This is a genomic window from Pseudomonas sp. EL_65y_Pfl2_R96 (genome assembly GCF_963970905.1).
Classification (GTDB): Bacteria; Pseudomonadota; Gammaproteobacteria; order Pseudomonadales; family Pseudomonadaceae; genus Aquipseudomonas.
Genome location: NZ_CAXAQH010000023.1, coordinates 1 through 106,816 on the forward strand (window position 1 = coordinate 1; position 106,816 = coordinate 106,816).

The window sequence follows — 106,816 nt, forward strand, 5'->3', positions numbered from 1 at the left end:
AGCTGGAAGGCATAAACAATCGAATAAAAGTCATTAAGCGGATGGCGTACGGTTACCGGGACAGCGAATTCTTTTTCATGAAGATCAAGAGCGTCTTTCCCGGTAATCCGTGAAGAACCTTTTTTTTTGAGCCCGGATTTGAAGGTATTGGATATGAAAGCTATTAAGTGGATGGCGTTCGTCGGCGTGATGGCGATGTCGTTGAATGCGCTGGCAGAAGGCGGCGGTGACGGGACGTTTGAGAGGGCGTTCAGTGCCAACGCCAAAGCCATGGAGCAGTACGCTGCCAGCCAGGGCAAACCCGCGCCGGTGGTGAAAGACTACGCATACGGAATGAAGCTGGACGTGGTCAAAGTGGTGAGCGTTGTGCGGCCGCAAGATGCTTGCACCGCAGTACCCACCGCCATGACCTACGAAGATTCTCAGGGCCAACTCAACACCATCAAATACACAGTGGCAGGCGATTGCCGCAAACGCGGTGGCTAACACCGATTCCCTCTCTACAAATGCGGCAACTGATGTCGCATCCCCCCTGTAGGAACTGCCGAAGGCTGCGATCTTTTGATCTTGATCTTGAAAAGCAAAATCAAAAGATCGCAGCCTTCGGCAGCTCCTACACAGTGTGTATTTCAATTCGGGATGTTTAACGGATATGGCGCAAGTGCAGAAGCTTCCCACAATGTTTTCAGGTTGTCCGTCGGACGTCCGGTCTCTAGCCTGCGTTCGTCGCTGCCAATTCAGCGACCGGGCCTGGAAACCCCGATCAGTAACAGTGGCGCCAACACGCCTTTCATAACGTATCCTTGCGCACCTTGAATGTGTGCACTCCGTTATGGCGGCTGTGCGTGGGAGACCTTCGGGTCGACCGGGTCGCCGCTGCCCGGGTTTCCAACCTGCGTACAGCTGCCACCTCTTCGTCCGGAAACCGAATGGGGCAGCTCCAACTTTTCAGTGGAGTTTCACCATGAAAAAGCCAACACCCAACCCTCCCGAAGCAGACGCCGTTGCGGACGCCGACTCAACGTCTCCCTACACCACCATCAACTCCAAAAAACTCGACGAAGATGCCGAACGTGCGCTCGATTACTACCTGAACCCTACCGCCCACGTCATGGCCACGCCCTACACCCCCAACCAGATGTATTTCGCCAATCCCAAAGCCGACACCGAATCCCTGCTGGCTAATGCCAGCGAGTCATTGTCCTCGGCCACGGTCATGCTCGGTGACTTCGCCGCGCTGCTGGAAGGCACGCATCGCAAGACTTTGCTGGGTATTGCACAAGTGGTGATGTTGGGCGAACTGGCGGTGAATCAGGCGTTGGATAACGTTGAGGTGACTGCCTAGATGTTGAGCAATGTGGCGAGAGTTTTGTTTCTCGCCACATTTAGATGAGCGTTGACCGTATATCAGAAAGCTATACGCGTATATGCATTAGCTATACGGTCGGTATAGAATCGATTCCGACGCCGCCTTCATGGCTTCACACCTAAAACGTTAGATCTCACGTTAAGCAGCATGGCCCAAGTCTCTCCGGGCCACTCAAGGAGTCAAAAAAATGAAAAGCAAATACATGCTGATGTGCTAATGCCATAAGGAGGCTCCGGCTCCAACATCACCTACCCAGATGGGAAACAGAACAATGTCCACCACAGCTGAAAGCGTTGAAAAATCCAAACCCGTTCCAATCAACATGAGAGCGGACGAAAAGAAACGTAACCTGATCGATCTGGCAGCTGCCATGTCCGGTCGTGATCGCACAAGCTTTATCCTGGAAGCAGCGTGTCAAAAAGCTGAAGAAGTGATTCTGGATAAACGATTGTTCCTTCTCGACGACGTTGCATTTGACGCATTCGAACAGGCTATTGAAGCCAACCCGGCCCGAGGTAACGAATGCCTGCACCAACTGCTCGCACGTCCAAAGCGGTGGAGCTGACCGCACCCGAAAGACTTAACGATCATCACGAGCTTGATGACTTCGATTCGGGTGAAGTGTCCATCGATCAATACCTGCAAAAGAAGGCACGAAAGGCGCAAGCCGCTAAACAGGCGGTTGTTTATGTCAGCTGCCGCAAAGCCACGTCGATCGTGATGGCTTATTACACTCTGTCGAGCGGTTCAGTCGCTCGTGCCAACGTCATGCCGAAAAGTCATCAACGCAATTCACCAAGCGTCCATCCAGTGACGCTACTAGGGCGTATGGGAGTAACACGCGAAGCTCAGGGTGAGGGTTTCGCCATCGACTTGCTGCAGGATGCGATTGAGCGAGCCATCAACGCATCCCAATCTATCGGCTCGAGCGCAATCATCGTCCACCCACTTAACGACCGCCTGTCAAATTTCTACATTAAGTACGCGGGATTTATTCCGTGCCCAGGCATTTCCCCTATTACCCTGATGCTGCCGCTGCGCTAGCACTCGATGTTGTCGCAATAGCGGGTTGATTATGCCAAGAGTGCAGCATGGGTACTGAGTCAGGTCGCGATCTACGGTAGCTTGCAGCTGGCAATCCTAGGGTATAAAAAAGGCGCCCCGAAGGACGCCAAAAGATTCACCTCTTACCAAAGGAGCAAGGAGCTTCTAAAGGTGAATTTGCATTAACCGTGAAATCAGAGAATCGCCAGCGGATACTCGACAATCACCCGCACTTCATCCAGATCCGACTCAAATGCCGTGGCGCGGGTTGTGGCCTGGCGCAGGCGCAACGACATGTCTTTCAACGAGCCGCTCTGCACCACGTATTTGACTTCGATGTCGCGCTCCCAGCGCTTCTGGTCGGTCAGCGGGTTGCCGTCGGCATCGCGACGCATGTACACGGCGTTGGCGTTGGAATAATCGGCGTCGGTGCCCCGGGCGTAACGGGTCATGAACGACAACCCCGGCACGCCATAGGTCGTCATGTCGAGGTCGTAGCGCACCATCCACGAACGTTCCTTGGGCGAGTTGAAGTCGCTGTACTGGATGGAGTTGTCGAGGAAGATCGAATCGGACTGGCGCAGGTAATCGAAGTCATCGTTGCCGTTGTTGCGCTGGTGCGACAGCGCGACGGAATGGGCACCGAGTTTCACGCCGACGCGGCCGCTCCAGATGTTGTTGTCGAATTCGCCGAGCAACTTTTTGCCTTCGTCGACCGCCTTGTAATAGTTCAGGCCGCCAAACAGTGACAGGTCATCCGACAGTGGGTAAGTCCATGCGGTGCCAGCGTAGTACTGATTCCAGGCATCCTTGAGACGGCTGGAGTACAGGCTGAAACTGAGGTTCTTGTTCAGCGAGTAGTCACCGCCCAAATAACCGATCCACGGCGAATTGACCGGGCCGGCATAGAAGGTCGCGAAGTTCTCGCGCATGTCGCTGGACACCGGTTGGCTCATCGCATGCAGTCGACCGCCCTGGACCGACAGACCCTCGATGCTGGTGTTGGTCGCCGTGACGCCGCGGAAGCTTTCCGGCAACAAACGGGAGTCACCCGCCGACACGACCGGGTTGGCGGGGAACACATCGCCAACCTTGATCACCGTATCAAAGGCGCGCACTTTGGCGGCGCCACCGACCTTGGTGTATTCGTCCCGAGCCTCGCCGTCACTGTTAACCGGCAGCACATCAAACGAACTACGGCCACCGTTGCGACCGTCACCGGTGTCGAGCTTCAAGCCGATCATCGCAAATGCATCGACACCGACCCCGACGGTGCCTTGGGTGAAACCGGATTCGAACTTGCTGATGACCGCGTGGGCCCAGGCTTCGGAATAACCGTTGCCGGTGGGACTGGACTGGCCGTTGCGGTGATCACGATTGAAGTAGACGTTGCGGTTGAGCACCGTCAGGCTACTGCCCTCGATAAACCCCTCGGCTTTATCTTCCGCCAACACCATGGACGGCCCGGAGCCGACAACCACCGCTAAAGCGGCCATCGACATTTTTGTATTGTTAACCATCAATCACTCCTTGGGTTCGGCAGAACGGGAACGTGCTTCGGCGTAGGGTTTTATTGTTCGGCGGGCAAGGGCCCGCCGGCATGGTCGCCGGGTGACATCGTTGCAAGCTGCGGATAACGCCAAGGTGATGGGGGAATTACAATTTCGTCATGTGGATGTGGCGGGAAGCGAGTGGCGGACTTGTTGGTTCGGGGTAGGTGCTTGCTCGGCAGTGATGAGTACCCGTTTTGGCAGTTTGAACTTGTGGGTCCGCAGCGTGACCTTGCCTTGGCGTTCATCGGCCAGGGCTTCGAGGCCTTCCATCAGATCCGAAAAAATATCTCGCTTCATGGTTCGCGATCTCCCTTGATAGCTGATCTTCGAATTTAACGGCAAATGCCTCCCGCCGAATGTCAGCTATTGCCCACCGCCTTGCAGGTAACTTCCTAAAAGAGAGGAGGGCGCTGAAAAGCAAAAGATTGCAGCCTTCGGCAACTCCTACAGAGATCGATGTTCATCCGCGATATTGCGGCGAACGCGGTCAATGTAGGAGCTGCCGAAGGCTGCGATCTTTTGATGTTGAATCCACAAACGCAAAAACGGCACCCGAAGGTGCCGTTTTTGTTTATTACCGAGTGTCGCTTAAGCGATCAACCCGCCAACCCCGATTGCTGAACCAGGTTCAGCAGCGGCTGTGGATACAGGCCGAGGAAGAACGCCAGTACGGCAATCGCCAGCAGCATCACGCCGCCTGCACGTTGTTCCCAGTGCAACTGGGCATCGTGGCGACGCAGGTTCGGTTCCATCAGGTACAGGGTGACCATGACGCGCAGGTAGTAGAAGACGCCGATGGCGCTGCCCAGTACCAGGGAGCCGACCAGCCACCATTGGTGCGACTCGACGCCGGTGGCGATGATGTAGAACTTGCCGATGAAGCCCGCGGTCAGCGGGATACCGGCCAGGGACAGCATCATCACGGTCAGGACGGCGGTCAGGTACGGACGGCGCCAGAACAGGCCGCGGTATTCGTACAGGGCATCGGCGTCACGGCCGTTGTACGGCGAGGACATCAGGGTGATCACACCGAAGGCGCCGAGGCTGGTGATCACGTAGGTGACCAGGTACACGCCGATGGCTTCCACGGCCAGGCCTTTGCTCGCCACCAGGGCGATCAGCAGGTAGCCGAAGTGAGCGATGGACGAGTAACCCAGCAGACGCTTGAGGTTGCTTTGGGTCAATGCCAGCAGGTTACCGAACAGGATCGACGCGATGGCGATGATGGTCAGCACGTTGCTCAGCACGCCACTGCTCGCCGCCGGCGAGATCTGGAACAGACGCACCATCACCGCGAACACAGCGACTTTCGATGCGGTGGCCAGGAACGCCGCCACCGGAGCCGGAGCCCCTTCATAAACGTCCGGGGTCCAGAGGTGGAACGGCACCAGCGACAGTTTGAACGCCAGGCCGATCAGCATCATGCCCAGGCCCAGCTGAGCCAGCGAACTTGGCAGGCCGGTGGCCGCCAGGGCCTGGCCGATACCGACGAAGCTCAGGCTGCCGGAATCGGCGTAGAGCAGGGCCATGCCGAACAACAGGAACGCGGAACCGGCGGCCGACAGCACCATGTACTTGATGCCGGCTTCCAGCGAACGCTTGTTGAAGAAGGCATACGCCACCAGACCGTAGACCGGTACCGAGAGCAGTTCCAGACCGACGAACAACCCGGCCAGGTGCTGCGCGCTGACCAGTACCAGGCCACCGGCGGCGGCCATCAGGATCAGCAGGTAAAGTTCTTCACGGTTGCCCGGGTAACCCGAACCGCCATCGCCGAGGTAGGCGTGGGCGAGGGTGACACAAGCGAGGGTGGCGACCAGGATCAGCGCCATGTACAGGCAGGAGAAGGTGTCGATCTGCAGCAGTGGAGTCACGGCCAGGGGCGCGACTTTCAGGGCTGGCAGGATCGACAGCAAGGCCAGGTTCAGACCTGCCACCGACAGCAGGAAGGTCTGTGAGTGGTTGCGGCGCCACGCGATAGCCAGCATCACCACGATGATCGTGGCGCTGGTGATCAACAACGGCGCAAGCGCGATAAAGTGTTGAGTCGTGAATTCCATAGCGCTCTTACCGGGCCGAAGCGAGTTGAGTGAAGGCGGTGCCGAGCCACTGCTGCACGCCATGCATCGTCGCGGCAGAGGTATCGAGGAACGGTTGCGGGTACACGCCGATGTAAAGCAGCAGTGCCGCCAGTCCAACCACCATGATCAGTTCGCGACCGTCCATGCCATGCAGCACCGCGTCGGATTTCGACGGGCCGAAGAAGGCACGGTGGACCATGATCAGCGAGTAGACCGAACCGAACACCAGGCCGGACGTGGCGATCACGGTGACCCATGGCGCGCTGGCGAAGGTGCCGATCAGGATCAGGAATTCACCGACAAAGTTACCGGTCGCCGGCAAGCCCAGCGACGCCGCCGCGAAGAACAGGCTGAGGGCCGGCAGGTAGGCAATCTTCGACCACAGGCCACCCATCTCACGCATATCGCGGGTGTGGGTGCGCTCGTACAGCTGACCGGAGAGGATAAAGAGTGCCGCGGCCGACAGACCGTGAGCCAGCATCTGCATGACCGCGCCCTGCAGCGCCAGTTGGCTGCCGGAGTAAATGCCGATCAGCACGAAGCCCATGTGGGAAACGGACGAGAAGGCAATCAGACGCTTGATGTCGGTTTGCGCGAAGGCCAGGAACGCACCGTAGAAGATCCCGATCAGACCCAGGGTCATGGCGAACGGCGCGAACTCGGCCGAGGCATTCGGGAACAGCGGCAGGGCGAAACGCAGCAGGCCATACGCAGCAGTCTTCAGCAAGATACCGGCCAGGTCCACGGAACCTGCAGTTGGTGCCTGGGCGTGAGCGTCAGGCAACCAGGAGTGGAACGGCACCACCGGCAGCTTGACCGCGAAGGCGATGAAGAAGCCGAGCATCAGGATGTACTCGGTGGTCTGCGACATCTTGGTTTTCAACAGATCGGCGTAGTTGAAGGTAATCGCGCCGGTGTCGTTGAAGTTGACCAGTACCAGCCCCAGGATCGCCACCAACATGATCAGGCCGGAAGCCTGAGTGAAGATGAAGAACTTGGTTGCCGCGTAGATCCGGGTTTTCTTGCCGTCCGAAGAACTGTGACCCCAGAGCGCGATGAGGAAGTACATCGGCACCAGCATCATTTCCCAGAAGAAGAAGAACATGAACAGGTCGAGGGCGAGGAACACGCCGACGACACCACCCAGGATCCACATCAGGTTCAGGTGGAAGAAGCCCACGTGACGCTGAATCTCTTTCCACGAGCAGAGTACCGAGAGGACACCCAGCAGGCCGGTCAGCAGGATCATCAGCAGCGACAGGCCGTCGAGGGCCAGGTGCACGTTGATGCCGAAGCGCTGGATCCAGACGTGCTTGAACTCAAGCGCCCAGGTCGGGTCGGCGCCAGGCGCCGGGGCAAATGAATAATCACCGTTGGCCCACAGCCAGAGGCCGAGGGAGAGCAACAGGGACATGGTGATCAGCGCAATCCAGCGGGGGAGGGTGGCGCCGAAGCGCTCACCCATCCAGCACAGCAGGCCGCCGATGAAGGGGATCAGGATTAGCCAGGGCAAAATCATGACGGGCTCGTTTCCTTTCGCAAGTTCGCAAGGTTCATATCAGACCGCTACCAGCACGACGGCGCCGATTACCAGCACGGCACCAGCAGCCATCGAGGCGGCATACCAACGCAGTTGACCGGTCTCGGTGCGGCTCAGGGCGGTGTGACCGCCTTTGGCCATACGCGGGATCAGACCGATGGTCTGGTCGAGCGGGTCTTTGCGCAGAATGTGGCTGATCGCAAGGTATGGCTTGACGAACAGTTTGTCGTAGATCCAGTCGAAGCCCCAGGCAGCGAACCACCAGGCCGAAAGGAAGCGGCCGACACCGCTGTTGGCGATGGCCGTGACGAAGCGACGCTTGCCGAGGAACAGCAGCGCGGCCAGCAGGATACCGGACAGGGCGATGGCGCCCGACGCGATTTCCAGACTGTGCTTGGCTTCGCCGCCGGCATGGCCGACGCTTTGCGGCAGCACACCGTGCAGTGGCGGAACGATCATTGCGCCGACGAACGTCGACAGTACGATCAGCACCGACAGTGGCAACCAGTGAGCGATACCGTGACCGGCGTGTGCTTCGGTCTTCGCTTCACCGTGGAACGTGATGAAGATCAGGCGGAAGGTGTACAGCGAGGTCATGAACGCGCCGACCAGACCTGCATACAGCAGACCCTGGTTGCCGCTGGCGAACGCTTCCCAGAGGATTTCATCCTTGGAGTAGAAGCCTGCGGTCACCAGAGGCAAGGCCGCCAGGGCCGCGCCGCCGACGATGAAGCTGGCATACGCCAGTGGCAGTTTCTTCCACAGACCGCCCATCTTGAAGATGTTCTGTTCGTGGTGGCAGGCAACGATCACCGCGCCGGACGCAAGGAACAGCAGTGCCTTGAAGAAGGCGTGGGTCATCAGGTGGAAGATCGCGCCATCCCAGGCACCTACGCCCAGCGCCAGGAACATGTAGCCGATCTGGCTCATGGTCGAATAGGCGAGGATACGTTTGATGTCGGTCTGCACCAGTGCGGCAAAACCTGCCAGCACCAGCGTCACGCCGCCCACAACACCCACCAGGTGCAGGATATCCGGCGCCAGTGCGAACAGGCCGTGGGTACGGGCGATCAGGTAGACACCGGCGGTCACCATGGTCGCGGCGTGGATCAGTGCCGAAACCGGAGTCGGGCCGGCCATCGCATCCGCCAGCCAGGTTTGCAGCGGCAGTTGCGCGGATTTACCGACAGCGCCGCCCAGCAGCATCAGGGTCGCCAGAACGATCCAGAAGTCGCCGGCCTTGAAGTGCTCAGGCGCCTTGATCAGCAGTTCCTGAATGTTCAGCGTGCCCAACTGTTGGAACAGGATGAACAGGCCGATGGCCATGAACACGTCGCCGACGCGGGTCACGATGAAGGCTTTGAGTGCCGCGTTACCGTTGTTGCGGTTGCTGTAGTAGAAACCGATCAACAAGTATGAACACAGGCCCACGCCTTCCCAGCCGAAGTACACGAACAGCAGGTTATCGGCCAGGACCAGGAACAGCATGCTGGCGATAAACAGGTTGGTGTAGGCGAAGAAGCGCGAGTAACCGGCTTCACCGCGCATGTACCAGGACGCGAACAGGTGGATCAGGAAGCCCACGCCCACCACCACGCCGAGCATGGTCACGGACAGGCCGTCCAGGTAGAGGGTGAAGGTCGGCGTAAAGCCTTCCACCGCCATCCATTGCCACAGCATCTGGGTGTAGTGACCACCCTCGGGTGGCGCAACGTTGAACTGCCAGATCACATAGGCCGCGACGATCGCCGACAGGCCAATGGAACCGACGCCGATCAGCGCCGAGAGGTTTTCCGAGAGGCGTCCCCGGGAGAACGCCAGCAGCACAAAACCGATCAGGGGGAACAGGAAAGTCAGATAGAGAAGGTTCATCCGCGCATCTCGCTGGCAGCGTCGATATCGAGAGTGTGGAAGCGGCGATACAGCTGCAACAGAATCGCCAGGCCGATACTGGCCTCGGCGGCTGCCAGGCTGATCACCAGAATGAACATGATCTGTCCATCCGGCTGCGCCCAGCGGCTACCGGCAACGATGAACGCCAGTGCGGAGGCATTCATCATGACCTCCAGGCTCATCAGCACGAAGAGAATGTTGCGCCGGACCATCAGGCCGACCAGACCGAGGCAGAACAGGATGCCGGCGACCGCCAGACCATGCTCCAAAGGGATAGCAGGCATCGTCATTGCTCCTTGGCTTCGTTGCGGCCCAAGTGGAACGCCGTGACGGCTGCGGCGAGCAGCAGCATCGAGGCGAGTTCGACCACCAGCAGGTAAGGACCGAACAGGCTGATGCCCACGGCCTTGGCGTCTACGGTGGTGTGGCCGAGGGCCTGACCGCTGGAGTGGTTGAACAGCACATACAGCAGTTCAGCCAGCAGCAGGGCGCCGAGTGCGACCGGGCCCAGCCAGATACCGGGCTTGAGCCAGACGCGCTCTTGCTGAACCGAGGCCGGGCCCAGGTTCAGCATCATCACCACGAACACGAACAGCACCATGATGGCGCCAGCGTAGGCGATCACTTCCAGTACACCGGCAAACGGTGCGCCAAGGGCGAAGAACGTCATGGCCACGGCGATCAGCGAAATGATCAGGTAGAGCAGGGCGTGCACGGGGTTGGTGTTGGTGATCACGCGAAGCGTGGACACAACAGCGATACCCGATGCGAAATAGAAAGCGAATTCCATCTTTCTTCCTTAAGGCAGCAAGCTCTTCACGTTGATCGGTTCGGCTTCATTCTGCGCGGAGCCTTTCGGCTTCCCGGCAATCGCCATACCTGCAACACGATAGAAGTTGTAATCAGGGTTTTTGCCGGGGCCGGAGATCAGCAGATCTTCTTTCTCGTAAACCAGGTCCTGACGTTTGAACTCGGCCATTTCGAAATCCGGTGTCAGCTGGATCGCGGTGGTCGGGCAGGCTTCCTCGCAGAGGCCGCAGAAAATGCAGCGCGAGAAGTTGATGCGGAAGAACTCCGGGTACCAGCGACCGTCTTCTGTTTCGGCCTTCTGCAGCGAGATGCAACCCACCGGGCACGCCACGGCGCACAGGTTGCAGGCTACACAACGCTCTTCGCCGTCGGGGTCGCGGGTCAGCACGATACGGCCACGGAAGCGTGGCGGCAGGTACACCGCCTCTTCCGGATATTGCAGCGTGTCGCGCTTGCGGAAGGCGTGGCCGAAGATCATCACCAGGCTGCGAAGCTGGGTGAAGAAGCCATGCACGATGTCAAAAATGTACTTCATGATTCTCTATCCTCACTGAGCCGCGACGGCGGGCGTGTTGAGCAACACGATCGCAGCGGTCACCAGCATGTTGACGAGGGTCAGCGGCAGGCAGAACTTCCAGCTGAAGTCCATCACTTGGTCATACCGTGGGCGCGGAATCGAGGCGCGCAGCAGGATGAAGAACATGATGAAGAACGCGGTTTTCAGTGCGAACCAGATGAACGGGATCTGCGGCAGAATGCCGAACGGACCGTGCCAGCCACCGAAGAACAAGGTCACCAGCAGCGCCGAAATCAACACGATGCCGATGTACTCGCCGACGAAGAACATGCCCCATTTCATACCGGCGTATTCAATGTGGTAACCGTCGGCCAGTTCCTGTTCCGCTTCCGGCTGGTCGAACGGGTGACGGTGAGTCACGGCGACGCCAGCGATGAAGAAGGTCAGGAAACCGAAGATCTGCGGAATGACGAACCACAGGTTCTGCGCCTGGTACTCAACGATGTCGCGCATGTTGAACGAGCCGACCTGGATCACGATGCCCATCAGCGACAGGCCCATGAACACTTCGTACGACACGGTTTGTGCCGAGGCCCGCAAGCTGCCCAACAGGGCGAACTTGTTGTTACTCGACCAGCCGGCGAACAGCACCGCGTAGACCGACAGACCGGCCATGGCGAAGAAGAACAGGATGCCGATGTTGATATCCGCCACACCCCAGGTCGGGGTGATCGGGATGATTGCGAAGGCAATCAGCAAGGCGCTCATGGCCACGACCGGCGCCAACGTGAAGATCACTTTGTCGGCGAACGGCGGGGTCCAGTCTTCCTTGAAGAACATCTTGATCATGTCGGCCGCAATCTGGAACGCGCCGAACGGGCCGACGCGGTTCGGACCGTAACGGTCCTGCCAGAGGGCGAGCAGACGACGCTCGACCCAGCTCAGCAGCGCGCCGCAGACCACTACGGCGAGCAGAATCACGATGGCCTTGAGGACCGCGATGATCACGTCAATCACTTCAGGCGTGAACCAGGTCATTGAGCTGCCTCCTGCAGACCGTCAACGGATTTGCCAAAGATCGCCGGCGGAATGCCGGCGATACCGGCCGGCAATGCGACCAGACCGGCACCCAGCTCTTCGTTGATGCGCAGCGGCAGACGCAGGGTCTGGCCGGCCACGTTCAGGCTCAGCAGGGCACCGTCATTGACGCCCAGGCGATCGGCTTCGGACTTGGCCAGCGACACGTAGGCGGCTGGAATGCGTTCCTGCACCGGTGCGGCTTTGGAAGAGTTCTCTTCGCTGCCGAACAGGTGGAAGAACGGCACGACCTGCCAGGTGCCCGGAGCCGGGTTGAACGCACGCGGAACACTGGCGAACCAGTTCAGCGAATCACCAGTGCTTTCGATCAGGCGTGTGCCCGGGTCGCCAGCGCGGATGTGACCACCGACTTCGTCCTGGAACTTGTTCCAGGCTTGCGGCGAGTTCCAGCCCGGAGACCAGGCAAATGGCACTTGCTGACGCGGTTCGACCGAGCCCGAGTAACCTTCCATGGAGAACGAGAACGCGGTGTCGTTGTCTTGGGAAGTACGCGGTTCATGCACGCTGATGTCGGCGCGCATGGCGGTACGACCGGAGTAACGCAGCGGTTCGCGAGCCAGTTTCAGGCCTTTGATCCGGAACGCGGCGGACGGTGCGGCATCGACGATACGCGCCAGTTGCGGTTTGCTTGCAGCAACGGCAGCGGTGACGTGGTCCAGTTGGGTCCAGTCGATCGGCTGGTTCAGCAGGGTCGAACGCAGGGCATGCAGCCAGCGCCAGCCTTCGCGAACCAGAATGCTCGCGTCGAGGTAAGTCGGGTCGAAGACCTGGAAGAAACGCTGGGCGCGGCCTTCCTGGCTGACCAGCGTACCGTCGCCTTCAGCGAAGCTGGCGGCTGGCAGAACCAGGTGCGCGCGATCGCTGGTGGCGGTCTTCTGATGGTCCGCCACGATCACCACTTTGGCGGCGTTCAGGGCCGCATCGACCTTAGCTTTGTCGGTGCGGGTGTACAGATCGTTTTCCAGCACGACGATGGCGTCAGCTTTACCGTCGATCACCGCTTGCAGCGCAGCGTCTACCGATTCGCCACCGAGCATGGCCAGGCCGAGGCTGTTGGCCTCTGGCACGATCAGGCTGATGGAGCCGTTCTTCTCGCGCAGCTTCAGGGCTTTTGCAATGTTTGCAGCAGCCTCAATCAACGCCTTGGAACCCAGCGAGGTGCCGGCAATGATCAGCGGACGCTTGGCAGCGAGCAGGGCGTCGGCAATGCGCTTGGCCAGTTCGAGGGCTTCGGCATCCAGGCCTTCAACCGCAGGAGCGCTGGCGTCGAGGGCGTGAGCCACGGCGAAACCGATGCGGGCCAGGTCGTCTGGCGCTGCGTGAACGCATTCTTCAGCGATGTCGTCGAGCTTGGTTTCAGCCAGGCTGGCGATGAACAGCGGGTTCAGTTCGTGCTGGCCGATGTTCTTCACCGCAGCATCGAGCCACGGCTGAACGCGCATGGCGTCGGCCATGTCTTCGGCCTTGCCCTTGACCGATTGACGCAGGGCCAGGGCCATGCGCGCAGCGGTCTGGGTCAGGTCTTCGCCGAGGACGAAAATCGCATCGTGGTTTTCGATGTCGCGCATGTTCGGGATCGGCAGCGGGCTGTCTTTGAGCACCTGTACAACCAGACGAATGCGCTCAAGTTCAGCGGCTTCGATGCCGGAGTAGAAGTGCTCGGCGCCAACCAGTTCAAGCAACGCGTAGTTGCTTTCGAGGCTGGCGCGTGGCGAACCGATACCGACGATGTTGCGACCGCGCAGCAGGTCAGCGGCTTTATCCAGTGCTTCGTCGAGGCCCAGCTTGGCGCCGCCTGCCAGCTGTGGCTGACGCGGGCGGTCTTCGCGGTTGACATAGCCATAGCCGAAACGGCCACGGTCGCACAGGAAGTACTGGTTCACCGAACCGTTGAAACGGTTTTCGATGCGACGCAGTTCGCCGTAACGCTCGCCCGGGGAAATGTTGCAACCGCTGGAGCAGCCATGGCAGATGCTCGGCGAGAACTGCATGTCCCACTTGCGGTTGTAGCGCTCGGAGTGAGTCTTGTCGGTGAACACACCGGTCGGGCAGACCTCGGTGAGGTTGCCGGAGAACTCGCTTTCGAGGGTGCCGTCTTCAACGCGACCGAAGTACACGTTGTCGTGAGCACCGAATACGCCGAGGTCGGTGCCGCCGGCGTAGTCTTTATAGAAGCGCACGCAGCGATAGCAAGCGATGCAGCGGTTCATTTCGTGGGAAATGAACGGGCCCAGTTGCTGGTTCTGGTGAGTACGCTTGGTGAAGCGATAACGGCGCTCGTTGTGGCCGGTCATCACGGTCATGTCTTGCAGGTGGCAGTGACCGCCTTCCTCACAGACCGGGCAGTCGTGCGGGTGGTTGGTCATCAGCCATTCAACAACACTGGCGCGGAAGGCCTTGGATTCTTCATCTTCGATGGAGATCCAGGTGCCATCGGTTGCAGGGGTCATGCAGGACATGACGATGCGACCACGGGTGTCGTTTTCGTCGGTGTACTGCTTGACCGCGCACTGGCGGCAAGCGCCAACGCTGCCAAGGGCTGGGTGCCAGCAGAAATAAGGGATATCGAGGCCTAGCGACAGACATGCCTGTAACAGGTTGTCTGCCCCATCGACTTCGAGCTCTTTGCCGTCTACGTGGATAGTGGCCATGGTTCAAAGTTCTTCGTTGGCCCGGTGTCAGCGGGCGTGGCTAATGGAATCTTGTTATCCGTCCAAATCCAAACAGCCTCGAAAGGCGTCATCGGACGAAAAGGCGAAGGGCACGGACCCTTCGCCTTTTTTAAGCGTTTACGCGCCGACTACGATCGGCTTTGCCAGAGGCGGGACGACGGCGCTGGTGGGCGCGATGCCGGCTTCGAACTCTGGACGGAAGTATTTGATGGCGCTGCCCAACGGCTCCACGGCACCCGGTGCGTGTGCACAGAAGGTCTTGCCCGGGCCGAGGAAACCGACCAGACCCAGCAGGGTCTCGATATCGCCTGGCTGGCCTTCGCCGTTCTCGATGGCCATCAAGAGCTTGACGCTCCATGGCAGGCCATCGCGGCACGGGGTGCAGAAGCCACAGGATTCGCGGGCGAAGAACTGCTCCATGTTGCGCAGCAGGGACACCATGTTGACGCTGTCGTCCACCGCCATGGCCAGGCCGGTACCCATACGGGTGCCCACTTTGGCGATGCCGCCGGCATACATTTGTGCGTCCAGGTGTTCCGGCAGCAGGAAACCGGTACCGGCGCCGCCTGGCTGCCAGCACTTGAGCTTGTAACCGTCGCGCATGCCGCCAGCGTAGTCTTCGAACAACTCGCGACCGGTAACGCCGAACGGCAGTTCCCACAGGCCCGGGTTCTTGACCTTGCCGGAGAAGCCCATGAGCTTGGTGCCCATGTCTTCACTGCCTTCACGGGCCAACGATTTGTACCAGTCCACGCCGTCGGCAATGATTGCCGGCACGTTGCACAGGGTTTCAACGTTGTTCACGCAGGTCGGCTTGCCCCATACGCCAACAGCGGCAGGGAAGGGCGGCTTGGAGCGCGGGTTGGCGCGGCGGCCTTCGAGGGAGTTGATCAGTGCGGTTTCTTCACCGCAGATGTAACGCCCAGCGCCGGTGTGGACGAACAGCTCGAAATCGAAACCGCTGCCCAGGATGTTCTTGCCCAAAAGGCCTGCTGCCTTGGCTTCTTCCACGGCACGGTTGAGGTGCTTGGCGGCGGTGGTGTACTCGCCACGCAGGAAGATGTAGCCACGGTAGGTTTTCAGCGCGCGAGCACTGATCAGCATGCCTTCGATCAGCAGATGGGGCAGTTGCTCCATCAGCATGCGGTCTTTCCAGGTGTTCGGTTCCATCTCGTCCGCATTGCACAGCAGGTAGCGGATGTTGATGGATTCGTCCTTGGGCATCAGGCCCCACTTAACGCCCGTGGGGAAGCCTGCACCGCCGCGACCTTTCAAGCCGGAATCTTTCACGGTCTGGACGATATCGTCCTGAGCCATGTCGGCGAAGGCTTTGCGCGCAGCGGCGTAACCGTTCTTGGCCTGGTACTCGTCGAGCCACACGGCTTCGCCGTCGTCACGCAGACGCCAGGTCAGCGGGTGAGTCTCGGCCGAACGCTTGATGCGGTTGGCAGGGCCGAAGGAAGTCAGGGTCATACGTAGCCCTCGAGCAATTTGGCAACGCCGGCAGGCTGCACATCACCGAATGTGTCGTCGTCGATCATCAACGCCGGCGCCTTGTCGCAGTTGCCGAGGCAGCAGACCGGCAGCAGGGTGAAACGACCGTCGGCGGTGGTCTGACCCAGGCCGATGCCCAGCTTGCTCTGGATTTCGCTGACCACGGATTCGTGACCACCGATGTAGCAGACCATGCTGTCGCAAACGCGAATGATGTGACGGCCCACTGGCTGACGGAAGATCTGGCTATAGAACGTCGCCACCCCTTCAACGTCGCTGGCCGGGATGCCGAGGATCTCGCCGATGGCGTAGAGCGCGCCGTCAGGCACCCAGCCACGTTCCTTCTGGACGATCTTCAGGGCTTCGATCGACGCCGCGCGCGGGTCTTCGTAGTGATGCAGCTCGTGCTCGATGGCCGAGCGCTCGGTTTCGCTCAAGGCGAAACGGTCTGTCTGGATAAGCGTGCTGTTCATGCTTAGCGGTCCACGTCGGCCATAACGAAATCGATACTACCCAGGTACGCGATCAAGTCCGCGACCATGCTGCCTTTGATCACCGAAGGGATCTGCTGCAGGTGCGGGAAGCTTGGGGTACGAATCCGGGTGCGGTAGCTCATGGTGCCGCCATCGCTCGTCAGGTAATAACTGTTGATGCCCTTGGTCGCTTCGATCATCTGGAAGGATTCGTTGGCCGGCATGACCGGGCCCCACGAAACTTGCAGGAAGTGCGTGATCAGGGTCTCGATGTGTTGCAGGGTGCGCTCTTTCGGCGGCGGCGTGGTCAGCGGGTGATCCGCCTTGTACGGGCCTTCCGGCATGTTGCGCATGCACTGCTCGATGATCTTGATGCTCTGGCGCATTTCTTCGACGCGCACGATGCAACGGTCGTAGGCATCGCCATTGGCCGCCAGCGGGACTTCGAATTCGAAGTTCTCGTAGCCGGAGTAGGGGCGAGCTTTACGCAGGTCGAAATCGCAACCGGTCGAACGCAGGCCGGCACCGGTGACGCCCCATTCCAGGGCTTCTTTGGTGTTGTAGGCGGCGACGCCGATGGTGCGACCACGCAGGATGCTGTTGTCCAGTGCGGCTTTCTGGTATTCGTCCAGACGCTTTGGCATCCACTCGACGAAATCCTTGACCAGTTTTTCCCAGCCGCGCGGCAGGTCGTGGGCGACGCCACCGATGCGGTACCAGGCCGGGTGCAGACGGAAACCGGTGATGGCTTCGATCACCGTGTACGCCTTCTGACGGTCGGTAAAGGTGAAGAACACCGGGGTCATGGCGCCGACGTCCTGGATGTAAGTCCCCAGGAACAGCAGGTGGCTGGTGATCCGGAAGAACTCGGCCATCATGATGCGGATGACGTCGACCTTTTCGGGCACCTTGATGCCGGCCAGCTTCTCGACCGAGAGCACGTACGGCAGGTTGTTCATCACGCCGCCGAGGTAGTCGATACGGTCGGTGTACGGAATGAAGCTGTGCCAGGACTGACGCTCGGCCATCTTCTCGGCACCACGGTGGTGGTAACCGACGTCCGGCACGCAGTCGACGATTTCTTCGCCGTCCAGCTGCAGAATGATACGGAACGCACCGTGGGCCGAAGGGTGGTTCGGGCCCAGGTTGAGGAACATGTAGTCCTCGTTCGGCCCGGAACGTTTCATGCCCCAGTCTTCAGGCTTGAAGCGCGCGGCTTCTTCCTCAAGCTGTTGCTTGGCCAGGGTCAGGCTGAACGGGTCGAACTCGGTGGCGCGGGCCGGGAAGTCCTTGCGCAGCGGGTGACCTTCCCAGGTCGGCGGCATCATGATGCGGGTCAGGTGCGGGTGGCCGGCAAAGTGGATGCCGTACATGTCCCACACTTCACGCTCGTACCAGTTGGCGTTCGGCCAGATGCTGGTGACGCTCGGCAGGTTGAGGTCGCTCTCGGACAAGGCGACCTTGATCATTACGTCACTATTACGTTCGATCGACATCAAGTGATAGAACACAGTGAAATCGACGCCGTTTGGCAGCCCTTGACGCTTGGTGCGCAGACGCTCGTCCACGCCGTGCAGGTCATAGAGCATGACGTACGGCTTGGGCAGGTTGCGCAGGAAGGTCAGGACTTCGACGAGTTTGGCGCGGGCAACCCAAAGCACCGGCATGCCGGTGCGGGTAGGCTGGGCGGTGAACGCCTCGGGGCCAAAACGGTTGTTCAGTTCGACGACCACATCCTGGTCGTCTGCCTTATAAGGCGGGATGTACAGAGCACTGCCTGTAGTCATGGTTATTTATCGCTTTCGGTCAACGTAAAGAATGAAGCCAGTTTCTCGTTTCTTTGTAAGAACAGATCTGGATCAGACTTCGTCGGGGCTGCGCAGGTTGGTGACTGCGATTCGCTGTTCGCGGCGCTGTTCCTTTTGCGAAGGCATCTCGGCGCGGTACACGCCTTGATCGCCAACGACCCAGGAAAGTGGGCGACGCTCCTGGCCAATCGACTCTTGCAAGAGCATCAAGCCCTGCAGAAAAGCTTCAGGGCGGGGCGGGCAGCCAGGCACGTAGACGTCCACGGGCAGGAACTTGTCCACCCCTTGAACGACGGAGTAGATGTCGTACATGCCACCGGAGTTGGCGCACGAACCCATGGAGATGACCCATTTAGGTTCGAGCATTTGCTCGTAGAGACGCTGAATGATCGGCGCCATCTTGATGAAGCAGGTACCGGCGATAACCATGAAATCCGCCTGACGCGGTGATGCCCGGATCACCTCGGCGCCAAAGCGCGCGATGTCGTGGGGCGCCGTGAAGGCGGTGGTCATTTCCACGTAGCAGCACGAAAGACCGAAGTTATACGGCCACAGGGAGTTCTTGCGCCCCCAGTTGATCGTGCCGTTGAGCACGTCTTCGAGCTTGCCCATGAAAATGTTTTTGTGGACTTGATCTTCTAACGGATCGGAAACGGTTTCCCGTTGGCCAATCGGATACTGCTCGTTAGGAGCATCGGGGTCGATCCTGGTGAGATTGTATTGCATTGCCAAAGCCTCATTGTTTCAGCTTCGCTTGCCGCTTACGACGAGCTTCCGGAGCCCAGTCAAGGGCGCCCACTCGGAATAGGTAGACAAGACCTGCCAACAGAATTGCTATGAAAACGAGAGCTTCGACGAATCCGGTCCAGCCGCTTTCGCGGACGGACACAGACCAGGCAAAGAGAAAGAGGGCTTCGATATCGAAGATCACGAAGAGCATCGCGACCAGATAGAATTTGGCTGAGAGCCGCAAGCGGGCGCCACCGGTAGGTAGCATGCCGGACTCGAACGGTTCGTTTTTGCTGCGGCCCCAGGCTTTTGACCCGAGGAGGCTGGAGACGCCGAGCATGAAGGCGCAAAGGCCGCCGACACCCAGAAGGAAAATGGCAAAGCCCCAGTTGTGGGCCATGAGTCCGGTCGCTTCGGGCATGCTGGTAATCCTTAACAGAGAGCAAAGGTCTCTGAGCTTGATAAAGAAATAAGGCAGTGACGATATGTCGCAGCAATCAATCCCGCTGATTTTATGGCTAAACACCCTGCAAGTAAAATTCCTATAGCGAAATTATTTATTGGAATAAGGACATGGCGCACCTCCAAAGCCCTGTAGCCCATGCGGTTCGGGCATTAGCGGGGGTTTTGTCAAATATGTTCTGTAGGGAATGTAACGAACATAGTTGCCGCTAAATGATAATCAATATTATTTGACGCAGTTTTCAAACTGTTTAACGGGTGAGTGGCTGGGAAGTTGTCTTATATGCGTGTTACTGCAAGTAGCGAGCTCGGTCGTTTTACCTTATTTTCCGGGCCGTGAAACTGCTCTGGATCAATGTGTTTCGCAAAATTCTGTGGGTTAACACGTTCCCTGTGGGAGCCGGGCTTGCCCGCGATGGCAGTGTGTCAGACACGGCAGATGTTGACTGACAGGTCGCCATCGCGGGCAAGCCCGGCTCCCACAGGGTTTTGCAGTGATCGAAAAATCGCAGGCAAAAAAACGCCCCGAACCAGTCGGGGCGTCAGATGGGCGGCTTTGCGGTTAGCTTTTTATTCGGTCCGCAAGGGCCGTTTGCTCATGTACAGCCAATCAGTGGAACTGTTCTTCTTCGGTCGAACCGGTCAGCGCGGTCACCGAGGACGTGCCACCTTGAATCACGGTGGTCATGTCGTCGAAGTAGCCGGTGCCCACTTCCTGCTGGTGAGCCACGAAGGTGTAACCCTTGGCAGCGTCAGCGAACTCTTGCTCTTGCAGCTTCACGTAGGCCGTCATGTCGTTGCGGGCGTAGTCGTGCGCCAGGTTGAACATGCTGTGCCACATGTTGTGAATGCCGGCCAGGGTGATGAACTGATGCTTGTAGCCCATGGCGGACAGTTCGCGCTGGAACTTGGCGATGGTCGCGTCGTCCAGGTTTTTCTTCCAGTTGAAGGAAGGCGAGCAGTTGTACGACAGCAGTTGGTCCGGGTATTCCTTTTTGATCGCTTCCGCGAAGCGACGTGCTTCATCCAGATCCGGCTTGGCGGTTTCGCACCAGATCAGGTCGGCGTACGGCGCGTAAGCCAGGCCGCGAGCGATGGCTTGGTCGAGGCCGGCGCGCACTTTGTAAAAGCCTTCCTGGGTACGTTCGCCAGTCACGAACGGCTGGTCGTACGGGTCGCAATCGGAAGTCAGCAAATCAGCCGCGTTAGCGTCGGTACGAGCCAGGATGATGGTCGGCGTACCGGCGACGTCAGCTGCCAGACGGGCAGCGGTCAGCTTCTGTACGGCTTCCTGGGTCGGAACCAGTACTTTGCCGCCCATGTGGCCGCATTTTTTCACGGAGGCCAGTTGGTCTTCGAAGTGAACGCCGGCGGCGCCTGCTTCGATCATGCTCTTCATCAGCTCGTAAGCGTTCAGTACGCCACCGAAACCGGCTTCAGCGTCAGCCACGATCGGTGCGAAGTAGTCGATGTAACCTTCGTCGCCCGGGTTCTTGCCGGCTTTCCACTGGATCTGGTCGGCACGACGGAACGAGTTGTTGATGCGCTTGACCACGGTTGGAACCGAATCCACCGGGTACAGCGACTGGTCCGGGTACATCGACTCGGCGGAGTTGTTGTCCGCAGCCACTTGCCAGCCCGATAGGTAGATCGCCTGGATGCCGGCCTTGACTTGTTGCACAGCCTGGCCGCCGGTCAGGGCGCCCATGCAGTTGACGAAATCTTTCTCAGGGCGGAAGGACGGTTTGGCACCCTGGGTGACCAGGTTCCAAAGCTTCTCGGCGCCCATTTTTGCAAAGGTGTGCTCAGGTTGAACCGAGCCACGCAGACGGACGACGTCAGCAGCGGAGTAATTGCGTGTCACGCCTTTCCAGCGCGGGTTTTCAGCCCAATCTTTTTCGAGGGCTGCAATTTGCTGTTCGCGTGTCAGTGCCATGGAGATAAACCTCGTCGCGTCTTTAATCGAAAGTGGTTCTGGGTGGACAACTCCTGCGTGCCAAGTACGCAATTCAAAGGGCGTACAAGGCTGCTCGCTGACCAGAAGCTTAGGTGGTCAAGTCGGGTTCGGCGGGGAAGACGACGGGATGAACGATGGGCTCGAGGGGAAAGTGAGCAGGTAAGGGCGAACTGGCGAGCGCATTCGGGCGTCGTGGGCCTTGGTGCGAACTTCAGTGTGGTGCCGGGTTACCTAATTACGCTTCCGTCCCTCGGGACAACTTCGTTCCAGTCGGCAACCTCGTCAAACACACCTTGTGGGCGGTACAGACACGAATCGGCTCGCGGGGTAGGGTGCGAACGGCGATTCGAAAGCCCTTGCCAGGGCCTCTGATTAGCGGGAGCGAGGCCATCATGCCTTTGCTTTTTTGGCTCGTCAAACGTTTTGTAGTGCTTTTTTTAAAGCACTACATCTTTGGTCTAATACGACTAATCAGTCAGTTTCTGGTGCTTTAGTCCAACGTATCGACTTTCACCCGCAGAGTCATGTCATCCCGGCCCTGAGTCGAGTAGCTGCGGGTCAGGCCCTGTTTGTCGGCCTGAGTCTGGCGATTCATGCCGGCCAGGGTGATCCATTCGCCCAGTCGGCCGCTGACTGTTGTGTCGGTACTTTGCACGTTCACTACATCGGGACGTTCCTGGCTCATCCGGTCACGGTTAGTACTGATCGCCAGATGAACGATGTTTCCGGTGACGCTGGCGGTGACGTAGAAGCCCTGGGTGACATTGCGGTATTCGGTCTGGCTGCGCAGGTCGCCATAACTGTCGGTCTGGGTGCTGGTGAGCGGCACGCTTTGGCCGACCTGGATCAGTGCCGGTGCGCCTTCGCTGGCTTGAACCTGCTGGATGCCGCCGTCGCGGCTGTCGGTGCTGCGGTTGATGATGCGAGTCTGACTCGGTGCGGCGCCGTTCACCGAGTAGCCCTGATCGCCCTGAAAGTTGTTTTCGTTGGTATCTACGGTGATTAACAGGCGTTTGGGCGCGGTGTCCAGTTGTGCGAGGAAGGCCTTGAGTTCGTCGATCTTGCCGGGTTCGGCATTGACGATCAGTTGGTTGCCATAGGCGCTGACTTTGCCGTCCTTGCCGATGAAGTTTTGCGCCACCGGCAGCAGGTCGGCGCTGGTGCGGTAGTTCAGGGGCACGATCTCGGTGGCGGCCATGACCGTAAAACTGCAGGTCAGCAGCAGCGTGGTGAGCAGGGTGCGTAGGGACATATCCGTTATCTCCGCAATCAAAGGTTTGATATTGCCAGTTTGTCGGCCCGGCGTGGTGCGAGTTGAATCACAGACAGCAAAACGCCCCGGCATCCGAGAATGCCGGGGCGTGATCATTCCCACGCTCCGCGTGGGAATGCAGCCTGTGACGCTCCGCGTCACTGCCGCGAGGGGACGCGGAGCGTCCCAAGAGGCATTCCCACGCGGAGCGTGGGAACGATCAGTTACAGGGTCTCAGGCCGAGTGACGCACCATGTCCACATGCGGAATCCCGGCTTCCAGGAATTCCTCACTGACCATGCTAAAGCCCAATCGCTCATAGAACGCCGTGGCCTGCACTTGCGCACTCAGCATCTGCTGCTTCAGCCCGCGCTTCTCGGCTTCACCGATCACCGCTTGCATCAGCGCATCGCCAACCTTCAAACCGCGCCAGTCTTTCAGCACCGACACCCGGCCGATGTGACCATCGGGCAGCAGGCGGGCGGTGCCGATCGGAAAGTCGCCTTCGAGTGCGAGGAAATGCACCGCGCCCTCGTCATCGGCATCCCATTCCAGTTCAGGCGGAACGGATTGCTCGGCGACGAATACCGCTTCACGAATGCGCCGGATCTCGGCGTTATCCTTTTGCCAGTCTGCGACACGAACGTGAATTTTATTCATCAGCGAACCCCAGGCTTCCCTGTTTGATCAGTTCACACAGCAGGCCGCGACCGTCTTCATCGCTCAGCCAGTCGCCGAGATTGTCGACGTGCAGCGCATCGGCGGCGCAGATCATTTTCAGCAGCTCGCGCAACTTGCCCGGCAGATAACGGCTCTGGCCGCTGGCGAACAGCAACAGGTCGTCGTCGACCTCTGACCAGGCCAGACGCGCGCTCGGGTTGCGGATCAGCACCGCGCCTTGCTCGAGGCTGGCGAGCAGGTCGTCTTCTTCGATCTCTTCCGGGCCAACCACCAGTTCCGGGTAGCGCGGCTCGGTCATGAACTGGCCGAACCAGGTCAGCAGCAGGCGCTCGTCGCTCATGTGCTCGGCCAGCAGGCTTTTCAGGCGATCGAGGGCGTCGTGCTGGATCTGATGAGGATCAACCGCCGGCAGGGCGTCGGCGTCGGTGTAACGCTCTTCGTCCGACAGGAACTGGCTGAGGAAGTCGGTGAAGTGGGTCAGCACTTCAGCGGCGCTCGGGGCGCGGAAGCCGACCGAGTAGGTCATGCAATCATCGACAGCCACACCGCAGTGAGCCAGGCGCGGCGGCAGGTAGAGCATGTCGCCCGGTTCCAGCACCCACTCATCGGTGGCTTCGAAATCGGCGAGGATGCGCAGATCGGCGTGTTGCAGCAGCGGGCTCTCGGAGTCGCACATCTGGCCGATTTTCCAGTTGCGCTTGCCGTGGCCTTGCAGCAGGAACACGTCGTAGTTATCGAAGTGCGGACCGACGCTGCCACCCGGGGCGGCAAAGCTGATCATCACGTCGTCGACGCGCCAGCTCGGCAGGAAACGGAAGTTTTCCAGCAGTTCGGCAACTTCCGGCACGAATTGGTCGACGGCTTGCACCAGCAAGGTCCATTCGCGTTCTGGCAGTTTGCTGAATTCGTCTTCGGCGAACGGGCCACGGCGCAATTCCCAAGGGCGCTCGCCGTGTTCGATCACCAGGCGCGATTCGACTTCTTCTTCCAGCGCCAGGCCGGCCAGCTCGTCGGCGTCGATCGGGCTTTCGAAATCAGGAATCGCCTGACGGATCAGCAGTGGTTTTTTCTGCCAGTAGTCGCGCAGGAATTCCCGTGCCGTGATGCCGCCCAGAAGTTGAAGAGGAGTATCAGGATTCATGTGTAACCTATTGAAAATAAGCACTTTTCAGACGGGAATAAAAACGCCCGGCGCTGCCGGGCGTCTCAAACGGGTAAAGCGGTCGATCAGATGCGTTTGGCTTGCGCCACAGCGTTGCCGATGTAGTTGGCCGGGGTGAGCAGTTTCAGCTCGGCCTTGGCGGCAGCTGGCATGTCCAGGCCGTCGATGAAGGTTTGCAACGCTTCAGGGCTGATGCCCTTGCCGCGAGTCAACTCTTTCAATTTCTCGTACGGGTTTTCGATGTTGTAGCGACGCATCACGGTCTGGATCGGCTCGGCCAATACTTCCCAGCAGGCGTCCAGGTCAGCGGCAATCTTTTGCTCGTTGAGTTCCAGCTTGCTGATGCCTTTGAGGCTGGCTTCGTAAGCGATCACGCTGTGGGCGAAGCCGACACCGAGGTTGCGCAGTACGGTGGAGTCGGTCAGGTCGCGCTGCCAGCGGGAGATCGGCAGCTTGCTCGCCAGGTGCTGGAACAGCGCGTTGGCGATCCCCAGGTTGCCTTCGGAGTTTTCGAAGTCGATCGGGTTGACCTTGTGCGGCATGGTCGAGGAACCGATTTCGCCAGCGATGGTGCGCTGTTTGAAATAACCCAGGGAAATGTAGCCCCAGATGTCGCGGTCGAAGTCGATCAGGATGGTGTTGAAGCGCGCGATGGCGTCGAACAGCTCGGCGATGTAGTCGTGCGGTTCGATCTGCGTGGTGTACGGGTTGAAGCCCAGACCCAGCTCGTCTTCGATGAAGGCGCGGGCGTTGGCTTCCCAGTCGATCTCAGGGTAGGCCGACAGGTGAGCGTTGTAGTTGCCGACGGCGCCGTTGATCTTGCCCAGCAGCGGAACGGCGGCGACTTGAGCGATCTGACGCTCCAGGCGGTAAACCACGTTCGCCAGCTCTTTGCCCAGGGTGGTGGGCGACGCCGGTTGACCGTGGGTGCGCGACAGCATCGGCACGTCAGCGAAGCGGATGGCCAGTTCGCGGATGGCGTTGGCGGTCTGGCGCATCAGCGGCAGCATCACATCATCACGGCCTTCACGCAGCATCAGGGCGTGGGACAGGTTGTTGATGTCCTCGCTGGTGCAGGCAAAGTGGATGAACTCGCTGACCTTGGCCAGTTCCGGCAGCTTGGCCGCCTGCTCTTTGAGCAGGTACTCAATGGCTTTGACGTCGTGGTTGGTGGTGCGCTCGATCTCTTTGACACGCTCGGCGTGCTCCAGAGAGAAGTTTTCCGCCAGGGTGTTCAGCACAGCGTTGGCTTCGGCGGAGAACGCCGGCACTTCGCTGATGGCGGGGTGAGCGGCCAGGCGCTGAAGCCAGCGCACTTCAACCAGAACGCGAGCACGGATCAGACCGTATTCGCTGAAAATTGGGCGCAGGGCCTGGGTTTTGCCGGCGTAGCGGCCGTCAACAGGGGAAACCGCAGTGAGCGAAGAGAGCTGCATGGGGTGTTCTCGGACAGTCGGGCAACGAAATGGGGCGCGTATCATACATGAAAAAATCCGCCGGTCCGTTGCCAACTGACCGGCGTATTACGCGTTACTGACTACAAAGCGGTATTGCGGGCGCGGTTCAGCTGCTGCGCATCAGCGGGTAAAGCTCTTTAAGCAGTTTGCGACGGCTGATCACCAACTGCCAGCGATGACCGCCCAACTGCCGCCACAGGCGGGCTGAACGGATGCCGGCCAGCAGCAGCGCGCGAATCTTCGAAGCATTGCTCGGTTGCTGCAGGTTGCGCATGTCACCATGCACTTGAATCCGTTGGCGCAGGGTGCTCAGGGTGTCCTGGTACAGCGCGCCACAAGCGGCGATCACGTTTTCGTGAGCCGGGCCGAAGTGTTCGACCTGGGACTGAATCTGCGGCAGGCGCTTGCCGATCACGTCCAGCATGTCATTGCGCTTGGCCAGTTGACGCTCCAGTCCCAGCATCGCCAGGGCGTAGCGCAGCGGTTCGCGCTGAAGGGTGCTGGGGTCGCGCTCCAGGGCGCCGATCAGGGCGCGGTAACCGTCACGCAGGTTGATGTCGTCACCGCCATAGACTTCCAGCGTGTCCTTGGGGTCGCGAATCAACAGGCTGCCGAGCATGCAGGTCAGGCCGGCTTCGTTGGTCTGGCCGGTTTTGGCGATCTTGTCGACCAGCACGGCGGCGAGAAACACACCGCCCAGGGCTGTCAGTTGCTCCTGAGTCGGGCTCATGAACGCTGACCCTTGCTGGTCCAGGGTTCGGCCACTTCGATCACGCCGCCGCCGAGGCAGATTTCGCCGTCGTAGAACACCACGGATTGGCCTGGGGTGACCGCGCGTTGCGGGTCATCGAAGGTCGCGCGGTAGCCGGTGGCGGTCTTTTCCAGCGTGCAAGGCTGGTCGCTCTGGCGATAACGCACCTTGGCGGTCAGTTTGCGCGGCTCGGTCAGGTCGATCGGGTTGACCCAATAGATGTCCGAGGCGAGCAGGGCGCGGGAGAACAAATAAGGGTGATCATTGCCTTGGCCAACGATCAGTTCGTTGTGTTCCAGGTCTTTGATCAGCACGTACCATGGCTCGTCACTGGCGTCTTTCAAACCGCCGATTCCCAGGCCCTGACGCTGGCCAATGGTGTGATACATCAAGCCGTGGTGACGGCCGATGACTTCGCCTTCGGTGGTCTTGATCTCGCCGGGCTGGGCCGGCAGGTATTGCTTGAGGAAGTCGCTGAAGCGGCGCTCGCCGATAAAGCAGATTCCTGTGGAATCCTTTTTCTTTGCGGTGGCCAGGTCGTGTTTCTCGGCAATCGCGCGCACTTCGGGTTTTTCCAGCTCGCCGACCGGGAACAGCGTCTTGGCGATCTGTTCACCGCCGACGGCGTGCAGGAAGTAGCTCTGGTCCTTGTTCGGATCCAGGCCCTTGAGCAATTCGGTGCGACCATCGATGTCGCGGCGGCGCACGTAGTGGCCGGTAGCAATCAGGTCGGCGCCAAGCATCATGGCGTAATCGAGGAACGCCTTGAACTTGATTTCGCGGTTGCACAGGATGTCCGGGTTCGGCGTGCGACCGGCCTTGTATTCGGCCAGGAAATGCTCGAACACGTTATCCCAGTACTCGGCGGCGAAGTTGGCGGTGTGCAGCTTGATGCCAATCTTGTCGCACACGGCCTGAGCGTCCGCCAGGTCATCCATGGCGGTGCAGTATTCCGTTCCATCGTCCTCTTCCCAGTTCTTCATGAACAGGCCTTCCACCTCATAGCCCTGCTCGATCAGCAGGAGAGCGGAAACGGAAGAGTCCACGCCGCCGGACATACCGACAATGACGCGCTTCTTTTGTGTGTCAGAAGGGGCTGGATCACGCATAGGGATTCAATGAGTGTCTTGAAAAAGGACGCGATTCTAGCAGGCCGAAGCCCGCAAGGCTAAAGAGAAGGGCGGATCAGTTCGAGACCGAAGTGTTTGCCGTCCAGATAATCATCGATACAGCGGATGATCAGCTCACTGCGCCAGTTTGCGCGCTGTTGCAGCAGTTCGTCACGCGTCAACCATTTTGCGCCGACGATGCCGTCGTCCAACTGATAGTCCGGGCGATGTTTGAGCGGCTTTGCGGTGAAGCAGACCCGCTGGTAGGTCACGCCGTTGCTCGGGGCGGTGTAGAGATAAATGCCCACCACGCCTGTCGGCTCGACGTCCCAGCCGGTTTCCTCAAGGGTTTCGCGCACGGCGGCTTCGATCAGGGTTTCGTCCGGGTCCAGATGGCCGGCCGGTTGGTTGAGCACCGTTTGTCCGTGCTTGAGTTCTTCGACCATCAGGAAGCGACCATTGTCTTCGACGATGGTGGCGACGGTGATGTGGGGTAGCCAATCCATGAAGCTTCCTCGTTTTGAATGTTGAAGTCCGATCCTGTGGGAGCTGGCTTGCCTGCGATGGCGGTGGGTCAGTCGAAAGCAATGTTGAATGATAAACCGCCATCGCAGGCAAGCCAGCTCCCACAGGGTTTTGTTTCGGCAGATAGAATAGATATGTGTGAACGCCAGAAACAGAAACCCCGGCACTGGGCCGGGGCTTCCTTGCATCCTTACAACCTTAAACCAGCGCAGCGATCGCGGCGTTGAAGGTGTTGCTCGGGCGCATGGCCTTGCTGATCAGCTCGGCATTGGCGTGGTAGTAACCGCCGATGTCCACTGGCTTGCCCTGAACGGCGTTGAGCTCGGCAACGATAGTTGCTTCGTTCTCGGTCAGGGTCTTGGCCAGTTCGCCGAACTGCGCTTGCAGCGCAGTGTCTTCGGTCTGGGCGGCCAGGGCCTGAGCCCAGTACAGCGCCAGGTAGAAGTGGCTGCCGCGGTTGTCGATGTTGCCGACTTTGCGCGATGGCGACTTGTTGTTGTCCAGGAACTGGCCAGTGGCCTGATCCAGGGTCTTGGCCAACACCAGCGCTTTAGGGTTGTTGTAGGTAACACCCAAGTGCTCAAGGGAAGCGGCCAGGGCCAGGAACTCGCCCAGGGAATCCCAGCGCAGGAAGTTTTCTTCCAGCAGCTGCTGAACGTGCTTCGGCGCCGAACCGCCAGCGCCGGTTTCGAACAGACCACCGCCGTTCATCAGTGGCACGATCGACAGCATCTTGGCGCTGGTGCCCAGCTCCATGATCGGGAACAGGTCAGTCAGGTAGTCGCGCAGTACGTTGCCGGTCACCGAAATGGTGTCCTTGCCTTCGCGGGTGCGCTCCAGGGTGAACTTCATCGCGTCGACAGGCGACATGATGCGGATGTCCAGGCCGGAAGTGTCGTGATCCTTCAGGTAAGCCTGAACTTTCTCGATCACTACGCCGTCGTGGGCGCGCATTGGGTCCAGCCAGAAAATCGCTGGAGTTGCGCTTGCGCGAGCACGGTTGACGGCCAGTTTGACCCAGTCCTGGATCGGCGCGTCTTTGGTCTGGCACATGCGGAAGATGTCGCCGGCTTCAACCGACTGTTCCAGCAGAGTGCGGCCAGCGCCGTCGGAAACCCGAACCACGCCATTCGCCTTGATCTGGAAGGTCTTGTCGTGGGAGCCGTACTCTTCGGCTTTTTTCGCCATCAGGCCAACGTTAGGCACGCTGCCCATGGTGGTCGGATCGAAAGCGCCGTTAGCCTTGCAGTCTTCAATCACTGCCTGGTAGATGGTGGCGTAGCAGCGATCCGGGATCACTGCCTTGGTGTCGTGCAGCTGGCCGTCAGTGCCCCACATTTTGCCGGAGTCACGGATCATCGCTGGCATCGAGGCGTCGACGATGACGTCGCTCGGTACGTGCAGGTTAGTGATGCCTTTGTCGGAGTTGACCATGGCCAACGACGGACGAACGGCGTAGACCGCCTGGATGTCCGCTTCGATCTGCGCTTGTTGCTCGGCAGGCAAAGCCTTGATACGAGCGTACAGGTCGCCGATACCGTTGTTCAGGTTGAAGCCGATCTGGGCCAGCACGTCAGCGTGCTTGGCCAAGGCGTCTTTATAGAACTCGGCAACGATCTGGCCGAACATGATCGGGTCGGAGACCTTCATCATGGTGGCTTTCAGGTGAACCGACAGCAGCACGCCTTTGGCTTTGGCGTCTTCGATCTCGGCGGCGATGAAGCTGCGCAGCGCGTTTTTGCTCAGAACGGCGCAATCGAGGATCTCACCGGCTTGTACGGTGGTTTTTTCCTTCAGGACGGTGGTGGTGCCGTCTTGAGCGATCAGTTCGATTTTGACAGCGTCAGCGGCGTCGATCAGGGCGGCTTTTTCGCTGCCGTAGAAATCGCCGGTGCTCATGTGAGCGACGTGGGACTTGGAGTCTTTGGCCCAGGCGCCCATTTTGTGCGGGTGCTTGCGCGCATAGTTCTTGACCGACAGCGGTGCGCGACGATCGGAGTTGCCTTCGCGCAGAACCGGGTTCACGGCGCTGCCCTTGATCTTGTCGTAGCGTGCCTTGGCTTCTTTGTCGGCGTCGCTGGTCACGGTTTCCGGGTAGTCCGGCAGCGCGTAGCCCTGGGCTTGCAGCTCTTTGATCGCGGCCTGCAGTTGCGGAACCGAAGCGCTGATGTTCGGCAGCTTGATGATGTTGGCTTCAGGCGTAACGGCCAGGTCGCCCAGTTCGGCGAGGTGGTCGGCTACGGCTTTGTCACCCAATTGCTCGGGAAAGCTGGCCAGAATGCGCCCTGCAAGAGAGATATCGCGGGTTTCCACGGCGATATCAGCGGAGGCGGTGAAGGCCTCTACGATAGGCAACAGTGAATAGGTGGCGAGGGCTGGGGCTTCGTCGGTGAAGGTATAGATGATCTTCGAGCGGGTGGGCATATTCGGATTAACTCTCTCTTCTTTGCTAAAGCGTGCACAGAAACTCGAGGGGCGCCGGGTAAGCGCGTTCGTTCAAAGTCATCCATGAGCCGAATGTCGAGGTTTCTTTGCGGTGATGTTGGGTGCATCGGTCGAGCGTCAAGCGGGTGGGCTGCGATAACAGTCCGGCTTTCTCGGGCCCAAAGTCCTCGTAATAGAGAGGTCGGCCGTCGTGACCCTGCGGTCAGCGGCGGCATTATACATAGGTAGCTGGCAATCTGCCGATGGTTCATATGCAACGATTTTCGTCCATTGGTCTAAAGGTCGCAGGCCGGTGTGGGGCGTAGAGTCGCCCATCGTGCTTGAGTTTGGCGCTTTTCCCTTTGCTTTCAGGCTTGTACGTCGCGAACTGTGCAGCTTTGCGGCAGATGGGCGGAACATAGGGTTTGCGTGCCGATTTAACTGGGGTACGCTCGGACGAAGCCAGATGTTCAATCCAAACAATGGAGTTCAGCATGGGATACAAGAAGATTCAGGTTCCAGCCGTCGGCGACAAAATCACCGTCAACGCGGACCATTCTCTCAATGTTCCTAACAACCCGATCATTCCCTTCATCGAAGGTGATGGTATTGGCGTTGATATCAGCCCGGTCATGATCAAGGTTGTCGATGCTGCTGTTAAGAAGGCTTACGGTGGCGAGCGCAAAATTTCCTGGATGGAAGTCTACGCCGGGGAGAAAGCGACTCAGGTTTACGATCAGGACACCTGGCTGCCTCAGGAAACTCTGGACGCGGTCAAGGATTACGTGGTTTCCATCAAGGGCCCTCTGACCACCCCGGTTGGCGGTGGCATCCGTTCCCTGAACGTGGCCCTGCGTCAGCAGCTCGACCTGTATGTCTGCCTGCGCCCGGTGCGCTGGTTCGAAGGCGTACCGAGCCCGGTCAAAAAGCCAGGCGACGTCGACATGACCATCTTCCGCGAAAACTCGGAAGACATTTATGCCGGTATCGAATGGAAAGCCGGTTCGCCGGAAGCGACCAAGGTCATCAAGTTCCTAAAAGAAGAAATGGGCGTCACCAAGATCCGTTTCGACGAAAACTGCGGTATCGGCGTCAAGCCGGTCTCCCTGGAAGGCACCAAGCGTCTGGCGCGCAAGGCCCTGCAGTATGTGGTCGACAACGATCGCGACTCGCTGACCATCGTGCACAAAGGCAACATCATGAAGTTCACCGAAGGTGCCTTCAAGGAATGGGCCTACGAAGTGGCCGCTGAAGAATTCGGCGCGACCCTGCTCGACGGCGGTCCATGGATGCAGTTCAAGAACCCGAAAACCGGCAAGAATGTCATCGTCAAGGATGCCATTGCCGACGCCATGCTCCAGCAGATCCTGCTGCGCCCGGCAGAATACGATGTGATCGCGACCCTGAACCTCAACGGCGACTACCTCTCCGACGCCCTGGCGGCCGAAGTGGGCGGTATCGGTATTGCGCCGGGTGCGAACCTGTCCGACACCGTGGCCATGTTCGAAGCGACCCACGGCACCGCGCCGAAGTACGCCGGCAAGGACCAGGTCAACCCGGGTTCGTTGATCCTGTCCGCTGAAATGATGTTGCGTCACATGGGCTGGACCGAAGCGGCCGATCTGATTATCAAGGGCACCAATGGTGCAATTTCGGCCAAAACCGTGACCTATGACTTCGAACGTCTGATGGAGGGCGCGAAACTGCTGTCGTCTTCTGCGTTTGGTGATGCGCTCATCTCGCATATGTAAGTCGCACATGTAAGCAGATTCATGCAACAAAAAACCGCCCGACTCAAGTGATTGAATCGGGCGGTTTTTTATGACTGGATGGCAGGTGCGAACTTATGCCGTAACGGTCTGTTGTCCGGCGGGGGCGACGACGCTGTGAACGTCCTGAGCTGCGCCGATATTGACCGCGTGAAGGCCCTTGGGGCCCTGAGTGATGTCAAAGACGACGGGTTGGCCGGCTTTCAGGGTTTTATAACCGTCCATCTGGATGGCCGAATAATGGGCGAACAGATCGTCGTTCTTGCCATCCTCAATGATGAAGCCGTAACCCTTGGCATTATTGAACCATTTGACCTTGCCTTTGTACGTGCCCTTGACCGTCTCGTTGTCCTTGACGCCTGACATACCCATATCCCTCTGCAACAGACTCCATCACTGGAGTATCATCCAGTTCATCCGCAGTCTAATCTTGCAAACAGGATTGACTCCGCGGACCTTTTTTACCCACTGTGGGCTCTATTGTTTGTAACACCGTTTTCCCGATAGTCAAGGTGACCGGGTAGTCGGAGTTGAAATCGTCGATGGGCGCCCCCACCACTGTATTCGCACAACTGACGAACCTTTCTTTCCATGCATGCAATTAGCCAGATTCGACTAACATTCAATCAGGATCGCCCTGATTTACACGACGACGATTCCGCAGGCATTGCTGTTCAGGAGGCTAAGCCTGCTTTACAGGCGCCACCGATGTACAAGGTGGTTTTGTTCAACGATGACTACACACCGATGGATTTCGTCGTCGAAGTGCTCGAGGTGTTTTTTAACCTGAATCGCGAGCTGGCGACCAAGGTCATGCTGGCCGTCCACACAGAAGGACGGGCAGTATGTGGAGTGTTTACCCGCGACATCGCGGAGACCAAGGCCATGCAGGTCAACCAGTACGCCAGGGAAAGCCAGCATCCGCTACTCTGTGAAATCGAGAAGGACGGTTAATCGCCGACCACTTGGGTATGAGGTGAAGCTATGTTAAACCGCGAGCTCGAAGTCACCCTCAATCTAGCCTTCAAGGAGGCTCGTTCGAAACGTCATGAATTCATGACCGTCGAACACCTGCTGCTGGCCCTATTGGACAATGAGGCTGCCGCCACCGTTTTGCGTGCCTGCGGCGCAAACCTCGACAAACTCAAGCATGATCTGCAGGAGTTCATCGACTCCACCACGCCATTGATCCCTCTTCATGACGAGGATCGTGAAACCCAGCCAACCCTGGGCTTTCAGCGTGTACTGCAACGTGCTGTCTTCCATGTACAGAGCTCGGGCAAACGCGAAGTGACTGGCGCCAACGTGCTGGTCGCGATCTTCAGTGAGCAAGAGAGTCAGGCAGTGTTTCTGCTGAAACAGCAGAGCGTTGCGCGCATCGATGTCGTCAACTACATCGCCCATGGCATTTCCAAGGTGCCGGGGCATGGCGATCACTCTGAAGGTGAACAAGATATGCAGGACGACGAGGGCGGTGAGTCTTCTTCCTCAGGCAATCCTCTGGATGCTTATGCCAGCAACCTCAACGAACTCGCGCGCCAGGGTCGTATCGATCCGTTGGTAGGCCGTGAGCTGGAAGTCGAGCGCGTCGCGCAGATCCTGGCGCGTCGTCGCAAAAACAATCCGCTGCTGGTGGGCGAGGCGGGCGTGGGTAAAACCGCGATTGCCGAAGGCCTGGCCAAACGCATTGTCGACAACCAGGTGCCGGACCTGCTGGCCAACAGCGTGGTGTATTCCCTCGATCTGGGGGCCTTGCTGGCCGGGACCAAATACCGCGGCGATTTCGAGAAGCGCTTCAAGGCGCTGCTCAATGAGCTGAAAAAGCGTCCGCAGGCGATCCTGTTCATCGACGAGATCCACACCATCATCGGTGCGGGTGCTGCGTCGGGTGGCGTCATGGATGCCTCGAACCTGCTCAAGCCATTGCTGTCGTCCGGCGATATTCGCTGCATCGGTTCGACCACGTTCCAGGAGTTCCGCGGAATCTTCGAGAAGGACCGTGCTCTGGCCCGGCGCTTCCAGAAGGTCGATGTGTCGGAACCTTCGGTGGAAGACACCATTGGCATCCTGCGCGGCCTGAAAGGGCGTTTCGAAGCGCACCACAACATCGAATACAGCGATGAAGCCCTGCGCGCCGCTGCTGAACTGGCCTCGCGTTACATCAATGACCGGCACATGCCGGACAAGGCCATCGACGTCATCGACGAGGCGGGCGCCTATCAGCGTCTGCAACCGATCGAGAAGCGCGTGAAACGCATCGAAGTGCCTCAGGTCGAGGACATCGTCGCCAAAATCGCGCGAATTCCGCCAAAACACGTCACCAGTTCCGACAAAGAACTGCTGCGTAACCTTGAGCGTGACCTGAAACTCACGGTATTTGGCCAGGATGCCGCGATCGACTCGCTGTCGACCGCGATCAAACTGTCCCGTGCCGGCCTCAAGTCACCTGACAAGCCCGTCGGTTCGTTCCTGTTCGCAGGGCCGACCGGTGTCGGTAAAACCGAGGCTGCGCGGCAACTGGCCAAGGCGTTGGGAGTCGAACTGGTTCGCTTCGACATGTCCGAGTACATGGAGCGCCACACCGTATCGCGTCTGATCGGTGCGCCTCCAGGCTATGTCGGGTTCGATCAGGGCGGTCTGCTGACCGAGGCCATCACCAAGCAGCCTCACTGCGTGCTGTTGCTCGATGAAATCGAGAAGGCGCACCCGGAAGTCTTCAACCTGCTGTTGCAGGTCATGGACCACGGTACGCTGACCGATAACAACGGGCGCAAGGCGGACTTCCGTAACGTGATCGTCATCATGACGACCAACGCCGGTGCCGAGACGGCAGCGCGTGCTTCGATCGGTTTCACCTATCAGGATCACTCGTCCGATGCGATGGAAGTGATCAAGAAGAGCTTCACGCCGGAGTTCCGTAACCGTCTGGACACCATTATCCAGTTTGGTCGCCTCAGTCATGAGGTCATCAAAAGCGTGGTGGACAAGTTCCTTACCGAACTGCAGGCGCAACTGGAAGACAAGCGTGTGCAGCTGGAAGTGACCGATGCGGCGCGTAGTTGGCTGGCCGCGGGTGGCTACGATACGGCGATGGGTGCTCGACCAATGGCGCGTTTGATCCAGGACAAAATCAAGCGTCCGCTGGCGGAAGAGATCCTCTTTGGCGAACTGGCCGACCATGGCGGTGTAGTACACATCGACATCAAGGACGGCGAGCTGACCTTCGAGTTCGAGACCACGGCTGAAATGGCCTGACGTTAACCGCAACAAAGCAAAAGGCGCCGAAAGGCGCCTTTTGCTGTCTGGTCGATTTCAAGCGATAAACACCAAACCTTGTGGGAGCGGGCTTGCCCGCGAAGGCGGCACATTCAGTATCCAGGCAAGCAGATCCACCGCTATCGCGGGCAAGCCCGCTCCCACAGGATCGGTGCAGCGGCTCGAAATGTGGCAGCTAATTCACGCGCAAACAAAAACGCCCGGCATAGCCGGGCGTTTTGTATTGACTTGATTAGCGAGCGCGGTAGGTGATGCGCCCTTTGCTCAAGTCATAGGGCGTCAGCTCGACGCGCACTTTGTCGCCGGTAAGAATACGAATGTAGTTCTTGCGCATCTTGCCGGAGATATGCGCGGTTACGACGTGCCCATTTTCCAACTCCACACGAAACATGGTGTTGGGCAGGGTGTCGACGACAGTGCCTTCCATTTCGAAGCTGTCTTCTTTCGACATGCAGTAAAGCCCTCGGTGTCCAATGAATGGCCCGGTGCAACTGCGCCAGGCAAAAGCGGCGTGCATTGTGCCCGAAAAATGGGGTTTAAGCCAAGGGGTTCTAGCTCAGGATGACCCAACGTTGATTAATCAGCAGTTCGATTGGGCGATATTGGGTCTTGTAGCTCATTTTTTTGCAGTTTTTGATCCAGTAGCCGAGGTAGACCGCTTCCAGCCCCAGGCGCCGGGCTTCGGCGATCTGCCAGAGGATCGCGTAACGCCCCAGGCTGCGGCGTTCTTCGCAGGGTTCGTAGAAGGTGTAGACCGCCGACAGGCCATTGGGCAGCAAATCGGTGACAGCCACTGCCAGCAGTCGGCCTTCGAGACGAAATTCGTAGAAGCGGGAGAACGGCAGGTCACGCACCAGGAAGGTTGAAAACTGGTCGCGGCTCGGCGGATACATGTCGCCATCGGCATGACGTTGTTCGATGTAGCGCTGATAGAGGTCGAAGTACTCTTCGCTGAATTTTGGCCTGGCCGGACGCACCTGCAAGTCGGCATTGCGTTTGAGAATGCGTTTTTGCTGACGGTTGGGGATGAATTGCGCCACAGGGATGCGCGCCGGTACGCACGCATTGCAGTGCTGGCAATGGGGTCGATAGAGATGATCGCCACTGCGACGAAAACCCATTTCCGACAGATCTGCATAGACATGCACATCCATGGGCTGACTAGGGTCGAGGAACAGCGTCGTGGCCTGCTCCTCGGGCAGATAACTGCAAGAGTGAGGCTGAGTGGCATAGAACTTCAAGCGCGCCAACTCGGTCATGATCAACCCTCGGGATAAGCTTTTGGTTAGGGGGCGTTCTCAATTCGTTTCCCCCGCATTAAGTGTAAGCCACGCGCGCAAAAGTCGCTCAGCAAACCCAGGTGGCGTGACCGGGTTGATCCAGGTGTCGCGCAAGGTAGCCGGCAAACTCGCTGCGGGGAATCGCTCGGGCGCCCAGGCTGTGCAGATGGTCGGTGGGCATCTGGCAATCGATCAGCACAAAGCCTGAGTCTTTCAGATGTCGCACCAGTGTGGCAAAGCCATATTTGGAGGCGTTGTCGGCGCGACTGAACATCGACTCACCGAAAAACAGTTGCCCCATGGCCAGGCCGTAGAGCCCGCCGACCAGCACGCCATCGTCCCAGACCTCCACTGAATGGGCGTAACCGCGCTTGTGCAGTTCCACGTAGGCGTCCTGCATCGCTTGGGTGATCCAGGTGCCGTCAGCGTACTCGCGCGGCTCGGCGCAGGCGCGGATGACCGAGGCAAAATCCCGATCGAAGGTCACTTGATAGCGTTGTTGGCGCAGCAATTTATTCAGGCTGCGAGAGACATGCAGTTCGTCGGGAAACAGTACCGTGCGCGGATCCGGCGACCACCAGAGAATCGGCTGACCCTCCGAAAACCACGGAAAGCAGCCGTGGCGATAGGCCTGAATCAGGCGGTCGGCGGACAGATCGCCGCCCGCGGCCAGCAACCCGTTGGGGTCGCGCATGGCTTTTTCCAGCGGCGGGAAGGTCAGGGTGTTGCGTTGTAACCAAGTCAGCATGGCATCCGGGCTTGCAGAAGGGGAGGGCGGTGGCGGGCCGGTGAGCCCGCCTTGAAGGAGGTTAACCGTCAGACGGTGGGTATGTCATCGAGATACTTCTCGGCGTCCAGCGCGGCCATGCAGCCGGCTCCGGCGGACGTCACGGCCTGGCGGTAAACGTGGTCGGCCACGTCGCCAGCGGCGAACACGCCTTCGATGTCGGTGGCAGTGGCGTCGCCTTCACTGCCGCCCTTGACCAGCAGGTAGCCGTTGCGCATCTGCAGCTGGCCCTGGAACAGGTCGGTGTTGGGCTTGTGGCCGATGGCAATGAACACGCCGGCCAGCGACAGTTCACTGGTTTCGTCAGTATGGCTGTGACGCAGGCGGGCGCCGGTCACGCCGCTGGCATCTCCCAGCACTTCATCCAGATTCTGGTTCCAGTGCAGGCGGATATTGCCGTTGACGGATTTTTCGAAGAGCTTGTCCTGGAGGATCTTCTCCGAGCGCAGTTTGTCACGACGGTGAATCAGATGAACCTCCTTGGCGATGTTCGACAGGTACAGCGCTTCTTCCACCGCGGTGTTGCCGCCGCCGACCACCGCGACCACCTGGTTGCGGTAGAAGAAGCCATCGCAGGTGGCGCAGGCCGAAACCCCTTTGCCGGCAAAGGCTTCTTCCGATGGCAGCCCCAGGTATTGTGCCGAAGCGCCGGTGGCGATTATCAGTGCATCACAGGTGTAGGTGCCGCTGTCGCCGATGAGTTCGAACGGGCGCTGTTGCAACTTGGCCGTATGGATGTGGTCGTAAACGATCTCTGTGTCGAAGCGTTCGGCGTGTTTCTGCATGCGCTCCATCAGTACCGGGCCGGTCAGGCCTTCGACGTCGCCGGGCCAGTTATCGACTTCGACGGTGGTGGTCAGCTGGCCACCTGCCTGTATGCCGGTAATGACAACGGGTTTGAGATTGGCGCGAGCGGCATAAACGGCTGCGCTGTAACCGGCAGGGCCGGAACCTAGAATGATCAGGCGGGAATGCTGCGCTTCACTCATAAAAACACCTCATAAGCCTTTGTCACAAAAGAGAATGCATGCTCAAATTGGACTGCGCGTACTGTGCTCTTGGCTATGCCGGAGCCAAGGGGGTCAAGCATGGCATTGGGCGAACAAACCCGTACAATGCCTGCTTGTAACAGTGTTTGTATCAAAAAAGCGGTGCGTGCCGTATTTCGAAAAACCGGGGCACAGTGTTAAAAGTAGTCCCGGTTGGGGCTGTTAACTTTTTTACCTGCCTGGATTGGGCAGTTTTTATAGTCATTCAACAGATGGACGCGCCATGGGCGCAGGAAAAGAAGCGTTTTGAAGAAATCCACCGCAGCACCTAAAATAGTCGTTCCGCTCTGGCGCCAGCAATTGCACTACCGGCTCAAGGAAGGTGCATTGATCGCCATCGGTGCCTTGTGCCTGTTCCTGATGATGGCCTTGTTGACCTATGGCAAGGACGATCCGGGCTGGAGTCATAACAGCAAGATCGACGATGTGCAGAACTTCGGCGGGCCTGCGGGCTCTTACAGCGCCGACATCCTGTTCATGGTCTTGGGTTACTTCGCCTACATTTTCCCGCTGTTGCTGGCGATCAAGGCCTATCAGATTTTCCGCCAGCGCCACGAGCCGTGGCAGTGGAGCGGCTGGCTGTTCTCCTGGCGCCTGATCGGCCTGGTGTTTCTGGTGCTGTCGGGCGCGGCGCTGGCCCACATCCACTTCCATGCGGCGACCGGTTTGCCGGCCGGCGCGGGCGGCGCCTTGGGTGAAAGCCTCGGCGATCTGGCGAAAAATGCGCTGAACATCCAGGGCAGCACGTTGTTGTTTATTGCACTGTTCCTGTTCGGCCTGACGGTGTTCACTGACCTGTCGTGGTTCAAGGTGATGGACGTCACCGGCAAGATCACCCTCGATCTGTTCGAACTGTTTCAGGGCGCGGCCAATCGCTGGTGGGCAGCCCGTACCGAACGCAAGCAACTGGTCGCCCAATTGCGTGAAGTCGACGATCGCGTGCATGACGTGGTGGCGCCGACAGTTACCGATAAGCGTGAGCAAGCCAAGGTCAAGGAGCGCCTGATCGAACGTGAGCAGGCCCTGAGCAAGCACATGTCCGAGCGCGAAAAGCAGGTGCCGCCGGTGATTGCTCCCGCGCCGCCCAAACCGGCTGCTCCGAGCAAACGCGTGGAAAAAGAGAAACAGGCGCCGTTGTTCGTCGACAGCGCCGTGGAAGGCACCTTGCCGCCGATCTCGATTCTCGACCCGGCGGAAAAGAAACAACTCAATTATTCGCCCGAATCCCTGGCGGCCGTCGGCCACTTGCTGGAAATCAAGCTCAAGGAATTCGGCGTCGAAGTCTCGGTGGATTCGATTCACCCGGGCCCGGTCATTACCCGTTACGAAATCCAGCCAGCAGCCGGCGTCAAAGTCAGCCGCATCTCCAACCTGGCGAAAGACCTGGCCCGTTCCCTGGCCGTGACCAGTGTGCGTGTCGTGGAAGTGATTCCGGGCAAAACCACGGTGGGTATCGAGATCCCTAACGAAGACCGGCAGATCGTGCGCTTCTCCGAGGTCTTGTCGACTCCCGAGTACGATAACTTCAAGTCCCCGGTCACCCTGGCCCTGGGTCATGATATCGGCGGCAAACCGGTCATCACCGACCTGGCGAAAATGCCCCACTTGCTGGTGGCCGGTACGACCGGTTCCGGTAAGTCGGTGGGTGTGAACGCGATGATCCTGTCGATTCTGTTCAAGTCTGGCCCGGAAGACGCCAAGCTGATCATGATCGACCCGAAAATGCTTGAGCTGTCGATCTACGAAGGCATTCCGCACCTGCTGTGCCCGGTGGTCACCGACATGAAGGACGCCGCCAACGCCTTGCGCTGGAGCGTCGCCGAAATGGAGCGGCGCTACAAGCTGATGGCGAAGATGGGCGTGCGTAACCTGTCGGGCTTCAACGCCAAGGTCAAGGAAGCCCAGGACGCCGGTGAGCCATTGAGCGATCCGCTGTACAAGCGCGAAAGCATCCACGACGAAGCACCGCTGCTGCAAAAGCTGCCGACCATCGTCGTGGTCGTCGACGAATTCGCCGACATGATGATGATCGTCGGCAAGAAGGTTGAAGAGCTGATCGCCCGTATCGCCCAGAAGGCCCGTGCGGCCGGTATCCACTTGATTCTCGCGACCCAGCGGCCGTCGGTGGACGTGATCACAGGTCTGATCAAGGCGAACATTCCGACCCGCATGGCGTTCCAGGTGTCGAGCAAGATCGATTCGCGGACCATCATCGACCAGGGCGGTGCCGAACAGTTGCTGGGCCACGGTGACATGCTCTACATGCCGCCCGGCACCAGCCTGCCGATTCGTGTTCACGGCGCGTTCGTGTCCGATGACGAGGTACACCGGGTGGTTGAAGCCTGGAAACTGCGCGGCGCGCCGGAATACAACGATGACATCCTCGCCGGTGTCGAAGAGGCCGGTAGCGGCTTTGAAAACGGCGGCGGTGGCGGTGAAGATGATGCCGAAACCGACGCGCTCTACGATGAAGCGGTGCAGTTCGTCCTGGAAAGCCGTCGCGCGTCCATCTCCGCGGTTCAGCGTAAGCTGAAAATCGGCTACAACCGCGCGGCGCGCATGATCGAAGCCATGGAAATGGCCGGGGTCGTGACGTCCATGAACACCAACGGCTCGCGTGAAGTCCTGGCCCCTGGCCCGGTGCGCGACTGATCCGGTTTTGAAAGGGGTGGCGTCTGAGGCGCCGCCCGCACTCCCACGAATGTTTATGAGGACTCCCATGCGTCTTATCCGCATGCTGTTGCTGCCGGTACTGGCTTTGACCACGCTCTCGGCCCACGCCGATGACAAGGACGTGGCGCGTCTGACCCAACTGCTGGAAAAATCCCAGACCCTGACCGCGCGCTTCTCCCAGCTGACCCTCGATGGCAGCGGCACCCAGTTGCAGGAAACCGCCGGTCAGATGTCCTTGCAGCGCCCGGGCCTGTTCTACTGGCACACCGATGCGCCGCAGGAGCAACTGATGGTGTCCGACGGCAAGAAAGTTTCCCTGTGGGACCCGGACCTGGAGCAGGTCACTATCAAGACCCTCGACCAGCGCCTGACCCAGACGCCGGCACTGTTGCTGTCCGGTGACGTGTCCAAGATCAGCCAGAGCTTTGACATCAGCGCCAAGGAAGCCGGTGGCGTGATCGACTTCACCCTGAAGCCGAAAACCAAAGACACCCTGTTCGACAGCCTGCGCCTGTCGTTCCGCAACGGTCTGGTCAATGACATGCAGATGATCGACAGTGTCGGCCAGCGCACCAATATCCTGTTTACCGGTGTAAAGGCCAACGAGCCGATTCCGGCATCCAAGTTCAAGTTCGACATCCCGAAGGGTGCGGACGTGATCCAGGAATAGAGAGCAGAACATAGAACCTGTGGGAGCGGGCTTGCCCGCGATGGCGGCATTGCATTCAATATCAATGTTGACTGACCTGACGCTATCGCGGGCAAGCCCGCTCCCACAGGAACTGCGGTGTTCAATGCCTTAACTGATCGGCATCAGATCCAGCAAAGAGGTTTCAAACGTACGTGATGGACCTGTTTCGCAGTGCCCCGATTGCTCAGCCCTTGGCCGCCCGCCTGCGCGCGGCCAATCTGGACGAGTACGTCGGTCAGGAACACGTGCTCGCTCGCGGCAAGCCTTTGCGCGAAGCCCTGGAGCAGGGGGCCCTGCATTCGATGATTTTCTGGGGCCCGCCGGGAGTGGGTAAAACCACCCTGGCGCGGCTGCTGGCGGAAGTCTCGGATGCGCACTTCGAAACGGTTTCGGCGGTACTGGCCGGGGTCAAAGAGATTCGTCAGGCGGTGGAAGTCGCCAAGCAGCAGGCCGGGCAGTACGGTAAACGCACCATCCTGTTCGTCGACGAAGTGCACCGCTTCAACAAGTCGCAGCAGGATGCGTTCCTGCCGTACGTTGAAGACGGCACGCTGATTTTCATCGGCGCGACCACGGAAAACCCCTCGTTCGAACTCAATAACGCGCTCCTGTCCCGGGCCCGCGTCTATGTACTCAAAAGCCTCGACGAAGCGGCCCTGCGCAAGCTGGTGCATCGTGCGTTGACCGAAGAGCGCGGGTTGGGCAAGCGGCAACTGACCCTCAACGACGAAGGCTTCCAGATGCTGCTGTCCGCCGCCGATGGCGATGGCCGGCGTTTGCTCAACCTGTTGGAAAACGCCTCGGACCTGGCCGAAGACAACAGCGAAATCGGCGTCGACCTGCTGCAAAGCCTGCTGGGCGATACCCGTCGGCGCTTCGACAAGGGCGGCGAAGCTTTCTACGACCAGATTTCCGCGCTGCATAAATCGGTGCGAGGTTCCAACCCCGATGGCGCGTTGTATTGGTTCGCGCGGATGATCGACGGCGGTTGCGATCCGCTGTACCTGGCCCGGCGCGTGGTGCGCATGGCCAGCGAAGACATCGGCAACGCCGACCCCCGCGCCCTCAGCCTGTGCCTGGCGGCGTGGGAAGTGCAGGAGCGCCTCGGCAGCCCCGAAGGTGAATTGGCGGTGGCCCAGGCCATTACGTATCTGGCTTGCGCGCCGAAAAGCAATGCGGTGTACATGGGCTTCAAGGCCGCGATGCGCAGCGCCACCGAACACGGTTCGCTGGAAGTGCCGCTGCACCTGCGCAACGCACCGACCAAGTTGATGAAGCAATTGGGTTATGGCGACGAATACCGCTATGCCCACGATGAACCGGACGCCTATGCCGCCGGCGAAGACTACTTCCCGGAAGAGCTTGAGCCGCAACCGTTCTATCAGCCCGTGCCACGTGGCCTGGAGCTGAAGATCGGCGAAAAGCTCAACCACCTCGCGCAACTTGACCGTCTAAGCCCCCGACAGCGGAGAAAATAGTGATTCCCTTGATTGTTGCGGTCTCTGTCGGCGGTGTCGCCGGTACACTGTTGCGCTTCGCCACCGGTAACTGGATCAACGCGAATTGGCCGCGGCACTTCTATACCGCGACGCTGGCCGTTAATATCGTGGGCTGTTTGCTGATCGGCGTTCTATACGGCCTGTTTTTGATTCGCCCGGAGGTATCGTTTGCGGTGCGCGCCGGGTTGATCGTCGGCTTCCTCGGGGGGCTGACGACTTTTTCATCCTTTTCACTGGATACGGTGCGCCTGCTGGAAACCGGGCAGGTGCCGCTGGCCCTGGGCTATGCGGCCATCAGCGTATTCGGCGGGCTGCTCGCCACCTGGGCTGGCCTGTCCTTGACCAAACTTTGATAACGAGAAACCGACATGCTCGATTCCAAACTGTTACGTAGCAACCTTCAGGACGTAGCGGACCGCCTGGCATCCCGTGGCTTTGCTCTGGATGTCGTGCGCATCGAAGCGCTGGAAGAACAGCGCAAGACCGTCCAAACCCGCACCGAAGCTCTGCAGGCTGAACGTAATGCGCGCTCCAAATCCATCGGTCAGGCCAAGCAGCGCGGCGAAGACATCGCGCCGCTGATGGCGGACGTCGAGCGCATGGCGGGCGAGTTGAGCGCCGGTAAAGTCGAGCTGGACACGATCCAGACCGAGCTGGATTCGATCCTGCTGGGCATTCCGAACCTGCCGCATGAATCGGTGCCGGTCGGCGATGACGAAGAAGGCAACGTTGAAGTGCGCCGTTGGGGCACGCCGAAGGCTTTCGACTTCCCGGTTCAGGACCACGTGGCCCTGGGCGAGAAGTTCGGCTGGCTGGACTTCGAAACCGCCGCCAAGCTGTCCGGCGCCCGTTTCGCCCTGCTGCGCGGCCCGATTGCGCGTCTGCACCGTGCGCTGGCACAGTTCATGATCAACCTGCACATCAACGAACACGGTTACGAAGAGGCTTACACCCCGTACCTGGTGCAGGCCCCTGCGTTGCAGGGCACCGGTCAGTTGCCTAAGTTCGAAGAAGACCTGTTCAAGATCAGCCGCGAAGGCGAAGCCGATCTGTACCTGATCCCGACCGCTGAAGTGTCGCTGACCAACATCGTGGCTGGCGAGATCGTCGATTCGAAACTGCTGCCGATCAAATTCGTGGCACACACGCCGTGCTTCCGCAGCGAGGCCGGTGCATCGGGTCGCGACACTCGCGGCATGATCCGTCAGCACCAGTTCGACAAGGTCGAGATGGTCCAGATCGTTGAGCCGTCGACCTCGATGCAAGCGCTGGAAGGCCTGACCGCCAACGCCGAGAAAGTCCTGCAACTGCTGGAACTGCCGTATCGCACCCTGGCGCTGTGCACTGGCGACATGGGCTTCAGCGCGCTCAAGACCTACGACCTGGAAGTGTGGATTCCGAGCCAGGACAAATACCGCGAGATTTCGTCGTGCTCCAACTGCGGTGATTTCCAGGCCCGTCGCATGCAAGCGCGTTTCCGTAACCCGGAAACCGGCAAGCCTGAATTGGTTCACACCCTCAACGGTTCCGGCCTGGCGGTCGGTCGTACCCTGGTGGCGGTGCTGGAAAACTACCAGCAGGCCGACGGTTCGATCCGTGTGCCAGAGGTACTGAAACCGTACATGGGTGGCCTTGAGGTCATCGGCTAAATGGACTATCTGCCGCTGTTTCATAACCTTCGCGGCAGTCGTGTGTTGGTCGTCGGTGGAGGGGAGATTGCCTTGCGCAAATCCCGCCTGCTGGCCGAGGCCGGTGCGCTGCTGCGAGTGGTCGCGCCTGAAATCGAACCGCAACTGCGCGAGCTAGTGGTTGGCAGCGGCGGCGAGTGCCTGGTGCGTGGCTACGCCGAAACGGATCTGGACGGTTGCGGGCTGATCATCGCCGCCACCGACGACGAGCCGTTGAACGCGCAAGTCTCCGCCGATGCCCATCGGCGTTGCGTGCCGGTCAACGTGGTGGACGCGCCAGCCCTGTGCAGCGTGATCTTCCCGGCGATCGTCGACCGTTCTCCGCTGATCATTGCCGTGTCCAGCGGTGGCGATGCGCCGGTGCTGGCGCGGTTGATTCGCGCCAAACTGGAAACCTGGATTCCTTCCACCTACGGTCAACTGGCTGGCCTGGCGGCGCGTTTTCGCACTCAGGTCAAAGGCCTGTTTCCGGACGTGCAGCAGCGCCGGGCGTTCTGGGAGGATGTATTCCAGGGCCCGATTGCCGACCGGCAACTGGCCGGGCAGGGCGCTGAAGCCGAGCGCTTGATGCTGGCGAAAATCAATGGCGAAGCCCCTGTCGCGACCGGCGAAGTTTATCTGGTGGGCGCCGGGCCGGGTGACCCCGACCTGTTGACCTTCCGCGCCTTGCGTCTGATGCAGCAAGCCGACGTGGTGTTGTATGACCGTCTGGTGGCGCCGGCGATTCTGGATTTGTGCCGTCGCGATGCCGAGCGGGTCTACGTCGGCAAGCGCCGCGCCGATCACGCCGTGCCTCAGGAGCAGATCAACCAGCATCTGGTGGATCTGGCCAAGGCCGGCAAGCGCGTGGTGCGCTTGAAGGGCGGTGATCCGTTCATTTTCGGGCGTGGCGGTGAAGAGATCGAAGAACTGGCGGCCCATGGCATCCCGTTCCAGGTCGTACCGGGCATCACCGCCGCCAGCGGTTGCGCGGCGTATGCCGGGATTCCGCTGACTCACCGCGATTACGCGCAGTCGGTGCGGTTCGTCACCGGGCACCTCAAGGACGGTTCCACCGATTTGCCGTGGGCCGATCTGGTCGCGCCGGCGCAAACCCTGGTGTTTTACATGGGGCTGGTGGGCTTGCCGATCATCTGCGAGCAGTTGATCAAGCACGGTCGCGCGGCCGATACCCCGGCGGCGTTGATCCAGCAGGGCACCACGGTCAATCAGCGGGTGTTTACCGGCACCCTGGCCGACCTTCCACGGCTGGTGGCGGAGCATGAAGTGCATGCGCCGACGCTGGTGATCGTCGGGGAAGTGGTACAACTGCGCGAGAAACTGGCGTGGTTTGAAGGGGCTCAGGCGCAGGTCTGAATACCGAGTCGCCCCCATCGCGGGCAAGCCCGCTCCCACAGGATTTGCGTCAAATGCAAAACCTGTGGGAGCGGGCTTGCCCGCGATGAGGCCCTCAAAATCACCCTTGCTTCAGATCAGAGCTCGGCCTTACGCCAAACCCCTTTCCCCTTCAACCGCGCCCGATCATGAGCCGCAGTGAAATCCTGCGCCGGCCCTTTAGGCACGATCCCGGTCGGGTTGATGGTCTTGTGGCTGCCGTAGTAGTGATTCTTGATGTGCTCAAAACTCACCGTTTCGGCTATCCCCGGCCACTGATAAATCTCCCGTAGCCAGTTCGACAGATTCGGATAATCGGCAATTCGCCGCAGGTTGCACTTGAAGTGCCCGAAGTACACCGCATCAAAGCGAATCATCGTAGTGAACAACCGAATATCCGCTTCCGTCAGGTATTCACCCGTGAGGTAACGATTGGCGCCCAGCAGCTGCTCCAGCCGATCCAGCTCACCAAACAACTCATCGAACGCCTCTTCATAAGCCTGCTGCGACGTAGCAAACCCGGCGCGATAGACGCCGTTGTTCACCGCTGGATAAATCCGCTCGTTCAGCGCATCGATCTCGGCCCGCAATGGCGCCGGGTAGAAATCCAGGTCGTTGCCGGTCAATTCATCAAAAGCGCTGTTGAACATGCGGATGATCTCCGCCGACTCATTGTTAACGATGCGTTCAAGATGTTTGTCCCAGAGCACCGGCACAGTGACGCGGCCGGTGTAGTCGGCGGTATCGGCGGTATAGCGCTGGTGCATGAAATTGAAGTGATCGAGTTTGTCGCCGGTTGATCCGAGGTTTTTATCGAAGGTCCAGCCGTTTTCCAGCATCAACCAACTGACCACCGACACGTCGATCAGACTTTCGAGGCCTTTGAGTTTGCGCAGGATCAGCGTGCGATGAGCCCACGGGCAGGCGAGGGATACGTAGAGATGGTAGCGACCGGCTTCGGCGGCAAAACCACCGACTCCGGTCGGGCCTGGCTTGCCGTCGGCGGTCAGCCAGTGGCGACGCTGTGCCTGTTCACGCTGGAACGTGCCGTCCTTGCTTTCGTACCACTGATCCTGCCAGCGGCCTTCGACTAACAAACCCATGTTCAAAACTCCTCAACCGATAAGCGTTGGAGAGGAGTCTATGCGCATAGGTTCGAACAAAAAGCGCAAAGGTTGGGCGGTTATGATCGGTTAAATCGATCTGTCCCGGGCATCCCAGTACTGCTGGGCGGTTTCGAAGGCTTGCTCGCGGGGCTGGCCGAGGCCGCGCAAGGCCAGGGCCATGGTCGAGATCAACGCCATTTGCGGGTAGCTGTCGACCACGTCGCCACGCCACACCGCTTTCAAATGCTCGGGATCCAGGCTCGCCGGTTTGACGTGGCGCTGGGTCGACAGCTGCGGCCATTCTTCATCCCAACTTTCGCCGCCGGTGGTGCCATACAGGTGACTGTCGGCATCCGGGTTGATCTCGATTTCACCACCATCGCCCTTGATGACGATGGCGGTGTCGCCCAGTAAACCGCTGGCATCGCGATGCACGGCCTGATAGCCGGGGTGGAAAATGCTTTGCAGGCCGCAACGGGCGCCCAGCGGGTTGAGAATCCGCGCCAGGGAATGGATCGGCGAGCGCAGGCCCAGGGTGTTGCGCAGGTCGATCATCCGCTGAAGTTGCGGGGCCCAATCCACCAATGGCATGAACGCCAGACCGCCCTGATCGAGCGCCGCACCGGTCTGCTGCCAGTTGCGGCACAACGGAATATTCAGCGTCTCGAGCAGTTGTTCGCTGTACAGCCGGCCCGCCGTGTGCGCGCCGCCGCCGTGCATGAAGATGCGCACGCCGTTTTGCGCCAGGCACTTGGCCGCCAGCAGATACCATGGCAGGTGACGCTTTTTGCCGGCGTAAGTCGGCCAGTCCAGATCGACCGCCAGCGCCGGTGGATTCAGGCGTTCACGCAAGGCTTCGGTGAACCCCGCCATTTCCTCGGCGCTTTCTTCCTTGTGCCGCAACAGCATCAGGAACGCGCCGAGCTGGGTGTCCTCGACCTTGTCGTCGAGCAACAGGCCCATGGCCTCGCGGGCTTCTTCACGGGTCAGGTTGCGGGCGCCGCGTTTGCCTTTGCCAAGGATCCGCACGAACTGGGCGAACGGGTGCTCGGCGGGCGTTTCGAGGGTCAGTGCTGGAGAGTCGGTCATAAGCAATTCGTCGGTTTGGGCAGGCCCGCCAGTTTCGCGGCGAGTTTGGCAGGGGTGCCTTTGAACAGTCGGTTCAGGTGCAGGCTGTTGCCCTTGTCGGGGCCGAGTTTCAATGCGGTGTACTTGATCAGCGGGCGAGTTGCCGGGGACAGCTGGAATTCGTCGTAGAAACTGCGCAGCAGTTCAAGGATCTCCCAGTGTTCCGGGCTCAACTCGATGTCTTCGGCGGCGGCCAGGGCGGCGGCCACCTCGGCAGACCAGTCGCTCAGTTCGACCAGGAAACCGTCCTTGTCCAGTTCAATGGCGCGGGTGCCCACCGTCAGGGATTTCATAGCCAACTGTTGACCTTGTCGTAGTGAATCGACAGCTCGACGAAGGCCGGGTAATCGATGGCCTTGGCCCAGTCCGGGACTTGCAGAGCCCGCGCCTGAGCATCTTCGGCCAGTATGAACAGTTTCAGGTTGCGGGCGTGCAGCACGCTGAACGGTGCGGTGCCTGGCTGTAAGGCATAGGCCGCGTCGCCACTCAGCAACAGCGCATCATCGGCGCCAATCACGCGCAGGCAACTGCTCAGGCGGTCGTCGCCGAAAGGGGAATGAGACAACACATGCAAAGTCGACATCAGAGGGTGATCACTTGGTCGTAACGGTCTATAAGGGCGGTGATTTCCCGGGCGGCCAGCACCTGGGCTTCTTCAAGCGACAGACCTTTAGGGTCCAGACCACGGGCAGCAGCGCTTTCACCGCACACGAACAGGTCTTCGACACCAAACATCGGCAAGGCTTGCAGGTTGGCGCTCAGGTCTTTCTGTTGCAACGCCTTGGCGTCCTGTTTCGCGGCGAGCTGGAACACGCCGTCATCGAGGAACAGCAGGCCGATCGGCAGATCGAAGGCGCCACCGGCCAACACGATATCCAGCGCTTCCCGCGCGCTCGGCCCGGACCACGGCGCCTGACGACTGATAATCAGCAAGGATTTAGCCATCTCACGCGCCTCCGAAACAGATCAGGCGGTCCGCGTCCTGCACCGCGTCATGCAACTGGCCGAGGCCGGACAATTCCCACGGTGCACCCACCGCGACCGCTTCACGCTGATAACGCTGGGCTTCTTCCTCGTTCAACACCCCACGGCGCAAGGCGGCGGCGATGCAGATCACGCCATCGAGTTGATGCTCGGTGACAAAGGTGCGCCATTGCTTGGGCAAGTCCTGCTCATCCTGAGGCGTGACCACGCTGCCAGACGCGTTGTAGACGCCATCCTGATAGAAAAACAGCCGGACAATCTCATGTCCGCCGGCCAGCGCGGCCTGGGCGAACAGCAAGGCACGGCGCGAGGAGGGCGCATGGGCGGCGGAAAACAGCGCAATGGCGAACTTCATGACGGACTCGATCAGCAAAACTGCGGCCATGATAAAGCTTTATCGTCGGGGCGGCGAAGGGCGTTTACTCGTAGACCGAGTCGCTGCTATCGCGAGCAGGCTCGCTCCCACAAGGGATTTGTGTCGTACATAACATTGCAATCCACCACAGACCCCTGTGGGAGCGAGCCTGCTCGCGATAGCGGAGTGTCAGGCAACACAATGCTGAATGTGATAACCCGATCAGCGCGGCATATACCCCAACTGCCAACGCCGCGGAATCTTCAGCGACAGCACCCCCAGCGCCCCGGCCAGCAGCCCGCTGACAAACAGCGCCTTGAGCCCCAGATGATGTTCCGGCTCCCTTGAGCAGCGACGGTTACTTGGTCAACCCATATAACTCGCAATACTCCAGCCAGTCCATGCCGGCCATTTCCGCGACCTCCTTGTGCACCTCCATGCGTTGGGCCTGGTAGTCCTCAGGTGTGGCGGCGGTCAGTTGCAGCGTCAGCTCCCAGGCAAACAAACCCAGGCGCTCCGCCTCGGCTTCGAACGCTTCATGCAAGCGCTCGTCGCGGTACTGCGTTACTGTCTGGCCCTTGGCCTGGGCCAACAGTGGATTCAGGTTGTCCAGTTCGACGCGCAGCTCAGGCCGCTCATCGAGAAATTTTCTCAGTGCCTGCTCGTGTTGCTGTTCGGTTGCCGCCATGGTCACTCCTTGAGGGGGATTACGAAGACTGCTTTTTGCTTGCCTTGGCAGCCGCGGCCAGACACTCGAGAGCAAATTGCTCGGGGTAGGTCATCTGGATCGGTGTGGTTTCGCCTTTGACGGTTCTTTCACCGTCGAGAATGTAACGAATCCGCTTGTCGGTGACGCCAATTCGCTTGGCGATCCAGGCCGGCGTCTGACCGATCTGGCTGATCAGTTTGTCGGCATAGTCGGTGGAGGGTTTGTAGAATTCGGCGTTGGGTGTCATGGCCTTTCCAGAAAAATGGGCCCGGAAAAACGGGCGATGCGGCGAGAGAAACGCGATAGGGTGCGCGAATCGATGCGCGGTGTCGCGTTATAAATGAAGTAAAGCAGAACGATACGCCGCACCACGGTGATACAGTCCGCTTTTTCCTGATGAGCGAACGCAATGCGAATTCTGATGGTGGCGCTGGCCGCAACCTTGCTGGCGGGCTGCGCCGGATCGGCGATGAACGACGCCCGCACCAAAACCCCGTACAAAACCCTGACCTCGGACAAACCGGAAAAAGTCGTCGCCCAGTGCGTGCAGTTTGCCTGGCAGGACGAGGCGGTGTTCGGCGTCGATGCGGGCGCGTATTTGCAGCCGGGCAAGAAGGGCGGTTCGACGGTCTACACCCGTTCGGCCGAGTCTTTCGTGGACGTGACCAGCGATGCCTCGGGCACCGCGTTGAGCTACTATGCGCAGCATGATGATTTTGTCGCCAAGCGCCGATTGGCGGCGTTGGCTACCTGTTTGTAAGCAAGATCTTTTGGTGGCACCCCCGAAAATCGAAGGTTACAAATCCACCAAACGCTTCTGAAAAAAGAAGCGTTTGTGGCCCGGCGGGTAATCGGCAATGTGCCCTAGCTCGCTGTAGCCGTGCTTTTTGTAGAACTCCGGCGCCTGGAAGTCGAAGGTGTCCAGCCAGATCCCGATGCATCCCTTTTCCCGCGCCAGGTCTTCAGCCATTTGCATCAGCTTCGAGCCGATTCCTTGTCCCCGGGCCTGCTCTGGCACTGACAACAACTCAATGAAAAACCATTGGTAAAACACCCGGCCATAAAGCCCGCCGAGAATCTCGTCGTTGTCATCGCGTACCAACAAGGCAATCTGCTCTGAAACCGTGGGCCCAGCCTTTGAGGCGTTGTAGGCGCGCAAAGGGGTAAGGATCGCTTCGCGCTCTTCCTGAGTGGCGTTTGTCGACAGTTCAATTCGCAGGGTCATGGCTACATCCTTATGGCGGTGAATGCGGAGCCTATCCCGGTCGCCACGATTGTTCTATCCCTCCAAACCATAGAAATCTGTTTTCGCCTAACATGTACGCCTTCCGACGAAATTAGGGATGGATTGTCATGTCGAACACAGCCGAGCGGGTCAACATCATCGAGTCCCAGGTGTTGTCCCACGACTGGTACCTGCTGAAGAAAATCACGTTCGATTACCTGCGCAACAACGGCGACTGGCAGCGTCAGACCCGCGAGGTGTATGACCGTGGCAACGGCGCGGCGATTCTGCTGTTCAACCGCGAGAAGAAAACCGTCGTGCTGACCCGCCAGTTTCGCTTGCCGGTGTTCGTCAATGGCCATGATGGTTTGCTGATTGAAGTAGCGGCGGGCCTGCTGGAAGGCGCTGCGCCTGAAGAGCGCATTCGCGCTGAAGCCGAAGAAGAAACCGGCTATCGCGTCCACCATGTGCAGAAGGTGTTCGAGGCGTACATGAGCCCCGGGTCGGTCACGGAGAAACTGCATTTCTTTATTGCCGAGTACGACGCGTCTTCGAAAGTCAGCGAGGGCGGTGGGCTGGAAGCAGAAACCGAAGAACTGGAAGTGCTGGAGTGGACGTTCGACGACGCCCTTGCGGCGTTTTATCGCGGGGAGATTTGCGATGCCAAGACCATCATGCTGCTGCAGTATGCGGCGATGAAGGATATTTTCGGACCGGTTTGAGCCGGCGGGGCTTGCCTGGATCGAGAGAGCGTTCAGGCACAATGGTCGAGCATTTCGGCACAGTAATCAGCCTTTGCTCTCTCTAGACTCGTGCTTCATGCCAAGACACCGATGAGGTCACGATGAACATCCGAATTATCCTATCCGCATTGTCCATGGGGGTTGTCCTCACTGGGCACGCTGCCGACTTCTCGCTGAGCAGCCAGGATATTGCTGAAAATCGCCCGCTCACCAGTCGAGAGGTGTTCCAGGGCTTCGGTTGCGAAGGGGGTAATACGTCTCCAGAATTGTCCTGGTCCAACGCCCCGGCCGGCACTAAAAGTTACGCGATCACGGTCTACGATCCTGATGCGCCGACCGGCAGCGGCTGGTGGCATTGGACCGTGGTCAACTTACCGGCTTCCACCCGCAGTTTGCCAAGCGGAGTCGGTTCGAACCTGCCTGCCGGCGCAGTACAAGGGCGAACCGATTATGGCCAACCGGGATTTGGCGGCGCTTGCCCTCCTGTAGGGGATAAGCCCCATCGCTATCAATTCACCGTATGGGCGTTGAAAGTCGATAAGCTACCACTCGATAACCAGGCCAGCGGCGCCTTGGTGGGCTACATGCTCAATGCCAACGCCTTGGCCAAAGCGACCATCACTTCAACTTACGGACGTTAAGAGCAATGCGCCCTTGTGACGGCATCCAGCACCGGGAAAACATTATCGATGCGTGTGTCATACGGGCGCGGCAGCCTCACACCTTGCAACGGGTGCCGATATTCGCAACCACCCTGTGTCGAGTGCGACAGGGGGAAAAGCTGCTGCAATGGGATGACCGGGAGATGCGCGCAGGGCCGCAACATCTGATTCTGATGCCGGCCGGGCGCGAGCTTGGCCTCTCGAACTTCCCCGGCCTTCATGGTCACTATATCGCTGATGTCGTGACCTTTCCCGGTTCGACACTGCGCAACTTCAGCAGCCGATATGGCCGGCAGATCTTGAGTGGTCACCGTGCCCCGACCACAGATCTGTGTGTTCCTCTGGACAGGCACACGACACAGGCATGGGATCAGTTATTGGCCGCCATCAATGCGAACGCTCCGGATGCATTACGCACCCACTATGGGGAAGCGGTTCTGCTCAGCCTGGGCCTCAACGGCCAGGCCGGACCGCTGCTGATGGGGCGCAATGATCCACTGTGCGAACGTGTGGAGCAATTGCTGATGGGCAGCCCTGAGAGCGACTGGACGGTTGCGAGCGTCGCACAACACCTGAACCTTGGTGAATCGACGTTGCGTCGCCAACTGGCCAATGAGGGGAGCAGTTTCAGGAATATTCTGGAAAGTGTTCGACTGGCGACGGCGCTGCAATGGTTGCAAACCACTTCCCGGCCTATCGGTGAAATTGCCGGTGCCAGCGGCTACGCCTCGGCCTCACGTTTTGCCGTGCGCTTTCGCTCACACTATGGCCTGTCGCCACGGGAATTGCGGGCGGCGATTTAGGCATTCCTGTACTTAATTTGATCCGAGTGAAAACGGCCAGTGGGCCGTTTTTTGTGCCTAGCGAAAACCTTAATCGCCGGCCCCTGTGGCGAGGGAGCTTGCTCCCGCTCGGCTGCGAAGCAGTCGCAAATACGGCGGATGCGGTGTGCCAGGAAAGCTCCCTATACCGGTTTTGGAGCCGCTGCGCAGCCCAGCGGGAGCAAGCTCCCTCGCCACAAGGTCATGGCATTTCCGGCAACTCCTGCGGCCGCAAATCAAACACCAGCACCTCGGCGTCCACGCCATTGCTCAAGGTCAGCACCTGTTCTTCGCGAACCCGTACGCCATCGCCTTCCTGCAACTGCATGCCGTTCAGCTCGACACTGCCCCGCGCCACATGCACATAAGCGTAGCGATCGGCAGCCAGTTCCAGCGTGGCGCTTTCCTTGCCGTCGATCAGCCCGGCATACACTCGCGCATCCTGCCGGACGTGCAGCGAACCGTTGGCCCCGTCAGGGGAAATGATCAGCTGCAAGCGGCCGCGTTTTTTCTGGGTGCTGAAATGCTCTTGCTGATAACGCGGTTTGGCGCCGCTGACGTCAGGCACGATCCAGATTTGCAGGAAGTGCACCGGGCGTGTCGATGAGTGATTGTATTCGCTGTGCGCCACGCCACTGCCGGCGCTCATCAGTTGTACGTCACCGGGGCGGATCACCGAACCGGTGCCTAAAGTGTCCTTGTGTTCCAGCGCGCCTTCGAGCACGTAGGAGAAAATCTCCATGTCGCGGTGCGGGTGCTGGCCAAAGCCTTTGCCGGCGGCCACACGGTCGTCGTTGATCACCAACAGGTCGGAAAAACCCTGTTCCCGTGGGTTGCGGTAATTGGCAAAGGAAAAGGTATGGAACGACTTCAACCAACCGTGATTGGCCGCGCCGCGATCCGAGGCTTTACGAAGGGTCAGCATGATGAAATCTCCTGTCAGGACGTGAATTCGTCCGAGTGAGGAGAAGGTTAATGTTTACCTTGATGTGCAATAAGTAGATGAAAATTGAAATACTGTCTCGTACAGGTTGACAGTTGTGTGAGCAGGTTCACGTATCCTTGTTGTTACACTCGGCCATAATGTCGGGAGGGATACCTGTGGGAGCGAGCCTGCTCGCGATGGCGGTTTTTCATTCAACATCGATGTTGACCGGCCCGCCGCTATCGCGAGCAGGCTCGCTCCCACAAGGGTTTGGTGTTTGGCGCAGTGATATTAATCCGTACTCTTTTAGTGACCTTGAACCCATGAAAACCGTGGCAATGGTGTTGTTCCCAGACTTTCTCCTGCTCGACATGGCCGGCCCCATGGAGGTGTTTTCCATCGCCAATCGTTATCTGCAACCGGCAGACCGATACGAGCTGTTGACCATCGGCACCGAGCAGGGCGCATTGCGGGCCTCCAACGGCGTCAGTGTCCAGGCCGATCTGCACATCGATCAGGCGAGCGCACACTACGATGTGTTGCTGGTGCCGGGCGGGCCGGGGGCCTACAACGAAAAGCATCCGCCGCTGCTCAACTGGCTTCAGGCTGCGGTCAGCCGTGCGAACCGATACGGGTCGATCTGCACCGGCGCGTTCGTGCTCGGGCATGCCGGGTTGCTGGACGGCTTTCGCGTGACCACTCACTGGCATTACACCGAACGGCTGATCAAAGGCTTTCCCAAGGCCATCGTCGAGACTGATCAGATTTTCGTGCAGGACCGCAACCTCATCACTTCCGGTGGTGTCACTGCCGGTATCGACCTGGCGCTGGCGGTGGTTGCCCAGGACCACGGCAAGAAAGTCGCCCAGGATGTCGCCAAAGTGTTGTTGGTGGTGATGAAACGCCAGGGCGGGCAGGCGCAGTTCAGTCCGTTGATGGCGGCGGTGGCGCCACAGGAAACGCCGATTACCCGGGTGCAGAACCATGTGCTCGAACACCTCGACGAAGCGTTCGGCATCGAACGTATGGCCAGTCTGGTGAACATGAGTGCGCGGCACTTCGCCAGGGTTTTCGCCCGGGAAGTGAACATGACACCGATGGAGTTCCTGCAAAGCGCGCGCATCGATCACGCCCGTAATCTGCTGGAAACCAGCGACCTGCCGCTCAAGACCGTGGCCTATAAAAGTGGCTTCGGCAGCGTGCGCCATATGCGCTTTCTGTTTAGTGAAAAGCTCGGCCTGACCCCCACCCAGTACCGCGAGCAGTTCAGTTAGCGCGTTGTTGTCCGTCGTGCGCACCGCGTTGGCGGTGATGCTCCTCCCGTGGCCGTTGTACGGTCATCCATGCCTGCCAAGATACCCGTGAACTCTTTTTCAAGGAGGTGCGGGAGCCTGGATAGGCGGGGGCGAGGGACCTTGCAGTTCCTTGAACCGGGCCAGGTTTTCAGCGCATGAACGTGCATGAACAGCCTCAGAAATATAAACAACGACACGGTACTGCGGTTCGGGCCCTACGCGTTCCACCTGCATCAGCGGCTGATCCTGGACGGTGATCGGCCGTTGCGTATGGGGGGGCGAGCCCTGGAAATTTTGCAGGTGCTGGTCGAGCACGCCGGTGCGGTGGTCAGCAAAGAGGCGCTGATTGCTCACGTCTGGCCGACCTCGGTGGTCGAGGAAATCAACCTGCGCGTACACATTGCCGCCCTGCGTCGAGCGCTCGGCGATGGGCCGAACGGGCAGCCCTACATCGTTAATATTCCCCAACGCGGTTATAGCTTCATCGCCCCGGTGCAGCACGACCGGACGGGCACTCCTGTGCTGGTCGAAACCTTGCACAAGCCTCAACACAACTTGCCTGCGCGGCTGACAGCGGTGACTGGTCGCGACTCTATCGTCGGTAGCGTGGTCAGGCAGTTACCGGTTCGACGCTTCATGACCCTGGTCGGCCCTGCTGGCATTGGCAAGACCACCGTGGCATTGCGCGTGGCCGAATTGCTGTTGCAGCACTATCGGGATGGTGTCTGGATGGTTGACCTGGCAGCCATCGATGACCCGTCGCAGCTTGTCGATCATCTGTCACGCACTCTGGAACTGGACGTCGGCGCAAAGGCGTTGGCGCAACGGCATGCCTTGGTGGTGCTCGACAATTGTGAACATCTGCTCGAACGTTGTCGGACAGTGGTGGACGATCTGCTGGCTTCGGCGCCTCGGTTGTCGATCCTCGCCACCAGTCGCGAACCGCTGCGAGCGGCAGGGGAAACGCTGCTGCGGTTACCACCCCTGACGGTGCCTCCAGCCTCGGCGATTTATAGCTTGGCCGAGGCCATGGGGTATTCAGCGGTGCAGCTGTTGGTCAGCCGCGCCCGAGCCCGTCAGCAAGGGTTTGCCCTGCGCCAACAGGATCTCAAGGCCGTGTGCAAAATTTGTCGGCGGCTGGATGGCTTGCCCCTGGCCATTGAGCTGGCGGCGGCGCAGATCGATGCACTGGCGCTGGTGGGGTTACAAGCGCAACTGGGCAACTGTTTTCAGCTGTTGAGCCAAGGTCGACGCACCGCCGTGCCACGGCATCAGAATCTCAAAGCCGCACTGGACTGGAGCTATGAACGGCTGAGCCCGTTGGAGCAGATGGTGTTGCAGCGGCTGGCGGTGTTCAAGATGGCGTTCACCCTGGACGCGGCGATTGGCGTGATCAGTGGCGCGATGTTGCTGCCCGCAAGCCTGGTCAACGTGGTGGAGAGTCTGGCGAATAAATCGCTGCTCTCGGTGGAGCAGGGTAACGGTGTGACCCGCTACCGTTTCCTCAATACCACGCGCACCTACGCCCTGGAGAAGCTCGAACACAGCGGATATTTACACGCCTTCGAACTGCGTTATGAACGCTACACCAGTCCGGCTCACCGGACTTCAGGCAGGCAGGTCGCGCTGCAGCTCGTCGAGTAGCCGCCGGACTTTGATCAGGTCCGGTGTGGCGAAGCCTTCGGTGAAACGCTGGTAAATCGGCGCCAGCAGCTCATGGGCTTGTCGCAAGTGGCCCTGACGTTGCCACAGCTGAGCCAGTGATGTGGCGCTGCGCAGTTCCCAGGCCAGCGCTCCCTGGGTTTTCGCCACGGCTAAAGCCTTGAGCAGCACCGCCTCGGCCGCGTCGACGCTGTTCGGGCAATTCTCTGCCAGTAACGCGTCGGCCCGGGCCCGCAAAATCTCCGCCGTGCTCCAGCCCGCCGCGCCGTTTTCGGCCCGTTCCAGCAACGCATCATCGATGAAACGGCTGTCCAGCGTGACCATGATTTCCTTGACCAACCCGGTGTCTGGTCGCGGGGACGAGGGCGTATCGGCAACGTCGATCACCTGCGCGTAATGTTTGGCCCAGGTGTAGAACAGCAACACCGAGTGTTTCTTCGCCTGCTCAAGCAGCAAGGCCAGGAGTTCGCGGGCGACCGGCGCGTTGCCGTTGTAATGGGCCATCAGGCAACCGGACAGCGCCAGGGTGTAGCAGATGGACGTGCCATGATTGATCTGCATCGCGATGTCGAGCGCCTGTCGTGCGGTGTGCCAGGCTTTCTCCGGGAGCCCTTGCAACCAGAGAATGCGCGCCAGAATCGTCAGGGCCGCCACGCTCTGGTCGTACTGCACGCCAAAGCCATGGGTGAAGCGGTTGAGGTGGCCGCTCTGGGCCAGGCGTTGAATGACCTGCTCGGCACTCTCCCGCGCCAGTGCCTGATCCCCGGCAAAATGCAGGGCCAAGACCCGCAAGCGGTGAGTGCTCAGGGATAACACCGCGTCGCCGTGCAGTCCCAAACAGTCAAATTGTCGGCTCTGCTCCAGGGCCATTTGGTACTGGCCACAACTGAGGTTGACCGCCATGTGCCCCGAGATTGCCCTGAGCTGACCGGCCATATCGTTACAGTGTTCGGCCAGTCGTTTGGCACTGACGAACGCTTCGATGGTTTCAGCGGTACCGCCCTGGGTGTGGTAGCAGGAGCTGCCGAGGGCGAGCTTCAAGGTCATTTTCAAACGCGGGCAGGGATGGTCTGTCGCCTTGAGCAACGCCAAGGCCTTGCGCACATACACACCGTGCTCCTTGAGCAGCGACAGTTCCTGCCAGAGCGGTGTTGAGGTCGCGGCAAGGCGGATGGCCAACGCTTGCGACCCTTGAGTATTCAAGGCCCAATCGAGCGCCGCGCGAATGTCTTCCAGGTTGCGGGCGTAACGCTCGGTCCAGCGCTCGCTCGGGGTGTGTTCCCAATCGCTCTGCGCCTGCTGCATCAAGGCCAGGCAGCATTCGGCATGGCGCTCCCGGATGTCCGCCAGCTCTTGGGCCTGGTCGAGTTTTTCCAGCGCATAGCCACGTGTGGTGTCGAGCAGACGGTAGAACACTTCTTCCTCGCCGACTTCCACGTTCAGCAATGACTTGGCCACCAATTGGGTAATCGAGCCAAATACCACGTCGGGCTCGATGTACTGGCCGACAATCACGGCGGCCGCCGATTCCAGGGTAAAACCGCCCCGGAATATCCCCAATCGGCGCAGGCAGGTTTGCTCGCAGGCATTGAGCAGTTCGAAGCTCCAGTCCAGTGTGGCGCGCAGGGTTTGATGGCGGCCCATGGTCGTCGGGCAGCCTTGGGCGAGCAGACGAAAACTGCCTTGCAGTTGTGACAGCAAGCCACTCAAGCCCAGGTTGCCGACTTGCGCCGCCGCCAGTTCGATCGCCAGCGGTATACCGTCCAGGCGACGGCAGATTTCAATTGCCAGCGGCAGCTCGGCTTCGCTCAGTTCGAAGCTGTCGTGGCTGGCCATCGCCCGCTCGACAAACAATTGCAGCGCTGAAAATGTCAGGGCCTGAGCGCGGTCGAGGACCGCGATGGGCGGTGGGCAGTCCAGCGATTCCAGGCGCTGCACGCATTCGCCTTCGGCCCGCAGGCTTTCGCGACTGGTGGCCAGAATATGCACTTGGGGCGCTGTGCGCAGGATACTTTCGCTGAGCAACGCAATGGCATCGATCAAGTGTTCGCAGTTATCGATGACCAGCAGCATCTGCCGGTCGCGCAAGCACGTGGCGAGCCCGTTCATGGGTTCGGCGTCATGCAACGACAGGCCTAGCGCTGTCGCCAGGTGTGCGCCGATCATCAAGGGGTCGTTGATCGGTGCCAGGTCCAGCAGGCGAATGCCGTCTCGATAGCGACCGATCAGTTGCTCGGCGACGCGCAGCGCCACCGTCGTCTTGCCGATCCCGCCGGGGCCCACGAGGGTAATGAAACGCTGCCGCGAGAGTTGCGCCAACAGGCTGTCGACCAGGGCCTGACGGCCGATCATGCGGGTCCGGCGGATCGGCAGGTTATGGCCGCCTGGTTCATTGGCGTCGTTTTGCGGGCGTTGTTCGATGGGCTCCAGGGAAAACGGTGCGACAAAACTGTAGCCGCGCTGGGCGACGGTGACGATGTAACGCTGGCCGGCCTGACCGTCACCGAGGGCTTTGCGCAGTGCCGCTATGTGCACGCGCAGGTTGATGTCTTCCACCACGCTTTTCGGCCAGACCCGGGCGATCAGGTGCTGCTTGCTCACCACCTGGCCTGCGTGCTCCAGCAGGATCAACAGAATGTCCATGGCCCGCCTGCCCAGGCGCAGAGGCTGGTCGGCCTCCATCACCAGGCGTTGTCCGGGGTAGATCCGGTAGGGGCCGAAATGGATGGCCTGTTCGGGGGAAAGGGTCAACGGGTCACTCCTGCTTGCATCCGTCTATCACGGGCTATCCGGGCATGTTCCTCAAGTTTTTTCGGCAACGCAACGCAGCGTCAGGTGCGCAGTAGAAAATTAACAACGTTTAACTCGTGCTGTGTCCGGTCTACGCTCAAAAATCCATTTCTTCAATTAGCCGAAGGTATCGGCCTTTTTGCAACAGAAAGTGCAACAAAAAGCGTGCCGCAAAAGGACGAACACTTCTGGAGGAGCCGGAATGAGCAACGTGGTGGTGGTCTATCACAGTGGTTACGGGCACACCCGGGTCATGGCCGAAGCGGTGGGCCTGGGAGTGGAACGGCACTTGGGCAGCACCAGTCGGCTGATTCCGGTGGAGGAAGTGGACGAGCACTGGGAACGCTTGCACCGTGCCGATGCAATCATCTTCGGCGCCCCGACCTACATGGGCAGCGCCTCGGCGGCGTTCAAGGGCTTCATGGAAGCCACCGCGTCGTTCTACCTGGCGCAACCCTGGCGCGACAAACTCGCTGCCGGGTTTACCAACTCCGGTTGCCTGTGCGGCGACAAGCTCAACACCTTGCTGCAGATGGCGGTGTTCGCCGCCCAGCACTCGATGATCTGGGTCGGCCTCGACCTGTTGCCGGCGCGCAGCAGCATCGGCGTGTTCGACGGGCAGTTGAATCGACTCGGCAGTTCGCTGGGGGCGATGGCCCAATCGAACGTCGAGCAATCCCCAGAATTTGCACCCCCCCAGGAAGACCGCCGTACCGCCGCACATTTGGGCGAGCGGGTGGCGCGCCTGGCCGAGCGAATGGCCCATACCTCTGATTAACCGTCGTAAACCCCATGCATCAGGAGAATCATGATGAGCACCTTTACCACCCGAGACGGCACCGAGATTTACTACAAGGACTGGGGCACCGGTCAGCCGATCGTCTTCAGCCACGGTTGGCCGTTGAATGCCGACAGTTGGGAGTCGCAGATGATCTTCCTGGCCTCCAAAGGCTACCGGGTCATCGCCCATGACCGTCGTGGTCACGGTCGTTCGAGCCAGCCATGGTTCGGCAACGAAATGGACACCTACGCCGATGACCTCGCGCAGCTGATCGAGCATCTGGATCTGCAAAACACCGTGCTGTTCGGCTTCTCCACCGGCGGTGGCGAAGTGGCGCGCTACATCGGTCGCTACGGCACTGGTCGCGTGGCCAAGGCCGGGCTGATTTCATCGGTGCCGCCGCTGATGCTCAAGACCGACACCAACCCGGGTGGCCTGCCGTTGGAAGTGTTCGACGGTATTCGTCAGGCATCGTTGGTCGACCGTTCGCAACTGTACAAGGATCTGGCCAGCGGTCCGTTCTTCGGTTTCAACCGGCCGGGCGCCAAACCCTCGCAAGGCATGATCGACTGGTTCTGGTTGCAGGGCATGGCCTCCGGTCACAAGAACGCGTACGACTGCATCAAGGCGTTCTCTGAAACCGACTTCACCGAAGACCTGAAGAAGTTCGACGTGCCGACCCTCGTGGTGCATGGCGACGACGATCAGGTGGTGCCGATTGAAGCCTCGGGCATCGCCTCGGCAAAACTGGTCAAGGGCTCCACATTGAAGGTCTACCCTGGAGCCCCGCACGGCCTGACCGATACCCACAAGGATCAACTCAACGAAGATCTGCTGGCGTTTATCAAAGGCTGATCAAAATCAAAAGATCGCAGGCTGCGCCAGCTCCTACAGGGTTATGTGAACGCCCGTGGGGGCTGGCGAGGGCTGCGATCGTTGTTGTTCATCAGCGCCTACAGGGTTATGTGAACACCCGTAGGAGCTGCCGAAGGCTGCGATCTTTTGATCTTGAGAGAGGGAAGAACACGAACGGTCCGGCAGCGCCAGGCAAACGGTGTGATGCCTTCGCTGCGAGTAAAGATATGAGAGAAATGTGCCTGATCGCAGAAGCCACATTCCAGGCTGATTTGCGTCAGGGTCAGGTCCGTGTCCTGGATCAACTGCTTGGCCCGTGCGATGCGTTGCTGACGTATCCACTCTTGCGGCGAGAGGCCGGTACTGCACTTGAACGCACGGGAAAAATGACTGCGCGACAGGGCACAGGCCCGTGCCAGTTCGGTCACTTCCAGGGTTTCACCGAGGTGGTCGAGGATCAGTTGTTTGACCCGTGTTTCGCGCCAGGGGCTAAGGCCGCCCGTGGGTTTTTTTTGCGTTTCAATGGCACACGCCTTGATCGCGTTTTGCTGAATGTGAGCCATGGCCAATGTCCGTGTCGGTGGGCGCGCGCGGGTGCACTGCACGGTGGGTCAGCACGTTTCTTTTTCTAAAAATTCTAAAAAAAGAGGCCTGCGCAGAAGGCTTCATTCTTGGTCGCGAGGGCTTTGGCTTGCGAGTTAAACGTTGTTAATTCCTCGAACGGGACGGGCGTCTCGAGTAAAGTCAGACGACGCTCGTCTGCCCTCGTGCCTGGCCCAAAACACAATGGGATTGTGCTTATGAACCGTAATGATCTGCGCCGCGTCGACATGAACCTGCTGGTGATTTTCGAAGCGCTGATGTTCGAAAAGAACCTGACCCGGGTCGCCGAAAAACTGTTCATGGGTCAACCGGCGGTGAGCGCCGCGCTTGGGCGGTTGCGTGATTTGTTCGACGATCCGTTGTTGCTGCGTAACGGTCGTGGAATGGAGCCGACGGCGCGGGCGTTGGCGATTCTCACGGAACTGCAACCGGCGATGGACACCATCTCGGGGGCGGTCAGCCGGGCCAAGGAGTTCGACCCGGCCAGCAGCTGCGATGTGTTCCGCATCGGGCTATCGGACGATGCCGAGTTCGGCCTGTTTCCGCCATTGCTGCGGCAATTGCAGGAAGAGGCGCCGGGGATCGTGGTCGTGGTGCGCCGCGCCAACTATCTGTTGATGCCGGCGTTGCTGGCGTCGGGGGAAATCTCGGTGGGGGTGAGCTACACCACGGATCTGCCGGCCAATGCCAAGCGCAAGAAGCTGCGGGACATTCCCTGCAAAGTCCTGCGCGGCGATGAGCGCCCGGGGCCGTTGACGCTGGACGAATACTGCGCCCGTCCGCATGCGATGGTGTCGTTCTCCGGCGACCTGAGCGGCAACATCGACCTCGACCTGGCCAAGGTCGGCCGCACCCGTCGCGTGGTGCTCGGCGTGCCGCAATTCAGTGGTTTGCGCGCGTTGCTCGCTGGCACGGAAATGATCGCCACTGTCCCGGACTATGCCGCGTGCGCGTTGGTCGAAGGCTGTGCGTTGCGCGTCGAAGATCCACCGTTTCCCATCGACGCCGCGCAACTGTCGATGGCCTGGAGTGGGGTGCATGACAATGATCCGGCAGAGCGCTGGTTGAGGTCGCGGATCAGCCAGTTCATGTCCGAACCCCTGAAAATACCGGCACCGTAGGAGCTGCCGAAGGCTGCGATCTTTTGATCCTGACGGTCGACCCGATTTTGCGGATATACCCGAAATCCCCTGTGGGAGCGAGCCTGCTCGCGATAATGGAGTGTCAGACAACATCATTGTTGACTGGAAGGCCGCCATCGCGAGCAGGCTCGCTCCCACAGGGGAATGTGTGTTGATTCGAGGGCTGTGTTTAATAGTGTTTAGCGTTACTTCCTGAAAGCTACAGATCCTTGCGCCGTTGCCTACGACTGCGCCAGAATCCGCCGGCTTGTGCGCTTTGGGCCTGGTCTTTATCGTTTCCGCATCGCTGCCAATCAGCGATCGGGTTTAGCGACTTGAACAGGTATAAGCGCAACAACGCTCCGTCATATTGCAGGCATTCCATGTCTGCAGTTTCGATATGGTGGCTGTGCGCGGGAGGCCCTCGGGTCTGCCGGGTCTTATACCTCTCGGTTCGCTAACCTGCGTACAGCCGCCACCCTTACTTGTTTAGCGACAGGTACTGGTGGTTCCATCAGGTATAACGGAGACATCACCATGTTCAAAGCCACACCTAACCCGCCAGAAACCGACGGCGTTTCCCCCTACGATCCCCTCGATCCCAAAAAACTCCACGAAGCCGCCGAACGCGCCCTCGATCACTACCTCAAACCGTCCGACCCCGACGGTGCCAATCAGCCCCCGCGCAAACCGAGCACGATTTACACCGTCGCCCCGGACATCGACATCGAAGAGCTACTGGCCAATGCCTGCGAATCCTTTGCCTCGGCCAAGGTGATCGCCAGTGACTGCGCCGGGTTTCTGGAGGGGCCGCAGCGCAATACGATACTGGGCGTCGCGCAGCTCATCATGTTCGGTGAGCTGGCGGTGAATCGGGCGCTGGATAGTCTGGAATTGAAGGTGGCCCCGGCCGTCTGACCGGATTCAATACGAAACGGCCTGCGGGCCGTTTTTTGTTGCCTGAGCAGTAGTGAACACGCACAAAACCCTGTGGGAGCGAGCCTGCTCGCGATGACGGAGTGTCAGGCAACATCATTGTTGACCGGAAGGCCGCCATCGCGAGCAGGCTCGCTCCCACAGGGGATGTGTTGTTTGGGCGACCAGTGTGTTGGGGCAAAGAGAGCACGTACATCCAATTTTTCCCTACCCCTTGGCGGCACTATTCAGTGCCAGTGATTGAACAAGGGTGAGCCATGAACGCTTCGCAACGGGATGAACAGGCGCGGGATGTCGGGCTGCTGTTTCTGCGGGTCAGCGGTGGTCTGTTTCTGCTGTGGGTGCACGGCTTGCCCAAGCTGCTGGACTTCAGTGGGCAACTGCAACTGATTGAAGATCCGTTCCACCTCGGTGCCCACCTCACCCTGAGCCTGGCGATTTTCGCCGAAGTCCTGTGCCCGTTGCTGATTGTCGCCGGGGTGCTGGTGCGCCTGGCGTGCTTGCCTATTCTGTTTGTGCTGCTGGTGGCGCTGCTGGTCGTGCACCTGCAATGGAGTGTGGCCGAAGGGCAGTTCGGCTGGCTGCTGTTGATCCTCTTTACCAGTGTGTTTATCGCCGGGCCGGGACGGCTGGCGCTCAATGTCCGTTTGCCCGGAGTGCTCCGTTATGCCTGAAGCCCGAACTCAAAAAGCGCCGGGGTCCGATGAGATCGTGACGCTGATCGTCAAGCACCGGGTCAAGGCCGGTTTCGAAGCAGCCTATGAAGCCTGGCTGCGCAACATCGTCAGCGTAGCGGGGCGCACGGAAGGACATCTGGGCGTGGACGTGATCCGCGGCAAGAACGGTGGCCTGGACATGTTCACCTGCGTGTTGCGCTTTTGCTCCACCGAGGCCATGCAGCACTGGCTCGATTCGCCGCAACGTCAGTCGTTGATCGATGAAGCCGCGTCGATGCTGGCCGACGGCGACCAGACCGAGGTCAACCCGGTCAACGAATTCTGGTTCGCGCCGCTGGCCGATGCCGCGTCGCCGCCACCGCGCTGGAAGCAGGCCGTGGTGTCGTTGCTGGTGATTCTGCCGCACACCTTGCTGGTGCCGCTGCTCTGGGGGCCGCTGCTCAAATTCAACGCTTTTCTCTCCAACTACGTGGTCGCCACGTTCCTGATCACCCTGACCATCGTGGTGTCGGTGGTGTACGTGTGCATGCCGGCCGCGACTCGCTTGTTTGCGCCGTGGCTGACGGCCAGTCAGCCACGGGAGCACCTCGAATCCAACGCAAATTCGCCGCGCTGAGCTGGCGCTTTTTTGCTTCATTTCACTGATGACGAAGGAACTGCGATGAACGCCGATCTGATTCTGTTCAATGGCCAATTTCATACCGTAGACCGGGAAAAACCGCTGGCCAGTGCCGTTGCGATCAAGGACGGGCGCTTTGTCGCTGTCGGCAACGATGCAGAGGCGATGGCCCTGCGCGGCTCGGGCACCCAGGTCATCGACCTCAAGGGCCGTTGCGTCATCCCCGGCCTCAACGACTCGCACCTGCACCTGATCCGTGGCGGTTTGAACTACAACCTCGAACTGCGCTGGGAAGGCGTGCCGTCCCTGGCCGATGCGTTGCGCATGCTCAAGGAGCAAGCCGACCGCACACCGACACCGCAATGGGTACGGGTGGTGGGTGGCTGGAACGAATTCCAGTTTGCCGAGAAGCGCATGCCGACTCTGGAAGAGCTCAATCAGGCGGCGCCGGATACACCGGTGTTTGTCCTGCATTTATACGACCGCGCGCTGCTTAACCGTGCCGCACTGCGAGTGGCCGGTTACACCCGCGACACGCCGAACCCGCCGGGCGGTGAAATCGTGCGTGATGCCAACGGCAATCCGACCGGCATGCTGGTCGCGCGGCCCAACGCGATGATCCTGTATTCGACCCTGGCCAAGGGGCCGAAGCTGCCGCTGGAATATCAGGTCAACTCGACCCGCCAGTTCATGCGCGAACTCAACCGCCTCGGGCTGACCAGTGCGATCGATGCCGGCGGTGGTTTCCAGAATTACCCGGACGATTATCAGGTGATCGAGCAGTTGGCCAAGGACCAGCAACTGACCATCCGCATTGCCTACAACCTGTTCACCCAGAAGCCCAAAGAAGAGCTGAGCGATTTCCAGAACTGGACCGGCAGCGTCAAGTTGCATCAGGGCGACGACTTCCTGCGGCACAACGGTGCTGGGGAAATGCTGGTGTTCTCGGCGGCGGACTTCGAGGACTTCCTCGAGCCGCGTCCGGACCTGCCGCAGACCATGGAGCAGGAGCTGGAGCCGGTGGTTCGCCACTTGGTCGAGCAGCGCTGGCCGTTCCGTTTGCACGCCACTTACAACGAATCCATCAGCCGCATGCTCGACGTGTTCGAGAAGGTCAACCGCGATATTCCGTTCAACGGTTTGCCATGGTTTTTCGACCATGCTGAAACCATCACCCCGCACAACATCGAGCGGGTGAGGGCGCTGGGTGGCGGCATTGCGATCCAGGACCGGATGGCGTTCCAAGGCGAGTATTTCGTCGAACGTTATGGCAGCAAGGCGGCTGAAAGCACGCCGCCGATCAAGCGCATGTTGGCCGAGGGTGTGCCGGTCGGTGCCGGCACCGATGCCACGCGGGTTTCCAGCTACAACCCATGGACGTCGCTGTACTGGATGGTCAGCGGCCGCACTGTCGGTGGCCTGGCGCTGTATGAAGAAGGCCTGACGCGGCAGACCGCACTGGAACTGTTCACCCACGGCAGTGCCTGGTTCTCGTCGGAGCAAGGCAAGAAAGGCCAGATCAAGGTCGGACAACTGGCGGATCTGGCGACGCTGAGCGCGGACTTTTTCAGCGTCGAGGAAGAAGCCATCAAGTGGATCGAATCGGTGTTGACCGTAGTCGGCGGCAAGGTGGTGTACGCCGCCGGCGATTTCGAAAAACTCGGACCTGCCAGCGTGCCGGTGCTGCCGGACTGGTCGCCGGTGGTCAAGGTGCCAGGGCACTGGCGTCCGGCTTCACCGATGCAGGCGCAGGTTCACCATTGCAGCGGACCGTGCGCGGTGCATTCCCACAGCCATGAACGAGCGCGTCTGTCGAATGCGCCGGTCAGCGATTTCCAGGGGTTCTGGGGCGCATTTGGCTGTTCATGTTTTGCTTTTTAGTGATTACAAAAAAGCGCTGGCCTGTCGTGTCGGCGCCCTGAGCAACGTCCATCCTCCGAGGAGTTTCACATGAGCAATGTTCCATACAAACGCCTGAACAAAGACGACGCCGTTGTGTTGCTGGTCGATCACCAGACCGGCCTGATCTCGCTGGTGCAGGATTTCTCGCCCAACGAATTCAAGAACAACGTGCTGGCCTTGGGCGACATCGCCAAGTTCTTCAACCTGCCGACCATCCTCACCACCAGTTTCGACAGCGGCCCGAATGGCCCGATCGTACCGGAGCTCAAAGAGCAGTTCCCGGACGCGCCGTTCATTGCGCGCCCAGGCCAGATCAACGCCTGGGACAACGAGGATTTCGTCAAGGCGATCAAGGCTACCGGCCGCAAGCAACTGATCATCGCTGGCGTGGTGACCGACGTCTGCGTGGCGTTCCCGACCTTGTCGGCCCTGGCCGAAGGTTTTGAAGTGTTCGTGGTGACCGACGCTTCCGGCACCTTCAACACCACCGTGCAACAAGCGGCGTGGGCGCGGATGTCGGCGGCGGGTGCACACCTGCTGAACTGGTTCTCCGTGGCCTGCGAGCTGCAAGGCGACTGGCGCAACGACATGGAAGGCCTGGCCAACCTGCTGTCCCAGCGTCTGCCGAACTACCGCAACCTGATCAACAGCTACACGAAATTTACCGCCAAATAAGTGCAAAACCTGTGGGAGCGAGCCTGCTCGCGAAAGCGGTGTGTCAGATGACATTAATGTCACTGATATTCCCTCTTCGCGAGCAGGCTCGCTCCCACAAGGTCGGCACCTGACAGTTGTTTAACGACTCTGCAATCATCCCAAAAATCCACCTTTCCTGATCGGCGCCGGTTTGGCCATCAACGCCAGCCCACTGTTCTGCTGCCGCACGGCCTGCAACTTGTTCAACGCCCATGACTTCGCTCGGCCCCATGCGACCGGCCTCGGTGAAAGGCTCATGGATTGCACCCCGACGGGCACAAAAAAACTCGCCACACCCTGGGGTGTGGCGAGCGGTTGGACTTAGTTCAGATGTGTCTTGAGCTCGGCCGCGGCCTGACGTACCGCCGCTTTGACTTCCGGAATCCGATTCAACGGATTGAGCAGGCCAAAGTCATGAATCATCCCGTTGTAGCGCACCGAGGTCACCGGCACACCGGCCGCATCGAGGTGGCGGGCGTAGCCTTCGCCTTCGTCACGCAGCACGTCGAATTCGGCGGTCTGCACCAGTGCGGCAGGCAGGCCCTTGAGTTGTTCGGCGCTGGCGTTGAGCGGCGAGGCATGAATCTGCGCACGCTCGGCCGGGTTGGTGGTGTAGTTGTCCCAGAACCACTGCATCATCCCTTTGGTGAGGAAGTGCCCCTCGGCGAATTGCTGGTACGAGCCGTCGTCGAACTGCGCGTTGGTCACCGGCCACATCAACAGCTGGAAGCGCAGGGCAGGGGTATTCTGCTCCTTGGCCATCAGCGCCACGACCGCCGCCATGTTGCCGCCGACACTGTTGCCGGCCACCGCCAGACGCTTGCCGTCGACACCGATCTCTTTGCCATGCTCGGCCACCCATTTCGTCGCGGTGTAGGCCTGGTTGATGGCGGTCGGGTAGTGCGCTTCCGGCGATGGCGTGTAGTCGACGTATACCGCGACTGCGCCGGAGCCCACTACCAGGTCTCGGATCAGGCGCTGGTGAGTCGGGAAGTCGCCCAATACCCAGCCGCCACCGTGGAAGAACATGAACACTGGCAACTCGCCCTTGACCTTGGCCGGACGCACCACTTTCAGGTTGATGGTCTGGCCATCGACCTTGATCGCCTTGTCGCTGATTTCAACACCCGACAGATCAACCTTCACCGAAGCCTGGGCGCCGGTCAGCACCGCGCGGGCGTCTTTCGGGCTCAGCTGTTCCAGCGGTTTGCCACCGCCGGCGGCGAGGGCATCGAGGAAGGCCTGGGTGCTGTGTTCGACACCGGGGCTGCCGGCGGCGAATGCGTTGCCGATGGACAGGGCGAGGACGGAAGTGGCGAGGGTTTTCTTGATGTTCATGTGCAAATCCTTTTTAGATCGTTTGAGTTTTTATGCCTTGGGATCGGGCTGCTGTGGCGCTGGGGTTCAGGCCTCAGCAACACCGTGAGCACAGATTAATGAGGTGCCGGAAAGTGAAAAAGCGGCTATAAAGCGATTAACTGTCAATCAGGGAGTGACAATGAACCCGTTCGAAGACATGCGTATTTTTTGTCAGGTCATGGACTCCGGCAGCTTCACGGCGGCGGCCGATCAGTTGGGCCTGTCCAAGCAATTCGTCAGCCGCCGCCTGATGCAACTCGAAGAGCGCCTCGGCGTGCGCCTGCTCAATCGCTCCACCCGGCGGCTGGACGTCACCCCGTTGGGGCAGAGTTATTACGAATCGGCCCTGCGCCTGCTCAGTGAAGTCGAGCAAGTGGAACAGGGCATCGCCGGCCAGACCATCGAGCCTCGCGGCACCATTCGCCTGAGTGCGCCGTTGTCGTTTGCCGTGGCACATTTGGGCTGTTTGCTGCCGGTATTTTTGCAGCGTTATCGCGACGTCGTCGTCGAGGTCGACCTGAGCGATCGGCCGGTGGACTTGCTCGGCGAGGGTTACGATTTGGCATTGCGCATCGGCGTGCTGGAAGACTCGACCCTGATAGCGCGCCGCATCGCTGTCATCGAGCGGGTGTACTGCGCCAGCCCGGCGTATCTGGCCGAGCGTGGCACGCCGCTTGAACCCGAAGACTTGCACACCCACGATTGCCTGCCCTACGGCCATGGTCGCCAGGTGCAATGGCGGTTCGAAGGGCGGGGCAAACCGCTGACGGTCAACGTCACCGGGCGCATGCGGGTCAACAACGGTGAACTGCTCAAGGATGCGGCCATCGCCGGCATGGGCATCACATACTTGCCGACCTTCATCGTCGGCTCGGCTCTGGAGGACGGTCGGGTGGTGTCGGTACTGGATGAATTTCGCCCCGAGCCGCTGACCTTATCAGCGGTCTACCCGCAGCACCGTCAGGCCTCGCGACCGGTGCAGGCGCTGATCGAGTTCTTGCGTGAGCGGCTGAATCAACGATAAGAGGGCTCGCGTCATCGCTGATTACAAGATCGCAACAAACCCCTGATGTGGTTTTTCCTGACGCTGATCTAGACTCGTGCCGGTCAATCGAAGACCCGGAATCTGGAGCGTGCAATGGAAGTGCCGACAAAAGAAAAAGCCATCGCCAGCAATCGCGATGCGTGGAATGACTCCGCCCAACACCACAAAGACACACCCGAATGGCGGGCGCGCCTGGATGCCGTGAGCCATGGCGATTTTTCCTGCCTGGATGACACCCTCACCGGGTTGCTCCAGCAGGTCGGTGTCGACGGCAAGGATGTGGTGCAACTGGGCTGCAACAATGGCCGGGAAAGCCTTTCGCTGTTTGCGCTGGGTGCCCGCAGCGTAGTGGGCGTCGACCAGTCCGGGGCCTTTCTTGATCAGGCCCGGGAGCTGGCATCCCGTTCGCCTCATCAGCCCGAATTCATCGAGGCTGACATCCATCACCTGCCGACGGAGCTTCACCAGCGCTTCGACGTGGCGCTGATCACCATCGGCGTATTGAACTGGATGCCGGACATTGGCGAGTTCTTGCGCCATGTCGCGCAAACCCTCAAGCCCGGCGGCAGCCTGGTGATATACGAAACCCACCCGTTCCTGGAAATGTTCGACCCCGAGTCAGCCGATCCCTATCGCCCGGACAGCTCGTATTTTCGCCGTGAGCCTTTCGTCCAGGACCAACCGATCGTCTACGAAGGCAAAGTCGAACAGCAGGCCTCGGCGTCCTACTGGTTCGTCCATACCTTGGGCGCGATCTTCACCGGTGCCGTGGAGACGGGATTGCAGATCAGCCACTTCAAGGAATACCCGCATTCCAATCGCGAAGAACTCTACGACAAGTATCAGCAGCAAAAAGCGCAGTTGCCGCTGTGCTACACGTTGGTGGCGGCGACACGGTCCTCAGTCAAGTAACGCCATCGGCCACTCACGCCTGCGCCGCGGTCGCTGGCTGCGGCTCCGGTTTACGCAGCGCGGTCAGCCGCGAGCCGGTGTAGTAGGTTTCGCGGAAGAAGCGCCAGCGGCCGAACAGGTCGTAGACATGGGTGATGCGCCCCTGTTCCTGGTAGTCCATGCGCAGGTGCATTTTCATGGCCTGGATGTTACGGGTATCGCAAACGTCCACGATCTTGTTGCACCCTTTGGCCCGCATCGCATTCCAGAGATTGAACTGGGCGTCCACCGACAGGCTGCTGCCGAAGTATTGCGGGATCATTTCACCGCCGAACTCGAAAAACTCACCCGGATTGACCCGGAACCAGCAGCCGTAATAGTGCCGGTCAAAGTAGTCACTGAGGCTGCCCCAGATGAATGCGACGGCATCGCCTTCCTCGTCCACATACATGTGGCCGGTGTGACCTTCGGAGGCGATCTGGGCCATGGCCTTGACGCGGTTTCCGTAATACTTGGTGAAAACCGTGGCGTTCTCTTGAGTAATGGTCACCAGACGCAAACCCGTGTAGGGCCGTAGTTTGTGCGGCGCTATTGGGGTGACCAGATCGCGTCCCAGCCATAGCAGCTCTCGGTGCAAGTACACATAGCGCTTCCAGAGCATCTGGAATGTGTGGAGCAGGCCTTTTTGTTTGATTCGTTCGCGAAGCTTGGCGATGGCGCTCATGAAGTCCTCCGAGGCCGAAGCCAGGGTGTGGTGGGTAAGGTTTTCGATGGCAATGAATCAGGATTTCAACGGGTACAGTTCGGTCGGGTATTGCGGTTCCTCTTTGAACGCCCTCGGCACAACGGCGTAGGACACCCTCGGAACACCGCCAAGACGCTGATCCAGCACATGGCTCAGCGACTCGCCCGGGTCCAGATAGGCATCGCCAAAGTCGGCGCCGATATGGATCGGATGGACGACGATTTCCAGCAGGCCGTCGATTGGCATCACCACGTTGCGCAAATCGACCGGGGTGCATACGTTCTGGGCGCTCGCTCCGGCCAGGCTGTTCAATCGATGGTTGAGCAACGTCTTGAACACTCGCTTGGACACACTCAGGTTACTGCCCAGGTCGCGTGCCAGTCGCACGGGCACCCCTTGGCTGGCGGCGAAACGCGCGACGATATCGCCAATGGGCCAAATGTTGTGCACATGCTGATGGGAATCGAGGTGGCTGGGGTGCAGGCCGTTGTCCAGGCAGCGTTGCCATTGGGCTTCGAGTTCCTCCAGCACCGCGTCGCGATCCTGGCGGTTGAGCCGGAGACTGTGGCGGGGCAGGCTGAGGTCGAACTCGCCCTGGCTGTCGCAGAACGTCGAACGCGCGAGAATCGACAGGCTCAACGGCCGGCCATACGTGAGGTTGAAATGCAGCCCGATCCGCCCCTTGAGCAATGGTTGCCGGGCCAGGGCGCAGGCGGCTTCGAAGGCCGGCATGTTGGCCATGGCGGTCGCGGAGCTGATGACCCCGGCGTGAAAGGCACCCAGTATCACCGCGTTTTCGCTCGGGCTGAGGCCGAAATCGTCAGCGTTGACTATGACTTGGCGAGGCATGTTCGCCCTCTCTGTCTTTTTCGGTGGGTGCAGGGCTTTTGACGACGGGAGCCTGCATAGCAGTAAGCGTAGGAGTAACCAGCGCCGCTGCACGCCAGGCCTGCCATTTTTTTAACCAGGGTTTGAGCCGGTGCCAGAGCCGCAGGGCCAGCCCCAGAACGAGGCCGCTGGGACGCCAGGAATAGAAACTCCAGCGCCAGTGCTCCAGTTGCCCGGTCATGCGTTCCAGGAGTTGATGGCTGGAGTTTTCCAGGCTGACCCGCGAGGCGTCGACCCAATGCCAGTTGTCATCCAGCCCCCAGCGGATCCACTCTTCGAGCAGCACGCGACCGCTGCCCAGGTCTGCGTGTTGCGGCAGGAACGCCAGGTTGTAGTCGTACAACCGGCCCTGTTCCAGCAAGCCGATGCGGTAGCTGATGCAGCGCCCGTCCAGATCCAGCAGCACCACCCGCACCAGTCCCTGTTCGGCGAGGGCGCTGAAGGCCCGTTCGATCCATTGTCGGCTGCGGTCGCTGGTGAAAATCCCCACACCTTGAAGGCCTTTCCAGCTCTGTGCTTCGACTTCGCCGAGGGCCTGCAACAGCGGCCCGATGGTGGAAGCGTCGGGGGTTATCCGTCGGACCTCGGCACCGCAAGCCGCGATGCGTTTACGCGCCCGGCGCAGTTTGTAGCGCGGGTCGCCGGACACTTCCTGGCGGTCGGCATCGCTGATCAGGTGCACCGGCACCCGACAACTGAGGCGGCGCTCGCCGGTCGAGCTGTGGGCCATCCAGGTGGTCAGCGCACTTTCTTCGCCGATGGGTTCGGACAATTCATTGAGTTGCAGCATCGCATGGGGCACGCGACGGCGGATGATCACCAGTGCCTTGCGCATGCTGTCGGCATCCAGGCAGCTGAGTAGGGCCAGGCGATCGGTGAAGGGATAACCGAGGTGATGCAGCACCCGAAACGGTAGCCCGGCAAAGCGCTCCACGGATACCACCAGTGGCAGGCACAAGGCCAATTCATCGCCTTGCCAGCCCAGCAGAACGTGCAAGCGTTCCCCAGCGGTCAGTGCCTGTTCCGATGCACGCAGCCAGGCGAGGGTGTTGAACGGCGTGTGGTCCGTCACGCGCCAGCGCAACCCCTCATAGGCGGCTGTTGGAAAGTCTGGAGCGCACAGCGACGTGCGCCATTCGAATCGAGCCATCATAGGTTCAGGCCGCCGCATAACTCATGGACGTTCATGAGGCGCTCCAGCTCAGGGCAAACAGGGTTTGCCCAGGCAGATTGAAGCTGACGCGACCGTCCTGACAGTTGAATGTGCCTTCGCGACTGCGACTGTCGGCACCGAAATACACCAGCGCTCCCTTGGCCAGCGGGCAGGTCGCCCCGGCCAGATCGACGCGTTGCGCGCGGGTGCCCTTATTGACGCCCAACAGGCTGCGTTGGCGCTCGGTGGCCATGGCCAGCACGTCGACTTCGAAGGCGTCGTTGTCCAGGCGCATGACGTTTTTCAGCCAATGCTGCTGGATGAATTGCTGGGCCAGGCCCACCGGTTTGAGTTCGAAACGATCACCGTCCAGCACCCGCACCATGCCTTTGGGGTAGTTCGGTTCGTCGGCGGCCTGGAACCAGTTGAGCATGTCCAGCAACCCGTCCTGCGCCGAGTTGATGACCACCGAGGCCCACCACAGCGAAGCGAAATGGGTTTCCTGATCGTAGGGGCTCAGGCTTGAGCCGCTGGACAGGTTGGTCTGGTCCAGCAGCAAGGCCTTGCGTGGCCGGCCTTGGGCATCGAGGCCCACCAGTTCGGCGGCGCGGCGCACGCTGTCGCGGTAGACGCGGGTTGCCAGCAGGTCGCGAACCATCCATTCGTGCCAGGCGAGGGCGTCGATCTGCCCGCCGGATTCGGCCAGCAGGCGCCGTGCCCAGTCGATACCGCGCTTGTCGGCGGCATCGTCGGCGAACGGGCCATTGACGAAGCGCGAACTGGCGGGCATGGCAATGCGTATGCCGGCCCTGGCGTTGGCCGGGTCGCTGCGCACCTGCCGGGCCATGCTGTTGAAGATCGCCTGATAGTTGGCGTAGCTCGGGTAATTGAGGTTCGGCTCGTCGGCGAACGCGATGTAGTGGACGCCCTTGCCGCCGAGGGCGCGGGTCGCGGCGAGCCAGGCGTCGAGGCCGGCGTTGCTCTGGGGGTCGGCCCGCAGATCGGCCTGGCGCTGGCTGCCGGCCAACAGCGTGATGTCCTGCGTGATACCGAAGCGGTTCTGATAAAGCTGGCGGAACGCATCTTCGTGGTGCGGATTCTGCGCGGTGACGTCGACGAAACTGTAATAGGAGCCCGCCTGGGGTTTGAGGGCGTCGAGCGCCGCGAAACTGGATTGCGGCGGCAGCACGTAGGGCAAGTAAATGCCCAGATTCGGGGTCGGGCCGAGCGTCTCTTTATGCAAGGTCAGCCGGGTCTGGCCATCGTCCTCGCGCAGCGGTTTGAGTTGTTGCGGGTTCTGGGCGAACAGGTTTGCCGTGCCATCGAGCCAGAACGCGACCTTGCCGCTGCCTTGCAGGCGCAGGCGCCAGACTTGTTCGTCCTGAGTGACAGGCAGTTCAAGCTGATCGAATTGCCAATAGGCGCGATAGGGTTTCAGCGCCAGCCTCACTTGTTTGTTATCGCCCACACGCTGGGCCAGCAGGGCACCGACACCACCGTGAAACTTGCCGGCCAGCACCGCGTGTTCCCCCGGTGCGACTTTGAAATACAGTTCATCGCCGCCACGGGTTTCGGCGCTGAAATGCACCTTGGCCGGGGCGAACAACGCCACGGTGCGTTCGTCGTGTTCGACCGTGTAGCGGCGGAAGCTGTAGCCCGGAATTTCCAGTCGATAACTGGCGGCACCGGGCGCCAACGGCCAGCTCTGTCTGCCTTGGGTTTCACTGGCGGCGATCAGGCGATCACCTTTCAGGTTGCCGTTGCCGTCGAGCAGATACAGGTGTTCTTCGTTGGCGTCGGCCTGCCACGCCGGGACCCAGCGAATGGTCAGCGTGTCGGGGCGGTCCGCTTGCAGGTACAGGCTGCCGTCGCGAATGTCGGCCCAGCGCATCGGCGCCGCCTGGGCGCTCAAACCGAGGCCCAGGCTCAACAGCAGCACGAGGCGTTTCATGCCGATTTCCGTTGCAGCATCTGAAGCATCGGTGCCACATCGCTGGGCAGGATGATCAGGGTTTGCCAGACCGGTACGCCGCTCAACCGGCAGTACATCACCAGCAGCGCGACGGTCACGGCCAGGTAGGCGATGGACGATGCCGCTGCGGCGCCGACGATGCCATACATCGGGATCAGCAGCAGGTTCAGGGCCAGGTTCAGCAACGCGCCGAGGCCCATCAACAGCGAAATCGTGCCGGGGCGATTTTTACCCAGCAAGTCCAGGCGCAGGATGCTCGCATAGCAAAGGCCGAGCAGCCCCGGCAGCAGCGCCAGTAACGCTGGGTAGGCCGGCTGATAGGCAATGCCGAACAGCGTGACGATCAGCCATTCACCGATCACCGCCATGGTCAGGCAGGCGCCGAGCATCACCGTGGCGGTCAGGCGCAGGGCCAACGGCGTCAGGCGATCCATGCCTTCGTCCTGTTGCAGCAGGCGTTTCATCAGCGGCGTGGTCACCGCCTCCGGGACGATCAGCAACAGCTCGGCGGCAGCGCTGGCCATGGCGTAATGACCCAACGCGGTGCTGCCGAGCAGGGCGCCGATGAACAGGTAATCGGAGCGCAGAATCACTTGCTGGAACAACAGGTCCGGATGGCTGCGGGCGCTGTAGCGCAACAGTTCTTTCTGGCTGGCGCGGTCCCATTGCAACGTCAAGGGTTGCGCACGTTTGAGCCAGACCCAACCGGCCAGCACCACCAGGCTGATGCCGGCCAGCCAACTGATCAGCGCCGCTTCCAGCGCGGCGTCTTTCCACATCCAGAACAAGGCGATAAACAGCAACAGGGGCGCCAGGGATTCCACCAGCCGCAAGGCATTGAACGCCACCACACCGCCCGACGCGTTGTGCAAGGTCAGCAGGCCGCTCTTGAGTACAGTCAGCGGCACCGCCAGCAGCAACAGCCAGGCGAGCAGTCCCAGTTGCGTGGTGATGTCGAGTTCGCTGCCGAACTCCCGCACCAGCGCCACCACCAGCAACGTCAGCAAACCCGCCAGCAGGCAACCGAACACCAGCACCTGGCTCAGCAGCAAACCCATGGGCCGTTGCTTGGCCGCCTGATACCCCACCGCCGAATTCAGCCCGCCGCTGGTGGCGGCGCTGATCAAATCGGGCAGGGTACTGAGTAGCGCAAACAGGCCGCGTTCGCTGGGGCCCAGAATCCGCGCCAGCAACACATTGCGCAGCAGCCGCAGGCCGATCATCGCCAGTTTGGTGCCCATGCTCAGGGCCAGGTGTTTGAGGTAGTGGCTGCGACTCATGGCCGGGCTCCGCGGTAGATGCGCCACGACAGCAATTCCGGATTGCGCGCCGTGCGCTGGCTGATGCCGATCCGTGGCAAGGCCAATGGGTCGTCGACGCCACGATAAATCCCGGTGGCGGTGCCCAGGGCAAACGGGAAGTCGTGTTCGGCCACATGTTCGCGCACCCGCGCATCGTGGTCGCCGTTGGGGTAGCAGTAGACCGGCAGCGGCCGGTTGCAGCCTTTCAAAAGTGCATTGCGGCTGCGGCTCAGTTCTTCATCCAGGTGTTGATCGTCAAGGCCGGTGAGGATCGCGTGGCTGGCGCCGTGAGGGCCGAAGCGAATCAACCCGCTGGCTTCCAGCACGCGCACTTGATGCCAGTCCAGCGCCTGGGGCAACGACTCTTCGGGGCATTGATCGGTGAGCCGGCTCAGTTCGCCCGGTGGCAGACTTTTCAGGCTTTGCAGAAAATGCAAAAGCGCCAGGCTACGACGCTGTACATCCAGATCATCGAGCAGCACCGGTAGCGGTCGCCCGACCTGTCGCAGGCATTCAATCAAGTGTGTCCGGGCTTTTTCGCCGTGGCTGTGCCACAGGGTTTCCCCCAGGCTTTCCCACCAGAAGCGTTGCCGGCTGCCGATGAAGTCGGTGGAGAGAAAAATGCTCGCCGGCATCTGATGCTTTTTCAGCAACGGGAAGGCATTCAGTGCGTTGTCGCGCCAGCCATCGTCGAAGGTCAGCGCGACTTTGGGCCGCTCCGACCTGAAGGTGTCGGGTTGCAAGATCTCCATCAGTGGCACGCAATCGAAGTGTTTCTTCAACCAGAGCAGCAGATGGGCAAAGGCCTTCGGCCCGACGCACAGTTCATTGCGATGGGGCAGGTCGGCGGCGCGGTCATTGGCTAGCACCCGGTGCAGCATCAGGATCACCCCGGCACCTTGCAGTTGGTGACGGCCTACCGGCGAGTTGAGATAAAGCCAGCCACTGGTGCGTTTTAATAATTGTTTGATCGCCATGGCGCGGTCCTGTCAACGATTTTGCTCGGGGTTCCACTGCGCGTACCGCTGGCCACGCAGGAACTGCCATAGACCGATACTCATCCCGGCAAGGGTCACCAGAAAGAATGCGGCGAGGCGAAAGGGTTTGGGCAAACGGTGTTGCACATCCAGCAGGCCGGCAATGGCCACCACATAACCGAGCAGTTGCGCGATCAGGCTCAGGCGATAGAAGCCATGGACATTCCACAGCCAGCAATTGCTCAGCAACAACGGCAGCAACAGAACTGGTGCCAGGCGTCGAATCAGTTTGTGGCTGATCAGCGCAATCGCATACAGGCCATACCGCCAAGGGTTCAGCATCTCCCGGCGCTGGGCCAGGCTTTGCAGGCCGCCGACGGTGACGCGCTGGCGACGACGCCATTGCTTGGCGATTTCGTCGACGCCTTGATCGCTCACTTGTGCTTCGGGCACATAGACGATGCGTTTGAACGCCACCGGCGCGCAGGTGCTGATAAAGAAGTCGTCATTGACCTCCGCCGGCACGTGCTGGAACAACTCGCGGCGCAGGGCGAGCAGGGCGCCGTCGGCGGAGACCATGCAGCCGGTGCGATTTTCCATCTTGCGCAACCAGCCTTCGTAATGCCGATAAAGGCTGTCGCCCAGGCTCAGGCCCTTGCCCGGCACCGGGATCAGCATGTGCCCGGCACAGGCCCCGACCTCAGGATCGGCCAGGGGCGCGAGCAACTGGCCGAGGGTGTCGGTCGACCATTGGTTGTCGGCATCGGTGAACACCAGAATCTCGCCCGTGCTCAGGGCGACGCCGGCATTCAAGGTGGCCGCCTTGCCCTGACGGGGCAGGTCGAGCACGCTGATGCGCGGGTCAATGACCTTGTGGGCGCAGGCCACGGTATCGTCCGTGGAGCCATCGCTGGCCAGAATGATTTGTAGTGAGTGCGCCTGATAATCCTGAGCGAGCAGGGTGCGCAGTTTGTCTTCGATATGCCGGGCCTCGTTGTGCGCGGCGATGATAATGCTCACGTTCATTGGTGGCGCCGACACATGACGCCGCGCAGGAAACAATGGCGCGATCAGCGTCAGCAGCAGCGGATAGCCAAGCCAGGCATACACCGGCAATAGCAGGCACAACCAGAAAATGAATTCAGCCACGGGCCGGCCTCCTGGCATTCCAATGACAAAGACTCAAAATGAGCGCTGCACCGGCCAGGTGCAGGCGCACCCAGTGCAAACCCCACAGTTGCAGCGTCAGGCGCAGGTCGTGGTGTTTCAGGCTTTGCCGCAGGCTCTGGGCGAGCGCTGGCAGGCTGGTGACGAACAGCATGAATAGCGCCAGTGGGGCGGAACCGTTGAGCAGGGCGGATAGCGCCATGAAATCCAACACCCAGGCGATGATCGACAGCATCGGGAAACGCAGTAAACGCAGATTCATGCCGTGGCTGCGCAGTAGTTGCAGGTGACTGCCCTGACGCCAGAACTCCTTGCCCATCCATTCGCGCCAACTGCTCTCGTAACCCCAATGCAGGGCAACGCTCTGGTTGACGGACAGCAGGCGTGCGCCAGAGTGGGAAAGGCGCATGGTGAAATCTTTGTCTTCGCCGGTGCGCAGGTTTTCGTTGAAGCCGCCGACCTTGTCGAACCATGGACGGCGCATCAACAGGTTGGAGCTGGGCAGCCATCGCACTGTTTTCAGCGTTTCATCGTTCGGGCGCAACGTGCGGCGTTGCCAGGCATTGGCATACCACGGGGCTTCGGCCGGGGTGTGCAGGTCCAGTCCCAGGACGTCGACCTGAGCCGCGGGTTGGATGCTCAACAACAGCGTGAGCCAGTCCTCGGGCATCTCGATATCGGCATCGATGAAGCCCAGCCATTCGCCTGTCGCCATCGCCGCCCCGCGATTGCGCAGGGCGCCGATCAGCAGGCCGGGCAGCACCAGCACCTGCGCCCCGAGCTGGCGAGCGATGTGCGGGCCCTGATCGTCGGAGCCGTTATCGGCCACGATCAGCTCGCATTCCAGCCTGGCGGCTTCGGCGGCATTTTTCGCGGCGAGCAAGGTGCGGCCGATGTGTCGGGCTTCGTTGTACATCGGGATGACGAGGCTGATGCGGCTCATGCCCTTGCCTCCGTCGGCGGATGTTCTTCAGCCTTGAGGCGCAGCACGCAAGTCAGCGCGAGCATGATCCACAGGTATTTGTGATTCGGTGCGCTGAGGAACATCAAGAACAGCAGCAGCGACAGATAGCTGATACCCAGGTGCGTGATCATGTCGGCCTGTTCCCAGTTGCGTCGCAGCAACCAGGCGTGTCGGGCGCGGATCAGGTTGTACATCCCCAGGCCCAGCATGCCGAGGAACAACAGCCCGGCGGGAATCCCCACTTCGCTGAAGATTTCCAGATAAGTGTTGTGAGCGCGGCGATACAGGTCGCCCGGCTTGCGGTTGGCGGAAAACGCTTTGGCGTAACCGGTGGTGGCGTACTGCAGCGGGAAGGTGCCGGGGCCGGAACCGAGTAACGGGTGCTCACGAATGACCTGGCTGCCGACCACAAGGTATGACGCGCGGCGGCCAAGGGATTCGTCCTGGCTCTTGGCGCCGGCCTTCAAGATGCTCAAGGACTGGATGCGCGCGACGTAACCGGCCGGCATCGAATAAATGGCCAGCGGAATCACGAGCACCAGGCCGAGCATGGCAAAACCCAGATGGCGCGGACGGATGCGTGGCAACTGAGCGCGGTAGTGCCAGGCACCGATCATCAAACTGAGGAACAGCACCACCAACCCGGAACGGGATTCGGTCTTGGTCATGCCGCCCAGCAGCAAAATGCAGCAGGCGCCCCAGAATAATCGGTGCAACAGGTTCGGGCCACGGATCACCAGCAGCAGGCCCAACGGCACGGCGAAGGCGATCAGCAGGGCAAACGAGTTCGGGTCTTCCAGCAACCCGGCGGCGCGGCCCTTGTCCTGATACTTGATGGAAAACATGGCCAGCACGCAGGTCGCGCTGACGCTGAGGGTCACCAGCCGGGCGAACAGATCGAGGTTCAGCTCACGGCCGATCAGCAAGGTAATTACAAACAGAATCAAGCCGACAGACAGTTCCCGCAGATGACTCTGGGACATGTCCAGGTTGTCGGTAATGATCATGCTCAATAGGTACAACACCATGAACCAGATCAGGCAGCGCCAGATGTTGCTGCGCAGGCGCTCGGACGGAATCTGGTGCATGGCCAATTGCAACATCAGGATCAGTGCCAGCGACGCACCGATGAATTTGGTGCCCGACAGTGCGCTGCCCTTGAAGAAACCTTCGAACGGCACCAGCGCCGCGATGCCCAACAAACCCCAGACAGGTTTTCGGTACAGCACCGCGACAGCCACCAGGCCGAGCACCGCGCCTGGTGCCAGATATGGATAAGGGCTGGCCAGCAAACCGAGGCAGACCAGGGCGAGCAGACTGACGATCGAGAGCGGAAAAATCACGCGCGTGCCTCCCGTGCAGTACGGATATAAAGCTGCGACCAGCGTTCGGCCAAGGCCTTCAGGTCGTAACGGTCCAATTGCGTACGTCTTGCGTTGTCGGTCAATTGGCGAGCCAGTGCCGGCTCACTCAGCAGCGTATCGATCTGCCGGGCGAGGGCGGCGCTGTCGGTGGGTTTGGCCAGCAGGCCGTTGTGCCGATCCTCCAGCACATCGGGAATCCCGCCGACGCTGAATGCCACCACCGGCACTCCGGCCTGCATCGCTTCCAGTAAAATCATCGGCGTGCCCTCGGTGCGCGAGCTGATCACCAGCGCATCGAGTTGCTGCCACCACCGGTTCATGTCGGTTTGATAACCCGGCAGGGTGATGCGTTGGTGCAAGCCGGCAGCGGCAATCCGCGCCAGTAGGGTTTGCTGTTCCGGGCCGTCGCCGAGCATCACGGCGTCCAGTTGCGGGTGTTGCTGACAGAGCGGAATCAAGGCATCGAGAAACAGGTCCGGGCCTTTTTCGTTGCTCAGTCGCCCGACGTAACCCGCCAGCCAGCGCGGGTGTTTGACGTTGTCGGGCAGCCGGTTGCTGGCTGTTGGCAGACCATTGGGAATCACTTGCAGTTTCTCCGTCCGGACACTGGCCTTGCGGTGCAGTACGGCAATGCTTTCGGCCACGCAAACCACGCGATGCACCGACGCCGTGCGGCACAGTTGCAGGCTCAGCCAGCCGTAGAAGCGTTGCTTGCGACTGCGTGGGGTGAAACCGTGTTGGGTAATCACCAATGGCAAATCCAGCAACGTCGCGCCCACCCAGCCAAACAACAAACCCTTGAAATTGTGCGTGTTGATCAGCGGCTGTTCAGCCCGCCGCTGACGTAAATGACGCAGCAATTCCCTCAAACCCGTGAAGCTGCGGCAGTCGACCCCTGCCTCGCGAAATCGCGCGATCAGCACTGGCGGCGCATCGAGAAACAGCACTTGGTGCCGCCCCGGCGTCGCCAGGCAATGGTCCAGCAGCATCCGCTCAGCCCCATAGAAGCCGCCGCTGCTGATCAAATGCATGATCGGCAGTGCGCTGGCGCTGAGCGGCCCGTTCAATGGCGCACCCAATGCATGAAGCTAGGCACGGTCCAGTTCTTGTGCGGGTTGTTCGGCAGGGTGTTCTGATCGTTGATCACCAACAGCACCGGCATGCCCAGTTCATGGGTGATTTGCGCTGGATGTTTGAAGCGGTGATCGAAGAACTCACGCACGTAGACGAAGGCAATCGCCAGCAGCAGACCGGTCAGCATCCCGAACGGGATGATCAGCAGCGGTTTGGGATACGCTGCCTCGGTCGGTTCGTACGGTGGGCTGAGCACCTTGGCGTTGGAAATATTGTTGTCCAGCGAACGGGCGGTGCTGCTTTCGGCAAAACGCTGCGCGTAGGTGGAGAACGCCGCGTGCAAGGCAGTGATCTCGGTGTCCATCTGCTGCAACTTGCTCTGAGCCACTTGCAATTGATGAATGCGGTTCTTGAACGCGGCGATGCGCGCGGTTTTCTGGTTGATCACCGCGGTGACGATCGCCAGGTCGTTGGTACGCTCCTGAATCCGGTTGCTGACGATCTTCAGGAACTGCTGACGGGTGCGGGAAATCTGCTCACGGGTCAACAGCATCGGTTCACTGCCTGGCTGGAATACCGCCAGGTCGTTCATGTAACGGGCGACCTGAGTCGTCAGTTGTTCACCCAGTTGCCGGATCTCCCGGTCTTCGAAGGCAATGTTGTCCACCGTGGTGGTGAACGTGAAGGGGAAAGTGTAATCGCTGAGCCGCGACGTACTGGTGGCGGCTGTCAGGGCGGTTTTCAGGTAGTCGAGCCAGCGCTGGCTTTGCAACAGGCGATCCTGATACTGGTTCAGGGCCTCTTCCTCGGTGTTGATGGCGTTGAGGCGGAAGGTGATTTCTTCCTTCGGATCGGACGAGCCTACCCCTTCGAGCAACGCCAGTCGTGTGCCTTCCAGGCCATCGAGGCGCACCTGATATTGCTTCTTCTTGGTTTCGTAGAAACTCTGCGGCAATTCGATCGATTGCAGTTCCTGGCGGTTGGTCAGGTAGTTTCGCAGCAACTGCGCGACAAATCGCGTGCCCTGGGCAGGATCGCGATAGCTGTAGACAATCGAGATCACGTTGGATCCCGGCAGGGTATCGATCCTCAGGTTCTCGGTGGCCTGTTGGGTGAAGACATCCAGGTCGGTATCGCGCTCGGGATCGGTTTCAAGCCCGAACGCGTCGCGCACCGGATTGATCACGTATTCACGCAAGGGGGTGGCCACGAAACGTTTGATCGGTCCGGTCACCAGTGTGCTGAAGGCCCCGGGGTTGGGCTTGTACTCGCCTTTGGCCTGCAGGTCGCTGATGGTCTGACGGATCAGGGCCGGTGAGCGCAGGATGTTGCTCTCGGTTTCCATGTCTGCCAGTGACGGCGGAATGAAAGAGGCGTCGCCTTGGGTCAGGGACGTGGTGGCGTCTCCCTGAGAGAGTTTTTTGGACTGCACGAGCACCTGCGCGGTGATATCGAAGCTCTGTTTGAGCATCAGCGGCAAGAGCAGGGCAATCACTGCAAAGCTCAGGAAGATTCGCTTCACCAACCGCTTGTTGGCGAAGAAGATCCTGAAGAACTCATGCAGGTAGTTTTCCTTTGGGTTCATGATCGGTTACCTGAGCGTTAGTTGTTACTGCCTTTGTTGTCGACGCGGTAGCCGAAGCCGAAGCCGACCCCCTGGAACAACACCACGTCCGCCAGTTGCCGCGCGAGCTCACCAGCGCTTGCCAGTTTGGTCTTGGGCACGTAGAGCATGTCGTCCGGTTGCAGGTAAGCAATCTGCGACGCGTCACCGGACAAGGCTTTTTCCACGTCGTAGCGCACGGCCTGCACCTGATTGCCGTTGCGGCGCATGATCACCACCGAGTCGAGCCGCGCCTTGACGTTGGTGCCACGGGCCAGGGTCAGCGCTTCAAGCACCGAGACGGGTCGGTTGATCGGGTAGGAGCCCGGTTGCGCAACTTCACCCAGCACATAGATTTCGTTGCCCGACGTGGATTTGAGCATGACGTCGACCGTCATTCGCCCCGGCAATTGCGCGTAGCGCTGATTGAGGAAGGTTTCCAGTTGGTTGACGGTCATGCCTTGCAGCGGCACGGAGCCGATTTCCGGGAAACTCGCATAGCCGTCGTTGCCCACGGTAATCTCCCGGCTCATGCCGGTGGCGGGGTGGCTCAGGGCGCTCTTGAGGTTCTGCTCGTTACTCAACGGGCTGGTGACCAGCACGGTCAGCTGGTTGCGATTGGGCTGGAACAGGGATTTGCGCTCATAGACGCGCTGGATCTCCTGCCGCGCTTCGACCGACGTCAGCCCGGCGACTTTCACCGCGGTATTGGCCCCCGGCAGTTCAATGGTACCGTCGGGCAGCACCAGTTGAGTGCCATTGAGCTGGCTGGCCGCGGTGAAGTTCAGGGCGACCTGGTCACCGGACTGAATGCGGTAAGCGCCCGAGCCAGTGGTACTGATGTGAAAGATCACATCCAGCACGTCCTTGGGCCGCAGGGTCTGTTCGACCCTGGGCATGTCGGTGGCCTGGGCGTTGGCCGGCGCGGCCGTGAGGATCTGCACCGGCATACTCTGGGTTTCACTGGTGCTGGAGCAGCCTGCAAGCGGCAGCAACAGCAGGAGAAGCATTTTGGCGTTCATGGCGTCATCCTTTCTGCGGTTGCTTACAGGTTTTTGTAGAGCCATTTGGGCATGTAGTACTTGCGTCGGTTGAAGACGCTGCCCACCAGTTTTGCGCCGGCCTGGGTCAAGCGCTGGACCGCGGCCTGAGCCACTTCCCAGCGCGTGTCTTCGGCGCGCACCACCATGATCACGCCGTCCACCAGGGTGCTGATGACCAGGGTGTCGGCGGCCGAATACACCGCGTCGCCGTCGATCACCACAAAGCGATACCGAGCGCCCAGTTGGTTGAGCAACGGGGCCAGCTGTTCAGTCGTCAGGTGCTCGGCGCCGCGGATGTGCCGCCCGTTCGGCAAGATGTGGAAGGGCAGGCTGGAGACGTTCACCAGACAGTCCTGCAACAATGGCGGGGAGGCGTTGAACAGCAGGTCGCGAAAGCCGCGTTCTTTGCTCAGCCCCAGCTGTTGCGTGAGGTTGGTCTCCGACTGGCTGGCGTCCACCAGCAACACTTGGCCGCTGCTCATTGACGCCAGTTGCTTGGCCAGCGCCAGGGCGCTGGTGGTGGTGCCGGCGCCTGCATTGGCAGCGGTCAGGAAGAGGATCCGCAGATCCAGGTCGAGCACGGTCGAGGTCAGGTTGGACTCGCTCGGGCTGGCGATGGTCAGGCTTTTGTTCGATGAACCGTCCATTTAACTCGCTCCGTGGCCGCTGAATACTTTGAAGGGGGTTTTCAACAGGATCTTCAGATCAAGCAAAAGGCTCTGCTCGGCGATGTAGGTGAGGTCCAACTCAACGCGCTGGTCGAAGTCGATATTGCTGCGCCCGGAGATCTGCCACAGGCCGGTCATGCCGGGGTAGATGCTCAGGCGTGCAAGGTGGCTATCCTTGTAACGATGGGCGTTGAACGAGGTTGGCCGCGGGCCCACCAAACGCATGTCGCCGCTCACCACATTGATCAGGTTCGGTAACTCATCGAGGCTGCTGCGTCGCAGGAAGCCGCCGATGGGGGTAATCCGCGGGTCGTCGTCGATCTTGAAGTCGATGGCGTCGGCGCCGTGCTTGTTCAGATATCGCAGGGACTCCTTGAGCTCCTCGGCGTTGGCCACCATGGTGCGGAACTTGTACATGCCGAACATGCGGCCGCGGTAGCCGGTGCGTTTCTGCACGAACATCACCGGCCCCGGGCTGCTGAACTTGATCGCCAGTGCCAGCCCCAGCAGCACCGGGGAGATCAGCAGCAAAATCACCAGTGCACCGAGGCATGCGAACACTCGGTTGGTTCGTGACAGGGTCCAGGGGCGACCGCCGTTGCGGCCGGTCACCCAGCCGCGACCCTGCATGTGGATCGCCTTGTCGAGGCGCATTCGGTGCTCGGGGTCCAGGCGGTTGTCACGCTGCATGTGATCGAGCAACACGCCTTTTTCATGTCCAGTCATAGAGTCCTCCGCTGAAGCCCGGCCATGAGTGGCGAGTGGGCGCTGCGCAGTGGGTAGTAGTCACGGAACCAGGCGATGAATCGTCCGAGTCCTTCATCCAGCTCGATCCGTGGCTGGAAACCGGTGGCTTGCGCCAGATCGCTGGCATCGGCGCAGGTGTTGAGCACATCACCCGGTTGCAGGGGCAGCAACTCGACGAGGGCTTTCTGTCCGAGGTGTTTTTCCAGCAGCGCCAGGTAGTCCTTGAGCGCTATTGGCTGCTGTCCGCCAATGTTGTAAATGCGCCACGGCGCCATGCTGCTGGCCGGGTCCGGTTGCTCGCGGTTCCAGTCCGGTGCCGCTTGGGGGGCACGTTCGAGCAGGCGGGCGATGCTCTCGATGATGTCGTCGATGTAGGTGAAGTCCCGCTGGTGCTGGCCGTAGTTGAACAGCTTCAGCGGCTGCCCTTCGGCAATCGCCCGGGCGAACTGGATCGGCGACATGTCGGGCCGGCCCCAAGGCCCGTACACGGTGAAAAAACGCAAACCGGTGCAGGGAATGCCGAACAGATGGCTGTAGCTATGGGCCATCGACTCGTTGGCTTTTTTGGTCGCGGCGTACAGCGACAACGGGTGGTCGACGTTGTCCTTGACCGAGTAAGGCGTGTGCTGGTTGGCGCCGTACACCGAACTGGACGAGGCATAGATCAAGTGCTTGACCGGGTGGTGACGGCAGCTTTCGAGGATGTTGAGGAACCCGCTCAAATTGCTGTCGAGGTAGGCCCGGGGATTTTCCAGGGAGTGCCGCACCCCGGCCTGGGCCGCGAGGTGAATCACCACTTCCGGTTGTTCACACACAAACAGTGCGTCGAGGGCCTGGGCATCGGCCAGGTCGATTTTCGCGAGGGGGAAATCGCCGACCTGCTCGCGCACCCAATCCACGCGATCGTGTTTGAGTTGCGGGTCGTAGTAATCATTGAAGTTGTCCAGCCCGCACACCTGATGCCCGTCACGCAACAGCCGCAACACACAATGGGCACCAATGAATCCGGCCGCTCCAGTGACGAGTATCTTCATGATCGTGGTGCCTCGGGAGCGATGTGCCGAAGCCCGATGCCGCTGTAGTGCAAACCAGCCGCCGCCGCGTGTTCCGGGTTGTAAAGGTTGCGGCCGTCGACGATCACCCGCGCGCGCAGTTTGCTCGCCAGCAGGTCGAAGTCGACCACACGGAAGTTTTTCCATTCGGTGCAGATCACCAGCGCGTCGGCATCTTCCAGGGTGTCGTCGCGGGTGGCGCACAGGTGCAGGTCATTGCGGTAGCCGTAAATGCGCCGGCACTCGGACATGGCTTCCGGATCGTAAGCCTGCACGCTCGCGCCTTCGGCCCACAGCGCCTCCATCAGGTAACGGCTGGGGGCTTCGCGCATGTCATCGGTATTGGGTTTGAAAGCCAGGCCCCAGATCGCGATGGACTGGCCGGCCAGCCCGTTGGGGAATTGCGCCTTCAGTTTGCTGATCAGAATGTGCCGTTGGCTGTCGTTCACGTCGGTGACGCTGCGCAACAGACGCAATGGCATGCCGTTGTGTTCGGCGGTGTGCAGCAGGGCGCGCAAGTCCTTGGGGAAGCATGAGCCGCCGAAGCCGCAGCCGGGGTAGATAAAGTGGTAACCGATGCGTGGGTCCGAGCCGATGCCTTTGCGCACCGCTTCGATGTCAGCCCCCAACAGCTCGGTGAGGTTGGCCAGTTCGTTCATGAAACTGATGCGCGTGGCGAGCATCGCATTGGCCGCGTACTTGGTCAGCTCGGCACTGCGATTGTCCATGAACATGAGCTTTTCCCGGTTGCGGCAGAACGGCGCATAGAGTTCGCTCAACTGGTTGCGTGCTTCATCGTCATTGGTGCCGACGATGATCCGGTCCGGACGCATGCAATCGGCCAGGGCGCTGCCTTCCTTGAGAAACTCCGGGTTGGACACCACCCGCACGTTCAACGCACCTTTACCTCGGTGTTGCAGCGCTTCGTGGGCGGCGCTCGCCACCTGGTCCGCAGTGCCCACCGGCACGGTGGACTTGATGATCAGGGTGCGATCGGACTCCATGAGACTGGCGATCTGCCGGGCTACATTCAGTACATGGCTGAGGTCGGCGGAACCGTCTTCATCGGCGGGGGTACCTACCGCGATGAAAATCAGCTCGGCATGCTCGACCGCGTCGCTGGCCTGAGTGGTGAAGAGCAGACGACCGGCTTTGATGTTGTCTTCCAGGGTGCTGGACAGTCCCGGCTCGCTGATTGGAGGCACGGCTTGCTGCAGTTGTCTGATCTTGTTGGAGTCAATATCCACACACAGGACGCGATGTCCGACATCAGCCAATGCTGCGGCTTGTATAAGGCCGACGTAGCCGGTACCAAATACGCTCACGTCCATATTGGCGTGCCTCGTAAGACGGTGGATGTAACTGAAATGAGACTGTCAAAAGGGGTATAGCCCAGCCTTGGGAAAGCGTGTCAGCAAAATGACGGGTAGCGCGGGTTGGAAACCCTGATTTCACGGGCTATTTGCTATCAAGTGCTTGCCGTTGCTGGATTTGTCGCGGTTTTGAGGGCTCGGTGAGGGTTTCAAGAAAACGATAAACGGTCGCAAGGCTTGTATTAAAAGGGTTACAGGCACTCTGGTGTGTCAGATTTGAGGCAACATTTTTTTGACGCCTTTGGCAAAAAACCGGCATTTCTTGCGCTTCGATGGCTTAGTGCTAGTGTCAGAAAATAGCTGACAATCATTGGTTTCCATTGGCTAATGGCAGCCATGGAGGTACTGCACCACCATGATCCGATACCTCAAGGAACTGTTGCTGGTTCTGTATTTACTCAAGAGTTACGACTATTACCTTGATCGTCTCGATGCACTGGGCATCGGAATCCCGATGCTGCTGTATGGCGGGATGTTCGTGGTGCTGACGATCGTGCTGTTCATGACCGCGTACATCCGCCAGACGCTGATCCGTCATTTGTTCGCGTTGGCGATGTTTGGCTCGGCGGTTTTCTTTGATGTCTATACGCACGTGACCGCCAGTTACCTGACTTACAGCAGTTTTGTGTCGCTGGTGTATTCCGGCGGGTTCATCCAGGAAGCGGCTTACCAGTACCGCGATGCGATCATCAGCGCGATGGTCAGTGGCTTGTTGTTGCTGTTGGGGATCGGGCTCAAGCCGCGTCGACGGTTGCCGTTGCCAGGGGCGCTGTTGGTGGCGGCGCCGGTGCTCGGGGTGTTGTTGCTCAGCGCGGTGCTGTTCGTGCGGGCCGGCGAGGGCGCCCGTGGCTTGCCGATCATGTACACGCCGTTGGCCTATCTGAATCTGTTTACCTATGAAGCGCTGCACAACACCGTCGGCCCGCGTGAACCGGTGAACCTGGCGCGCATCGATCAGCCCGTGGGCTACGACATCGTGCTGATCATCGACGAGAGCATTTCCGGCAATTACCTGGACATCAACACGCCGTTCGGTGTGCACAGCAACCTCAAGGAGCCGCACCCGGGCGTGGACATCTTCAACTATGGCTACGCCGCGTCCATCGCCAATTGCAGTGCCGACACCAACGTCACCCTGCGCTATGGCGGCACTCGCACCGATTACATGCGGATCAACACCACGCTGCCGTCGATCTGGCAGTACGCGAAAAAGGCCGGGCTGCGCACGGTTTACATCGACGCCCAGCGCACTGGCGGCAACTTGCAGAACCTGATGAACAATGCCGAGAAGCAGGACATCGACGAGTTCGTGCAATTCGACCAGACCGGCGTGCGCGACCGCGACATGGCAGCGGCAGCCAAGCTGATCGACCTGCTCAACGACGGCAAACCGGAACTGGTGGTGATCAACAAGGTCGGCGCGCATTTTCCAGTGCACGACAAGTACCCGGATGCCTTCATGGCCTACCGGCCGGCGTTGCCCCGTGGGCAGTTTGTCGAGGTAACGGACACGGGCAAACGCGATGGCTTCAACGGCCAGCCGGATGATTGGGTGCTGTACCGCAATGCCTACAAAAATACCGTGCTGTGGAATGTCGGCGAGTTCTTCGCACGGGTTTTCGCGCAGGCGGATTTGCGCAATGCGCTGCTGATCTACACCTCGGACCATGGACAGGACCTGCATGAGCGCGGTAACCCCGGGCTCAACACTCACTGCGGCAGTGAACCGGTGGAGGAGGAGGGGGTGGTGCCGTTGGTGGTGATTTCGGGCAGCGATTTGAAGACCCTGGACTGGCAGGCGCAGTTGCCGGCCAACAAGGATCGCTCCAGTCACTACAACATCTTCCCGACGTTGCTGCAGTTGATGGGCTATGACCTGGCGGGGATCGAGGCGGTGTATGGCAAACCGTTGAGCGTGCCGACGGTGGACGATTTCACGTTTAACTATCGGTTCAATGCGCGGCTCGGCGCTGTGCCTGCGTGGAAGTACATTGATTTGAACAGCATTGTGACGCCGGGGCAGGTGGTGCCGAGTGTGGCGGTGGGGCAGTGAGATTTTGAGCGATTGAGCGGCCTCTTCGCGAGCAAGCCCGCTCCCACAGGTGATTGAGGTGCACGCAAATCTTTCGTACACCATCGCCCCCTGTGGGAGCGGGCTTGCCCGCGAAGAACGATAACGCGGTGCCGCTGCCGTCCGCTATCCTAGGCCCATTGCCTCCAACGAGCCTTCCCTCATGCTTTCGGTCCAGGGCGTCTTCAAAAGCTACGCCACCCCCCAAGGCCCATTACCGGTACTGCAAGGTGTCGACCTCACCTTGAAACCCGGCAGCAGTCTGGCGCTGATGGGCGAGTCGGGCAGTGGCAAGAGCACCTTGCTGCACCTGATCGCCGGCCTGGACAAGGTCGATCGCGGCAGCATTCGCAGTGGCGAGCATCGGCTGGAGCAGATGAACGAAGGCCAATTGGCCAACTGGCGCCGGACCGAAATCGGCCTGGTGTTCCAGCAGTTCAACCTGATCGGCAGTTTGCGGGTCGAGGATAATCTGGCGTTTCAGGCGCGTTTGGCCGGGCGCCACGATCCGCGTTGGCAGGCGCATCTGGTGCAACGTCTCGGGTTGGCGGACCTGCTACTGCGCTATCCGGAGCAGTTGTCCGGCGGGCAACAGCAACGGGTCGCGTTGGGCCGTGCGCTGGCCTCGCAACCCAAACTGCTGCTGGCCGACGAGCCCACCGGCAGCCTCGATGAAGCCACCAGCGATGAGGTGTTGAAGTTGTTGCTGGAGCTGCTCGACGACAGCCCCACGACCTTGTTGATGGTCACTCACAGCCCACGGGTTGCCGCGCGGCTGGCGGACAAAGTGGTGCTGCACGGTGGCCGCCTGGCTGGCGCGGACGAGCGCTGAGGTGCGGGTTTTTCGCGAGACGCTACGGGCGCTGCTCAGCCATTGGCGGCAGCACCCGGTGCAATTTTTCAGTGTGCTGACCGGGCTCTGGCTCGCCACCAGCCTGTTGACCGGCGTACAGGCGCTGAACAGCCAGGCGCGAGAAAGCTATGCACGGGCCAGTCAATTGATCGGTGGCGAACCCCAGGCCAGCCTCAGTGCGCCCGGCGGCGGAGTGTTTTCTCAGCAAGTGTTTGTCGACCTGCGTCGTGCGGGTTGGCCGGTATCGCCGGTATTGCAAGGCCGGGTGACGCTCAAGGGCCATGAAGACCAGCGCTTGCAGTTGATGGGCATTGAGCCGGTGTCGTTGCCCAGCGGTTCCGCAGTGGCCGGGCGGTCATTGCCGATCGAGCAGATCGTCGAGTTTTTCACCCCACCGGGCAGCACCTGGGTATCGCCGCAAACTTTGCAGGCGTTGGGCTTGCACGAAGGCGAAACACCGATGGCCCAGAGCGCAATCACCTTGCCGCCACTGCGTGCCCAGCCTGACATGGCGCCCGGTGTGTTGCTGGTGGACATCGGCTTCGCCCAGCAGATTCTGCAGCTGCCCGATCAACTGTCGCGCCTGCTGCTGCCCAAGGATTTCACCGCGACCCTGCCTGATGAGTTCAAGGGCCAACTCCAGCTCAAAACCAGTGACCAGGAAAACAACCTCGCGCGCCTGACCGAGAGCTTCCACCTGAACCTCGATGCCTTGGGCTTTCTATCGTTCGTGGTCGGCCTGTTCATCGTTCACGCGGCAATCGGTCTGGCGCTGGAGCAGCGCCGAGGCTTGCTCAGAACCCTGCGCGCCTGTGGCGTCAGTGCACGCATGTTGATGACCTGTCTCACCGTCGAGCTGGGTGGCCTGGCGCTGATCGGTGGTATCGCCGGCGTCGCCAGCGGCTACCTGCTGGCCAGCGTGTTGTTGCCGGACGTCGCCGCCAGTTTGCGCGGTTTGTACGGCGCCGAAGTACCGGGCCGGTTGAGCCTCAGTCCGTTGTGGTGGTTCAGCGGTATCGGCCTGAGCCTGTTCGGCGCGTTGCTGGCCGGTGCCAACAGTTTGCTGCGAGCGGCGCGTTTGCCGTTGCTGGCGCTGGCCAATCCGCAAGCCTGGCATCAGGCCCACGCGCGCTGGTTGCGGCGCCAGGGTTGGGTCGCCGCGATAGCTGCGGTAATCGCGTTGTGGGCGTTGATCCTGGGCGACAGCCTGAGCAGTGGCTTCGTGTTGATGGCCGCGTTGTTGATCGGCGCCGCACTGGCCTTGCCGGTGGTGTTGAATAGCGTGCTTGACCGGGTGCTTCGGTACAGTCGTTCTGTGCTGGGCCAATGGTTTCTCGCCGATTGCCGCCAGCAACTGCCGGCCCTGAGCCTGGCCTTGATGGCGTTGTTGTTGGCGCTGGCGGCGAACATCGGCGCCGGCAGCATGACCGCCGGTTTCCGTCAGACGTTCAACAACTGGCTCGAACAGCGCCTGACTGCCGAGCTGTACCTCAATCCGCAAAATCCCGCCCAGGCCCGAGAACTGCACACCTGGCTCAAACAACAACCCCAAATCACCGCGGTGCTACCGAACTGGCAAGTGTCGATCCAGTTGCAGGGCTGGCCGGCGGACGTCTTTGGCGTGATCGATCACCCGACCTATCGCCAGCACTGGCCGCTGCTGGAAGCCTTGGGTGACAACCCTTGGGAGCGACTGGCCAAGGACGACGCGCTGATGCTCAGCGAGCAACTGGCGCGGCGGTTGAAGGTGCGGCTCGGTGAGCACCTGACGATTGCCACGCCCAATGGCCCATGGTCGCCACGGATCGTCGGGATCTACGCCGACTACGGCAATCCCAAGGGCCACCTGCTGGTGAACATCAATCATCTGCTGCGCGGCTGGCCGCAACTGACACCCAGCCGTTTCAACCTGCGCATCGACCCTGCGTCGATCCCTGGGTTCCTGACCGCGCTGCAAGCGCGCTTCGCCCTGGACGACAGCCGCATCGTCGATCAGGCCCGGCTCAAGGGCTGGTCCACGCAAGTGTTCGAGCGCACCTTTGCCGCCACCGCCGCGCTCAACAGCCTGACCCTTTGCGTTGCGGGCGTGGCGCTGTTCATCAGCTTGCTGACCCAGAGCCAGAGCCGCCTCGGACAACTCGCGCCGCTGTGGGCGCTGGGCGTGACGCGGCGGCAGTTGATGCTGCTCAACCTTGGGCAAACCTGGTTGCTGGCGGTGCTGACGCTGGTGCTTGCATTGCCGTTAGGCATCGCGTTGGCGTGGTGCCTGGATACGGTGATCAACGTTCAGGCCTTCGGCTGGCGCTTGCCGTTGCGGGTGTTTCCGTTGCAACTGTTGCAGTTGATGGGCCTGGCGTTACTCGCCACATTGCTCGCCTCGGCGTGGCCGTTGTACTCGCTGTATCGCACGCAACCGGCGGATCTGCTGAGGACGTTTGCTCATGAAGATTAAGCTCGGCGTGTTGTTGCTGGCGCTGCTGAGCGGATGCGACAACACGCCTGCGCCGGAAAAAGGCTTCGCCGGCCTCGGCCATCAGGCCGCCGCATATACCCCGGTGGTGCCCGGGCGGGTGTTCAGCTTTCCGGCGGACCATGGCCCCCACGATGGCTTTCGCATCGAATGGTGGTACATCACCGCCAACCTCAAGGACGCCCAGGGCCATGAGTTCGGCGTGCAATGGACGCTGTTCCGCAGTGCCCTGAAAGCAGTTCCCGAGCAACCCGGCTGGGGCAATCAGACCATTTGGCTGGGCCATTCGGCTGTGACTTCCGCCACGGTGCACCATGCCGCCGAACGCTACGCCCGAGGTGGCGTCGGCCAGGCCGGAGTGAGTCTGGCGCCGTTCAACGCATGGATCGACGATTGGCGTTTCAGCAGTCAGGCCACCGATGAAAACCCGCTGGCGGACCTGCAACTCAGCGCCCGCGACAAGGCGTTCAGCTACCAGCTTAGACTGACCACAACCCGGCCACTGGTGCTTCAAGGAGACAAAGGCTTCAGCCAGAAATCCGAACAGGGCCAGGCGTCGTACTACTACAGCCAGCCATTTTTCCAGGCCAGCGGCACCCTGGAAATCGACGGCAAAACCTACACGGTCAGTGGCCCGGCCTGGCTCGACCGTGAGTGGAGCAGCCAACCCCTGACCGCCAACCAGACCGGTTGGGACTGGTTTTCCCTGCACCTGGACAGCGGCGAGCAGGTCATGCTCTACCGCATGCGGCAAAAGGACGGCGCGCCATACCTCACCGGCACCTGGATCGACGCCCAAGGGCAGACGCAGTTATTGCACGCCGACGACATCAGCCTCATACCCCAAGACACCGCCGACGTGGCCGGTCGTTCGATGCCCGTGCACTGGTCGATCAAAATCCCCGACAAACACCTCGATATCACCATCGGCGCCCTCAACCCCAAGGCCTGGATGAACTTGCGCATTCCCTATTGGGAAGGGCCGGTGCGACTGAGTGGCAGTCATGGGGGGCAGGGCTATCTGGAGATGACCGGGTATTGACCAGGAACTCTCGGCGCCACGCTGTTTTCGTTCGTAATGAAGCCTATTCACGGGAGCCCGACGAATTTGAAAGATTTGAAAGCAGGGCGCAGTGTTGTGCTGACCTGTATAGATAAGTTGAAAGTGACCAGCTAGCATCCAAACTGATCATTACTTGTACGGATTGATTGTTCTCGTGCAGATGGTTGTATAAGAATAATCAGTTTTAATGGTCGAACTGGTCAGCTTAAGAAGTTTGTAGGCGTTGTGTTAGAAAATTCTTACGAAGTATTACGTGCATAAATTTCATGTTTATACATGAGGACATATCTGCCAAATTCTATTAAAATCCTTCCCGTTCGCCCGGTGTCAGGGCTCTTTACCGGTGCATGGATTGCCAGGCCATTACACTGGGCGAACACCTTCTTTGGGGGGATTGTTTAAAAGTTTCGGATATAAGAATGGGCGACCCTGGAGTCGCCCATTTTTATTGGATGATGGAGCCGATCCGGGTCAGGATACGGTTTACGCCACCAACAGCCAGATTCTGGCGTTAACTTGGAATTGCATCCACTGCCCGAGTGCTGGCCTGGTGCTGCTGCCGGTAGTTGGATGCTCGCTGAAGCACTCGGGTCAAGGCCTGAAAGTTTGCCGGCTTGGTTAAAATGTCATTGGCACCGGCGGCCCTGAAGCGCTCTATCTCGCTTGAAAAAGCGCTCGCGGTGAACGCAACAATGTAGCAAGTATCGCCCAATGGTAGCTTGCGGATTTTACGGATGGCCGCCAACCCATCCATAACAGGCATGTTGATATCCATAAAAATGAGATCTGGAGTCGACGTCATACACTGATTGACCGCCTCCTGGCCATCTGACGCAAGATCGGGTGCATAACCCAACTCTTGCAACATCGCCATGGCAACTTTCTGACTCACGGGATGGTTTTCCACCAGCAGGATGTCGAACGGGCAGTCCTCGGCAAAAGATGAGTCGAAACCCACCGCGGCATGATCGTCCCCGATGGGTATCTCCGAGACTGAAAAAAGCTCCATGGGGAGTGAGAAGGAGAACGTCGATCCAACGCCAGGCTGACTGGTAAAGGATAAAGTCCCCTGCTGCGCCTCGACCAGATTCTTGCAGATTGAAAGACCGAGCCCACTCCCGGTGAAGCGTTGAGTGGCCGGCCCTTTAAACTGAACAAAGGGCTTGAACAGGCTGTCTTGCCGCGCCAAGGGGATACCGATGCCGGTATCGCGTATGGAGAAGTCGAGTCGGGCTTGAGGGCCGTAACCGCTCGTCGTGACCATGAGCGATACTTTTCCGGTTTCGGTGAATTTGACCGCATTGCCCAACAAATTGAGCAATATCTGGCGAAGGCAATCGGTATCGGTTTTGACCAAGGGCGGTACGTCCGGTGAGACCTTGACCTCAAGCACTATTGGCTTGTCCTGAACGTTTTGCCGGATCACTTCAATACTGGAAGAAACCAGTGCTCTCACTTCGAAAACACGAGGTTTCAACTCAAGTTTTCCCGCTTCGATTTTTGCAAGATCGAGAATGTTGTCGATAAGAGACAGCAGGGTTCGTCCACTGGTATGAATCGTTTTTAGCAGACGGCTTTGCTCGGAATTCAGGGTGGACCGGGCCAGCAATTCGGTCGCGCCGATGACACCGTACATGGGGGTGCGGATTTCATGACTCATGGTGGCCAAAAATCTGGTTTTTGAACGATCAGCGTCCTCGGCGGCATTTTTTGCCTGATTCAATACCTGTTCGTTTATTTGCAATTGCTGGAGATGAGCACGCATGCGTAAAAGGCTGAGGGCGAGAAAGACCAGAATGGCAAGGATGATATGGTGCAGGGAGTCCTGATTAAGTTGGTGGTAGTAGTCCGCCAACGTAATCTCCGCGCCAGTCACATAAACCGTACCGTCCTGCGATTTCATTGGGATGAAGACGGCGCGAAAATCTCCCCAATGATCCGAGTAATCGATCCAGGTGGGCTCGGTGCGCCCAAAACTGTCGAGCAAAGCCTGACTGGCATCCGGATAAGGATCGAAAAAACGTACGAAATTCTTCTCCTGAATTTCTTTTTTCGATGCGCTGGAGCTGACCAGATAAGCTTCTCCAGCACGTTTGACCACGCTGTAGACAAAGGCGGTGCCCATGGACTCGTTGAACCTGGAGAGCCGCTGAATGGAATTCCAGTCTTCCGCTTCCGATTTGGACTGCTTGTCGATCAGATTGTCATGGTAGCGGTCGCCGAGGATGGCCGAAGTGCCCAGCGCGGCGTGCAGCAATGTGTTATTGATTTTTTCAGTGAGGACTTCTTGAGTCTCGACGTAGAGGTAGTAGATGTAGCCACTGACACCTACGATGTAGACCAAGAGTAAAGCCCATGTTTTTCGTTTGAATTTGAACATGTATTACAGCCTCCATACTGTGCGCAGAAGTATAATTTGAAGGTTGCTTGAAAACCATTGTTTTGTTTTTTAATGAATTGAAGTGATGGCCGTGAGGGAGTTACTTGACCGAAGGGCCAGTTTTTTCTGGGCTTTCGGTGTTCACGATGTTGAGTCGGTGTTTTGTATTGATCAGAAGTTTACAGGCGGTGCTTTAACAATCTCTTGCGAAATGTCACGTGAATGAATTTTGAGGGAAAATTTCAACTTAACGGGCTGTTCCACGGTCACTACCAGGCTTGATCATGAGTACGTGGTCCATTTTTTGATATCGGTATTGCTCGACGAACTCCAGTGCGCTATCTGGTTTTTCCAGATACCGGTTGAAGCACGCTTTTGAGATTTTGTAGTACTCCTCGTAGTCGACGAGGCGGTTGCTGACCGGGATTGACAGGTAGAACTTGCCGGACGTTTCTTCGTGTCCGATGCTGAAGTATTCCGTTTCGTTTGTGAAAATACTTTTGAGTTTCATTTGGATACCAAACCCTGTTTCAGGGGCAAAGGGCAGATTACCAATCACGAAGATTTGAATGAATCTGCCGCATTGCGTTCGATCATCTAGTTAAAGGAGTTCAGACCTCTTTTCTCCACGCGGAAAAAGTGATGGCTGTTCCTTCTTCCTCGTTATCCTTAATCTCGATCTTGTAGGTGGCACCACCTGCAACACCTTCAATCAATGCCTTTTCATCGTTCGCACTTAACTCGGCTCCCTTGGCATTCTGTTTGTAAAACTCGACGACGTCGGAGAACTCGGTATAGGTTTTCAGCATGACCTCGAAATCATGTCGTGGCCGGCCTGCCAATTCGTCGAAGTCACCGTAAATCGGTGCGCCTTTCATGCCTGGTGTGGTGTACACGCCATCGACGCCAGCGCCCGCCAGATGGGCATTCTTTGGAAGCAACGGGAGCATCGCCTTCGGGAAGTCGGAAGGCAATTGCGAGGCGTTCCAGGAGTCTTTTTGCGGGTCAGTGGTGATGTATTCGACCGTGGCAATTTTTTGCGCTCGAGCACGTGTTTCGGGATCTTCACTTTCGGCCCAATACGCAATCAATGGCGGCAACTGTTTGCTCCAGACAATGATTGGGTCAGCATCGCTCTTCTTGGCGCCTTTCGCCTGGAAGATAGTCAGCACAGTTTCTGGGCCAGGATTGCAGGACAACGACTCTGTGCGTGATTTGACGGTACAGTGCCCATTGACCAGCCCAACAGCGATCAACTGCCCCTTGTCGTCCAACAACAGTGCGGCGCGCTCGTCGCCGTGGTTACCATCATCCATGGCCGTCAGCATTTTGCGTCCGGCAGGTACACCTTCCTCAAACGTCGAGAACTCTGAATCAAGGGCATCTAGCACTTGCGTCACGATCAACGAGTCATCGTTGGTGTAGCTGCCTGTCGCATAACCGATGAAGTCAATCAAGGCGGCGCGTATCGCCGGGTCTTCGTTGAGCTGTGGCGGTCGTGCAGGGGCGGGGTCATTGGTGAGCAGCAACACAGTTGTACCGTCTGCGCGCTTTTCTGATCGAAGTGACAGCGCGGCAGCGTCAAGAGAAAGGGTCAATGCCAAAAGCATGGCGAATGGTCGTGCGATGGTAAACAAGGGTTCATTCCTTTGTTGAGTGGTGATCCAGTTTCTTTGGGGGTGACTTTTTGATGGCAATGCATCAGAAGCAAAAGGGAAGCAAAAAGAGGACACACATTAGTTTTTAATATCGACGAACTCTGAGCGAGCCCACCTTCTCGATCAACGCTAAGGTAAATGCCTCCTCCGACGTGAACTTCAGTGTTTCCAGCCAGCTCATAAACCACTCGACGTCCAGTGCCGCGAATATCGTAAGCCACTCAGCTTTTTTGCCTTCACAGGCGGGTACTGCGCTCCCACTCAGCCCATGACCCTTGCCTTCAAAAAACAAAAAATAGTCATCGTCGTAGCAGTAGCCGATCAATTTTGGCCAGTCAGAGCTGTGGGGGTGCTCCGGTACAAGATCCCTTTCGGCAATCACATAATAACTTCGGACTTTGTGGGGCTGTAGGGGAAGACGGTAGGCAGTAAGCCAGATCAGGCATTGAGTTGCTCTATCGGCGGCGTCCATCCAAGTCGATACTTTCTTGTCCAGCTCAGTAAGTGTCCCTGCGGTGCCCTCGCGATAAAACATTAACCAACCTTCTCGTCCTTCATTGATTATTTGGTAGGTATGTCCATGACCTTCGACGGTCAGCGACCAGCAGCCGAAATATGCTCGCTGGTCCGAGAACTCGGTGACGGTGAATCCTGCACGTTGAACAGCATTTTGCAAATCGGGATAAGGCAATTGGCATACTCCTAGCAAAACTAAGTTCACACCTTGAATTTTGTGCCACCTCTGTGATGTGGGGAGGCCGGCCAGATGATTCTCAGATTTATTTTCACAGCATAGAAAATAAATCTGTCCTCTTTCTTTACATTTTTGCTTTTAAGCGTTGAGGTGAGTTTTGTTAATTTTTTAGGCAGTTCTCTTGGTGTGAGCTGATTTGGATGTTCTTTTGTTACACTGCACCATAGTTATGATATGCCTTAATATTTGCTATGGTAATGTTTTTTGCATTGCATGTGGCTGTACATGAATTTCCAAGCCCAAGTGTGACCTTGTAGTTTGAGCTATCTTGAATAACGGTTATAGTAGTGGGGCCGCTGAAATTGAAATTTTCTACGTTGAAATTTTCTACATTTATTATGTAAAGTTGAAATTCGTACTCGTTATAATTTTTTGCCAGCCATTTCTTAGGGGCGGCTGCTTGTTCTACTTGGCTGCATAATTTTAAGCATATAGAGTTTCCGTCCAGCATAACGTAAGAAGTGCGCATGCTGGTAGGGGAGTAGTCTTCTCCAAAAATAGAAGTCCACTGTTTTTTATTCGATATTGATGATGTCCACATTTTAGATTACTCAAGCATGTAATGGTTGGCCACACTTTTGAGGTGGGATATTTTAGTTCGATGCAGCCAAAGGGGACAGATTTATTTTCATGAGTGCGACAGAAAATAAATCTGTCCCCTTTATATTTTCTTCATGTTTTTCCGTGTCCCTTTTTTATTATTTTCTGCCGCTTCAGCTTTGGCAAGTAAACTATTGAGTTCAGGCTCAATTTCAGCAATAGGCGTTGTCTCTATAATTTCTTTGATAAAAGGTGCGTATTGTTTTTCTACAGGTACTTCTGTCCAGTCGAGTTCGTATATTACGATAATTTTTACATCTTTATAGCAGGAGCTGGAAAGTAATAGCTTTAGGAGTTTAATTGCGTGCTCTGTTCTATCGTCTCCCAATGAAACGGCGCAACGCTGTTGCCAATACTCTGGTTTCTGAAGTATTTCTTGCTCTAATCGTTCCCATTGCTGATCTTTAAAGTCTATAAGGACTGACTTTGCAACAAGCTCTGTACTGTATTCAGTCCAGTTTGACTCTTCCGAGTCGCCGATCCATGAGTGAAGCTTTTCATAAGCCTCGTCTTTTTCATAATTTTTCATGGGGGGCGGCTCTTGTTGGACAAAATGAAGTCGCTGCCCCATTTTCTGATTGCTTGCAATTTGTTTATGTTGGGTTTTTGTTTTAAAAACTTTGAATGATTTCTGGTACTTCAGTTGTAGTTATTTTGATGGTGTCTAACCTTTCAATTAAGGATCTTATTTTGTCGCTATGCTCTATTGGAGTAATAAGTTGTGCGGCTGAATGAGTATCGCTTTCTATGAGGCGACCTACGAGGGTTTCCCTACTACTTGTTAAGAAGTCAAAGATATTTTGCGAAGAGATACCTTTGTCCGCTTTGCTAAGCTGTTCCCATATAAGATTGAGGTCGGGGGGGGACTTTTTGAAGATTAGAATTGTATTCCGATGCTGTGTTAGTTCGTTTGGATCGAATTTGATGTCTTGAGTGTTATTTAATTTAATGTATGAATATATTTTTGATGTTTCATTTTTTTTTATTAGATCGTTTTCGGTCAAGGACCCGCCAATTTCTTTGCGTAGGCGTAGCTCTTGAACTTTTTCGTGTTCCAGCGAGTAGCCTATTGTCCGCCATTTCATCACTACTGGCCATTCGGATCCTAAAATATTGGTGAGTTCTTTCCAGATGGCCCATATTTTCAGAGTGGACGCGTCAAGAAATGAAAAAGTTATAAAGCCGGGAGCGGTAGTGTAGTTTGGCTGCTCCCAAAGTTTTATCCCTGGTTCGCAAGTATAAAATGTGCTCATGGTTTTCCTTTCTTGAAGTAGGTATGTGAGTTATCACCTTCTTTTAGTGGTGCTTTTGTACCTGTGGTGCCAGTGACCTCTGTATTGAAGTGAGGGCCTTCATTCCCTTTTACATGGCCAAGTGAATGTTCTCGTACTGTAACAATTCGACCATCCTTTAAGTGAAATTCGTAAACGCGGCTCATTACACGACCCTTTTGGTCGGTAAGTACTTCTTTATACGACGTTGAAGGTTGCTGCGACAGGGGGACTCCGCCGACTTTTTTGGCCTGTCTGAATGCGGCTTTCCTCGTAAGAGTGCTGTCATGGCCTTTCGGTAGTTCAACTTCATCAGTTTCTACCTTGGAACTACTCGTATCATCTGCCTTTCTCTTGGTTACGTTTTTTGCCTTTCCAGGGCAGTTAGTAGTCAATCCCAACGGATCCACCCACCCCGTAGGGTTAGGCACGTACTGGTAGTTGTTCAACCCACCCGCAAGCTTGATCGGATCCGGCGTCAAAAACCGTCCAGTCCCCGGATTGTAGTAGCGATGCCGGTTGTAATGTAACCCTGTCTCGGCATCGAAATACTGGCCCTGAAAGCGCAGCGGGTTGTCGATTTCGGCGATGTCGAGTGCGGCGAGATTACCGTAGGCGCGGTATTTGGCCGACCACATGATCTCGCCGCTGTAGTCGGTGAGTTCCTGCGGGGTGCCGAGGTGGTCGAGTTGGTAGTAGAACGGCGCGGCCTTCAGCGGGCCTTCGCCGTCGAGCATGGCCAATGGGCGGAAGCTGCCGGGTTCGTAGATGTAGCTGCGATAGCGGTTGTCCGCACTTTCAGCGATGAGGCGTTCACCTTGCCAGAGGAATTCGGTGGTGTGACCATCGACGGTTTTGGCGATGCGACGGCCGAAGGCGTCGTATTTGTAGCTCGCGATGCTGCCCCCCGGCAGGCTGACGCCGATCAAACGGTGCTGGCAGTCGTAACGGTACTCAGTGACGAGTTTCTGACCGGTACCGCGACGTTCGCGGGTCAGATTGCCAAAGGCATCGTAGTCGTAATGACGGTCGCCCTGCATCAGTAGGCGGTTGCCTTTGACGTTAGCCAGGCTCGCGCTTGGTTGGTCGCCTTGGCCCAGCAAGTTACCTGCCGGGTCGTGCGCGAAGCTTTCCGGTGTGCTGCCACGAACGTTGATCAGGCGGTCGAGCGGGTCGTAGTGGTAGCTGCGGTTGCCCTTGCGGCTGTCATCGATGCCCGCGAGATTGCCGTTGGCGTCATAGGCGTAGCGGCGCTGGAATAGGTTGCGTTCCTGTTGGCTGACGCTGTGCGCTTGCAACCGACCCTGTTCGTCGTACTGGTATTGGCTGAGCAGCAGGCCTTGTTGGCGTTGCTGTTCGCGGCCGGCGTTGAACTGGTGAGTGGTCAGGCGCGAGCCGTTGAGGTCGATGCTGCTCAACTGGCCACCGGGCTGGTGGCGGTAGTCGAGCTTGCTGCCGTCCGGCAGTCGGCAGTGCTTCAGTTGGCCGACGCTGTCGTACTCGTAGCGCAGAGTGCCCCAGCCCTGATGTTCGGTGATCAGGCGGTCTTGCAGATCGTATTCGTAGGCGAGGGGCCAGTTGCCGTCGTTAACATTAACGAGACGACCGAGGGCGTCGTAGCTGTAGTGAATTTCTTCGCCGTCAGCCAGGGTTTTCACCAGCAGACGGCCAGCAGCGTCACGCTGGTACTCGGTCACCAGTTCGCTGCCATCGTCGCCGAATTCGGTTTTCTTCAGCAACCGACCGTTGAGGTCGTATTCGTAGGCGGTGCGGCGACCGTCGAACCCGGTTTCCTGCTGGATCAGGCCGTTCGGGTAGTAATCGAGGTTGTAGTGCTCGCCGCGTTCATTTTCAATCTCGGTGAGCAGCAGACGCGAGTTGTCGTAGCGGTAACGCAGCTGGCTGCCGTCGGGGTTGATGCGGCGGCTCACCAGGTGCAGGTTGTCGGCGTATTCGTAGCGGGTGATGCGCCCGAGTTCATCCCGTTCGGCGGTGACGCGACCATACGGGTTGTAGGTGAAGGCGCGGGTGGCGCCACCGGGAAGGGTGATTTGTGTCAGGCGATCAACGGCGTCCCATTGGTAATGGGTGATGGCGCCGGTTTCATCCTGACGTGTGATTTGCCGACCTAGCGCATCGTAACGATACTTGCGTTGGCCGCCGTCAGGCAGGCGTTCTTCCAGCAGTTGGCCGAGATTGTTCCAGCCCAGTTGATGACGGCTGCCGTCGGGGTGACGTATTTCCAGCAGGCGGCCTTGACGGTCATAACTGTAGTGGGTTTCGGCGCCCTGAGGATCGGTTTGTTGGGTGATATCGCCTTGACGGTTGCGCTCGTACTTCCAGCGCGCTTTACCTCGCTGGACATCAATGAGTTGACCATTGAAGTAGTTGTAACGGGTCGGTTCGTCTTCTGGCGGGACCACGGCCATCAGGCGCCCGGCATCGCTGTACTGATACTCGGTGATGGCCCCCATCGGATCTTTTACTGCGACCAGACGACCCTGATCGTCATAGGCTTTCTGCGTTTCCCCACCATCGGGAGCGGTCTCGCTGATCAAACGCGCATTCTTATCATGCACGTAGACATGCTCGCTGCCGTCGGAGTTGTAAGCAGTCACTGAACCTTTGTCATCTCACTCGTTGAACGAGCCCCATGAAAGACAGGACACCGTTTCCCCCTTACGATAAGGGATAGGCAAACGGTTATGTTTATGACTAACAGCAACGATAAGAGTGGGGAGCTTTTGGGCCAGGAGCGGCGGCGTCGC

100 protein-coding genes and 3 pseudogenes are annotated in these 106,816 nt (G+C 59.3%); 35 read left to right on the top strand and 68 right to left on the bottom strand.

From position 1 onward, the window contains the following. The 5 genes from AACY49_RS20920 to AACY49_RS20940 form a co-directional block, all read left to right on the top strand. Positions 1 to 113, top strand: a 113-nt coding sequence (locus AACY49_RS20920) for a transposase (RefSeq protein ID WP_036984840.1), incomplete at its 5' end; no start/stop codon positions are given. A gap of 40 nt (positions 114 to 153) precedes the next feature. Beyond that, the gene (locus AACY49_RS20925) at positions 154 to 486 is read left to right on the top strand and encodes a DUF2790 domain-containing protein (protein ID WP_339526143.1); all 333 of its coding nucleotides are present in this window, start codon (positions 154 to 156) and stop codon (positions 484 to 486) included. Positions 487 to 964: 478 nt separating this feature from the next. Continuing rightward, complete coding sequence (locus tag AACY49_RS20930; RefSeq protein WP_339526145.1) at positions 965 to 1,345, top strand: DUF6124 family protein; 381 nt, start codon at positions 965 to 967, stop codon at positions 1,343 to 1,345. Between the two features lie 295 nt (positions 1,346 to 1,640). After that, on the top strand, positions 1,641 to 1,934 hold the full coding sequence (locus tag AACY49_RS20935; RefSeq protein WP_223489909.1) for a type II toxin-antitoxin system TacA family antitoxin: 294 nt from the start codon (positions 1,641 to 1,643) through the stop codon (positions 1,932 to 1,934). After that, a complete protein-coding gene (locus tag AACY49_RS20940) occupies positions 1,892 to 2,413 on the top strand; it encodes a hypothetical protein (protein ID WP_223489911.1) in 522 nt (173 codons plus the stop codon). The genes AACY49_RS20935 and AACY49_RS20940 overlap by 43 nt, the downstream gene beginning before the upstream one ends. 194 nt (positions 2,414 to 2,607) lie before the next feature. Here AACY49_RS20940 and AACY49_RS20945 read toward each other — a convergent pair whose 3' ends face one another. Together AACY49_RS20945 and AACY49_RS20950 are read right to left on the bottom strand one after the other, a co-directional pair. Then, complete coding sequence (locus AACY49_RS20945) at positions 2,608 to 3,933, bottom strand: OprD family porin (protein ID WP_339526148.1); 1,326 nt, start codon at positions 3,931 to 3,933, stop codon at positions 2,608 to 2,610. A gap of 230 nt (positions 3,934 to 4,163) precedes the next feature. After that, positions 4,164 to 4,263 (bottom strand): annotated as a pseudogene (locus tag AACY49_RS20950) (transcriptional regulator); the annotation flags it as partial. A 159-nt stretch (positions 4,264 to 4,422) separates the two neighbouring features. On the opposite strand from AACY49_RS20950, the gene AACY49_RS20955 reads away from it, so the two are divergent. Further along, positions 4,423 to 4,587: a hypothetical protein gene (locus AACY49_RS20955; RefSeq protein WP_339526150.1), complete on the top strand. Its 165-nt coding sequence runs from the start codon at positions 4,423 to 4,425 to the stop codon at positions 4,585 to 4,587. On the opposite strand, the gene nuoN is transcribed toward AACY49_RS20955, so the two are convergent. The 22 genes from nuoN to AACY49_RS21065 form a co-directional block, all read right to left on the bottom strand. Then, the gene (nuoN, locus tag AACY49_RS20960) at positions 4,563 to 6,026 is read right to left on the bottom strand and encodes an NADH-quinone oxidoreductase subunit NuoN (RefSeq protein WP_339526152.1); all 1,464 of its coding nucleotides are present in this window, start codon (positions 6,024 to 6,026) and stop codon (positions 4,563 to 4,565) included. The two genes, AACY49_RS20955 and nuoN, sit on opposite strands and share 25 nt — an antisense overlap. Positions 6,027 to 6,033: 7 nt before the next feature. Further along, entirely contained in the window at positions 6,034 to 7,566 is a 1,533-nt protein-coding gene (nuoM, locus tag AACY49_RS20965) for an NADH-quinone oxidoreductase subunit M (RefSeq protein WP_339526154.1), read from the bottom strand. 39 nt (positions 7,567 to 7,605) lie between these two features. Beyond that, on the bottom strand, positions 7,606 to 9,459 hold the full coding sequence (gene nuoL / locus AACY49_RS20970) for an NADH-quinone oxidoreductase subunit L (RefSeq protein WP_258700029.1): 1,854 nt from the start codon (positions 9,457 to 9,459) through the stop codon (positions 7,606 to 7,608). Further along, entirely contained in the window at positions 9,456 to 9,764 is a 309-nt protein-coding gene (gene nuoK, locus AACY49_RS20975; protein WP_007940879.1) for an NADH-quinone oxidoreductase subunit NuoK, read from the bottom strand. Before nuoK ends, nuoL begins: the two co-directional genes overlap by 4 nt. A 2-nt stretch (positions 9,765 to 9,766) precedes the next feature. Continuing rightward, complete coding sequence (gene nuoJ / locus AACY49_RS20980; RefSeq protein WP_258700030.1) at positions 9,767 to 10,270, bottom strand: NADH-quinone oxidoreductase subunit J; 504 nt, start codon at positions 10,268 to 10,270, stop codon at positions 9,767 to 9,769. A 9-nt stretch (positions 10,271 to 10,279) separates the two neighbouring features. Then, the gene (gene nuoI, locus AACY49_RS20985; RefSeq protein WP_218570730.1) at positions 10,280 to 10,825 is read right to left on the bottom strand and encodes an NADH-quinone oxidoreductase subunit NuoI; all 546 of its coding nucleotides are present in this window, start codon (positions 10,823 to 10,825) and stop codon (positions 10,280 to 10,282) included. A 12-nt stretch (positions 10,826 to 10,837) separates the two neighbouring features. Next, on the bottom strand, positions 10,838 to 11,845 hold the full coding sequence (gene nuoH / locus AACY49_RS20990) for an NADH-quinone oxidoreductase subunit NuoH (RefSeq protein ID WP_008146046.1): 1,008 nt from the start codon (positions 11,843 to 11,845) through the stop codon (positions 10,838 to 10,840). Beyond that, a complete protein-coding gene (nuoG, locus tag AACY49_RS20995; protein WP_339526160.1) occupies positions 11,842 to 14,556 on the bottom strand; it encodes an NADH-quinone oxidoreductase subunit NuoG in 2,715 nt (904 codons plus the stop codon). Before nuoG ends, nuoH begins: the two co-directional genes overlap by 4 nt. A gap of 138 nt (positions 14,557 to 14,694) precedes the next feature. Beyond that, positions 14,695 to 16,050, bottom strand: coding sequence for an NADH-quinone oxidoreductase subunit NuoF (gene nuoF, locus AACY49_RS21000; protein ID WP_258700032.1), 1,356 nt, complete (start codon positions 16,048 to 16,050; stop codon positions 14,695 to 14,697). Further along, the gene (nuoE, locus tag AACY49_RS21005) at positions 16,047 to 16,544 is read right to left on the bottom strand and encodes an NADH-quinone oxidoreductase subunit NuoE (protein WP_007970445.1); all 498 of its coding nucleotides are present in this window, start codon (positions 16,542 to 16,544) and stop codon (positions 16,047 to 16,049) included. The genes nuoF and nuoE overlap by 4 nt, the downstream gene beginning before the upstream one ends. A gap of 2 nt (positions 16,545 to 16,546) precedes the next feature. Next, complete coding sequence (nuoC, locus tag AACY49_RS21010) at positions 16,547 to 18,331, bottom strand: NADH-quinone oxidoreductase subunit C/D (RefSeq protein ID WP_339526163.1); 1,785 nt, start codon at positions 18,329 to 18,331, stop codon at positions 16,547 to 16,549. Between the two features lie 72 nt (positions 18,332 to 18,403). Next, positions 18,404 to 19,078 carry a NuoB/complex I 20 kDa subunit family protein gene (locus AACY49_RS21015; protein WP_050682721.1) on the bottom strand — a complete coding sequence of 225 codons (675 nt, stop codon included), beginning with the start codon at positions 19,076 to 19,078 and terminating at the stop codon, positions 18,404 to 18,406. 10 nt (positions 19,079 to 19,088) lie between these two features. Further along, the gene (locus AACY49_RS21020) at positions 19,089 to 19,502 is read right to left on the bottom strand and encodes an NADH-quinone oxidoreductase subunit A (protein ID WP_007905050.1); all 414 of its coding nucleotides are present in this window, start codon (positions 19,500 to 19,502) and stop codon (positions 19,089 to 19,091) included. Between the two features lie 651 nt (positions 19,503 to 20,153). Further along, entirely contained in the window at positions 20,154 to 21,479 is a 1,326-nt protein-coding gene (gene aceA / locus AACY49_RS21025) for an isocitrate lyase (protein WP_339526164.1), read from the bottom strand. 511 nt (positions 21,480 to 21,990) lie between these two features. Further along, on the bottom strand, positions 21,991 to 22,752 hold the full coding sequence (locus AACY49_RS21030; protein ID WP_258700035.1) for a secretin N-terminal domain-containing protein: 762 nt from the start codon (positions 22,750 to 22,752) through the stop codon (positions 21,991 to 21,993). Between the two features lie 234 nt (positions 22,753 to 22,986). Beyond that, on the bottom strand, positions 22,987 to 23,412 hold the full coding sequence (locus AACY49_RS21035; RefSeq protein WP_258700036.1) for a GNAT family N-acetyltransferase: 426 nt from the start codon (positions 23,410 to 23,412) through the stop codon (positions 22,987 to 22,989). Continuing rightward, complete coding sequence (locus AACY49_RS21040) at positions 23,405 to 24,574, bottom strand: ribosomal protein uL16 3-hydroxylase (protein WP_258700037.1); 1,170 nt, start codon at positions 24,572 to 24,574, stop codon at positions 23,405 to 23,407. Before AACY49_RS21040 ends, AACY49_RS21035 begins: the two co-directional genes overlap by 8 nt. An 86-nt stretch (positions 24,575 to 24,660) precedes the next feature. After that, on the bottom strand, positions 24,661 to 26,031 hold the full coding sequence (gene purB, locus AACY49_RS21045) for an adenylosuccinate lyase (protein ID WP_007940861.1): 1,371 nt from the start codon (positions 26,029 to 26,031) through the stop codon (positions 24,661 to 24,663). Between the two features lie 127 nt (positions 26,032 to 26,158). Next, complete coding sequence (gene hflD / locus AACY49_RS21050; RefSeq protein WP_258700038.1) at positions 26,159 to 26,782, bottom strand: high frequency lysogenization protein HflD; 624 nt, start codon at positions 26,780 to 26,782, stop codon at positions 26,159 to 26,161. Further along, complete coding sequence (gene mnmA / locus AACY49_RS21055) at positions 26,779 to 27,912, bottom strand: tRNA 2-thiouridine(34) synthase MnmA (protein ID WP_008014884.1); 1,134 nt, start codon at positions 27,910 to 27,912, stop codon at positions 26,779 to 26,781. Before mnmA ends, hflD begins: the two co-directional genes overlap by 4 nt. A gap of 59 nt (positions 27,913 to 27,971) precedes the next feature. Continuing rightward, the gene (locus tag AACY49_RS21060) at positions 27,972 to 28,418 is read right to left on the bottom strand and encodes an NUDIX hydrolase (protein ID WP_339526168.1); all 447 of its coding nucleotides are present in this window, start codon (positions 28,416 to 28,418) and stop codon (positions 27,972 to 27,974) included. A 217-nt stretch (positions 28,419 to 28,635) separates the two neighbouring features. Further along, positions 28,636 to 30,861: an NADP-dependent isocitrate dehydrogenase gene (locus tag AACY49_RS21065; RefSeq protein WP_258700040.1), complete on the bottom strand. Its 2,226-nt coding sequence runs from the start codon at positions 30,859 to 30,861 to the stop codon at positions 28,636 to 28,638. Positions 30,862 to 31,355: 494 nt separating this feature from the next. Between AACY49_RS21065 and icd the strand changes: the two genes are divergently transcribed. Then, positions 31,356 to 32,612, top strand: a complete 1,257-nt coding sequence (gene icd, locus AACY49_RS21070) for an NADP-dependent isocitrate dehydrogenase (RefSeq protein ID WP_007905029.1) — start codon at positions 31,356 to 31,358, stop codon at positions 32,610 to 32,612. A 93-nt stretch (positions 32,613 to 32,705) separates the two neighbouring features. On the opposite strand, the gene cspD is transcribed toward icd, so the two are convergent. Beyond that, positions 32,706 to 32,996 (bottom strand): cold shock domain-containing protein CspD, encoded by a 291-nt coding sequence (cspD, locus tag AACY49_RS21075; protein WP_445262655.1) that lies wholly within the window; start codon positions 32,994 to 32,996, stop codon positions 32,706 to 32,708. 225 nt (positions 32,997 to 33,221) lie between these two features. On the opposite strand from cspD, the gene clpS reads away from it, so the two are divergent. Both clpS and clpA read left to right on the top strand, forming a co-directional pair. After that, positions 33,222 to 33,584, top strand: a complete 363-nt coding sequence (gene clpS, locus AACY49_RS21080; RefSeq protein WP_015094394.1) for an ATP-dependent Clp protease adapter ClpS — start codon at positions 33,222 to 33,224, stop codon at positions 33,582 to 33,584. A gap of 30 nt (positions 33,585 to 33,614) precedes the next feature. Beyond that, complete coding sequence (clpA, locus tag AACY49_RS21085; RefSeq protein WP_258700042.1) at positions 33,615 to 35,885, top strand: ATP-dependent Clp protease ATP-binding subunit ClpA; 2,271 nt, start codon at positions 33,615 to 33,617, stop codon at positions 35,883 to 35,885. 253 nt (positions 35,886 to 36,138) lie between these two features. On the opposite strand, the gene infA is transcribed toward clpA, so the two are convergent. The 4 genes from infA to trxB all read right to left on the bottom strand — a co-directional run bounded on the left by infA (position 36,139) and on the right by trxB (position 38,962). Continuing rightward, complete coding sequence (gene infA / locus AACY49_RS21090) at positions 36,139 to 36,357, bottom strand: translation initiation factor IF-1 (protein WP_002553999.1); 219 nt, start codon at positions 36,355 to 36,357, stop codon at positions 36,139 to 36,141. Between the two features lie 100 nt (positions 36,358 to 36,457). After that, positions 36,458 to 37,165: an arginyltransferase gene (locus AACY49_RS21095; RefSeq protein ID WP_258700043.1), complete on the bottom strand. Its 708-nt coding sequence runs from the start codon at positions 37,163 to 37,165 to the stop codon at positions 36,458 to 36,460. 88 nt (positions 37,166 to 37,253) lie between these two features. Beyond that, positions 37,254 to 37,934: a leucyl/phenylalanyl-tRNA--protein transferase gene (aat, locus tag AACY49_RS21100; RefSeq protein WP_320393982.1), complete on the bottom strand. Its 681-nt coding sequence runs from the start codon at positions 37,932 to 37,934 to the stop codon at positions 37,254 to 37,256. A 68-nt stretch (positions 37,935 to 38,002) separates the two neighbouring features. Beyond that, on the bottom strand, positions 38,003 to 38,962 hold the full coding sequence (trxB, locus tag AACY49_RS21105; protein ID WP_258700045.1) for a thioredoxin-disulfide reductase: 960 nt from the start codon (positions 38,960 to 38,962) through the stop codon (positions 38,003 to 38,005). Positions 38,963 to 39,268: 306 nt separating this feature from the next. Between trxB and AACY49_RS21110 the strand changes: the two genes are divergently transcribed. From AACY49_RS21110 to cysG, 6 genes are all read left to right on the top strand, one after another. Further along, positions 39,269 to 41,674, top strand: a complete 2,406-nt coding sequence (locus AACY49_RS21110) for a DNA translocase FtsK (RefSeq protein ID WP_339526175.1) — start codon at positions 39,269 to 39,271, stop codon at positions 41,672 to 41,674. 67 nt (positions 41,675 to 41,741) lie between these two features. After that, positions 41,742 to 42,365 (top strand): outer membrane lipoprotein chaperone LolA, encoded by a 624-nt coding sequence (gene lolA / locus AACY49_RS21115; RefSeq protein ID WP_030130937.1) that lies wholly within the window; start codon positions 41,742 to 41,744, stop codon positions 42,363 to 42,365. 176 nt (positions 42,366 to 42,541) lie between these two features. Then, positions 42,542 to 43,864, top strand: a complete 1,323-nt coding sequence (locus tag AACY49_RS21120; protein WP_258700700.1) for a replication-associated recombination protein A — start codon at positions 42,542 to 42,544, stop codon at positions 43,862 to 43,864. Next, positions 43,864 to 44,238 (top strand): fluoride efflux transporter CrcB, encoded by a 375-nt coding sequence (gene crcB, locus AACY49_RS21125; RefSeq protein ID WP_007941127.1) that lies wholly within the window; start codon positions 43,864 to 43,866, stop codon positions 44,236 to 44,238. Before AACY49_RS21120 ends, crcB begins: the two co-directional genes overlap by 1 nt. Before the next feature lie 15 nt (positions 44,239 to 44,253). Continuing rightward, entirely contained in the window at positions 44,254 to 45,534 is a 1,281-nt protein-coding gene (gene serS, locus AACY49_RS21130) for a serine--tRNA ligase (protein ID WP_339526179.1), read from the top strand. Then, positions 45,535 to 46,929 (top strand): siroheme synthase CysG, encoded by a 1,395-nt coding sequence (cysG, locus tag AACY49_RS21135; RefSeq protein ID WP_339526181.1) that lies wholly within the window; start codon positions 45,535 to 45,537, stop codon positions 46,927 to 46,929. 116 nt (positions 46,930 to 47,045) lie between these two features. Here the strand turns inward: cysG and AACY49_RS21140 are convergent, their stop codons facing one another. From AACY49_RS21140 to AACY49_RS21180, 9 genes and pseudogenes are all read right to left on the bottom strand, one after another. Beyond that, a complete protein-coding gene (locus AACY49_RS21140; RefSeq protein ID WP_339526183.1) occupies positions 47,046 to 48,050 on the bottom strand; it encodes a glutathione S-transferase family protein in 1,005 nt (334 codons plus the stop codon). 90 nt (positions 48,051 to 48,140) lie between these two features. Next, a complete protein-coding gene (locus AACY49_RS21145) occupies positions 48,141 to 49,142 on the bottom strand; it encodes a glycosyl transferase family protein (RefSeq protein WP_339526185.1) in 1,002 nt (333 codons plus the stop codon). Continuing rightward, a complete protein-coding gene (locus AACY49_RS21150) occupies positions 49,139 to 49,474 on the bottom strand; it encodes a TusE/DsrC/DsvC family sulfur relay protein (protein WP_258700050.1) in 336 nt (111 codons plus the stop codon). Before AACY49_RS21150 ends, AACY49_RS21145 begins: the two co-directional genes overlap by 4 nt. Beyond that, the gene (gene tusB / locus AACY49_RS21155; protein WP_258700051.1) at positions 49,471 to 49,764 is read right to left on the bottom strand and encodes a sulfurtransferase complex subunit TusB; all 294 of its coding nucleotides are present in this window, start codon (positions 49,762 to 49,764) and stop codon (positions 49,471 to 49,473) included. The genes AACY49_RS21150 and tusB overlap by 4 nt, the downstream gene beginning before the upstream one ends. Then, positions 49,764 to 50,126: a sulfurtransferase complex subunit TusC gene (gene tusC, locus AACY49_RS21160; protein WP_320393988.1), complete on the bottom strand. Its 363-nt coding sequence runs from the start codon at positions 50,124 to 50,126 to the stop codon at positions 49,764 to 49,766. Before tusC ends, tusB begins: the two co-directional genes overlap by 1 nt. 1 nt (position 50,127) lies before the next feature. Beyond that, complete coding sequence (tusD, locus tag AACY49_RS21165; protein WP_230175509.1) at positions 50,128 to 50,520, bottom strand: sulfurtransferase complex subunit TusD; 393 nt, start codon at positions 50,518 to 50,520, stop codon at positions 50,128 to 50,130. 222 nt (positions 50,521 to 50,742) lie between these two features. Beyond that, positions 50,743 to 50,856, bottom strand: a pseudogene (locus AACY49_RS21170) (DUF1275 domain-containing protein); the annotation flags it as partial. Positions 50,857 to 50,878: 22 nt separating this feature from the next. Then, positions 50,879 to 51,208, bottom strand: a complete 330-nt coding sequence (locus tag AACY49_RS21175; protein ID WP_258700053.1) for a DUF6388 family protein — start codon at positions 51,206 to 51,208, stop codon at positions 50,879 to 50,881. 19 nt (positions 51,209 to 51,227) lie between these two features. Then, positions 51,228 to 51,476 (bottom strand): hypothetical protein, encoded by a 249-nt coding sequence (locus AACY49_RS21180; protein ID WP_258700054.1) that lies wholly within the window; start codon positions 51,474 to 51,476, stop codon positions 51,228 to 51,230. A 162-nt stretch (positions 51,477 to 51,638) separates the two neighbouring features. On the opposite strand from AACY49_RS21180, the gene AACY49_RS21185 reads away from it, so the two are divergent. Next, positions 51,639 to 51,989, top strand: coding sequence for a hypothetical protein (locus AACY49_RS21185; protein ID WP_007941140.1), 351 nt, complete (start codon positions 51,639 to 51,641; stop codon positions 51,987 to 51,989). A gap of 36 nt (positions 51,990 to 52,025) precedes the next feature. On the opposite strand, the gene AACY49_RS21190 is transcribed toward AACY49_RS21185, so the two are convergent. After that, positions 52,026 to 52,454, bottom strand: coding sequence for a GNAT family N-acetyltransferase (locus AACY49_RS21190; protein WP_339526189.1), 429 nt, complete (start codon positions 52,452 to 52,454; stop codon positions 52,026 to 52,028). A 128-nt stretch (positions 52,455 to 52,582) separates the two neighbouring features. Between AACY49_RS21190 and AACY49_RS21195 the strand changes: the two genes are divergently transcribed. The 3 genes from AACY49_RS21195 to AACY49_RS21205 all read left to right on the top strand — a co-directional run bounded on the left by AACY49_RS21195 (position 52,583) and on the right by AACY49_RS21205 (position 54,662). Continuing rightward, the gene (locus AACY49_RS21195; RefSeq protein WP_339526191.1) at positions 52,583 to 53,176 is read left to right on the top strand and encodes an NUDIX domain-containing protein; all 594 of its coding nucleotides are present in this window, start codon (positions 52,583 to 52,585) and stop codon (positions 53,174 to 53,176) included. Positions 53,177 to 53,298: 122 nt separating this feature from the next. Further along, entirely contained in the window at positions 53,299 to 53,838 is a 540-nt protein-coding gene (locus tag AACY49_RS21200) for a kinase inhibitor (protein WP_258700058.1), read from the top strand. A gap of 5 nt (positions 53,839 to 53,843) precedes the next feature. After that, complete coding sequence (locus AACY49_RS21205) at positions 53,844 to 54,662, top strand: helix-turn-helix transcriptional regulator (protein ID WP_339526193.1); 819 nt, start codon at positions 53,844 to 53,846, stop codon at positions 54,660 to 54,662. A 220-nt stretch (positions 54,663 to 54,882) separates the two neighbouring features. Here AACY49_RS21205 and AACY49_RS21210 read toward each other — a convergent pair whose 3' ends face one another. Then, on the bottom strand, positions 54,883 to 55,605 hold the full coding sequence (locus tag AACY49_RS21210; protein WP_339526195.1) for a pirin family protein: 723 nt from the start codon (positions 55,603 to 55,605) through the stop codon (positions 54,883 to 54,885). A 323-nt stretch (positions 55,606 to 55,928) separates the two neighbouring features. Here AACY49_RS21210 and AACY49_RS21215 point away from each other — a divergent pair, with 323 nt between their 5' ends. After that, positions 55,929 to 56,879 carry a GlxA family transcriptional regulator gene (locus AACY49_RS21215; RefSeq protein ID WP_339526197.1) on the top strand — a complete coding sequence of 317 codons (951 nt, stop codon included), beginning with the start codon at positions 55,929 to 55,931 and terminating at the stop codon, positions 56,877 to 56,879. Between the two features lie 186 nt (positions 56,880 to 57,065). Continuing rightward, positions 57,066 to 58,544, top strand: coding sequence for an ATP-binding protein (locus AACY49_RS21220; protein ID WP_339526199.1), 1,479 nt, complete (start codon positions 57,066 to 57,068; stop codon positions 58,542 to 58,544). Here the strand turns inward: AACY49_RS21220 and AACY49_RS21225 are convergent. Beyond that, entirely contained in the window at positions 58,509 to 61,313 is a 2,805-nt protein-coding gene (locus AACY49_RS21225; protein WP_339526201.1) for an ATP-binding protein, read from the bottom strand. The two genes, AACY49_RS21220 and AACY49_RS21225, sit on opposite strands and share 36 nt — an antisense overlap. Before the next feature lie 241 nt (positions 61,314 to 61,554). Between AACY49_RS21225 and AACY49_RS21230 the strand changes: the two genes are divergently transcribed. Then, entirely contained in the window at positions 61,555 to 62,130 is a 576-nt protein-coding gene (locus tag AACY49_RS21230; RefSeq protein WP_258700064.1) for a flavodoxin family protein, read from the top strand. A 33-nt stretch (positions 62,131 to 62,163) separates the two neighbouring features. Continuing rightward, positions 62,164 to 62,988, top strand: a complete 825-nt coding sequence (locus tag AACY49_RS21235; protein WP_339526203.1) for an alpha/beta fold hydrolase — start codon at positions 62,164 to 62,166, stop codon at positions 62,986 to 62,988. Positions 62,989 to 63,086: 98 nt separating this feature from the next. On the opposite strand, the gene AACY49_RS21240 is transcribed toward AACY49_RS21235, so the two are convergent. Then, positions 63,087 to 63,551 carry a helix-turn-helix domain-containing protein gene (locus tag AACY49_RS21240; protein ID WP_258700066.1) on the bottom strand — a complete coding sequence of 155 codons (465 nt, stop codon included), beginning with the start codon at positions 63,549 to 63,551 and terminating at the stop codon, positions 63,087 to 63,089. Between the two features lie 237 nt (positions 63,552 to 63,788). On the opposite strand from AACY49_RS21240, the gene AACY49_RS21245 reads away from it, so the two are divergent. The 6 genes from AACY49_RS21245 to ycaC all read left to right on the top strand — a co-directional run bounded on the left by AACY49_RS21245 (position 63,789) and on the right by ycaC (position 69,521). Continuing rightward, positions 63,789 to 64,712, top strand: a complete 924-nt coding sequence (locus AACY49_RS21245) for a LysR family transcriptional regulator (protein WP_339526205.1) — start codon at positions 63,789 to 63,791, stop codon at positions 64,710 to 64,712. Positions 64,713 to 65,249: 537 nt separating this feature from the next. Then, on the top strand, positions 65,250 to 65,630 hold the full coding sequence (locus AACY49_RS21250; protein ID WP_339526207.1) for a DUF6124 family protein: 381 nt from the start codon (positions 65,250 to 65,252) through the stop codon (positions 65,628 to 65,630). A 275-nt stretch (positions 65,631 to 65,905) separates the two neighbouring features. Then, positions 65,906 to 66,322 (top strand): DoxX family protein, encoded by a 417-nt coding sequence (locus AACY49_RS21255; protein ID WP_339526209.1) that lies wholly within the window; start codon positions 65,906 to 65,908, stop codon positions 66,320 to 66,322. Beyond that, entirely contained in the window at positions 66,315 to 66,941 is a 627-nt protein-coding gene (locus AACY49_RS21260; RefSeq protein WP_258700070.1) for an antibiotic biosynthesis monooxygenase, read from the top strand. Before AACY49_RS21255 ends, AACY49_RS21260 begins: the two co-directional genes overlap by 8 nt. Positions 66,942 to 66,986: 45 nt before the next feature. Further along, positions 66,987 to 68,825, top strand: coding sequence for an amidohydrolase (locus AACY49_RS21265; RefSeq protein WP_258700071.1), 1,839 nt, complete (start codon positions 66,987 to 66,989; stop codon positions 68,823 to 68,825). Between the two features lie 69 nt (positions 68,826 to 68,894). Continuing rightward, the gene (gene ycaC / locus AACY49_RS21270) at positions 68,895 to 69,521 is read left to right on the top strand and encodes an isochorismate family cysteine hydrolase YcaC (RefSeq protein ID WP_223488182.1); all 627 of its coding nucleotides are present in this window, start codon (positions 68,895 to 68,897) and stop codon (positions 69,519 to 69,521) included. Positions 69,522 to 69,564: 43 nt separating this feature from the next. Here ycaC and AACY49_RS21275 read toward each other — a convergent pair whose 3' ends face one another. Continuing rightward, the gene (locus AACY49_RS21275) at positions 69,565 to 69,756 is read right to left on the bottom strand and encodes a hypothetical protein (RefSeq protein ID WP_339526262.1); all 192 of its coding nucleotides are present in this window, start codon (positions 69,754 to 69,756) and stop codon (positions 69,565 to 69,567) included. Between the two features lie 107 nt (positions 69,757 to 69,863). Beyond that, complete coding sequence (locus AACY49_RS21280) at positions 69,864 to 70,880, bottom strand: alpha/beta hydrolase (protein WP_258700072.1); 1,017 nt, start codon at positions 70,878 to 70,880, stop codon at positions 69,864 to 69,866. 160 nt (positions 70,881 to 71,040) lie between these two features. On the opposite strand from AACY49_RS21280, the gene AACY49_RS21285 reads away from it, so the two are divergent. Next, entirely contained in the window at positions 71,041 to 71,925 is an 885-nt protein-coding gene (locus AACY49_RS21285) for a LysR family transcriptional regulator (protein WP_339526215.1), read from the top strand. A 114-nt stretch (positions 71,926 to 72,039) separates the two neighbouring features. Continuing rightward, the gene (locus AACY49_RS21290) at positions 72,040 to 72,858 is read left to right on the top strand and encodes a class I SAM-dependent methyltransferase (protein ID WP_339526217.1); all 819 of its coding nucleotides are present in this window, start codon (positions 72,040 to 72,042) and stop codon (positions 72,856 to 72,858) included. 13 nt (positions 72,859 to 72,871) lie between these two features. On the opposite strand, the gene AACY49_RS21295 is transcribed toward AACY49_RS21290, so the two are convergent. From AACY49_RS21295 to AACY49_RS21370, 16 genes are read right to left on the bottom strand one after another with little or no spacing between them, the layout of a single operon-like run. Next, on the bottom strand, positions 72,872 to 73,561 hold the full coding sequence (locus tag AACY49_RS21295; RefSeq protein ID WP_339526219.1) for an N-acetyltransferase: 690 nt from the start codon (positions 73,559 to 73,561) through the stop codon (positions 72,872 to 72,874). Positions 73,562 to 73,618: 57 nt separating this feature from the next. Next, positions 73,619 to 74,431: a ChbG/HpnK family deacetylase gene (locus AACY49_RS21300; protein WP_339526221.1), complete on the bottom strand. Its 813-nt coding sequence runs from the start codon at positions 74,429 to 74,431 to the stop codon at positions 73,619 to 73,621. Beyond that, positions 74,403 to 75,623: a GNAT family N-acetyltransferase gene (locus tag AACY49_RS21305; protein ID WP_339526223.1), complete on the bottom strand. Its 1,221-nt coding sequence runs from the start codon at positions 75,621 to 75,623 to the stop codon at positions 74,403 to 74,405. Before AACY49_RS21305 ends, AACY49_RS21300 begins: the two co-directional genes overlap by 29 nt. A 31-nt stretch (positions 75,624 to 75,654) precedes the next feature. Further along, complete coding sequence (locus AACY49_RS21310) at positions 75,655 to 77,574, bottom strand: hypothetical protein (protein WP_339526225.1); 1,920 nt, start codon at positions 77,572 to 77,574, stop codon at positions 75,655 to 75,657. Next, a complete protein-coding gene (locus AACY49_RS21315; protein WP_258700079.1) occupies positions 77,571 to 78,875 on the bottom strand; it encodes a lipopolysaccharide biosynthesis protein in 1,305 nt (434 codons plus the stop codon). Before AACY49_RS21315 ends, AACY49_RS21310 begins: the two co-directional genes overlap by 4 nt. Further along, the gene (locus AACY49_RS21320) at positions 78,872 to 79,873 is read right to left on the bottom strand and encodes a polysaccharide deacetylase family protein (protein ID WP_339526227.1); all 1,002 of its coding nucleotides are present in this window, start codon (positions 79,871 to 79,873) and stop codon (positions 78,872 to 78,874) included. The genes AACY49_RS21315 and AACY49_RS21320 overlap by 4 nt, the downstream gene beginning before the upstream one ends. Positions 79,874 to 79,885: 12 nt before the next feature. After that, positions 79,886 to 81,022 (bottom strand): glycosyltransferase family 2 protein, encoded by a 1,137-nt coding sequence (locus tag AACY49_RS21325; protein WP_339526229.1) that lies wholly within the window; start codon positions 81,020 to 81,022, stop codon positions 79,886 to 79,888. Continuing rightward, positions 81,015 to 81,983 (bottom strand): glycosyltransferase, encoded by a 969-nt coding sequence (locus AACY49_RS21330; protein WP_339526231.1) that lies wholly within the window; start codon positions 81,981 to 81,983, stop codon positions 81,015 to 81,017. The genes AACY49_RS21325 and AACY49_RS21330 overlap by 8 nt, the downstream gene beginning before the upstream one ends. Next, positions 81,980 to 83,347 carry an O-antigen ligase family protein gene (locus AACY49_RS21335; RefSeq protein ID WP_339526232.1) on the bottom strand — a complete coding sequence of 456 codons (1,368 nt, stop codon included), beginning with the start codon at positions 83,345 to 83,347 and terminating at the stop codon, positions 81,980 to 81,982. The genes AACY49_RS21330 and AACY49_RS21335 overlap by 4 nt, the downstream gene beginning before the upstream one ends. Next, positions 83,344 to 84,399 carry a glycosyltransferase family 4 protein gene (locus AACY49_RS21340; RefSeq protein WP_445262657.1) on the bottom strand — a complete coding sequence of 352 codons (1,056 nt, stop codon included), beginning with the start codon at positions 84,397 to 84,399 and terminating at the stop codon, positions 83,344 to 83,346. Before AACY49_RS21340 ends, AACY49_RS21335 begins: the two co-directional genes overlap by 4 nt. Before the next feature lie 32 nt (positions 84,400 to 84,431). After that, the gene (locus tag AACY49_RS21345) at positions 84,432 to 86,027 is read right to left on the bottom strand and encodes a GumC family protein (protein ID WP_339526235.1); all 1,596 of its coding nucleotides are present in this window, start codon (positions 86,025 to 86,027) and stop codon (positions 84,432 to 84,434) included. Positions 86,028 to 86,044: 17 nt separating this feature from the next. Continuing rightward, positions 86,045 to 87,067, bottom strand: a complete 1,023-nt coding sequence (locus AACY49_RS21350; RefSeq protein ID WP_339526237.1) for a polysaccharide biosynthesis/export family protein — start codon at positions 87,065 to 87,067, stop codon at positions 86,045 to 86,047. Positions 87,068 to 87,090: 23 nt separating this feature from the next. Beyond that, positions 87,091 to 87,735, bottom strand: a complete 645-nt coding sequence (locus AACY49_RS21355; protein WP_339526238.1) for a CpsD/CapB family tyrosine-protein kinase — start codon at positions 87,733 to 87,735, stop codon at positions 87,091 to 87,093. After that, on the bottom strand, positions 87,736 to 88,482 hold the full coding sequence (locus AACY49_RS21360; RefSeq protein ID WP_339526239.1) for a sugar transferase: 747 nt from the start codon (positions 88,480 to 88,482) through the stop codon (positions 87,736 to 87,738). It abuts the gene before it with no gap. Beyond that, entirely contained in the window at positions 88,479 to 89,537 is a 1,059-nt protein-coding gene (locus AACY49_RS21365) for an NAD-dependent epimerase (RefSeq protein WP_320394015.1), read from the bottom strand. Before AACY49_RS21365 ends, AACY49_RS21360 begins: the two co-directional genes overlap by 4 nt. Further along, entirely contained in the window at positions 89,534 to 90,886 is a 1,353-nt protein-coding gene (locus AACY49_RS21370) for a UDP-glucose dehydrogenase family protein (RefSeq protein ID WP_258700089.1), read from the bottom strand. Before AACY49_RS21370 ends, AACY49_RS21365 begins: the two co-directional genes overlap by 4 nt. Positions 90,887 to 91,283: 397 nt before the next feature. On the opposite strand from AACY49_RS21370, the gene AACY49_RS21375 reads away from it, so the two are divergent. From AACY49_RS21375 to AACY49_RS21390, 4 genes are all read left to right on the top strand, one after another. Beyond that, complete coding sequence (locus AACY49_RS21375) at positions 91,284 to 92,981, top strand: sulfatase-like hydrolase/transferase (protein ID WP_339526243.1); 1,698 nt, start codon at positions 91,284 to 91,286, stop codon at positions 92,979 to 92,981. Positions 92,982 to 93,162: 181 nt separating this feature from the next. Further along, a complete protein-coding gene (locus AACY49_RS21380; RefSeq protein WP_258700091.1) occupies positions 93,163 to 93,831 on the top strand; it encodes an ABC transporter ATP-binding protein in 669 nt (222 codons plus the stop codon). A gap of 1 nt (position 93,832) precedes the next feature. Beyond that, positions 93,833 to 96,304 carry an ABC transporter permease gene (locus AACY49_RS21385; RefSeq protein WP_339526260.1) on the top strand — a complete coding sequence of 824 codons (2,472 nt, stop codon included), beginning with the start codon at positions 93,833 to 93,835 and terminating at the stop codon, positions 96,302 to 96,304. Then, positions 96,294 to 97,364: a lipocalin-like domain-containing protein gene (locus AACY49_RS21390; RefSeq protein WP_339526245.1), complete on the top strand. Its 1,071-nt coding sequence runs from the start codon at positions 96,294 to 96,296 to the stop codon at positions 97,362 to 97,364. The genes AACY49_RS21385 and AACY49_RS21390 overlap by 11 nt, the downstream gene beginning before the upstream one ends. A 532-nt stretch (positions 97,365 to 97,896) precedes the next feature. Here the strand turns inward: AACY49_RS21390 and AACY49_RS21395 are convergent. The 8 genes and pseudogenes from AACY49_RS21395 to AACY49_RS21425 form a co-directional block, all read right to left on the bottom strand. Then, on the bottom strand, positions 97,897 to 99,765 hold the full coding sequence (locus AACY49_RS21395) for an ATP-binding protein (RefSeq protein ID WP_339526247.1): 1,869 nt from the start codon (positions 99,763 to 99,765) through the stop codon (positions 97,897 to 97,899). A gap of 247 nt (positions 99,766 to 100,012) precedes the next feature. Further along, positions 100,013 to 100,324 (bottom strand): hypothetical protein, encoded by a 312-nt coding sequence (locus tag AACY49_RS21400; RefSeq protein WP_339526249.1) that lies wholly within the window; start codon positions 100,322 to 100,324, stop codon positions 100,013 to 100,015. Positions 100,325 to 100,376: 52 nt separating this feature from the next. Then, complete coding sequence (locus AACY49_RS21405; protein ID WP_408980624.1) at positions 100,377 to 101,375, bottom strand: hypothetical protein; 999 nt, start codon at positions 101,373 to 101,375, stop codon at positions 100,377 to 100,379. A gap of 133 nt (positions 101,376 to 101,508) precedes the next feature. Further along, entirely contained in the window at positions 101,509 to 102,114 is a 606-nt protein-coding gene (locus tag AACY49_RS21410) for a hypothetical protein (protein ID WP_339526251.1), read from the bottom strand. Between the two features lie 214 nt (positions 102,115 to 102,328). After that, entirely contained in the window at positions 102,329 to 102,718 is a 390-nt protein-coding gene (locus AACY49_RS31930; RefSeq protein ID WP_445262656.1) for an Imm50 family immunity protein, read from the bottom strand. A 120-nt stretch (positions 102,719 to 102,838) separates the two neighbouring features. After that, positions 102,839 to 103,306, bottom strand: a complete 468-nt coding sequence (locus AACY49_RS21415; RefSeq protein WP_339526253.1) for a HEAT repeat domain-containing protein — start codon at positions 103,304 to 103,306, stop codon at positions 102,839 to 102,841. A gap of 82 nt (positions 103,307 to 103,388) precedes the next feature. Further along, positions 103,389 to 104,030, bottom strand: a complete 642-nt coding sequence (locus tag AACY49_RS21420; protein ID WP_339526255.1) for a hypothetical protein — start codon at positions 104,028 to 104,030, stop codon at positions 103,389 to 103,391. Beyond that, a pseudogene (locus AACY49_RS21425) lies at positions 104,027 to 106,681 on the bottom strand (RHS repeat-associated core domain-containing protein); the annotation flags it as partial. The gene AACY49_RS21420 and the pseudogene AACY49_RS21425, both read right to left, overlap by 4 nt. Between the last annotated feature and the right edge of the window lie 135 nt (positions 106,682 to 106,816).

Excerpts from the sequence above, each read along its gene's own strand:
- AACY49_RS20925 (WP_339526143.1), top strand. The coding sequence starts at position 154 with ATGAAAGCTATTAAGTGGATGGCGTTCGTCGGCGTGATGGCGATGTCG.
- AACY49_RS20930 (WP_339526145.1), top strand. The coding sequence starts at position 965 with ATGAAAAAGCCAACACCCAACCCTCCCGAAGCAGACGCCGTTGCGGAC.
- AACY49_RS20935 (WP_223489909.1), top strand. The coding sequence starts at position 1,641 with ATGTCCACCACAGCTGAAAGCGTTGAAAAATCCAAACCCGTTCCAATC.
- AACY49_RS20940 (WP_223489911.1), top strand. The coding sequence starts at position 1,892 with ATGCCTGCACCAACTGCTCGCACGTCCAAAGCGGTGGAGCTGACCGCA.
- AACY49_RS20945 (WP_339526148.1), bottom strand. The coding sequence starts at position 3,933 with ATGGTTAACAATACAAAAATGTCGATGGCCGCTTTAGCGGTGGTTGTC.
- AACY49_RS20955 (WP_339526150.1), top strand. The coding sequence starts at position 4,423 with ATGTTCATCCGCGATATTGCGGCGAACGCGGTCAATGTAGGAGCTGCC.
- nuoN (WP_339526152.1), bottom strand. The coding sequence starts at position 6,026 with ATGGAATTCACGACTCAACACTTTATCGCGCTTGCGCCGTTGTTGATC.
- nuoM (WP_339526154.1), bottom strand. The coding sequence starts at position 7,566 with ATGATTTTGCCCTGGCTAATCCTGATCCCCTTCATCGGCGGCCTGCTG.
- nuoL (WP_258700029.1), bottom strand. The coding sequence starts at position 9,459 with ATGAACCTTCTCTATCTGACTTTCCTGTTCCCCCTGATCGGTTTTGTG.
- nuoK (WP_007940879.1), bottom strand. The coding sequence starts at position 9,764 with ATGCCTGCTATCCCTTTGGAGCATGGTCTGGCGGTCGCCGGCATCCTG.
- nuoJ (WP_258700030.1), bottom strand. The coding sequence starts at position 10,270 with ATGGAATTCGCTTTCTATTTCGCATCGGGTATCGCTGTTGTGTCCACG.
- nuoI (WP_218570730.1), bottom strand. The coding sequence starts at position 10,825 with ATGAAGTACATTTTTGACATCGTGCATGGCTTCTTCACCCAGCTTCGC.
- nuoH (WP_008146046.1), bottom strand. The coding sequence starts at position 11,845 with ATGACCTGGTTCACGCCTGAAGTGATTGACGTGATCATCGCGGTCCTC.
- nuoG (WP_339526160.1), bottom strand. The coding sequence starts at position 14,556 with ATGGCCACTATCCACGTAGACGGCAAAGAGCTCGAAGTCGATGGGGCA.
- nuoF (WP_258700032.1), bottom strand. The coding sequence starts at position 16,050 with ATGACCCTGACTTCCTTCGGCCCTGCCAACCGCATCAAGCGTTCGGCC.
- nuoE (WP_007970445.1), bottom strand. The coding sequence starts at position 16,544 with ATGAACAGCACGCTTATCCAGACAGACCGTTTCGCCTTGAGCGAAACC.
- nuoC (WP_339526163.1), bottom strand. The coding sequence starts at position 18,331 with ATGACTACAGGCAGTGCTCTGTACATCCCGCCTTATAAGGCAGACGAC.
- AACY49_RS21015 (WP_050682721.1), bottom strand. The coding sequence starts at position 19,078 with ATGCAATACAATCTCACCAGGATCGACCCCGATGCTCCTAACGAGCAG.
- AACY49_RS21020 (WP_007905050.1), bottom strand. The coding sequence starts at position 19,502 with ATGCCCGAAGCGACCGGACTCATGGCCCACAACTGGGGCTTTGCCATT.
- aceA (WP_339526164.1), bottom strand. The coding sequence starts at position 21,479 with ATGGCACTGACACGCGAACAGCAAATTGCAGCCCTCGAAAAAGATTGG.
- AACY49_RS21030 (WP_258700035.1), bottom strand. The coding sequence starts at position 22,752 with ATGTCCCTACGCACCCTGCTCACCACGCTGCTGCTGACCTGCAGTTTT.
- AACY49_RS21035 (WP_258700036.1), bottom strand. The coding sequence starts at position 23,412 with ATGAATAAAATTCACGTTCGTGTCGCAGACTGGCAAAAGGATAACGCC.
- AACY49_RS21040 (WP_258700037.1), bottom strand. The coding sequence starts at position 24,574 with ATGAATCCTGATACTCCTCTTCAACTTCTGGGCGGCATCACGGCACGG.
- purB (WP_007940861.1), bottom strand. The coding sequence starts at position 26,031 with ATGCAGCTCTCTTCGCTCACTGCGGTTTCCCCTGTTGACGGCCGCTAC.
- hflD (WP_258700038.1), bottom strand. The coding sequence starts at position 26,782 with ATGAGCCCGACTCAGGAGCAACTGACAGCCCTGGGCGGTGTGTTTCTC.
- mnmA (WP_008014884.1), bottom strand. The coding sequence starts at position 27,912 with ATGCGTGATCCAGCCCCTTCTGACACACAAAAGAAGCGCGTCATTGTC.
- AACY49_RS21060 (WP_339526168.1), bottom strand. The coding sequence starts at position 28,418 with ATGGATTGGCTACCCCACATCACCGTCGCCACCATCGTCGAAGACAAT.
- AACY49_RS21065 (WP_258700040.1), bottom strand. The coding sequence starts at position 30,861 with ATGCCCACCCGCTCGAAGATCATCTATACCTTCACCGACGAAGCCCCA.
- icd (WP_007905029.1), top strand. The coding sequence starts at position 31,356 with ATGGGATACAAGAAGATTCAGGTTCCAGCCGTCGGCGACAAAATCACC.
- cspD (WP_445262655.1), bottom strand. The coding sequence starts at position 32,996 with ATGTCAGGCGTCAAGGACAACGAGACGGTCAAGGGCACGTACAAAGGC.
- clpS (WP_015094394.1), top strand. The coding sequence starts at position 33,222 with ATGCATGCAATTAGCCAGATTCGACTAACATTCAATCAGGATCGCCCT.
- clpA (WP_258700042.1), top strand. The coding sequence starts at position 33,615 with ATGTTAAACCGCGAGCTCGAAGTCACCCTCAATCTAGCCTTCAAGGAG.
- infA (WP_002553999.1), bottom strand. The coding sequence starts at position 36,357 with ATGTCGAAAGAAGACAGCTTCGAAATGGAAGGCACTGTCGTCGACACC.
- AACY49_RS21095 (WP_258700043.1), bottom strand. The coding sequence starts at position 37,165 with ATGACCGAGTTGGCGCGCTTGAAGTTCTATGCCACTCAGCCTCACTCT.
- aat (WP_320393982.1), bottom strand. The coding sequence starts at position 37,934 with ATGCTGACTTGGTTACAACGCAACACCCTGACCTTCCCGCCGCTGGAA.
- trxB (WP_258700045.1), bottom strand. The coding sequence starts at position 38,962 with ATGAGTGAAGCGCAGCATTCCCGCCTGATCATTCTAGGTTCCGGCCCT.
- lolA (WP_030130937.1), top strand. The coding sequence starts at position 41,742 with ATGCGTCTTATCCGCATGCTGTTGCTGCCGGTACTGGCTTTGACCACG.
- AACY49_RS21120 (WP_258700700.1), top strand. The coding sequence starts at position 42,542 with ATGGACCTGTTTCGCAGTGCCCCGATTGCTCAGCCCTTGGCCGCCCGC.
- serS (WP_339526179.1), top strand. The coding sequence starts at position 44,254 with ATGCTCGATTCCAAACTGTTACGTAGCAACCTTCAGGACGTAGCGGAC.
- cysG (WP_339526181.1), top strand. The coding sequence starts at position 45,535 with ATGGACTATCTGCCGCTGTTTCATAACCTTCGCGGCAGTCGTGTGTTG.
- AACY49_RS21140 (WP_339526183.1), bottom strand. The coding sequence starts at position 48,050 with ATGGGTTTGTTAGTCGAAGGCCGCTGGCAGGATCAGTGGTACGAAAGC.
- AACY49_RS21145 (WP_339526185.1), bottom strand. The coding sequence starts at position 49,142 with ATGACCGACTCTCCAGCACTGACCCTCGAAACGCCCGCCGAGCACCCG.
- AACY49_RS21150 (WP_258700050.1), bottom strand. The coding sequence starts at position 49,474 with ATGAAATCCCTGACGGTGGGCACCCGCGCCATTGAACTGGACAAGGAC.
- tusB (WP_258700051.1), bottom strand. The coding sequence starts at position 49,764 with ATGTCGACTTTGCATGTGTTGTCTCATTCCCCTTTCGGCGACGACCGC.
- tusC (WP_320393988.1), bottom strand. The coding sequence starts at position 50,126 with ATGGCTAAATCCTTGCTGATTATCAGTCGTCAGGCGCCGTGGTCCGGG.
- tusD (WP_230175509.1), bottom strand. The coding sequence starts at position 50,520 with ATGAAGTTCGCCATTGCGCTGTTTTCCGCCGCCCATGCGCCCTCCTCG.
- AACY49_RS21175 (WP_258700053.1), bottom strand. The coding sequence starts at position 51,208 with ATGGCGGCAACCGAACAGCAACACGAGCAGGCACTGAGAAAATTTCTC.
- AACY49_RS21180 (WP_258700054.1), bottom strand. The coding sequence starts at position 51,476 with ATGACACCCAACGCCGAATTCTACAAACCCTCCACCGACTATGCCGAC.
- AACY49_RS21185 (WP_007941140.1), top strand. The coding sequence starts at position 51,639 with ATGCGAATTCTGATGGTGGCGCTGGCCGCAACCTTGCTGGCGGGCTGC.
- AACY49_RS21190 (WP_339526189.1), bottom strand. The coding sequence starts at position 52,454 with ATGACCCTGCGAATTGAACTGTCGACAAACGCCACTCAGGAAGAGCGC.
- AACY49_RS21195 (WP_339526191.1), top strand. The coding sequence starts at position 52,583 with ATGTCGAACACAGCCGAGCGGGTCAACATCATCGAGTCCCAGGTGTTG.
- AACY49_RS21200 (WP_258700058.1), top strand. The coding sequence starts at position 53,299 with ATGAACATCCGAATTATCCTATCCGCATTGTCCATGGGGGTTGTCCTC.
- AACY49_RS21205 (WP_339526193.1), top strand. The coding sequence starts at position 53,844 with ATGCGCCCTTGTGACGGCATCCAGCACCGGGAAAACATTATCGATGCG.
- AACY49_RS21210 (WP_339526195.1), bottom strand. The coding sequence starts at position 55,605 with ATGCTGACCCTTCGTAAAGCCTCGGATCGCGGCGCGGCCAATCACGGT.
- AACY49_RS21215 (WP_339526197.1), top strand. The coding sequence starts at position 55,929 with ATGAAAACCGTGGCAATGGTGTTGTTCCCAGACTTTCTCCTGCTCGAC.
- AACY49_RS21220 (WP_339526199.1), top strand. The coding sequence starts at position 57,066 with ATGAACAGCCTCAGAAATATAAACAACGACACGGTACTGCGGTTCGGG.
- AACY49_RS21230 (WP_258700064.1), top strand. The coding sequence starts at position 61,555 with ATGAGCAACGTGGTGGTGGTCTATCACAGTGGTTACGGGCACACCCGG.
- AACY49_RS21235 (WP_339526203.1), top strand. The coding sequence starts at position 62,164 with ATGAGCACCTTTACCACCCGAGACGGCACCGAGATTTACTACAAGGAC.
- AACY49_RS21240 (WP_258700066.1), bottom strand. The coding sequence starts at position 63,551 with ATGGCTCACATTCAGCAAAACGCGATCAAGGCGTGTGCCATTGAAACG.
- AACY49_RS21245 (WP_339526205.1), top strand. The coding sequence starts at position 63,789 with ATGAACCGTAATGATCTGCGCCGCGTCGACATGAACCTGCTGGTGATT.
- AACY49_RS21250 (WP_339526207.1), top strand. The coding sequence starts at position 65,250 with ATGTTCAAAGCCACACCTAACCCGCCAGAAACCGACGGCGTTTCCCCC.
- AACY49_RS21255 (WP_339526209.1), top strand. The coding sequence starts at position 65,906 with ATGAACGCTTCGCAACGGGATGAACAGGCGCGGGATGTCGGGCTGCTG.
- AACY49_RS21260 (WP_258700070.1), top strand. The coding sequence starts at position 66,315 with ATGCCTGAAGCCCGAACTCAAAAAGCGCCGGGGTCCGATGAGATCGTG.
- AACY49_RS21265 (WP_258700071.1), top strand. The coding sequence starts at position 66,987 with ATGAACGCCGATCTGATTCTGTTCAATGGCCAATTTCATACCGTAGAC.
- ycaC (WP_223488182.1), top strand. The coding sequence starts at position 68,895 with ATGAGCAATGTTCCATACAAACGCCTGAACAAAGACGACGCCGTTGTG.
- AACY49_RS21275 (WP_339526262.1), bottom strand. The coding sequence starts at position 69,756 with ATGGGCGTTGAACAAGTTGCAGGCCGTGCGGCAGCAGAACAGTGGGCT.
- AACY49_RS21280 (WP_258700072.1), bottom strand. The coding sequence starts at position 70,880 with ATGAACATCAAGAAAACCCTCGCCACTTCCGTCCTCGCCCTGTCCATC.
- AACY49_RS21285 (WP_339526215.1), top strand. The coding sequence starts at position 71,041 with ATGAACCCGTTCGAAGACATGCGTATTTTTTGTCAGGTCATGGACTCC.
- AACY49_RS21290 (WP_339526217.1), top strand. The coding sequence starts at position 72,040 with ATGGAAGTGCCGACAAAAGAAAAAGCCATCGCCAGCAATCGCGATGCG.
- AACY49_RS21295 (WP_339526219.1), bottom strand. The coding sequence starts at position 73,561 with ATGAGCGCCATCGCCAAGCTTCGCGAACGAATCAAACAAAAAGGCCTG.
- AACY49_RS21300 (WP_339526221.1), bottom strand. The coding sequence starts at position 74,431 with ATGCCTCGCCAAGTCATAGTCAACGCTGACGATTTCGGCCTCAGCCCG.
- AACY49_RS21305 (WP_339526223.1), bottom strand. The coding sequence starts at position 75,623 with ATGATGGCTCGATTCGAATGGCGCACGTCGCTGTGCGCTCCAGACTTT.
- AACY49_RS21310 (WP_339526225.1), bottom strand. The coding sequence starts at position 77,574 with ATGAAACGCCTCGTGCTGCTGTTGAGCCTGGGCCTCGGTTTGAGCGCC.
- AACY49_RS21315 (WP_258700079.1), bottom strand. The coding sequence starts at position 78,875 with ATGAGTCGCAGCCACTACCTCAAACACCTGGCCCTGAGCATGGGCACC.
- AACY49_RS21320 (WP_339526227.1), bottom strand. The coding sequence starts at position 79,873 with ATGGCGATCAAACAATTATTAAAACGCACCAGTGGCTGGCTTTATCTC.
- AACY49_RS21330 (WP_339526231.1), bottom strand. The coding sequence starts at position 81,983 with ATGAGCCGCATCAGCCTCGTCATCCCGATGTACAACGAAGCCCGACAC.
- AACY49_RS21340 (WP_445262657.1), bottom strand. The coding sequence starts at position 84,399 with ATGCATTTGATCAGCAGCGGCGGCTTCTATGGGGCTGAGCGGATGCTG.
- AACY49_RS21345 (WP_339526235.1), bottom strand. The coding sequence starts at position 86,027 with ATGAACCCAAAGGAAAACTACCTGCATGAGTTCTTCAGGATCTTCTTC.
- AACY49_RS21350 (WP_339526237.1), bottom strand. The coding sequence starts at position 87,067 with ATGAACGCCAAAATGCTTCTCCTGCTGTTGCTGCCGCTTGCAGGCTGC.
- AACY49_RS21355 (WP_339526238.1), bottom strand. The coding sequence starts at position 87,735 with ATGGACGGTTCATCGAACAAAAGCCTGACCATCGCCAGCCCGAGCGAG.
- AACY49_RS21360 (WP_339526239.1), bottom strand. The coding sequence starts at position 88,482 with ATGACTGGACATGAAAAAGGCGTGTTGCTCGATCACATGCAGCGTGAC.
- AACY49_RS21365 (WP_320394015.1), bottom strand. The coding sequence starts at position 89,537 with ATGAAGATACTCGTCACTGGAGCGGCCGGATTCATTGGTGCCCATTGT.
- AACY49_RS21370 (WP_258700089.1), bottom strand. The coding sequence starts at position 90,886 with ATGGACGTGAGCGTATTTGGTACCGGCTACGTCGGCCTTATACAAGCC.
- AACY49_RS21375 (WP_339526243.1), top strand. The coding sequence starts at position 91,284 with ATGATCCGATACCTCAAGGAACTGTTGCTGGTTCTGTATTTACTCAAG.
- AACY49_RS21380 (WP_258700091.1), top strand. The coding sequence starts at position 93,163 with ATGCTTTCGGTCCAGGGCGTCTTCAAAAGCTACGCCACCCCCCAAGGC.
- AACY49_RS21390 (WP_339526245.1), top strand. The coding sequence starts at position 96,294 with ATGAAGATTAAGCTCGGCGTGTTGTTGCTGGCGCTGCTGAGCGGATGC.
- AACY49_RS21395 (WP_339526247.1), bottom strand. The coding sequence starts at position 99,765 with ATGTTCAAATTCAAACGAAAAACATGGGCTTTACTCTTGGTCTACATC.
- AACY49_RS21405 (WP_408980624.1), bottom strand. The coding sequence starts at position 101,375 with ATGCTTTTGGCATTGACCCTTTCTCTTGACGCTGCCGCGCTGTCACTT.
- AACY49_RS31930 (WP_445262656.1), bottom strand. The coding sequence starts at position 102,718 with ATGTGGACATCATCAATATCGAATAAAAAACAGTGGACTTCTATTTTT.
- AACY49_RS21415 (WP_339526253.1), bottom strand. The coding sequence starts at position 103,306 with ATGAAAAATTATGAAAAAGACGAGGCTTATGAAAAGCTTCACTCATGG.
- AACY49_RS21420 (WP_339526255.1), bottom strand. The coding sequence starts at position 104,030 with ATGAGCACATTTTATACTTGCGAACCAGGGATAAAACTTTGGGAGCAG.